Origin of the sequence: Leucobacter sp. CX87 (assembly GCF_018682295.1) — a bacterium.
In the GTDB taxonomy this organism is placed as follows: Bacteria; Actinomycetota; Actinomycetes; order Actinomycetales; family Microbacteriaceae; genus Cx-87.
Genome location: NZ_JAFIRI010000005.1, coordinates 229698 through 342501 on the forward strand (window position 1 = coordinate 229698; position 112804 = coordinate 342501).

General features: G+C 67.5%; 111 protein-coding genes, 3 tRNA genes and 1 riboswitch (1 of these 115 running past the window's edge). Of the genes, 66 read left to right on the plus strand and 48 right to left on the minus strand.

What is annotated here, in order from left to right; translation table 11 throughout:
- The gene (serC, locus tag KOE53_RS08170) at window positions 1–1119 is read right to left on the minus strand and encodes a phosphoserine transaminase (protein WP_188058104.1); all 1119 of its coding nucleotides are present in this window, start codon (window positions 1117–1119) and stop codon (window positions 1–3) included.
- A gap of 85 nt (window positions 1120–1204) precedes the next feature.
- Here serC and KOE53_RS08175 point away from each other — a divergent pair, with 85 nt between their 5' ends.
- The 4 genes from KOE53_RS08175 (at window position 1205) to KOE53_RS08190 (ending at window position 4658) form a co-directional block, all read left to right on the plus strand.
- On the plus strand, window positions 1205–1900 hold the full coding sequence (locus tag KOE53_RS08175; protein WP_188046727.1) for an iron-dependent transcriptional repressor DtxR: 696 nt from the start codon (window positions 1205–1207) through the stop codon (window positions 1898–1900).
- A gap of 63 nt (window positions 1901–1963) precedes the next feature.
- Window positions 1964–3310 (plus strand): NADP-specific glutamate dehydrogenase, encoded by a 1347-nt coding sequence (gene gdhA, locus KOE53_RS08180; protein ID WP_255499226.1) that lies wholly within the window; start codon window positions 1964–1966, stop codon window positions 3308–3310.
- A gap of 234 nt (window positions 3311–3544) precedes the next feature.
- The gene (locus KOE53_RS08185; protein ID WP_188058105.1) at window positions 3545–4249 is read left to right on the plus strand and encodes an NlpC/P60 family protein; all 705 of its coding nucleotides are present in this window, start codon (window positions 3545–3547) and stop codon (window positions 4247–4249) included.
- Window positions 4250–4582: 333 nt separating this feature from the next.
- A tRNA-Arg gene (locus tag KOE53_RS08190) sits at window positions 4583–4658 on the plus strand.
- 30 nt (window positions 4659–4688) lie between these two features.
- Here KOE53_RS08190 and KOE53_RS08195 read toward each other — a convergent pair.
- Window positions 4689–5693 (minus strand): LacI family DNA-binding transcriptional regulator, encoded by a 1005-nt coding sequence (locus KOE53_RS08195; RefSeq protein ID WP_188058106.1) that lies wholly within the window; start codon window positions 5691–5693, stop codon window positions 4689–4691.
- 183 nt (window positions 5694–5876) lie between these two features.
- Here KOE53_RS08195 and KOE53_RS08200 point away from each other — a divergent pair, with 183 nt between their 5' ends.
- From KOE53_RS08200 to efeB, 7 genes are all read left to right on the plus strand, one after another.
- Window positions 5877–7547 carry an amidohydrolase gene (locus tag KOE53_RS08200; RefSeq protein WP_188058107.1) on the plus strand — a complete coding sequence of 557 codons (1671 nt, stop codon included), beginning with the start codon at window positions 5877–5879 and terminating at the stop codon, window positions 7545–7547.
- A gap of 48 nt (window positions 7548–7595) precedes the next feature.
- A complete protein-coding gene (locus tag KOE53_RS08205; protein ID WP_188046731.1) occupies window positions 7596–8519 on the plus strand; it encodes an ABC transporter substrate-binding protein in 924 nt (307 codons plus the stop codon).
- Between the two features lie 33 nt (window positions 8520–8552).
- Entirely contained in the window at window positions 8553–9506 is a 954-nt protein-coding gene (locus tag KOE53_RS08210) for an amino acid ABC transporter permease (protein ID WP_353055613.1), read from the plus strand.
- Entirely contained in the window at window positions 9503–10267 is a 765-nt protein-coding gene (locus KOE53_RS08215; protein ID WP_188058109.1) for an amino acid ABC transporter ATP-binding protein, read from the plus strand. The genes KOE53_RS08210 and KOE53_RS08215 overlap by 4 nt, the downstream gene beginning before the upstream one ends.
- 123 nt (window positions 10268–10390) lie before the next feature.
- The gene (gene efeU / locus KOE53_RS08220; RefSeq protein ID WP_251364227.1) at window positions 10391–11332 is read left to right on the plus strand and encodes an iron uptake transporter permease EfeU; all 942 of its coding nucleotides are present in this window, start codon (window positions 10391–10393) and stop codon (window positions 11330–11332) included.
- 30 nt (window positions 11333–11362) lie between these two features.
- Entirely contained in the window at window positions 11363–12583 is a 1221-nt protein-coding gene (gene efeO / locus KOE53_RS08225) for an iron uptake system protein EfeO (protein WP_188058110.1), read from the plus strand.
- 4 nt (window positions 12584–12587) lie between these two features.
- Window positions 12588–13892: an iron uptake transporter deferrochelatase/peroxidase subunit gene (gene efeB, locus KOE53_RS08230; RefSeq protein ID WP_188058111.1), complete on the plus strand. Its 1305-nt coding sequence runs from the start codon at window positions 12588–12590 to the stop codon at window positions 13890–13892.
- On the opposite strand, the gene KOE53_RS08235 is transcribed toward efeB, so the two are convergent.
- Both KOE53_RS08235 and KOE53_RS08240 read right to left on the minus strand, forming a co-directional pair.
- Window positions 13893–14558, minus strand: a complete 666-nt coding sequence (locus tag KOE53_RS08235; protein ID WP_188058112.1) for a response regulator — start codon at window positions 14556–14558, stop codon at window positions 13893–13895.
- The gene (locus tag KOE53_RS08240; protein ID WP_188058113.1) at window positions 14555–15757 is read right to left on the minus strand and encodes a sensor histidine kinase; all 1203 of its coding nucleotides are present in this window, start codon (window positions 15755–15757) and stop codon (window positions 14555–14557) included. The genes KOE53_RS08235 and KOE53_RS08240 overlap by 4 nt, the downstream gene beginning before the upstream one ends.
- A 107-nt stretch (window positions 15758–15864) precedes the next feature.
- Here KOE53_RS08240 and KOE53_RS08245 point away from each other — a divergent pair, with 107 nt between their 5' ends.
- Window positions 15865–16467, plus strand: a complete 603-nt coding sequence (locus KOE53_RS08245) for a hypothetical protein (RefSeq protein WP_188046619.1) — start codon at window positions 15865–15867, stop codon at window positions 16465–16467.
- On the opposite strand, the gene KOE53_RS08250 is transcribed toward KOE53_RS08245, so the two are convergent.
- On the minus strand, window positions 16413–17006 hold the full coding sequence (locus KOE53_RS08250; protein WP_188058114.1) for a hypothetical protein: 594 nt from the start codon (window positions 17004–17006) through the stop codon (window positions 16413–16415). The two genes, KOE53_RS08245 and KOE53_RS08250, sit on opposite strands and share 55 nt — an antisense overlap.
- Window positions 17007–17070: 64 nt before the next feature.
- Between KOE53_RS08250 and KOE53_RS08255 the strand changes: the two genes are divergently transcribed.
- The 8 genes from KOE53_RS08255 (at window position 17071) to KOE53_RS08290 (ending at window position 27404) form a co-directional block, all read left to right on the plus strand.
- Window positions 17071–17997, plus strand: coding sequence for an EamA family transporter (locus tag KOE53_RS08255; RefSeq protein WP_188046617.1), 927 nt, complete (start codon window positions 17071–17073; stop codon window positions 17995–17997).
- Window positions 17994–19598 carry a CYTH and CHAD domain-containing protein gene (locus KOE53_RS08260; RefSeq protein WP_188058115.1) on the plus strand — a complete coding sequence of 535 codons (1605 nt, stop codon included), beginning with the start codon at window positions 17994–17996 and terminating at the stop codon, window positions 19596–19598. The genes KOE53_RS08255 and KOE53_RS08260 overlap by 4 nt, the downstream gene beginning before the upstream one ends.
- Entirely contained in the window at window positions 19595–19765 is a 171-nt protein-coding gene (locus tag KOE53_RS08265; RefSeq protein ID WP_188046615.1) for an HPP family protein, read from the plus strand. The genes KOE53_RS08260 and KOE53_RS08265 overlap by 4 nt, the downstream gene beginning before the upstream one ends.
- A gap of 121 nt (window positions 19766–19886) precedes the next feature.
- Complete coding sequence (locus tag KOE53_RS08270; RefSeq protein WP_188058116.1) at window positions 19887–21302, plus strand: NAD(P)/FAD-dependent oxidoreductase; 1416 nt, start codon at window positions 19887–19889, stop codon at window positions 21300–21302.
- A 9-nt stretch (window positions 21303–21311) separates the two neighbouring features.
- Window positions 21312–21671 (plus strand): cupin domain-containing protein, encoded by a 360-nt coding sequence (locus KOE53_RS08275; protein WP_188046613.1) that lies wholly within the window; start codon window positions 21312–21314, stop codon window positions 21669–21671.
- Window positions 21672–21869: 198 nt separating this feature from the next.
- Entirely contained in the window at window positions 21870–23198 is a 1329-nt protein-coding gene (locus tag KOE53_RS08280; protein ID WP_188058117.1) for a uracil-xanthine permease family protein, read from the plus strand.
- A gap of 284 nt (window positions 23199–23482) precedes the next feature.
- Entirely contained in the window at window positions 23483–27148 is a 3666-nt protein-coding gene (locus KOE53_RS08285; protein WP_370566963.1) for an AAA family ATPase, read from the plus strand.
- A gap of 7 nt (window positions 27149–27155) precedes the next feature.
- On the plus strand, window positions 27156–27404 hold the full coding sequence (locus KOE53_RS08290; protein WP_188058118.1) for a hypothetical protein: 249 nt from the start codon (window positions 27156–27158) through the stop codon (window positions 27402–27404).
- 2 nt (window positions 27405–27406) lie between these two features.
- Here KOE53_RS08290 and mscL read toward each other — a convergent pair whose 3' ends face one another.
- The 3 genes from mscL to KOE53_RS08305 all read right to left on the minus strand — a co-directional run bounded on the left by mscL (window position 27407) and on the right by KOE53_RS08305 (window position 28880).
- The gene (mscL, locus tag KOE53_RS08295) at window positions 27407–27808 is read right to left on the minus strand and encodes a large conductance mechanosensitive channel protein MscL (protein WP_188058119.1); all 402 of its coding nucleotides are present in this window, start codon (window positions 27806–27808) and stop codon (window positions 27407–27409) included.
- A gap of 109 nt (window positions 27809–27917) precedes the next feature.
- Entirely contained in the window at window positions 27918–28205 is a 288-nt protein-coding gene (locus KOE53_RS08300) for an FmdB family zinc ribbon protein (RefSeq protein WP_188058120.1), read from the minus strand.
- A 69-nt stretch (window positions 28206–28274) separates the two neighbouring features.
- Window positions 28275–28880, minus strand: a complete 606-nt coding sequence (locus KOE53_RS08305; protein WP_188046608.1) for a 5-formyltetrahydrofolate cyclo-ligase — start codon at window positions 28878–28880, stop codon at window positions 28275–28277.
- Window positions 28881–28993: 113 nt separating this feature from the next.
- Between KOE53_RS08305 and galU the strand changes: the two genes are divergently transcribed.
- From galU to KOE53_RS08325, 4 genes are all read left to right on the plus strand, one after another.
- On the plus strand, window positions 28994–29938 hold the full coding sequence (gene galU / locus KOE53_RS08310) for a UTP--glucose-1-phosphate uridylyltransferase GalU (protein ID WP_188058121.1): 945 nt from the start codon (window positions 28994–28996) through the stop codon (window positions 29936–29938).
- A gap of 17 nt (window positions 29939–29955) precedes the next feature.
- Window positions 29956–30585 carry a GNAT family N-acetyltransferase gene (locus tag KOE53_RS08315; protein ID WP_188058245.1) on the plus strand — a complete coding sequence of 210 codons (630 nt, stop codon included), beginning with the start codon at window positions 29956–29958 and terminating at the stop codon, window positions 30583–30585.
- Between the two features lie 10 nt (window positions 30586–30595).
- Window positions 30596–31630 (plus strand): hypothetical protein, encoded by a 1035-nt coding sequence (locus tag KOE53_RS08320; protein ID WP_188058122.1) that lies wholly within the window; start codon window positions 30596–30598, stop codon window positions 31628–31630.
- 80 nt (window positions 31631–31710) lie between these two features.
- Window positions 31711–31783 (plus strand) — tRNA-Ala (locus tag KOE53_RS08325).
- Window positions 31784–31863: 80 nt separating this feature from the next.
- Here the strand turns inward: KOE53_RS08325 and KOE53_RS08330 are convergent.
- Genes KOE53_RS08330 through KOE53_RS08340 form a run of 3 tightly spaced genes read right to left on the minus strand, consistent with a single transcriptional unit; the run spans window position 31864 to window position 32995 of the window.
- The gene (locus KOE53_RS08330) at window positions 31864–32232 is read right to left on the minus strand and encodes a zinc ribbon domain-containing protein YjdM (protein ID WP_188046605.1); all 369 of its coding nucleotides are present in this window, start codon (window positions 32230–32232) and stop codon (window positions 31864–31866) included.
- A complete protein-coding gene (locus tag KOE53_RS08335) occupies window positions 32229–32717 on the minus strand; it encodes a GNAT family N-acetyltransferase (protein ID WP_188058123.1) in 489 nt (162 codons plus the stop codon). Before KOE53_RS08335 ends, KOE53_RS08330 begins: the two co-directional genes overlap by 4 nt.
- Entirely contained in the window at window positions 32714–32995 is a 282-nt protein-coding gene (locus KOE53_RS08340) for a cupin domain-containing protein (RefSeq protein ID WP_188046603.1), read from the minus strand. Before KOE53_RS08340 ends, KOE53_RS08335 begins: the two co-directional genes overlap by 4 nt.
- 160 nt (window positions 32996–33155) lie before the next feature.
- Between KOE53_RS08340 and hutU the strand changes: the two genes are divergently transcribed.
- The 4 genes from hutU (at window position 33156) to KOE53_RS08360 (ending at window position 37601) form a co-directional block, all read left to right on the plus strand.
- The gene (gene hutU, locus KOE53_RS08345; RefSeq protein ID WP_188058124.1) at window positions 33156–34901 is read left to right on the plus strand and encodes a urocanate hydratase; all 1746 of its coding nucleotides are present in this window, start codon (window positions 33156–33158) and stop codon (window positions 34899–34901) included.
- Entirely contained in the window at window positions 34898–36112 is a 1215-nt protein-coding gene (hutI, locus tag KOE53_RS08350; RefSeq protein ID WP_188058125.1) for an imidazolonepropionase, read from the plus strand. Before hutU ends, hutI begins: the two co-directional genes overlap by 4 nt.
- Before the next feature lie 73 nt (window positions 36113–36185).
- Window positions 36186–36881 (plus strand): endonuclease/exonuclease/phosphatase family protein, encoded by a 696-nt coding sequence (locus KOE53_RS08355; protein ID WP_188058126.1) that lies wholly within the window; start codon window positions 36186–36188, stop codon window positions 36879–36881.
- Window positions 36882–36887: 6 nt separating this feature from the next.
- Window positions 36888–37601: a YceI family protein gene (locus tag KOE53_RS08360; protein ID WP_188058127.1), complete on the plus strand. Its 714-nt coding sequence runs from the start codon at window positions 36888–36890 to the stop codon at window positions 37599–37601.
- Window positions 37602–37626: 25 nt separating this feature from the next.
- Here KOE53_RS08360 and KOE53_RS08365 read toward each other — a convergent pair whose 3' ends face one another.
- Both KOE53_RS08365 and hutH read right to left on the minus strand, forming a co-directional pair.
- On the minus strand, window positions 37627–38427 hold the full coding sequence (locus tag KOE53_RS08365) for an IclR family transcriptional regulator (protein WP_188058128.1): 801 nt from the start codon (window positions 38425–38427) through the stop codon (window positions 37627–37629).
- Between the two features lie 6 nt (window positions 38428–38433).
- Window positions 38434–39990, minus strand: a complete 1557-nt coding sequence (gene hutH, locus KOE53_RS08370) for a histidine ammonia-lyase (protein ID WP_188046597.1) — start codon at window positions 39988–39990, stop codon at window positions 38434–38436.
- 123 nt (window positions 39991–40113) lie between these two features.
- Here hutH and KOE53_RS08375 point away from each other — a divergent pair, with 123 nt between their 5' ends.
- On the plus strand, window positions 40114–41160 hold the full coding sequence (locus KOE53_RS08375) for an arginase family protein (RefSeq protein ID WP_188058129.1): 1047 nt from the start codon (window positions 40114–40116) through the stop codon (window positions 41158–41160).
- A gap of 5 nt (window positions 41161–41165) precedes the next feature.
- Here the strand turns inward: KOE53_RS08375 and KOE53_RS08380 are convergent, their stop codons facing one another.
- Genes KOE53_RS08380 through KOE53_RS08390 form a run of 3 tightly spaced genes read right to left on the minus strand, consistent with a single transcriptional unit; the run spans window position 41166 to window position 42872 of the window.
- Window positions 41166–41501 carry a metal-sensitive transcriptional regulator gene (locus KOE53_RS08380; protein WP_188046632.1) on the minus strand — a complete coding sequence of 112 codons (336 nt, stop codon included), beginning with the start codon at window positions 41499–41501 and terminating at the stop codon, window positions 41166–41168.
- 16 nt (window positions 41502–41517) lie between these two features.
- Window positions 41518–42423: an EamA family transporter RarD gene (gene rarD, locus KOE53_RS08385; RefSeq protein WP_188058246.1), complete on the minus strand. Its 906-nt coding sequence runs from the start codon at window positions 42421–42423 to the stop codon at window positions 41518–41520.
- Window positions 42420–42872 carry a GNAT family N-acetyltransferase gene (locus tag KOE53_RS08390; RefSeq protein ID WP_188046595.1) on the minus strand — a complete coding sequence of 151 codons (453 nt, stop codon included), beginning with the start codon at window positions 42870–42872 and terminating at the stop codon, window positions 42420–42422. Before KOE53_RS08390 ends, rarD begins: the two co-directional genes overlap by 4 nt.
- A 172-nt stretch (window positions 42873–43044) precedes the next feature.
- On the opposite strand from KOE53_RS08390, the gene KOE53_RS08395 reads away from it, so the two are divergent.
- From KOE53_RS08395 to KOE53_RS08405, 3 genes are all read left to right on the plus strand, one after another.
- Window positions 43045–44259 (plus strand): NADP-dependent isocitrate dehydrogenase, encoded by a 1215-nt coding sequence (locus tag KOE53_RS08395; RefSeq protein ID WP_188046594.1) that lies wholly within the window; start codon window positions 43045–43047, stop codon window positions 44257–44259.
- A gap of 201 nt (window positions 44260–44460) precedes the next feature.
- Window positions 44461–45249, plus strand: coding sequence for a hypothetical protein (locus KOE53_RS08400; protein WP_188058130.1), 789 nt, complete (start codon window positions 44461–44463; stop codon window positions 45247–45249).
- Window positions 45250–45329: 80 nt separating this feature from the next.
- The gene (locus KOE53_RS08405; RefSeq protein ID WP_188058131.1) at window positions 45330–45926 is read left to right on the plus strand and encodes a hypothetical protein; all 597 of its coding nucleotides are present in this window, start codon (window positions 45330–45332) and stop codon (window positions 45924–45926) included.
- A gap of 2 nt (window positions 45927–45928) precedes the next feature.
- On the opposite strand, the gene KOE53_RS08410 is transcribed toward KOE53_RS08405, so the two are convergent.
- Entirely contained in the window at window positions 45929–46852 is a 924-nt protein-coding gene (locus tag KOE53_RS08410; protein WP_188058132.1) for a LysR family transcriptional regulator, read from the minus strand.
- 114 nt (window positions 46853–46966) lie between these two features.
- Between KOE53_RS08410 and KOE53_RS08415 the strand changes: the two genes are divergently transcribed.
- The 7 genes from KOE53_RS08415 to KOE53_RS08445 all read left to right on the plus strand — a co-directional run bounded on the left by KOE53_RS08415 (window position 46967) and on the right by KOE53_RS08445 (window position 54925).
- Window positions 46967–48568 (plus strand): ABC transporter substrate-binding protein, encoded by a 1602-nt coding sequence (locus tag KOE53_RS08415; RefSeq protein WP_188058133.1) that lies wholly within the window; start codon window positions 46967–46969, stop codon window positions 48566–48568.
- Window positions 48569–48623: 55 nt separating this feature from the next.
- The gene (locus KOE53_RS08420; RefSeq protein WP_188058134.1) at window positions 48624–49658 is read left to right on the plus strand and encodes an ABC transporter permease; all 1035 of its coding nucleotides are present in this window, start codon (window positions 48624–48626) and stop codon (window positions 49656–49658) included.
- Window positions 49655–50560 carry an ABC transporter permease gene (locus tag KOE53_RS08425; RefSeq protein ID WP_188058135.1) on the plus strand — a complete coding sequence of 302 codons (906 nt, stop codon included), beginning with the start codon at window positions 49655–49657 and terminating at the stop codon, window positions 50558–50560. Before KOE53_RS08420 ends, KOE53_RS08425 begins: the two co-directional genes overlap by 4 nt.
- Window positions 50557–51522: an ABC transporter ATP-binding protein gene (locus tag KOE53_RS08430; protein WP_188058136.1), complete on the plus strand. Its 966-nt coding sequence runs from the start codon at window positions 50557–50559 to the stop codon at window positions 51520–51522. Before KOE53_RS08425 ends, KOE53_RS08430 begins: the two co-directional genes overlap by 4 nt.
- Window positions 51519–52319: an ATP-binding cassette domain-containing protein gene (locus KOE53_RS08435; protein ID WP_188058137.1), complete on the plus strand. Its 801-nt coding sequence runs from the start codon at window positions 51519–51521 to the stop codon at window positions 52317–52319. The genes KOE53_RS08430 and KOE53_RS08435 overlap by 4 nt, the downstream gene beginning before the upstream one ends.
- A gap of 54 nt (window positions 52320–52373) precedes the next feature.
- Complete coding sequence (locus tag KOE53_RS08440) at window positions 52374–53576, plus strand: serine hydrolase domain-containing protein (RefSeq protein ID WP_188058138.1); 1203 nt, start codon at window positions 52374–52376, stop codon at window positions 53574–53576.
- 113 nt (window positions 53577–53689) lie between these two features.
- Window positions 53690–54925 (plus strand): MFS transporter, encoded by a 1236-nt coding sequence (locus tag KOE53_RS08445; RefSeq protein WP_188058139.1) that lies wholly within the window; start codon window positions 53690–53692, stop codon window positions 54923–54925.
- A gap of 61 nt (window positions 54926–54986) precedes the next feature.
- Here KOE53_RS08445 and KOE53_RS08450 read toward each other — a convergent pair whose 3' ends face one another.
- Both KOE53_RS08450 and KOE53_RS08455 read right to left on the minus strand, forming a co-directional pair.
- Entirely contained in the window at window positions 54987–55934 is a 948-nt protein-coding gene (locus KOE53_RS08450; protein WP_188058140.1) for a helix-turn-helix domain-containing protein, read from the minus strand.
- A gap of 112 nt (window positions 55935–56046) precedes the next feature.
- Window positions 56047–57075 carry a LacI family DNA-binding transcriptional regulator gene (locus tag KOE53_RS08455; RefSeq protein ID WP_241095444.1) on the minus strand — a complete coding sequence of 343 codons (1029 nt, stop codon included), beginning with the start codon at window positions 57073–57075 and terminating at the stop codon, window positions 56047–56049.
- A gap of 206 nt (window positions 57076–57281) precedes the next feature.
- On the opposite strand from KOE53_RS08455, the gene KOE53_RS08460 reads away from it, so the two are divergent.
- The 6 genes from KOE53_RS08460 to KOE53_RS08485 all read left to right on the plus strand — a co-directional run bounded on the left by KOE53_RS08460 (window position 57282) and on the right by KOE53_RS08485 (window position 63627).
- Window positions 57282–58913, plus strand: a complete 1632-nt coding sequence (locus tag KOE53_RS08460; protein ID WP_251364229.1) for an ABC transporter substrate-binding protein — start codon at window positions 57282–57284, stop codon at window positions 58911–58913.
- A 29-nt stretch (window positions 58914–58942) separates the two neighbouring features.
- Entirely contained in the window at window positions 58943–59893 is a 951-nt protein-coding gene (locus tag KOE53_RS08465; RefSeq protein ID WP_188046590.1) for an ABC transporter permease, read from the plus strand.
- Complete coding sequence (locus KOE53_RS08470; protein ID WP_188046589.1) at window positions 59890–60816, plus strand: ABC transporter permease; 927 nt, start codon at window positions 59890–59892, stop codon at window positions 60814–60816. The genes KOE53_RS08465 and KOE53_RS08470 overlap by 4 nt, the downstream gene beginning before the upstream one ends.
- Window positions 60816–61637 carry an ABC transporter ATP-binding protein gene (locus KOE53_RS08475; protein WP_188046588.1) on the plus strand — a complete coding sequence of 274 codons (822 nt, stop codon included), beginning with the start codon at window positions 60816–60818 and terminating at the stop codon, window positions 61635–61637. Before KOE53_RS08470 ends, KOE53_RS08475 begins: the two co-directional genes overlap by 1 nt.
- Window positions 61634–62464: an ABC transporter ATP-binding protein gene (locus KOE53_RS08480; RefSeq protein ID WP_188058142.1), complete on the plus strand. Its 831-nt coding sequence runs from the start codon at window positions 61634–61636 to the stop codon at window positions 62462–62464. The genes KOE53_RS08475 and KOE53_RS08480 overlap by 4 nt, the downstream gene beginning before the upstream one ends.
- A gap of 92 nt (window positions 62465–62556) precedes the next feature.
- On the plus strand, window positions 62557–63627 hold the full coding sequence (locus KOE53_RS08485) for a C45 family autoproteolytic acyltransferase/hydrolase (protein ID WP_188058143.1): 1071 nt from the start codon (window positions 62557–62559) through the stop codon (window positions 63625–63627).
- 78 nt (window positions 63628–63705) lie between these two features.
- On the opposite strand, the gene KOE53_RS08490 is transcribed toward KOE53_RS08485, so the two are convergent.
- The 4 genes from KOE53_RS08490 to KOE53_RS08505 all read right to left on the minus strand — a co-directional run bounded on the left by KOE53_RS08490 (window position 63706) and on the right by KOE53_RS08505 (window position 68406).
- Window positions 63706–64770, minus strand: a complete 1065-nt coding sequence (locus KOE53_RS08490) for an LLM class flavin-dependent oxidoreductase (RefSeq protein WP_188058144.1) — start codon at window positions 64768–64770, stop codon at window positions 63706–63708.
- A gap of 56 nt (window positions 64771–64826) precedes the next feature.
- A complete protein-coding gene (locus tag KOE53_RS08495) occupies window positions 64827–65189 on the minus strand; it encodes a DUF2568 domain-containing protein (RefSeq protein ID WP_188058145.1) in 363 nt (120 codons plus the stop codon).
- Between the two features lie 63 nt (window positions 65190–65252).
- Window positions 65253–66878, minus strand: a complete 1626-nt coding sequence (locus KOE53_RS08500) for an amidohydrolase (RefSeq protein WP_188058146.1) — start codon at window positions 66876–66878, stop codon at window positions 65253–65255.
- Between the two features lie 121 nt (window positions 66879–66999).
- A complete protein-coding gene (locus tag KOE53_RS08505) occupies window positions 67000–68406 on the minus strand; it encodes an APC family permease (RefSeq protein ID WP_188046582.1) in 1407 nt (468 codons plus the stop codon).
- A gap of 190 nt (window positions 68407–68596) precedes the next feature.
- On the opposite strand from KOE53_RS08505, the gene KOE53_RS08510 reads away from it, so the two are divergent.
- Entirely contained in the window at window positions 68597–69253 is a 657-nt protein-coding gene (locus KOE53_RS08510) for a TetR/AcrR family transcriptional regulator (RefSeq protein WP_188058147.1), read from the plus strand.
- 162 nt (window positions 69254–69415) lie between these two features.
- Here KOE53_RS08510 and purU read toward each other — a convergent pair whose 3' ends face one another.
- Window positions 69416–70321, minus strand: coding sequence for a formyltetrahydrofolate deformylase (gene purU / locus KOE53_RS08515; RefSeq protein ID WP_188058148.1), 906 nt, complete (start codon window positions 70319–70321; stop codon window positions 69416–69418).
- Window positions 70322–70361: 40 nt separating this feature from the next.
- A riboswitch (ZMP/ZTP riboswitch) is annotated at window positions 70362–70444 on the plus strand.
- Window positions 70445–70488: 44 nt separating this feature from the next.
- Between purU and glyA the strand changes: the two genes are divergently transcribed.
- The 4 genes from glyA to KOE53_RS08535 all read left to right on the plus strand — a co-directional run bounded on the left by glyA (window position 70489) and on the right by KOE53_RS08535 (window position 74821).
- Window positions 70489–71772: a serine hydroxymethyltransferase gene (glyA, locus tag KOE53_RS08520; RefSeq protein ID WP_188046579.1), complete on the plus strand. Its 1284-nt coding sequence runs from the start codon at window positions 70489–70491 to the stop codon at window positions 71770–71772.
- A gap of 4 nt (window positions 71773–71776) precedes the next feature.
- Complete coding sequence (locus KOE53_RS08525; RefSeq protein WP_188058149.1) at window positions 71777–72658, plus strand: bifunctional methylenetetrahydrofolate dehydrogenase/methenyltetrahydrofolate cyclohydrolase; 882 nt, start codon at window positions 71777–71779, stop codon at window positions 72656–72658.
- A gap of 39 nt (window positions 72659–72697) precedes the next feature.
- Window positions 72698–74041, plus strand: a complete 1344-nt coding sequence (mgtE, locus tag KOE53_RS08530) for a magnesium transporter (protein WP_188046577.1) — start codon at window positions 72698–72700, stop codon at window positions 74039–74041.
- 99 nt (window positions 74042–74140) lie between these two features.
- Window positions 74141–74821: a DedA family protein gene (locus tag KOE53_RS08535; protein ID WP_353055615.1), complete on the plus strand. Its 681-nt coding sequence runs from the start codon at window positions 74141–74143 to the stop codon at window positions 74819–74821.
- Between the two features lie 63 nt (window positions 74822–74884).
- Here KOE53_RS08535 and KOE53_RS08540 read toward each other — a convergent pair whose 3' ends face one another.
- The 3 genes from KOE53_RS08540 to KOE53_RS08550 all read right to left on the minus strand — a co-directional run bounded on the left by KOE53_RS08540 (window position 74885) and on the right by KOE53_RS08550 (window position 78941).
- On the minus strand, window positions 74885–76753 hold the full coding sequence (locus tag KOE53_RS08540; protein ID WP_188058150.1) for a glycerophosphoryl diester phosphodiesterase membrane domain-containing protein: 1869 nt from the start codon (window positions 76751–76753) through the stop codon (window positions 74885–74887).
- The gene (locus KOE53_RS08545) at window positions 76750–77637 is read right to left on the minus strand and encodes an oxygenase MpaB family protein (protein WP_188046575.1); all 888 of its coding nucleotides are present in this window, start codon (window positions 77635–77637) and stop codon (window positions 76750–76752) included. The genes KOE53_RS08540 and KOE53_RS08545 overlap by 4 nt, the downstream gene beginning before the upstream one ends.
- 92 nt (window positions 77638–77729) lie before the next feature.
- Complete coding sequence (locus KOE53_RS08550; RefSeq protein WP_188058151.1) at window positions 77730–78941, minus strand: cation:proton antiporter; 1212 nt, start codon at window positions 78939–78941, stop codon at window positions 77730–77732.
- A gap of 170 nt (window positions 78942–79111) precedes the next feature.
- On the opposite strand from KOE53_RS08550, the gene KOE53_RS08555 reads away from it, so the two are divergent.
- On the plus strand, window positions 79112–79603 hold the full coding sequence (locus KOE53_RS08555) for a DUF6328 family protein (protein ID WP_353055616.1): 492 nt from the start codon (window positions 79112–79114) through the stop codon (window positions 79601–79603).
- A gap of 84 nt (window positions 79604–79687) precedes the next feature.
- On the opposite strand, the gene KOE53_RS08560 is transcribed toward KOE53_RS08555, so the two are convergent.
- From KOE53_RS08560 to KOE53_RS08575, 4 genes are all read right to left on the minus strand, one after another.
- The gene (locus tag KOE53_RS08560) at window positions 79688–79888 is read right to left on the minus strand and encodes a hypothetical protein (RefSeq protein WP_188058152.1); all 201 of its coding nucleotides are present in this window, start codon (window positions 79886–79888) and stop codon (window positions 79688–79690) included.
- A gap of 79 nt (window positions 79889–79967) precedes the next feature.
- Window positions 79968–80345, minus strand: coding sequence for a fluoride efflux transporter CrcB (gene crcB / locus KOE53_RS08565; RefSeq protein ID WP_188058153.1), 378 nt, complete (start codon window positions 80343–80345; stop codon window positions 79968–79970).
- Window positions 80342–80746: a fluoride efflux transporter FluC gene (locus tag KOE53_RS08570; RefSeq protein ID WP_353055617.1), complete on the minus strand. Its 405-nt coding sequence runs from the start codon at window positions 80744–80746 to the stop codon at window positions 80342–80344. Before KOE53_RS08570 ends, crcB begins: the two co-directional genes overlap by 4 nt.
- A gap of 116 nt (window positions 80747–80862) precedes the next feature.
- Entirely contained in the window at window positions 80863–81648 is a 786-nt protein-coding gene (locus KOE53_RS08575) for an AraC family transcriptional regulator (RefSeq protein WP_353055618.1), read from the minus strand.
- Window positions 81649–81722: 74 nt separating this feature from the next.
- Here KOE53_RS08575 and KOE53_RS08580 point away from each other — a divergent pair, with 74 nt between their 5' ends.
- The gene (locus KOE53_RS08580; protein WP_188058155.1) at window positions 81723–82232 is read left to right on the plus strand and encodes a VOC family protein; all 510 of its coding nucleotides are present in this window, start codon (window positions 81723–81725) and stop codon (window positions 82230–82232) included.
- A 24-nt stretch (window positions 82233–82256) separates the two neighbouring features.
- On the opposite strand, the gene KOE53_RS08585 is transcribed toward KOE53_RS08580, so the two are convergent.
- From KOE53_RS08585 to KOE53_RS08610, 6 genes are read right to left on the minus strand one after another with little or no spacing between them, the layout of a single operon-like run.
- Complete coding sequence (locus tag KOE53_RS08585; RefSeq protein ID WP_188058156.1) at window positions 82257–83303, minus strand: NAD(P)/FAD-dependent oxidoreductase; 1047 nt, start codon at window positions 83301–83303, stop codon at window positions 82257–82259.
- Between the two features lie 23 nt (window positions 83304–83326).
- The gene (locus KOE53_RS08590; RefSeq protein ID WP_188046755.1) at window positions 83327–83650 is read right to left on the minus strand and encodes a putative quinol monooxygenase; all 324 of its coding nucleotides are present in this window, start codon (window positions 83648–83650) and stop codon (window positions 83327–83329) included.
- Window positions 83651–83700: 50 nt separating this feature from the next.
- On the minus strand, window positions 83701–84375 hold the full coding sequence (locus KOE53_RS08595; protein WP_188058157.1) for an MBL fold metallo-hydrolase: 675 nt from the start codon (window positions 84373–84375) through the stop codon (window positions 83701–83703).
- 28 nt (window positions 84376–84403) lie between these two features.
- Window positions 84404–85351: a pirin family protein gene (locus KOE53_RS08600; protein ID WP_353055619.1), complete on the minus strand. Its 948-nt coding sequence runs from the start codon at window positions 85349–85351 to the stop codon at window positions 84404–84406.
- Between the two features lie 10 nt (window positions 85352–85361).
- On the minus strand, window positions 85362–86444 hold the full coding sequence (locus KOE53_RS08605; protein WP_188058158.1) for a sensor histidine kinase: 1083 nt from the start codon (window positions 86442–86444) through the stop codon (window positions 85362–85364).
- Window positions 86437–87120, minus strand: coding sequence for a response regulator transcription factor (locus KOE53_RS08610; protein WP_188058159.1), 684 nt, complete (start codon window positions 87118–87120; stop codon window positions 86437–86439). The genes KOE53_RS08605 and KOE53_RS08610 overlap by 8 nt, the downstream gene beginning before the upstream one ends.
- Before the next feature lie 88 nt (window positions 87121–87208).
- Here KOE53_RS08610 and KOE53_RS08615 point away from each other — a divergent pair, with 88 nt between their 5' ends.
- The 5 genes from KOE53_RS08615 to KOE53_RS08635 all read left to right on the plus strand — a co-directional run bounded on the left by KOE53_RS08615 (window position 87209) and on the right by KOE53_RS08635 (window position 93790).
- Window positions 87209–87838 (plus strand): M15 family metallopeptidase, encoded by a 630-nt coding sequence (locus KOE53_RS08615; protein ID WP_188058160.1) that lies wholly within the window; start codon window positions 87209–87211, stop codon window positions 87836–87838.
- Window positions 87839–87945: 107 nt separating this feature from the next.
- Window positions 87946–89088, plus strand: coding sequence for a methyltransferase (locus KOE53_RS08620; RefSeq protein ID WP_251364231.1), 1143 nt, complete (start codon window positions 87946–87948; stop codon window positions 89086–89088).
- 68 nt (window positions 89089–89156) lie between these two features.
- Window positions 89157–89828 (plus strand): hypothetical protein, encoded by a 672-nt coding sequence (locus KOE53_RS08625; protein ID WP_188058161.1) that lies wholly within the window; start codon window positions 89157–89159, stop codon window positions 89826–89828.
- A 147-nt stretch (window positions 89829–89975) separates the two neighbouring features.
- Entirely contained in the window at window positions 89976–90539 is a 564-nt protein-coding gene (locus KOE53_RS08630) for a hypothetical protein (protein WP_188058162.1), read from the plus strand.
- A 119-nt stretch (window positions 90540–90658) separates the two neighbouring features.
- Window positions 90659–93790, plus strand: coding sequence for a DEAD/DEAH box helicase (locus KOE53_RS08635; RefSeq protein WP_188058163.1), 3132 nt, complete (start codon window positions 90659–90661; stop codon window positions 93788–93790).
- A 65-nt stretch (window positions 93791–93855) separates the two neighbouring features.
- On the opposite strand, the gene KOE53_RS08640 is transcribed toward KOE53_RS08635, so the two are convergent.
- Window positions 93856–93928: transfer RNA gene (locus KOE53_RS08640), tRNA-Lys, on the minus strand.
- A gap of 140 nt (window positions 93929–94068) precedes the next feature.
- On the opposite strand from KOE53_RS08640, the gene KOE53_RS08645 reads away from it, so the two are divergent.
- Complete coding sequence (locus KOE53_RS08645; RefSeq protein WP_188058164.1) at window positions 94069–94722, plus strand: hypothetical protein; 654 nt, start codon at window positions 94069–94071, stop codon at window positions 94720–94722.
- A 62-nt stretch (window positions 94723–94784) separates the two neighbouring features.
- Window positions 94785–95438, plus strand: a complete 654-nt coding sequence (locus KOE53_RS08650; RefSeq protein WP_241095435.1) for a class II aldolase/adducin family protein — start codon at window positions 94785–94787, stop codon at window positions 95436–95438.
- Window positions 95439–95867: 429 nt separating this feature from the next.
- Here KOE53_RS08650 and pstB read toward each other — a convergent pair whose 3' ends face one another.
- The 4 genes from pstB to pstS form a co-directional block, all read right to left on the minus strand.
- Window positions 95868–96647, minus strand: coding sequence for a phosphate ABC transporter ATP-binding protein PstB (gene pstB, locus KOE53_RS08655; protein WP_188046773.1), 780 nt, complete (start codon window positions 96645–96647; stop codon window positions 95868–95870).
- Window positions 96648–96674: 27 nt separating this feature from the next.
- Complete coding sequence (gene pstA / locus KOE53_RS08660; RefSeq protein ID WP_188046772.1) at window positions 96675–97775, minus strand: phosphate ABC transporter permease PstA; 1101 nt, start codon at window positions 97773–97775, stop codon at window positions 96675–96677.
- Window positions 97775–98713, minus strand: coding sequence for a phosphate ABC transporter permease subunit PstC (gene pstC / locus KOE53_RS08665; protein WP_188046771.1), 939 nt, complete (start codon window positions 98711–98713; stop codon window positions 97775–97777). Before pstC ends, pstA begins: the two co-directional genes overlap by 1 nt.
- 105 nt (window positions 98714–98818) lie before the next feature.
- Complete coding sequence (gene pstS / locus KOE53_RS08670) at window positions 98819–99913, minus strand: phosphate ABC transporter substrate-binding protein PstS (protein ID WP_188058165.1); 1095 nt, start codon at window positions 99911–99913, stop codon at window positions 98819–98821.
- A 177-nt stretch (window positions 99914–100090) separates the two neighbouring features.
- Here pstS and KOE53_RS08675 point away from each other — a divergent pair, with 177 nt between their 5' ends.
- Entirely contained in the window at window positions 100091–101338 is a 1248-nt protein-coding gene (locus KOE53_RS08675) for a CapA family protein (RefSeq protein WP_188046770.1), read from the plus strand.
- Window positions 101339–101475: 137 nt separating this feature from the next.
- A complete protein-coding gene (locus KOE53_RS08680; protein ID WP_188058166.1) occupies window positions 101476–102519 on the plus strand; it encodes an NAD(P)-dependent alcohol dehydrogenase in 1044 nt (347 codons plus the stop codon).
- On the opposite strand, the gene KOE53_RS08685 is transcribed toward KOE53_RS08680, so the two are convergent.
- Genes KOE53_RS08685 through KOE53_RS08705 form a run of 5 tightly spaced genes read right to left on the minus strand, consistent with a single transcriptional unit; the run spans window position 102516 to window position 108112 of the window.
- Window positions 102516–103427 carry a diacylglycerol/lipid kinase family protein gene (locus KOE53_RS08685; RefSeq protein ID WP_188058167.1) on the minus strand — a complete coding sequence of 304 codons (912 nt, stop codon included), beginning with the start codon at window positions 103425–103427 and terminating at the stop codon, window positions 102516–102518. The two genes, KOE53_RS08680 and KOE53_RS08685, sit on opposite strands and share 4 nt — an antisense overlap.
- Window positions 103417–104370 (minus strand): NUDIX hydrolase, encoded by a 954-nt coding sequence (locus KOE53_RS08690; protein ID WP_188058168.1) that lies wholly within the window; start codon window positions 104368–104370, stop codon window positions 103417–103419. The genes KOE53_RS08685 and KOE53_RS08690 overlap by 11 nt, the downstream gene beginning before the upstream one ends.
- Window positions 104367–106499, minus strand: a complete 2133-nt coding sequence (locus KOE53_RS08695) for an RNA degradosome polyphosphate kinase (protein ID WP_188046210.1) — start codon at window positions 106497–106499, stop codon at window positions 104367–104369. The genes KOE53_RS08690 and KOE53_RS08695 overlap by 4 nt, the downstream gene beginning before the upstream one ends.
- Window positions 106500–106524: 25 nt before the next feature.
- Window positions 106525–107460 (minus strand): mycothiol synthase, encoded by a 936-nt coding sequence (mshD, locus tag KOE53_RS08700; RefSeq protein WP_251364232.1) that lies wholly within the window; start codon window positions 107458–107460, stop codon window positions 106525–106527.
- Window positions 107447–108112, minus strand: coding sequence for a winged helix-turn-helix domain-containing protein (locus tag KOE53_RS08705; RefSeq protein WP_188046212.1), 666 nt, complete (start codon window positions 108110–108112; stop codon window positions 107447–107449). The genes mshD and KOE53_RS08705 overlap by 14 nt, the downstream gene beginning before the upstream one ends.
- Before the next feature lie 91 nt (window positions 108113–108203).
- Here KOE53_RS08705 and KOE53_RS08710 point away from each other — a divergent pair, with 91 nt between their 5' ends.
- The 4 genes from KOE53_RS08710 to KOE53_RS08725 all read left to right on the plus strand — a co-directional run bounded on the left by KOE53_RS08710 (window position 108204) and on the right by KOE53_RS08725 (window position 111247).
- Complete coding sequence (locus tag KOE53_RS08710) at window positions 108204–108551, plus strand: hypothetical protein (protein WP_251364233.1); 348 nt, start codon at window positions 108204–108206, stop codon at window positions 108549–108551.
- Window positions 108552–108726: 175 nt separating this feature from the next.
- Window positions 108727–109344 (plus strand): nitrobindin family protein, encoded by a 618-nt coding sequence (locus tag KOE53_RS08715; protein ID WP_188058169.1) that lies wholly within the window; start codon window positions 108727–108729, stop codon window positions 109342–109344.
- Window positions 109344–110465, plus strand: a complete 1122-nt coding sequence (gene ygfZ / locus KOE53_RS08720; RefSeq protein WP_188058170.1) for a CAF17-like 4Fe-4S cluster assembly/insertion protein YgfZ — start codon at window positions 109344–109346, stop codon at window positions 110463–110465. Before KOE53_RS08715 ends, ygfZ begins: the two co-directional genes overlap by 1 nt.
- Window positions 110466–110503: 38 nt before the next feature.
- Complete coding sequence (locus KOE53_RS08725) at window positions 110504–111247, plus strand: phosphoglyceromutase (RefSeq protein ID WP_188046218.1); 744 nt, start codon at window positions 110504–110506, stop codon at window positions 111245–111247.
- Window positions 111248–111313: 66 nt separating this feature from the next.
- Here KOE53_RS08725 and phoU read toward each other — a convergent pair whose 3' ends face one another.
- A complete protein-coding gene (gene phoU, locus KOE53_RS08730; protein WP_188046220.1) occupies window positions 111314–111955 on the minus strand; it encodes a phosphate signaling complex protein PhoU in 642 nt (213 codons plus the stop codon).
- 173 nt (window positions 111956–112128) lie between these two features.
- Here phoU and KOE53_RS08735 point away from each other — a divergent pair, with 173 nt between their 5' ends.
- A protein-coding gene (locus tag KOE53_RS08735) for a sensor histidine kinase (protein ID WP_188058171.1) crosses the window boundary here: on the plus strand, window positions 112129–112804 show its 5' portion. It continues 614 nt past the right edge of the window; the window shows 676 of its 1290 coding nt (coding positions 1–676); it begins with the start codon at window positions 112129–112131; its stop codon lies off the right edge, out of view.

Below are 112804 nucleotides of genomic sequence, written 5' to 3' on the forward strand. Positions count from 1 at the left end.
TTAGCCCAGGCGCTCGAGCACGTAGTCGATTGCGCCCGTGAGGGCGCGCACATCGTCAGGCTCGATCGCCGTGAACGTCGCGACTCGCAGCTGGTTGCGTCCGAGCTTGCGGTACGGCTCGGTGTCGACGATGCCGTTCGCGCGCAGCACCTTCGCGATCGCCGCAGCGTCGATGGCGTCGTCGAAATCGATCGTCACCACCACCTGCGAGCGGTGCTCGGGGTTCTCGACGAAGGGGCGCGCGACCGAGCTCCGCTCGGCCCAGTCGTAGAGCACACCCGAGGACTCGGCGGTGCGCGAGGACGCCCAGGCGAGGCCGCCGTTGGCATTCATCCAACGCACCTGCTCGTCCATCATGCCGATGGTGGCGAGCGCCGGGGTGTTCAGCGTCTGGTTGAGGCGCGAGTTCGAGATCGCGCCGGCGAGGTTCAGCGTCTCGGGGATGTAGCGACCCGACGCCGTGACCCGCTCGATGCGCTCGATCGCGGCGGGGGAGACCAAGGCAAACCAGATGCCGCCGTCAGAGGCGAAGTTCTTCTGCGGGGAGAAGTAATAGACGTCTGTCTCGGAGGCCTCGAAGTCGATGCCGCCCGCCGCGCTCGTCGCGTCGACGACGGTCAGCGCCCCGGCGTCGCCGTGCACGCGCGTGACGGGCGCCATAACACCCGTAGAAGTCTCGTTGTGCGGGAAGGCATACACGTCAATCCCGGCCTCGGCCTCGGCTGCGCTCCGCGATCCTGCGGCGGCGCTGCGCACGGAGGGATCCTGCAAGAACGGGGCAGCCTTGGCGGCGGAGGCGAACTTTGCGCCGAACTCGCCAAAGGTGAGGTGCTGGCTGCGCTGCTCGATCAGGGAGTGCACCGCCGAGTCCCAGAAGGTCGTCGCGCCGCCATTGGCGAGCAGGATCTCGTAGCCCTCAGGTGCGCGGAACAGGTCGAGCAGGCCCGCGCGGACGCTTCCAACCAGGTCTTTCACCGGGGCCTGGCGGTGCGAGGTGCCCAGAACTCCGGGCTGCAGCCGCGACAGGAAGTTCAGCTGCTCGGTGCGGATCTTCGACGGACCGCACCCAAAGCGACCATCGGCGGGCATAAGGGAAGACGGGATCGTGATGTCGGCCATGGCACGATCTTACGCCGGGTTCGGAACCCTCTCGTGCGCGCGATAGGCTGGCGGACAGGCGAAACACTGCAGGAGGGAGCGCGCTATGGCCGACCTGATTGATACGACGGAGATGTATCTCCGCACCATCTTGGAGCTCGAAGAAGAGCGGATCACCCCGCTGCGCGCCCGAATTTCGGAACGTCTCGGCCACTCTGGACCCACCGTTTCGCAGACAGTCGGGCGAATGGAGCGCGACGGACTGGTCGTCGTCACGGGCGAACGCCATCTCGAACTCACCCCCGAGGGGCGCAAGAAGGCCGTGCAGGTGATGCGGAAGCACCGCCTGGCCGAGCGCCTACTCGCCGACGTGATCGGGCTCGAATGGGAGTTCGTGCACGACGAAGCGTGCCGCTGGGAACACGTCATGAGCGAGCAGGTCGAGCGCAAGCTGCTCACCATTCTCGACCACCCGACGGAGTCGCCCTACGGAAACCCGATTCCGGGACTTGAAGACTTGGGTGAAGTGCCCGCTGCATCGTTCTCCGCGGGAGTCATCGGCGTGCCCGAACTCCTCTCGGGCGGACGCACGCGCGCCTTGGCCACTATTCGTCGCCTCGCCGAACCGGTGCAGGTGGATCCTGAGTTGCTGCGGCAGCTGGGGCAGTCGGGTGTGAAGCCCGGCAACACTGCAACATTTTCCTCGGCGGGCGCGTACGTGCTCGTGGAGGTCGACGGATTCGATGCGGGCATCGAGCTTCCTCACGAGGTAGCCACCCACATCTTCGTCGCGCAGCAGTAGTCCGGGGCGTTCGTCGCCGGGCAGATCATCAATGGAGTTGATACAGAGGAGCCCAGTTTGACGCTGACCGCCGCCCAAGCGCATGTGCAAAGGATCGCAGGGGTCGCGCAGATGCGCGGTCCGCACGAGTCGGAGTTCTTGCAGGCAGTCCACGAGGTACTCGACACGCTCGTGCCGGTGCTGGAGGAACACCCTGAGTTCGTCGAGGCGGGAGTGCTCGACCGCATGATCGAGCCCGAGCGACAGATCGTGTTCCGAGTGCCGTGGTTCGATGACCAGAACCAGGTGCAGGTGAACCGCGGTTTCCGCGTACAGTTCAACTCGGCGCTTGGCCCCTATAAGGGAGGACTGCGCTTCCACCCGAGCGTGAACCTGTCGATCATCAAGTTCCTGGGGTTCGAGCAGATCTTCAAGAACGCGTTGACCCGTCAGGGCATCGGCGGCGGCAAGGGCGGTTCGGACTTTGACCCCCGCGGCAAGAGCGACACCGAGGTGATGCGCTTCTGCCAGAGCTTCATGAACGAGCTGTACCGTCACCTCGGCGAACACACCGATGTGCCCGCGGGTGACATTGGCGTTGGCGGGCGCGAGATTGGCTACCTCTTCGGGCAGTACCGCAAGATCACCAACCGCCACGAGGCGGGCATGCTCACCGGCAAGGGGAAGGCCTGGGGCGGCGCGGAGGTGCGCGTCCAGGCGACCGGATACGGCGCCGTGTACTTCGCCGAGGAAATGTTGGCGCACCGCGGCGAGGGTATTGAGGATCGTCGCGCGATCGTGTCGGGATCGGGCAACGTTGCCACATACGCGATCGAGAAGATCGCGCAGCTGGGGGGCCGCGCGATCACCGCGTCGGATTCGCAGGGCTATGTCGTAGACGAGGCTGGAATCGACCTCGAGCTGCTCAAGCAGATCAAAGAGGTCGAGCGCGGGCGCATCTCGGCGTACGCCGACCGCAAGCCCAGTGCCCGCTACGTCGAGGGCGGTTCTGTCTGGGACGTGCCGGGCGAGCTCGCCTTCCCGTGCGCAACGCAGAACGAGCTGCCGCTTGCCGGCGCACAGGCGCTGATCCGGAACGGGGTCCGTGCGGTCGCTGAGGGCGCCAACATGCCGACCACCCCCGAGGCGGTCGCCGCGTTCCAGGAGGCCGGCGTGCTGTTCGGCCCCGGCAAGGCGGCCAACGCGGGCGGCGTCGCCACCTCGGCGCTCGAGATGAGCCAGAACGCCTCGCGCCAGCGCTGGGACTTCGGCAAGAGCGAGTCGCGCCTGCACGGCATCATGCGTGACGTGCACCAGTCCACCTTTGCGGCATCTGAGCGCTACGGCCGCCCGGGGGACTACGTTCTCGGGGCGAACTCGGCCTCCTTTGTCACGGTGGCCCAGGCGATGGTCGCGCAGGGCGTGATCTAGGCGCTGACTGCGTTTCGGCAGGATCCTGCTGGTGTGGGGCCTGCGGCGGATGCCGCGGGCCACGCGCTTTTCCTGGGGAAATGCCTCGACCCAGAGCGACTTTCGGCCCCGGAACCGCAGGATTACGCGGATCTTGGCCTGAGCGTGACATATCCGTGATCTTCGGTTACGCTGGTCGAGGCTCCTGCTTCCAGTAGGAACCGAATCCCCGATCAGCAAACGTGAGGTAGAGCATTGGCACAGACCCCCGGCACCGAACTGGTGACGCGTCAGTCCATTTCGACCATTGGTTCGAAGCTGAAGAAGGGCACTCGAGTTGCCGCAGGTGTGGCGCTGAGCGCCGGCCTGGCCGCAACTTTCGCAATGCCCGCGTACGCGACTCAGACTGTTGATGGTGCGCCGGACCTGGTCCCCGCCCAGCAGCTGACCACGGTAGACGTCGACACGACAGTTGCCATCGAACTTCCCCAGGCCACCACGGCTGACGAAATCGCAGCCGAGCAGCGCAAGGTCGCTGAGGCCGAGGCAGCCAAGGCTGCTGAAGAGAAGGCTGCCAAGGCGGCCGAGGCGGTTGCCAACGGCGGCGGCGCCGGCGGCGCTGACCTTCCCAGCGGTTCGGGCGCGAGCGGCCTCCTCGGCGCTGCGTACGCACAGCTGGGTGCGAACCAGGATTGCACCGTCCTGCTCGAGCGCGCGCTTCGCGCGATCGGCTTCGGCGCAGGCGACCTGGGTACCGCCGTCGGCGAGTACACCCGGTACGGCAGCGTCGTGACTTCGGGTGGCTACGCCCCCGGTGACATCCTGATCTGGCCCGGCCAGCACGTCGCCATCTACGCCGGCAACGGCATGGCAGTGCACAGTGGTTACAGCGGCAACCAGACTGTGGTTGCGGGCGCCTGGAGCCCGAACGCGAGCCCGGTCGTCGTCCGCATCGGCTAAGCACTTCTTCCCAAACGGGGCGTCACCTTCGGGTGGCGCCCCGTTTGCTGTGTGTGGGGTGGCTGCGCGGCCTGGCTGCGCCGCACCTGGCTGCGCCTGGCCGCGCCGCGTGCCCGCCCTGCCGCTGCGTCAGCCGCCGCCCCCCTGTCACACATGTCGGAAATGACAATCATTCCGGACGCCCAGGGCCGTTTCCTTCCGGGATAATTCTCGTTTCCGACATGTTTAACGCCGCGCACCGGGGCCGCCACGCGCCGCCACGCGCCGGGGCACGCGAGCCGGGTGGCGTCAGCCGCCGCACGCGCGCGATAGCATGGTGACCGCGCAGTTTTCGCCCCAGTAGCTCAGTGGATAGAGCACTTCTCTCCTAAAGAAGGTGTCGTAGGTTCGATTCCTATCTGGGGCACCATACGTGGCGCCAGGGCGCTTGGGCCTCAGTTCAGCAGCTCTCGCGCACGACCAGCGGTGACTCGATCAGCTCGGTGCGCGTCTGCGCCGGGCGCTCGGGTGCTGCGAGCAGCTCCACCATCATCTGGGCCGCACGCTGCCCGTACACGAACGGGTTCATGTCGACCGACGTGATCGACGGGGTGTGGAACTGCATCATCGTGCTGTCGACGCCAGAGACGAGCAGCACGCTCTCTCCGACCGTGTGCCCCATAGTGCGTAGCACGCCCGCGATGCGCACTGCGACGCCCTCGCCGCACACGAAGAGGCCGTCGCAGGCACCCGGCGCCCCGGTAAGTCGCTCGCTGAGCTGCTGGTGCACCTTCTCGTTGCTCTCCTGAGCCGAAATGAGAATTATCTCGGGTTCGATCCCGCGCCTGCGGCACCAGTCGAGGTAGACCGCCTCGATCGTGAGTGTCCACTCGGAGACGCGTTCGACGGTGAGGAGGCCGGGCCGACTGGGGCTTCCCGTGCCGCGCTCGAGCATGCGGTCGAGCGCGATGATCGTGCTCGCCTGGGTGTCAGACTCGACGACCCCCCAGGGCCGCGCCGCATCGGCCGGCGGCGGGTCGACGCACACCGTCGGCACGGTGCCCTTGAGAAGCTCGCGCATGCCCAAATCGTCCGAGTGAGGCTCGACGACGATGAAGCCGTCGACCGCGGGGAAGTCCTGCACATCACCGGTGTCGAGCGCCGACGGCAGCAAGATGGGGGAGTGGTCGGTGCTCGCGAGCTCGGCGGCGATGCCGCGTGTCACCTCGGCGAAGTAGAGCGAATACTGCAACACCGTTGAGGGGAAGTAGACGCCGATGGCCCCGGTGCGCGAGGTGCGTAGCGAGCGGCCCGAGCGGTTGATGCGGTAGCCGAGTTCCTCGGCCACCTGGTGCACGCGCTCACGCGTCTCCTCCGAGACCCCCGGCTTGCCGTTCATTGCCATCGAGACAGCTGCGACAGAGAGCCCCATGCGGGCGGCGATGTCTTTGAGCGTCGCGGGCAAAAATCCTCCTGGCGTGCGGGTCACCCGGAGAGTTCGGCGGCGTACAAGACGCCTTCGAGATCAACCCGTGATGATCCGCTTTTGACAATGCGGTCGACGGAGAGCTATTCTCCGAAGATCACTTAAACGATTAAGTTACACGCGGTTAGTTCAGTCTAGCGAGTGTTTTCAAAGGAGCAAACAGTGGGCGATCGGCTCGATCTCGCATTTCTCAACGGCGCAGTGTTCACGGGCGAGGAGTATCTCCCCGCCCCCTGCCACGTCGGCATCAAGGACGGCAGGGTCCTGCTGCTCGGGAATGAGGTGGAGGCCGCTATCGGAGAGGCGACCGAGGTCATTGACATCGCGGGACAGCTGTTGCTGCCCGGGATGACCGATTCCCACGTGCACCCGGTCGAGGCGGGCATGGAGATGCTCGGCTGCAATCTCGCCGACGGCTGGAACCGCGAGGACTACCTCGCCACCGTGACTGAGTACGTCGCGGCGAACCCGGACGAAGAGTGGATCGTCGGCGCCGGATGGCAGCAGGCCGCGTTCCCCGGCGGCGCGCCCCTCAAGGGAGACCTCGACGCGATCTGCAACGACCGCCCGATCATCCTTTCGAACCGCGATCACCACAGCGCCTGGGTCAACAGCGAGGCGCTGCGGCGCTGCGGCATCGACGCGCACACCCCGGATCCTGCCGATGGGCGCATCGAGCGCGACGAGCACGGGGAGCCCACGGGAACGCTGCACGAGGGCGCCCGCATGTTGGCCCTCTCGCACGCCCCGCAGCCGAACCTCGACGAGATGTACGCCGGGTTCTTGGTCGGTCAGGCGAAGCTGATCGCCTACGGCATCACGAGCTGGCAGGACGCGCTCATCGGGCAGTACGGCAACCACAGCCCCAAGTTCTACGACGTGTACCGGCTCGCCGAGGAGCGCGGCGAGCTCAGCGGGCGCGTCAATGGCGCGCTCTGGTGGGAGCGCAAGGAGGGGCTCGAGCAGATCCCCGCGTTCGTGGCGAAGCGCACCGCGGCACACGGCGGACGATTCCGCGCAGACACCATCAAGATCATGCAGGACGGCGTCGCCGAGAATCAGACCGCCGCGATGATCGAGCCCTATCTTGCGCCAGGCTGCGACTGCGCGACGAGCGGAGAATCGTCGGAGAACGCGGGGCTCTCGTTCGTCGACCCGATCAAGCTGCGGGACATCGTGACCGAGCTCGACCGGCAAGGCTTTCAGCTGCACTTTCACGCGCTCGGGGATCGCGCCGTGCGCGAGGCCCTCGACGCGATTGAGGTGGCACGCGCCGCGAACGGCGACGCCTCGACGGTGATGCACCAGCTCGCGCACATCCAGATCATCAACCCGAGCGACGTGCCGCGTTTCGGCGCACTCAACACGTCGGCGAACATGCAGCCGCTCTGGGCAAGCTACGACCCCCAGATGATCGATCTCACGCTGCCGTTCCTCGGGGACGAGCGCGTCACCCACCAGTACCCGTTCGCGTCGCTGGTGCGCAGCGGCAGCCACCTCTGCGCTGGCTCCGACTGGCCTGTGACCTCGGCCGACCCGTGGCTCGGCATGCACGTCGCGGTGAACCGCCAAGTGCCGGTCAGCCACCCCGACTACGACGAGCGGGTGTTTCTCGAGAACGAGAAGCTCGACCTGGCCACCGCGCTGCGCGCCTACACGCTCGGCGGCGTCGAGGTGATGGGGCGCAGCCGCGAGGTTGGTCGCGTCGCTCCGGGCTATCTCGCCGACGTGGTCGTCACGAACCAGGATCCCTTCGCGAAGAGCTCCGCGGAGATTCACGAGACGCGCGCCGCGCGGGTCTACAGCGACGGCGCACTCGTCTACTCGGCCTAACTCTTGACTGTTACCCCTCCAATCCACACCCAAACAAAGGAACAACGAATGATGAAGAAGAGCTTGGTGGCCACGGCCGCCCTCGCAGTGCTTCTGACCACCGGTTGCGCGGCAGGAGGTGCCGACGCCAAGGGTGGCGATGCAGGCACCGACGCGGCAAAGCCCGCGAACACGGCCGTCGACCTGTCCAAGATCACGGTGAGCGAAGAGGCGGCGGCGATGCTCCCCTCGGAGATCGCCGAGCGCGGGACGTTCGTCCTCGGCGTCGACGCCACCTACCCGCCGAACGAGTTCAAGGACGATGCGGGCAACCCGATCGGTTGGGAGGTCGACCTCATGAATGCGACGGCCGCCAAGCTCGGCCTTGAGACCGACAACCAGGTCGCGAAGTTCGAGAACATCATCCCGAACATCGAGCTCGGCAAGTTCGACTCGGGCATCGCGGGCTACTACGACACGATCAAGCGTCAGGAGAGCTTCGACATGGTCGACTTCTTCTGGGCCGGCAACCAGTTCGGCTCGCTGAAGGAGAACGAGATCGCGAGCGAGCTCGACATCTGTGGCCAGAAGATCTCCGTGCCCAACGGTGGGTCCGCACCGCTGTACTACCTGCCCGAGATCGAGAAGGAGTGCCTGGCTGCGGGCAAGGACAAGATCGAGGTCATGGGATACGACACGACCGAGGAGATGGTCGCCGCGGTGTCGCTCGGCCGTGCGTACGCGTTCGTCGCGGACTCACCCGTGGTGAGCTACGCGATCAAGAACAGCGGTGGCAAGCTCGTCGGCTCGGAGATTTACGACACGCTGCCTGCCGGTGCCCCGTTCAAGAAGGGCAACACCGAGCTGGTCGAGGCCTTCGCCGCGGCGATGCAGGAACTGCACGACGATGGCACCTACGACGAGATCCTGGAGTTCTGGGGCGTCGAGGTCGGCCGCGTCGACGCGATCACTGTCAACGCTGGCACGGAATAGTCGATGAGCCAACCGATCACTACTGTGGTCCCGGTGGCACCGCCGAAACCCATTCGCGCGGTGCCCCTCCGGCACCCCTGGCGCAACCTGCTCGCGTTCGCGCTGATCTTCCTGCTGCTTGCGTTCATCGTGGACGCGTCGCAGCGCGAGGCCTACGACTGGCCGGCGTTCGCTGAGTACCTGTTCGATCAGCGCGTCATCACCGCTGCCGGTGTGACGCTCGCCCTGACGTTCTTGTCGATGTTTGGCGCGATCGTCATCGGGATCATCCTCGCGGTCATGCGCGAGACCAGCAACCCGGTCCTTCGTGCGCTCTCCTGGGGGGTCATCTGGTTCTTCCGCGGCACGCCCGTGTACGTGCAGCTGGTGTTCTGGGGCCTGCTCGGGGCGATCTACCAGTCGATTAACGTTGGTATTCCCTTCCAGGAGCCCTGGCTCGTCATCGAGACCATGGACATCGTGCCAGTGTTCTGGATCGCCGTCATTGGCCTGGCGCTCAATGAGGCGTCGTACATGGCCGAGATCGTGCGCGCCGGCCTGCTCTCGGTTGACGAGGGCCAGGTGGAAGCCGCGAGCGCGCTCGGCATGGGCTGGTGGCTCACGATGCGCAAGGTCGTTATTCCGCAGGCCATGCGCGTCATCATCCCGCCGACCGGCAACGAGCTCATCGCGATGCTCAAGACGACCTCGCTCGTCACGGCGGTCCCCTTTAGCTGGGACCTCTACACCCGCACGCGAGACATCTCGGCAGCGACGCTCAACCCGATCCCGCTGCTGCTCGTGGCGTCTGTCTGGTACCTGTTCTTCACCTCGATCATGATGATCGGCCAGGCGCAGCTCGAGAAGCGATTCTCGCGCGGCCACGCAGGGGCGTCAGGTGGGGCAAGCAAGAAGCGCCGCAAGCCCACGGTGCGCACAACTCCGGTCGGGGCGCAGGCAGTCGCCGGTGCAGCGGCAGGATCCGGTTCGAACGAGGGGCAGTCATGAGCGAGATCAAGCTCGTCGCGCAACAGGTCCACAAATCCTTCGGCGACAACCACGTACTCAAGGGCATCGACTTCGAGGTGAAGCGGGGCGAGGTGAGCTGCTTGCTTGGCCCCTCGGGCTCGGGCAAGTCGACGTTCCTGCGCTGCATCAACCATCTCGAGACGATCGATTCGGGCAGGATCGAGGTGGACGGCGAGCTCATCGGGTATCGCGAGCACGGGAATAAGCTCTACGAGCTCAAGCCGTCCGAGGCGGCGCAGCAGCGGGTGAACATCGGCATGGTGTTCCAGCGCTTCAACCTGTTCCCACACATGACGGCGTTCGAGAACATTACGTGTGCGCCGATGAACGTGAGCCGGAAGAACAAGTTGGAGGCGACCGACCTGGCGTTCGAGCTGCTCGACCGTGTCGGACTCGCTGACAAGGCCGACGCGTACCCGAGAGAGCTGTCCGGCGGACAGCAGCAGCGGATCGCGATCGCCCGGGCGCTCGCGATGAAGCCTGACCTCATGCTGTTCGACGAGCCGACGAGTGCGCTCGACCCGGAGCTCGTCGGCGAGGTGCTCGATGTGATGAAGAACCTCGCCGAAAGCGGCATGACCATGATCGTGGTCACCCACGAGATGGGCTTCGCTCGCGAGGTGGCCGACACCGTGACATTCATGGACGGCGGCGCCGTCGTGGAGCACGGTGCACCCGACGATGTGCTGCTGCGTCCACAGCACGGACGCACCCAGGCGTTCCTCTCGAAGGTGCTGTAGTCAGTACAACTTGGATGGGCCCCGACCACACGGTCGGGGCCATCTGGCATTTTCGGGGGCCGATCATTGATCTGATGAATCTGTGATAACTTGATTCAGTAAGGGTGCCCTTACCAAGATCAGATGAATCGGAAGAGGTGCCCGGCGATGATTGCCACGCTGCTCATTGGACTGCGCGAGGGCCTCGAAGCGGCGCTGGTCGTCAGCGTGCTGCTCGCCTACGTGCACCGGATCGGCCGCCCCGACGCGGCGAGAAAGATCTGGCTCGGCGTGGTGCTCGCCATCGTCGTGTCGCTGGGTATCGGCGCGACGCTCACGTACGGCGCGTACGGGCTGTCCTTCCGCGCGCAGGAGCTCATCGGCGGCGGCCTCTCGATCCTGGCAGTCGCCATGGTGACGTGGATGGTGTTCTGGATGCTGAAGATGGCGCGCGGCATCAGCGGCGCGCTGCGGGATCAGGTGGACACGGCCTTGCTCGGCAGCGGCTGGGGCCTCGCGGTGCTCGGCTTCGTGTCCGTCGGCCGCGAAGGACTAGAGACCGCTCTCTTCATCTGGGCCACCACGCGTTCGAGCGGTGTCTCCCCGCTCCTCGGCTTCGCCTCCGCGGTGTCCGGGATCCTGGTCGCGGCCGCGCTCGCATGGGCGCTCTACCGTGGAATGCTGCGCATCGATCTCGGGAAGTTCTTCCGCTGGTCCGGGGTGCTCCTCATCATCTTCGCCGCGGGCGTGCTCGCGTACGGCGTCCACGATCTGCAGGAGGCAGGTGTCTTGCCCGGCCCATTCGTCGCCGCGCCCGTCGGGGCGAGCCCGTTCGTCGCCGCGTGGTTCGGCGAGAGCGCCTGGGCGTTCCAGCTCTCGCACCTCATCGCGCCTGACGGGGTGCTCGGCGTGCTACTCAAGGGCACCATCGGGTTCTCGCCCGAGATGACGAAGCTCGAGGTACTCGCCTGGGCGCTCTACCTCGTGCCGACACTGGTCATCTTCCTCCGACGCTCGTCTCGCACCGCGAGCGCGCCCAAGGCGGTGCCGGCCCCGCTGCCGAGCGACGCCCCTGTCACCCCGTAACTTCCCTCGAACCACTGACAAAGGACCCTCATGACTCGAACACCCGCATTCCTCCGCTCCGCGCTGGCGGTCACCGCCGTCGCCGCGATCGGGCTGACGCTCACCGCGTGCGTGCCCAACGCCGCCCCGAGCGCCGCGTCCATCACGGTGAGCGCCGCGAACGACTCGTGCGTGGTATCGACGCCCGAGAGCGCGAGCGGCACCGTCACGTTCGCCGTGACGAACGACGGCGACAAGGTGAACGAGTTCTATGTGCTCGGCGAGAACGAACTCACGATCGTCGGTGAGGTCGAGAACATCGCGCCGGGGGCAACCCGCGAGCTCACCGTGCAGGTGGGGCCGGGGACCTACTACACGAGCTGCAAGCCGGGCATGATCGGCGCCGGTGTCGGCCAGGCACTCTTCACCGTTACCGGTGATGCGGTCAAGACGACGCCCGAGGCGGACGCCGTCGTCGCGCAGTACATCGGCTACGTCAAGTCGCAGACCGAAGAGCTCGTGCCGGCGGTCGAGGAGTTCGTCGCGGCGTTCCAGGCGGGCAATGTCGACGAGGCCCGTCGACTGTTCCCGATCGCGCGCATCGCGTACGAGCGGATCGAGCCGACCGCCGAGCAGTTCGGCGACCTCGACCCCAAGATCGACTACCGCAAGCCCGGCGCGATTGAGGAGGGCCTGCCGTTCACGGGCTTCCACCGCATTGAGCAGGACCTGTGGCTCGACGAGGCGATCGCCAACTATTCGACGCCCGAGAAGGACCACTACGCCAAGGACGATCTCGTCCCGATGACGGCCGAGCAGCGCACCGAGATCGGCGACCAGCTGATCGCCGACATCACCGAGCTCACAGACAAGGTCGCGTCCCCCGACTTCACCCTCACCCTGGCGGACATCACCGAGGGGGCCAAGGGCCTGCTCGACGAGATCGCGGCGCCCGACGGGAAGCTCCCGGGCGAAGAGAACGAGTTCGGGCACACCGACCTCTACGATTTCACCGCCAACGTCGAGGGATCGCAGGTAGCGTTCGATACCGTGCGCGAGCTTGCGGTGGCGAACGGCGAACAGGATCTCGTCGCCGAGCTCGACACCGAGTTTGCCGCGATGCTCGCGCTGCTGGCCGAGTATGGGTCGTACGACGCGGGATTTGTCTTCTACGACACCGTCGGCGACACCGAGCGCAACGAGCTTGCCGCCCAGCTGAACGCGCTGAGCGAGCCGATGTCGCGCCTGACCGCGGCCGTCGTCACGGGCTAATCCCATGGATCGACCTGACCAGGCACCTGAGGGCGCGCCCGCGCCCGCAGGGATCCGGCCCAGCCGGCGGGCGCTGCTCGGCATGCTCGGGGCCGGAGCTGCCGGCCTCGCTGGCGGCGGGCTCGCGGGGGCGGCGATTGCGAGTGCAGCCGCGTCCCGACCGTCTGTCGCAGCTGCCACCAGCACGGTCGTGTTTCACGGCGCGCACCAGGCGGGCATCGTCACGCCCGCGCAGGATCGCCTCCACTTCGCCTCGTTCCAACTCGTGCGCGGCACGACGCGGGACGACCTCATCGAGCTGCTGCGCGAGTGGACAGCGGCCGCTGAATCGCTGACGCGCGGCGAGGCGCTCGGCACGGGGCTCGAGCCGGACAACACGCTCCTTCCGCCCGACGACACGGGCGAGGCCGAGGGGCTGCACGCGGGCCGACTCACGATCACCTTCGGCTTCGGCCGCGAGCTCTTCGTCGGCGACGACGGCGACAGCGACCCGTTTGGGCTGCGTGCGCAGCTGCCTGCGGAGTTCGCCCCGCTTCCCGCGTTCGCCTTCGATCTGCTCGAGCAGGCGCAGAGCGGCGGGGCGCTGTGCGTGCAGGCCTGTGCCGACGACCCGCAGGTCGCGGTACACGCGATCCGAAACCTCGCGCGCATCGCGGTTGGTCGCGCCCACCTCTCGTGGAGCCAGCTCGGGTTCGGGCGCACCGCCTCGACCTCCCGCGAGCAAGAGACGCCCCGCAACCTCTTCGGGTTCAAGGACGGCACGATGAACATCATGTCGGACGAGTCCGCGGCACTCAGCGACTTCGTCTGGGTCGGGAATGAGGGCCCTGATTGGATGCGTGGGGGCACGTACCTGGTGGCCCGCAAAATCATGATGACGATTGAGACCTGGGATCGGGCCTCGCTGGGCGAGCAGGAGAGGATCATCGGGCGCACCAAGCGCACGGGCGCCCCGGTGACCGGAGGCGACGAGTTCTCGCAGCCGAAGCTCGGGCTGCGCGGCGAGGACGGCGAGCCCGTCATGGATATGGCGGCGCACGTGCGCCTCGCGCACCCGAAGAATAACGACGGGGCGCGCATGCTGCGCCGCGGCTACAACTACGTCGATGGTTCGAACAACCTCGGACAGATGGGCGCCGGGCTCTTCTTCATCTCGTTCCAGAACGACCCCGAAATCTTCGTGAGGGTGCAGCGCTCGCTCAAGCCGGACCTCATGGGCGAGTACATTCGCCACATCGGCTCGGGGCTCTGGGCGGTGCCGCGGGGAGTGGCAAAGGGGGAGTTCCTCGGGCAGGCGCTGTTTGGCTAGTCATCCGCGGGGCAGGATCGATTCGCCCCAGCGCGCGAGCCGCACGCGGGAGTCGACCCCGCTCTTTGCATAGAGCGAGCCCACGTGGGTCTTCACCGTGGTCACCCCGATGTGGAGTTCGGCGGCGATCGCCTGATTGCCCAGGCCGCGGGTTACGAGCTCAAGCACCTGGCGTTCGCGGGTGGTGAGATCAGCGAGGACGGGCGAGCGCCCCGCGGAGTCCGTGCCCGGGGCCTGAGGCGCCGTCGCGGCTCGGGCGATGAGTCCGCCGGTAATCGCAGGATCCACCACGTGGCGGTCCGCCGCCACGTGATGCACCGCCTGGATGAGCTCGACGCCGCTTGTGCTTTTCAAGAGATAGCCGTGTGCACCGGCGGCGAGCGCCGCGGCGACCAGGTCGTCCGAATCGAAGGTGGTGAGGGCAATCACGCGAGTGCCGGTTTCGCCGGTGATGCGCGAGATCGCCCAGATGCCGTCGGTGCCGGGCATGCGCAGATCAACGAGCGCGACGTCGGGGGAGTGCCGGTGGGCGGCGGCGAGGGCATCGAAGCCGTTCTCTGCCTCGGCGAGGACCTCGATCGAGGTGTCAGTGCTCAGGATTGCGGCGACCCCGCTGCGCACGGCTTCGTGGTCGTCGGCAATAATTACTCGGACGGTACGAGTCATACGGTTCTCCGATTCGTGCGTGGCAGGGGGACGACGATGTTGGCGCACCAGCCACCCTGACGATCTCGAGCCGCCGATTCCAGGCGCGCCCCGATGCTGCCGAGCAACAGCTCGGTGCCGCGAATGCCCAGGCCCGAGCCCAGGGCGCTGCTGCGCTTCGGCGGGACGTCGTTGGCCACGCTGATGTGCAGCCCGTCGCTGGGCTCAATATGAGCGTGAATCTGTACGTCACCCGAGCCGTGTTTCGCCGCGTTGACCACAAGCTCCTGCAACGCGCGCAGCAGGACCTGTTGGTGCGAGGGAGGGGCGTTGCTCAGCGCCTCGCGCAGGATCTTGTCGCTTTCGCCGGAATACTCAAGTGCGCGCCCGGACGGCACGAGTCGCGCGAGTTCGCGCAGTTCGTCCACGAGAGCCGGTGCCTCCGGCTCATCGAGGCCATCGACCGCGCTGAGCACTGCGATCAGATGGCGTAACTCGTGGTGCGCCTCGTCGGTGCCGCGCTTCGCCTGCTCCAGGCTGCGCATCAGCGTGGCGGTGTTCGGTGTATCGCGCGCAGCGACAAGTTTCGCCGCCTCAACGTGCAGGCCAGCCACCGCGATCTGATTCGCGACGAGATCGTGCAGGTCGTGCGCAATGCGACCGCGCAGCTGGCGCGCCGACAGGACGTGCTGCCTCGCCATCTCGGAGCGCGTGCGCATGCGCTCGCTGCGCACGCTCCACCCCCACATCGCGGGAACCGCCACGATGAGTACCCACTGCACCCAGAAGATCGGCACGGTGGTGTCGTGGAGCGGGCTCCAAATGAGCACCGCGCCGAGCACGACGGCGCAGCCGATCCCACAGCCCAATAGCACCCGGATGGCGCGCTCGCTGCCGTACTTCACGGCGGCATAGATCAGGTCAGTCAAGATAAAGATCACGGCGAGGCTGCCGCCGAAGCTGAGGTCCACGACCGTCAGGGCGACGCCGAGCCCGAGCGCCACGAGTGGCTTCCGTGAGCGCAGGATCGTGGCGCCGCATATCCCGACTAGGGGAAGCACGAACGCCCAGTTCGGCACCGCCACAACCGCGAGACTTGCCCAGAGCCGGACGATCCCCGCGGAGGTGAGCAGCAACCCAAGCAGCAGCCAGCAGCCGGCGACGATTAGGTCGCGTCGTCCAGGGTTCGCCTCGAGCGCCCTCCACCAGCGTGCCACCATGCCCCCCAGTCTGTCGGAACGCTCGTCGCCCCGTCTCATCCGGTCGGAGGAGGCGAGGCGGCCTGGAGGAGGATCCGCTGCGCTCGCCGCAACTTCAGGCTGGAATCATGGATCTCATCGTCATTGGAATCGTCGCCTGCGAGGTCGGGTTCTGGGTCGTGCTCAGCGCCGGACTCGTCGCTCGGTACCTCTTCCGGAGGCGCAGGCTGTCATCACTGCTGCTGCTGTGCGCCCCCGTGCTCGACCTGCTGCTGCTTGCATTGATCGGGTGGGACCTGGTGCTGAATGGCGCGAAGGCGAGCTTCGCGCACGGCCTCGGGGCCGTCTACCTCGGCTTCACAGTGGCTTTTGGGCATCAGGTCATTGCCCGAGTGGATGCCTGGGTTGCGCATCGCTTCGCCGGGGGACCGCAGCCGGTGAGGCCACCGAAATCTGGCCTGGCGCAGTTGCAGTATGAGTGGCGCGAATGGCTGCGCATGCTGCTGTGCGCGGTGGTAGCGAGCGCGGTGCTGCTTGCCATGGTGCGGTTGGTGGGTGACGCCGCGCGCACCGTCGAGCTCTGGGGGTGGCTGAGGCGGGTGTGGCTCGTCACCGGGGTGTGGCTGGTCGGCTGGCCGATCTGGCTCAGCGTGGCCTATGTGCTGCGGCCCCAGGCTCAGCTTGCGCCGAGCGGCGGCTCGACGAGCAGTCCGACCCGTTCGGACACGTAGCGCTCGAACTCCCCGGACGAGGCGAGCGGCATCCCCGCGCGCCAGCGCACGCGCGGCACCCCGTCGTGCAGGCCGACGGGGGAATCGTCGCCGAGCACCGCGAGACCGGCGTCATCCGACGGCAGCGCCTCCGCGTCGAAGTGCACGATCGTGCCGACGGGGTACCCGCCGCGCAGAGCGGCCGCCGCGATCTCGCGGCGCTGCTCACGCGACTCCGACTGGAAGTTCGGCCTGCCGCGCTCGGCCGATCGGGTCGAGGGGCCCGCGACAAGCCAGAGGGGAAGAGACGGGGCAGGATCCTGCCGGCGACGAGTCTTCTGAGCCGGTGATACGTGGTCTTCGGGCGAGACCAACAGCAGCACGCCGAGCCGCCAGACCGCGCCCGTCGGACGCATCGTGGGCGGGATCCTGCGGAGGAAGCGACGATGTTCGGGGATCAGCTCGGCAAGCGCCTCGGGCGCGATCCCGGCCGCATGCAGCGCGCTGATAGCCTGAATCCCGGCGTCTGTAATGCGGGCTGCCGCCCCTCCCTCGTGCACCCGGCCAGTGTAGCGCCGGCAAGTGTCACCGGGCCCGGGCACGCACAGGCGACCAAGGAGTTTCATGATCCAGGCCAACGGCACTCGCAACGAAGCGCTGCGCGCCGTCCTGCTCGTGATGGCCGGTTCGATCGGTGTCCAGGTGTCGGCCGCGCTCGCGCTCGGCCTGTTCGACTCGATCGGTGTGCTCGGCACCAGCGCGCTGCGCATGATTATCGCGAGCATCGCGCTCTGCGCGCTGCTGCGTCCGAAACTGCGCGGGCGCAGTAAGGAAGAGTGGATCGGGATCGGCGTCTACGGCGTCTCGATGGCGATGATGAACATCTTCCTCTACCTCGCGATCGACCGGATCCCGCTCGGCGTCGCCACCACGATCGACTTCCTCGGACCGTGTGCCGTCGCGCTCGCCGCATCGCGCCGGGTGCGTGAGGCAGGGCTCGCGGTGATCGCCCTCATCGGCGTCGTGCTGATCGTGGGGCTCGGCGGCGAGTTCGACCTAATCGGCTACCTCTTCGCCCTTGGCGCAGCGGTGAGTTTCGGCCTGTACACGCTGCTCGCCGCGCACGTCGGCAAGTCGGAGGGCGGCATGAGCGGGGTAGCGCTCTCGGTCGCGTTCTCCGCGGTACTCACGCTGCCCTTCGCCGTCCCGGTCGTCGGCTCGGTGCAGCCGGCGCAGTGGGGCATCCTGATCGTCTCGGCGCTGCTCGGCATGGCGCTCGCGTTCTTCGTGGACACCCTCGCCGCGCGGCTCACCTCCGCGCGCGTGGTCGGCGTGCTGTTTGCGTTTGACCCGGTCATTGGGACGCTCATCGGGTACTTTTGGCTGGGGCAGACGCTCACCCCGCTCGCGGTGTGCGGCATCGTGCTTGTGGTCGGCGCAGGCGCGGGGATCGTCTGGCTGGCGGGGGCGCGTGCCGCCCCGCAGGATCCCGGCGAGCTTGTCACACTCCCACTTTCAGCTGACTCCGACCCAGGAAAGGCGACCCCATGACGGACCACGGCGGCGCAGCATCGCTCGAGATCGAACGCAAGTACGAGGTGCTCGGCGACGAGCCGCTGCCGCGCATCGAATTGCCCGGGGCGGCCTCGGTGGCCGAGATTCGCGCCCAGATGGTCGCGCGCTACTGGGACACCGCTGATCGGGATCTCGGACGCGCGGGCCTCGCGCTGCGCTCGCGCTCGGGCGGATCTGACGCCGGCTGGCACCTGAAGGAGCGCGGCCCGAACGGCGTCCGCGAGCTGCACTGGCCCGCGGCGGAGGAGATCCCGGAGGGAGCCGTGAACGTGCTGCGCGAGCGGTTCAAGGCGGCGACCCCGGAGCTCGTGCCGGTGGCGACCGTGCAGACCGATCGCACCGTGCGCCGCCTGCTCGACACCCAGGGTCGCCTCCTGATGGAGTTGGCAGACGACCACGTGTTGGCCACCGACCACGACGGGGGCGCCGTGCGGGCCTGGCGCGAGTGGGAAGCGGAGCTCGGCGAGGGCGCCGCCGCATCGCTGCTCGAACTGGCCGAACCGCAGCTGCTGGCGGCGGGCGCGCGGGCCTCGCTGAGTGAAGCGAAGATTCAGCGGACGCTGGGTCAGACGGTGCCCGCGGCCTGGCGCCGCAGCGCTCCGCTTCCCGAGCTGATCGCCTGCGCGCTCATCGACCTCGCCGACCGCATCGCGGCCGCTGGCGACGCCGTACGCGGCGACGAGCCGGACGCGGTGCACCAGACCCGCATCCTGGTGCGCCGTGCGCGCGACCTCATCACGCTGTTTCGCGCGGACCTCGGGGTCTCATCGGAGGATGCAGCCCCGGCGGTCGAGGCGCTTCGAGGCCTCGGCGCCCTACTAGGCGCGGTGCGCGACGCCGAGGTGCTGGCCGAGCACGCCGAGCGACTGCTCGCCCAGGAACCCGCCGTGGCCGGCCTTCGCCGGGTTAACCGCCTGCTCGTCGGGGCCGCGCAGACCGAGCGGGCCGCGGCCCTTGCCGAGCTGCGGGAGCGCATCGAGTCCGACGGCAACCCCTCGAGCGAGGCGGTCGATCCGGGCGACCCGCTCTCACTGCGCCTGGTCGCGAACCGCCTCCGTGCGCTCGGATATTTGGCGGCCGAGCAGGATCCCGCCGCGGGAGCCGCGGACCCGGGTGAGCCGCCCGCGCCGCCCGCCGAAGTGATCGCCGAGCGCCTGGACGGGCTGCTCGACCGCCTCGCCCATGCGGCGGCGAAGCGCGCCGACGCGTTCACCGACCTCGAGGGCGCGAGCCGCCTCCACGGCATTCGCAAGCGCGCTCGCCGCGTGCGCTACGCCGTCGAGGCGCTGGGGGAGCGCTCGGGAGCCCCCGATCCGCTGCCCGCGCCGCTGAGTGCGGGGCTCGCGAAGGATGCACACGCGGTGCAAGACCTCTTGGGAGAGGCGCGGGACCTAGTCGTGCTCGCCGAGCATCTGGAGGCGCTCACGGAGCCCGTCGACGGTGCTGACGAGCCGCACGCTGCGACGGCTGAGCTCGCAGGGCGCCTGGCGCGACGGGTGCGCGACGAGGCCGCCGCGGCGCTCTCGGGAGGTCCATCAGCCATCGCCCGGTTGCAGGCGCATAGGGTGGGGGCATGAGCGAAGTAGATCCGAAGGCCCGACGGAAGCAGATCATCGTGGGCCTCGTGATGGGCCTGATTGTCGGCGTCGTTGTGAGCGCGTTGACCGCCTTTTGGCTCTGGCTGCCGGCCGGGCTCGCGCTCGGGCTGGCGTCGGGCGTGATCATCAAGCCGCCGGCCGAGTAGCACCGCGAGATTCCGCTCTTTTCGGACAGCCTGTCCGGCGCGAACGGCGCTCTCAGAAAAACAGAGGATGCGGAAGTTGCATTCGTATGTCAGGATCATTGACATAGCGAGTGAGGACATCATGCATCAGACCGTTTTTGAAAAGAATCGACCCGCAGCGAAGATCGTTGCCGAGTCGCTTCGCGACACCAAGCTTGAGTGCTTCTGGATCGACGACATCGCCGATTCCGTGGCACGCTACCCGGAGCTGACCGGTATCCAGGTTGTCGACGATGCCGTCGTCGGCGGTGGCTTCGCCGGGCTCTGGACCGCGATCAAGCTCAAGACCGAGCACCCCGACCACCGTGTGGTGCTGCTCGAGGCCAAGCAGGTCGGCTGGGCCGCATCAGGCCGCAACGGCGGATTCTGCGAAGCCAGCATCACGCACGGCGAATCGAACGGCGAGTCGCGCTGGCCGAAGGAAGCCGAGAAGTTGTTCCGCATGGGACACGAGAACCTCGACGCGATGGAGCAGTTCATCGCCGAGAACAACCTCGACGCGGAGTTCGAGCGCAACGGCGTGCTGTCGGTCGCGAACGCGCCCCACCAGGTCGCGTGGCTCGAAGCGGGCGAAGACTCCGTTGTGCTGAGCAAGGAGGAAGCGCAGGCGCGTATCAAGTCGCCCACGTTCCTCGGAGCCACGTTCTCGGCGCGCGAAAACGCGAACATCCACCCCGCGAAGCTCGCTGCAGAGCTGGCCCGCCACGCAGCCTCGCTCGGCGTCGAGATCTACGAGCACAGCCTCGTCCAGGACCTGCACGGCAAGGCCGACCAGCCCATCGTGCTGCAGACGCCCAAGGGCACCGTCCGGGCCAAGCGCGCGGCACTCTGCACCAACGTGTTCCCCTCGCTGCTGAAGCGGTACGCGTTGCACACCATTCCCGTGTACGACTACGTGCTGGTGACCGAGCCGCTGACCGACGAGCAGCTCGCATCGATTGGCTGGGAGGGCCGCGAAGGCCTCGCCGACATGGCGAACCAGTTCCACTACTCGCGTCTCACGGCGGACAACCGCATTCTCTGGGGCGGCTACGACGCGATCTACTACACGGGTGGGAAGGTCCGCGCCGAGTACGAGGACCGCATGGAGAGCCACGAGAAGCTGGCCAGCCACTTCTTCACGACATTCCCGCAGCTTGCGGGCGTCAAGTTCTCGCACCGCTGGGCCGGCGCGATCGACTCGAGCACCCGCTTCTGTGCGTTCTTCGGATCGGCGCTGGGCGGACGCGTGCAGTACGTCGCGGGCTTCACCGGCCTGGGCGTGGGCGCGACCCACTTCGCCGCCGACGTGATTGTCGACCGCCTGAACGGTCGCAAGACGGAGCGCACCGAACTCGAGATGGTTCGCCAGGTGCCGGTGCCCTTCCCGCCGGAGCCGATTGCATCGATGGGCATCAACTTCACGCGTTGGTCCATGGACCGCGCCGACCACAACGAGGGCAAGCGCAACATCCTGCTCAAGACGCTTGATGCGCTCGGCCTCGGCTTCGATTCGTAGGGACTGACGATGACTGAATATGCGCTTCCCGAGGGGGAAAACCGAGTGATCGCAGCCGCGACCGCTTCGATCGAGCTCGAGGCGGTTCCCGCCGACGAGGTCGAGGCAGGAACGCCGAGCCAGGGCATCGTCGAGCTTGGCGCGATCGGCGGCTGCGAGGCTGGCATCTGGGAGCTCCGTACCGGCACGGTCACGGATACCGAAGTGGACGAGTTGTTCGTTGTGCTTTCGGGCTCGGCCGTGATCGAGCTTCTTGACGAGGGATCTCGCGTCGAGGTGCAGGCGGGCGACGTCATGCGCCTGGTCGCGGGCACCCGCACCCGTTGGATCGTGGAAGACCACATCCGCAAGGTGTACCTCGCGGGTTAGTTGGTGCAGAAAGACCCTGGTGCTTCGGCGCTGGGGTCTTTTTGCTGTTCGGGACGCCCGTGCCGAGCCCGTCGCCACGCAGGCGAGACGGCAGGTGAATGCGCCCCGGGGCTGTCCAGCTGAATCCCAGCTTGGCGCTAGAATCGCGCAGGGCCCCCGCACAGGGAGGCACGCACACTTGACCCGAGGAGATCGCGCATGGCGCTGCCCTGGAAGCTGCACGGAGACGGCAAGATTGTCTCGACCGATGAGCTGGTGCTCCCCGAAGAGCGCCTGAGCTGGCCGCGCACGATCGGTTTCGGCGCGCAGCACGTTGTCGCCATGTTTGGCGCGACGTTCCTCGTACCGCTCATCACCGGCTTCTCGCCCACGGCGACCCTGTTCTTCTCGGGCCTCGGCACGCTGCTGTTCCTGCTCCTCACACGCAACCGGCTGCCGAGCTACCTCGGTTCGTCGTTCGCGTTCCTCGCCCCGATTGCGGTTGCGACCTCGGGCTTCGAATACGGGGACCCGGTCGGTCTCGCCCGGGCCTCGTTCGGCATCCTCGCGATGGGCGTGCTGCTCGCCGTCGTCGGCTTCATTGTCCAGCGCTTCGGCGCCGGCTGGATCAACGCACTCATGCCGCCCGTGGTTATGGGCTCGATCGTCGCGCTGATCGGTTTGAACCTCGCCCCCGCGGTGAAGAACAACTGGCTGGGCAACCCGGCCAACAACCCCGACGTGAACCAGGGCCTGCACTCGACGGCCGCGCTCATCACAATCGTCGCGGTGCTGCTGATCACCGTGGTCTTCCGCGGCATTCTCGGTCGCCTGTCGATCGTGCTGGGCATGGTCGTCGGCTACGTCGCCGCGGTCCTCATGGGCATCGTCAACTTCGACGGGGTCGCTGAAGCCGCCTGGTTCGGCCTGCCCGACTTCCACCTGCCCGCGAACCCGTTCGCCGACCCGTCGCTCTGGGGGATCCTGCCCGCGTTCCTCCCCGTCGTGCTCGTGCTCGTCGCCGAGAACGTTGGCCATGTGAAGAGCGTCGGCCTCATGATCGATCGCGACCTTGACGCGAAGACCGGCCCCGCCCTCCTCGCCGACGGCATCGCGACGGTACTCGCCGGCTTCGGCGGCGGCTCGGCCACCACCACCTACGGCGAGAACATCGGCGTGATGGCAGCCACCCGCGTGTACTCGACCGCGGCCTACTGGGTCGCGGGCATCATTGCGATCCTGCTCGGCTTCTCGCCCAAGGTCGGCGCCCTCATCTTCTCGGTGCCCGCCGGTGTGCTCGGTGGCGTCACCGTGGCGCTCTATGGTCTGATCGCGCTCATCGGTGTGAAGATCTGGATTGACAACAAGGTGGACTTCTCGAAGCCGATCAATCAGTTCACGGCGGCCATCCCGCTGATCGTCGGAATCGCCGACTTCACCCTGCAGATCGGCAACGTGGTCTTCAATGGCATCGCGCTCGGCACGGTCGCCGCAATCTGCGTCTACCACCTGATGAACACCATCGGCAAGGCCCGCGGCACCCGCTAGCCGCGCCGCGCCGCAAAACTCCGGCCGTCCTCCGCGCGATTGCGGGGGACGCGCCGTAGGGTGGCGGTGTGTGGAGTGCAGATCGACGCCGGAAGACCGGCAATAGCGGAGCGACGTCAACGAACGTCGCGCCCGAACAGCGCGCCGGTGAGCCCGAAATCGGCCAGCCGGTGGTCGAGGGATCGCTCGCCCCGAGGCTCTCGAACCCCCTGCCCCGCCTGGCGCACCCGACGCCCCGCGTGGCTGGAGGCCCGGATCTCCCCGTGAGCGACAGCGCCGGATCGCTGTCCGCGGTCGAGCCGTTCGCGGAGGATCACGCCGCCTGGCGCGCTCAGCTCTCGGCAATCGGCGGCAAGAGCTCGCTACTCCACTTCGAAGACTCCGCGCTCAGCCGGATCGAGCTCTCCACCACGCACCCGGGTGGCCTGCCCCAGTTCATTACGGGCCAGAAGATTCTGCTTTCGACCCTGATTCGTGACGACCTCGCGCTGCGCAACGCGCGCATCGCCGCGGGCAGGATCACGGACAAGGCCATCGAAATGCGCACCGTGCGCGGCCTCGAGACCGTACACCTCGGCATCGGCATTGCGAAGTGGAACTTCGAGGGCGCGGACTTCTGCGGCCCCGTGCTGCTGCGCCCCCTCGCTATCCGCCGGTACGGCCGCGACTTCGAGCTCAAGCTCAAGCAGCGCCCCTACGTGAACCCGGCGCTGACCCGCGCGCTCTACGAGCAGTTCGGGATCAGGCTCGATGCGCGCTCGCTGCTCGAGCTCTCGCAGGCCTCCGGAGTGTTCAAGCCGCAGCCCGTCATCGACCGGCTGCGCCAGGTGGTCGCGGGCGTCGCCGACTTCGTTGTGCAGCCGCGCCTCGTTGTCTCCTCCTTCCTGGACGTTGCGCAGCGCATGCTCACGGACGCACGCTCGTTCGATTCCCCCATCCTTGCGGCCATCTGCGGCAGTGAGCCAGCTCGGTCGAGTCTCGCAGCGGGGTACCGGCCCGTTTCGGCGATCTCGCCGAACACGCGTCCGCCCGAGACGGATCGCCACCTGCACGACGCCGACGCCGAGCAGGACGACGTGCTCGCGCAGATCGAGGCCGGTCACTCGCTCGTCGTCCGCACGCTGCCGGGCACCGGCGGCACGCAGACGGTGGTGAACGCGATCGGCGCCCTGGTGCGCGCCGGCAAGCGCGTGCTGGTCGTCTCGCCGCGGCGCGCCACGCTTGACGGAATCGCGCACCGGCTGAGCCGGGTGGGCCTTGCGGGCCTCGCGATCTCCCCGCGGGTCATTCGTCGAAACCTTGTTGAGGCGATCAGTCGCAACGAGGGCGCCCAGCAAACGAACCTGCGCGACGTCGACGACGCGCTCTCGCGTCTGCGCAGTGTGCTCATTGACTACCAGACGGCCCTCGACTCCCGCGACGGCCGCTTTGGCGTGGCCCCGCTCGAGGCCGTCCGTGAACTCACCCGACTGGCGCTCGCCGACGATTCGCCCACCACGACGGTGCGCCTCGACGATGTCGCCCTCAACTCGCTCGCCCTCGATCGCTCAGGCATCGCCGAGGCGCTCACCGAGGTCGCTCGCCTGGGCCAGTTCCAGTACGGCCCTGAGGAGTCCCCCTGGTATGGGGTGACCTTCACCACGACCGAGGAGGCGCGCAGCGCCTACTCCCTCGCGGTCAAGCTGGCCGAGTCCGAGCTGCCGCGCCTCATCTCGAAGGCCAACGAGGTCATCACGCAGACCTCGATGCGGCCGTACGAGACGGTTGCCGAGCTCGGCGTGTATCTGCGCCTGCTCATGGGTATTCGCGAGACCCTCGACAAGTTCACCCCCGAGGTCTACGACCGTTCGCTCACCGAGGTCATCGCTGCCCACGCGCCGCGCTCGAGCGACGACATGTCAGGTCCGAACAAGCGGCGCCTGCGCAAGCTCGCCCGCGAGTACGTGCGCCCCGGTGGCCACGTGACCGACATGTACGAGCGCCTCACCCAGATCCAGCAGCAGCGCGTGCTCTGGCAGCGCTACACGTCGGTCGTCGGCGCCCGCCCCGAGGTTCCGGTGGGCACCCGCGACGTCATCACCGCGTTCCAGGCCGCCTACCAGGACCTGGCAGAGCTCGACCGGGTGCTCGGCACCACGGCAGAGCCCGACCGCCTGAAGAACGTGCCGCTCACCGACCTCGCCCGCCGGGTTACCGAGCTGGCGCGCCCCTCGGAAGTACTCCAGAACATTCAAGAGCGCACCGCGCTGGTGGAGCGCCTGCGCGCCGCCCACCTTGAGCCGTTGCTCGACGACCTCTCTGCCCGGCACGTCCCCGCGGGTCAGGTCGCGGCCGAGCTCGACCAGGCGTGGTGGCAGTCCGTGCTTGAGCGCATGCTGCAGACCAACAAGGCGCTGCTGAGCGCCAACACGGGCGTCATCGAGCGCCTCGAGGCGGACTTCCGCCTCGTGGACGACGCGCACGCGGGCGCCAATGGCCAGGTGCTTGCCGCCCGTCTTGCCGACCAGTGGCGCGTTGCCGTGCTCGACCATCGCGAGGAGGCGGTCGCGCTGCGCGACGCCCTGCGTGCGGGCAGCTCGTCGATTGACCTGCTGGTGACGAAGGCCCCGACCCTCATGGGCGTGCTCGCTCCGGTGTGGGCGGTCTCGCCGTACGAGGTCTCGATGCTGCCGGAGGACCTGCGGTTCGACGCCGTGCTGCTGGTCGACGCCGGTGCGACGACGCTCGTCGAGAACCTGGGCGCGATCCGTCGCGCGGGTCAGGTCGTCGCGTTCGGCGACACGGTCACGCAGACCCCGGCTCCCTTTACGATCGCCGTGCGCCGCGAGGCCGCCGAGGACGAAGCGCACGTGGGCGACGACGCCGCCCTGCATGAGGGATCCGCGTACGCGCAGCTGCGCGCCGTGCTGCCGGAACTCTCTCTGACGCGCAGCTACCGCGCGGGTGGCGAGGACCTCACGAGCCTCGTGAACGACCGCTTTTACGACCAGCAGATCGAGTCGCTGCCGTGGGCGGGCAGCTTCCTTGGCCACCACAGCATCACGCACGAGTACGTGCGCGGCGGACAGGGCCTCCCTGACCAGCAAACGGGCGCGGTCGAGAGCACCGACGCTGAGGTCGAGCGCGTCGTGCAGCTTGTGCTGCAGCACGCGAGCGAGCGCCCGCGCGAGTCGCTCATGGTGATCACGGCGAGCGAAAAGCACGCCGTGCGCGTTTACCAGTCAGTGCTCGCGGCGTTCGCGAAGTACCCGCAGCACCGCGACTTCCTTCTGGGGGAGCGGGCGGAGCCGTTCACCGTGCTCACCCTCGAGCAGGCGACCGCGCAGAGCCGCGACCGCGTGATCTTCTCGATCGGCTACGGCCGCACCCCGCACGGGCGCGTGCTCTCGAACTTCGGTGCGCTGGGTCGCCCCGGTGGGGAGCGCCTGATCGCCGTCGCCATGACCCGCGCCCGCCGCGGCATGACCATCGTCAGCTGCTTCCGCGCCGATGACCTCGACGCGAACCGGATGAAGCACGGCGTGGTTGAGCTTGCTGAGGTGCTGGCACTCGAGCACCCGGATCCTGCCGCAGACGCGCTTCCCGCAGAGCGCGACCCGATGCTCGGGGAGCTTGCCGACCGTCTCGAAGAGCTTGGACTGAATGTCACGCTCGACTACCGGGGCGCGATTCCGCTCGCCGCCTCGCTCGGAGAGCGGGCGATCGCGGTCGAGCTTGACTACGCCGGCGGCGAGGAGAGCCTGCGCGACGCGCTGCGTCTGCGGCCGACCGTGCTGCGTCGTCTGGGCTGGCACTACCACCGCGTCCACAGCTTTGACCTGTTTGCCGACCCCGAGCAGGTGGCGCTGCGCATCGCCGGCATCATCGGGTACAACGCTGATGCGCCTGCCGAAGAGACCGAGTCGCAGGATCAGGCCGCGGCGCCCGGGGCCTCTCAGCTCGGTGCCTAGGCGCTCGGTGCCTCAGCACGCAGGCCAGGATCCGCCGGCTCCCCGGCGGTCCCGCCGCGCCTCGCGCCCGGCGCCGGAGGGCACTGACCCGCATCCCGGCGATCACCCGCTCGATTCGGCGGCGGCGGAAGACCAGCCCGAGGGCTGGGGCGACGGCGCCGGTACAAAACGTCGAAGCGCAGCGAAGGGCGCCGATCAGGGGGGCGCCGAGAACGACGCCCGCCTGATCGGCGACAAGCCCCCGCACTGGGGGTAGCGCTACTTCTGCTGCTGCTGCGCCTTGAGCAGGTCGCGAATCTCCGCGAGGAGGTCGGTCTCAGTAGCGGCGGCCTCTTCTGCCGTCTCACCCTTGGCCTTTGCGGCGCGCTCGCGCATGGTGTTCATCGGCATGACGAACACGAAGTACACGACCGCTGCAACGATCACGAAGTTGAGGACGGCGCCGATCACTGCGCCGAACGCGATCGCCCCGCCGCCGGGAAGCTGCACCAGGAGGGCGGTGTCGAGCGAGTCGGCCTGGAAGAACATGCTGATCAACGGCGTGATCAGCGAGTCTACGACCTTCTGCACCACCGCGTTGAACGCAGCACCGATGACGACCGCGACCGCCAGATCGATGACGTTTCCGCGCATCAAAAAGTCGCGAAATCCCTGAAACATGGTGCCCCCTTGTGTCAACGATCAGCGCCCCCGTGGCCCTGATCAGGTGGCCGCACCTCCGGCGCGACGCAATTAAGCGTACTCGGCGTGAGGCTGCGAGGGCCGGCGGTTACGCTGCGGAGGAGGTTCCCGAGCTGCTTGAGCTCGCAGTGGACGAGCTTGAGCTCGAGCTCGAGCTTGATCCTGCAATCGAGCTTGAAGCGCTCTTGCCGGCGCCCGATGCGCGCGAGTCGGTGCGGTAGAAGCCCGAGCCGTTGAAGGTGACGCCGACCGCGCCAAACACCTTGCGCAGCTGGCCGTCGCATTCGGGGCACACCGTCAGGGAGTCCTCCGAGAACGACTGGTGGATGTCAAAGGCGTGTCCGCAGGCGTTGCAGCGGTAGGCGTACGTGGGCATAGTTCTTCGATGCTACCCCGCCGAGCTGGGCAACCGTGCCGATTGCTGCGAGCAGATGGCGAACTCGCGTCAGTGGCTCGTCTTGAAATAGTGGACCTGGGACTCCGTGACGACTCCGGTCACGGGGACATCGTGCAGTTCGGTCGGCACTTCGGGGACGAACTCGCTGTCGTAGACGACGGCGAACACGGGTGGACGCCGGTCCATCGAGCCGAGTGACTTGTCGAAGTACCCGCGGCCCCAGCCGATCCGATCGCCGGTTTCGTCGATTGAGCACGCCGGGATGATCATGAGGTCGACGTCATTCACTGCCAGCGGGCTCAGGATCTCGCCGCCGGGCTCGGGGAGGCCGTAGAGGCCCTCGTGGATGTCGCCGTCGCCGGCGACGGCCCACTCGAGCAGGCCGTCCTCACGTGCAATCGGGAGGAGCACGCGGACGCCTTGCGTCGCGGCCCACTCGAGAAATCCGCTCGTGTCGGGCTCGCCAGCAATGGCGAGGTAGCACGAGACAGAGCTGGCGCCCCGGCCGGTGACGAGCGTACGGAGGTTCGCGGTGATCCCGTCGCGCGCCGCCGTGCGTGCGGCCTCGCTGAGCTCCGCTCGCCGCTGGCGTACCTCGGTACGCACCATGCGCTTCGCGCGGGTGATTTCGGTTCGGTCGATGTCGTCGGCCATGCTGCCAGTCTAGGCTTCCCACTCGAACGTTTGCCGTCTTTCTGCTTTCGCGTGGCGAAGCTGCCGGCAGGCAAATCCCCGCCGAACGACGTTCGCGCGGATAGGCTGACCGCATGGCTAATTCGGTAGGCACCCCCGAGCACACGGCTTCGCGCGTAACCAAGGCGGTAATCCCCGCCGCCGGGCTGGGTACACGCTTCCTGCCCGCCACGAAGGCGATGCCCAAAGAGATGCTGCCGATCGTCGACAAGCCGGCGATCCAATACGTGGTCGAGGAGGCCGCGGCGTCGGGCCTGCGCGACGTGCTCGTCATTACAGGGCGCAACAAGGAGAACCTCAACAACCACTTCGATAGCGTCCCCGAACTGGAACTGACGCTGCGCAATAAGGGTGACGATGATCGTCTCGATCGGGTCTCCGCGGCCAGCGAGATCGCGGACGTGCACTTCCTCCGGCAGGGGCAGCCGCTCGGGCTGGGCCACGCGGTCGGTCGCGCCCGCAATCACGTCGGCAACGAGTCGTTCGCGGTCCTGCTGGGCGACGACCTGATCGACGAGCGCGACCCGCTGCTGACCCACATGATCGCGGAGCACGATCGCCGCGAGTCGACGGTGATTGCCCTCATGGAGGTCGAACCCTCTCAGATTCACCTCTACGGCTGCGCCGACGTCGAGCTGACGGACGATCCTGATGTCGTGCGGATCCGCGGGCTCGTCGAGAAGCCCGCGGCAGCGGAAGCACCCTCGAACCTGGCGATCATCGGTCGGTACGTGCTGCGCCCCGACATCTTCGATGTGCTTGCCAACCAGGCCCCCGGACGAGGCGGGGAGATTCAGTTGACGGATGCGCTGAACCGTCTCGCGGACGGCGGCAACGGCAACGTCTACGGCGTGATTTTCCGTGGGCGCCGCTATGACACGGGCGACCGCGCTGACTGGATCAAGGCGAACGTGAAGCTCGGCGTCGAGCACCCCGAGATCGGAACCGAGCTGCGTGATTGGATCATCGGATTCGCCGAGACCCTGCGGCCCGGATCCGGCACGAGCACCGGGCGCTAGGAACGGTCGACGTGGCGATGCCGCACCGACCCCTGCTCGAGAACGGGCGCGTCTCGCTCGAAGTGATCCGCACCTCCCACGCGGCCGAACTGGAGTTTCTGCTCCGCGAGAACCGGCGCTGGCTCCAGCAGTGGGAGGCGAGTCACCCGTCGGGGCTCGGCGTTGTCCCCGGAAGCACCTCGATGAAGCCGGGCATCAAGTCGATGCGTGCCGCCTGGAAACGCGGCACCGGGCTGCCCTTCGTGATCCGCTACGACCATCGCGTCGTCGGGCAGCTGAGCGTCTCAGAGATCAGCGGCGGCGCCCTCAGATCCTGCCAGATCGGGTATTGGGTGAGCGAAGCGGTGGCGGGACGAGGTGTCACCCCCACCGCGGTCGCGCTCGTCACCGACCATCTCCTGGGCGCGCGGGGGCTTCACCGGGTCGAGATTTGCATTCGCCCCGAGAACCAGGCGTCGTTGCGGGTCGTCGAAAAGCTGGGCTTCCGCTACGAGGGAAGACGCGAGCGCTACATCTATATAGACGGCGCGTGGCGTGACCACGACTGCTTCGCCCTGACGAGCGAGGAGGCACGGGACGGCGTCATCTCACGGATTGTCGCTGGGGTACGGCGTGCCGATCCGAACCCCGGCGCGGCGACACCGTAACCTAGCCGACATGAGCGGTGGCGGGGTCCTTGGCGGCGGGGTGATCTTCGTCGTCGCCGCGGTGCTCTGGGCCGCCGTATTAGTGCCCACCTGGATGCGTCGCCGTGAGTTTCGGGTAGCGGAGCAAAACGCCCTCCGCCTCCAGCGCACCCTTCGCGTCCTCGCCGAATCTTCCGAGATTCCGCACGAGGTCCGGCTCGAGGCGAATGCCCGTGAAGCCGTCGCACACGAGAAGCTTTTGTTGTCGGCCGAACGGCGTCAGGAATCGGAGCGCGCCGCGGCGCTTTCTGATGCCCGCGCGTCCGAGCGTCGGGCAGAGCTGCTCGCAGCGGAGGCCAAGCGGCGTGAGGCCGCAGTTGGCCGCGCCGCGCGTCGTCGCACGCCGCTCGCCCGGCGAGTGCGCTCGGTCACAGCGCTGATCGCGCTACTGGCGCTGGTCGGTTGCCTGCTCGGAGCCGGTATGGCCATCGTCGGTATGGGCGCCGTCGTGCTCGGTAGCTCTGTGCTGGTGTTCTTCGCTGCCACCGGGGCCCTCGTGCTCCTGGCCCCGGGTCGGGCGCAAGACGAAGCTGCGCGGCGACTCCCCGAAGTTCCAGCGGTGGTTGTCGCGACGACCGAGGAGGAGGCTCCCGAGGCTCCGGTCTCAGGGCGGACTCCCCAAGAGCACGCCGCCGTGCAGTCCGCGGCAGCTGAGCGCATCGCCCGTGCACGTGCGCAGGCCCGGGCCCGGGCCGCCGCTCCCGCCGCGCCAGTCGCCCGCGAGCCGCGAGAGCACTCGATCCTGCTGGCGGAGGCTGCGAAGAATGCCGCCGCGGGAGTCCCTGCCGCTGCACCTGCATCCCCTGAGCCGACTCATCACTCGTCGGCCCCCGTGGAAGCCGCACACCGGCCGCGCACGACGCCCCCCAAGCGCACGCACAGTGCCCAGCGCTCGCAGGAGCTCGCGGCCGCGGCGCGCCTCAAGCGCATGGGCGTCGTCGAAGACACGAGCGTGGGCATGCCTGACCTCGACGCAGCGATGCGTCGACGGCGCGAGGTGGGCTAAGCCCGACTCGCGCTGCGGATCCTGCGCGTGCTCGCGGTAGTTTCAGCCGTGCCGACTCTGCTAGGCTGGACGAGTTGTTCGGGTCTTTAGCTCAGTTGGTAGAGCGCTTCGTTCGCATCGAAGAGGTCAGGAGTTCGAATCTCCTAAGATCCACTCGAGAGTGGTTGAGACACAACTCGAAACACAACGCCCAGGTGAATCACCTGGGCGTTTCGTGTTTCTGCGGGGAGTGCCTAGACGATCTTCTTCACGACGCTGCCCTTGAGTAGCATGGGGCCGAAACCGTCGATCTTGGCCTCGATGTTGTGACCGTCGCCCACATCGTCAATCAAGCGGATGCTGCGCACCTTCGTGCCGACCTTGAGGGCGGCCTGGGCGCCCTTCACCTTCATGGTCTTCGCGATCGTGACGGCGTCGCCATTCGCGAGGACGTTGCCCACGGAGTCACGAATGACTGCCTCGGCGGCGGGTGCGTCCTCGCCGGAGTCAGCTGCGGCGCCCGCAATCCACTCGTGCGCGCACAGCGAGCAGACGGTGAGATCGCCCATCTCGTAGGTGTACTCGCTTGCGCACTCGGGGCAGGTGATGGTTGATTCGCTCATGTACCCAGGGTAGCCGCGGTCTCGCTGCTTGCCGGCCCGAGGTCGTACGTGACCCACGGCGTTTGCTGCGCCACCGAGTCGTAGAGCGAGCGGGCCGTCGCGTTGTCGCCTGCCGTGATCCAGCGCACGACCGTCGCGCCCTCGTCGCGGGCGATTTCGGCGAGGCGGGTGAGCAGCGCGCTTCCGAGGCCGAGGCCGCGCGATGCCGGCGCGGTGAAGAGATCGTCCAGGAACAGGCCGTGCGAGGCGCTCAGTGGCCGCGCAAACGTGCGGAAGTGGGCGAGGCCGAGCGGCACGCCGTCGACGCAGGCGACCAGCCCGCGCGTCTCGTGGGAGGTGTCGTGCAGCCAGGACCAGACGGTGTCGAGCACCGCGTCGGAGTGCAGGGCGCCGTAGAAGTCACGGTAGCCGCGGTAGAGCTCGCGCCAGGCGGACTCGTCGGCCGGGGTGACCGCGCGGACAGTGACGCTGGCTGCCGCGCTCACTGGATCTTCTCGATCTCGACGAAGACGACGGGGCGGGTGCCACGGTTCGCGACCGTGTGCTCGGCACCTGCCGGACGGGTGTAGCTCTGTCCGATGCGGAGCTCTGCGACGATCTCAGACCCGTCGATGCTCGTGACGTGCATGGTCTCGTCGACGAGCGGCACGACGACGTACTCGTACTCGTGCACGTGCATCGGAATCGCCTCGCCAGGGTCAATGGTCCACTTCGTGACCGTGAAGGTCCCGTTGTCGATCTGGACGTCGCCGGTCACAGCCATGATGCTCCACTTCGTTGAGGTTTGAGTCCCTCCCATCCTAGGTGTCCGCTTCACCCAACGGGCTGGTCCGGTATACCGGACAGACACGGCAAGTTCCCCGTTGTCGCGCGCGCTCGGGCACGATGCAATAGGGACAGTACCCAACGAAAGGACGCCGTCAATGGCACTCCCCGGAGCCCGTCCCGTCCGCGCAGCCCGCGGCACCGAGATCTCAGCGAAGAGCTGGCAGACCGAAGCGCCGCTGCGCATGCTCATGAACAACCTCGACCCCGAGGTGGCCGAGCGACCCGACGACCTCGTCGTCTACGGTGGTACCGGCCGCGCCGCGCGCAGCTGGGCCGCGTACGACGCGATCGTCGACACGCTCCGCGATCTCGAGGACGACGAGACGCTGCTCGTCCAGTCGGGCAAGCCGGTCGGGGTGTTCCGCACGAACGTCTGGGCTCCGCGCGTCATCCTCGCAAACTCCAACCTGGTCGGCGACTGGGCGAATTGGCCCGAGTTTCGCAAGCTCGAGGCCGAGGGCCTCATGATGTACGGCCAGATGACCGCCGGCTCGTGGATCTACATCGGCACCCAGGGGATCCTGCAGGGCACCTTCGAGACGTTCGCGGCCATCGGGCGCAAGTTCCTGGCCGAGCAGCGCGGCGCGCAGTTCGACGGCACCCTCGCCGGCACACTGACGCTGACCGGCGGGTGCGGCGGCATGGGCGGCGCCCAGCCACTCGCGGTGACCATGAACGACGGCGCGTGCCTGATCGTCGACGTCGACGAGACCCGGCTGCAGCGCCGCATCGGCAAACGCTATCTGGACGAGCTCGCCACTGACATCGACGACGCGATTGCCCGGGTCAACCAGGCAAAGGCCGAACGACGCGGTCTCTCGGTGGGCCTCGTCGGCAACGCCGCGGAGGTGTTTCCCGAGCTCCTTCGCCGCCACAACGCTGGCGAGGTGACGTTCGACATCGTGACCGATCAAACGAGCGCGCACGACCCCCTCGCATACCTGCCGATCGGGTACACGGTCGCCGAGTGGCAGGATCGCGCGGCCACCGACCCCGAGGGCTTCACGCTCGCCGCCCGTGCCGCGATGGCCGCACAGGTGCAGGCCATGGTCGAGTTTCAAGACGCGGGCGCCGAGGTTTTCGACTACGGCAACTCGATCCGCGATGAGGCCCGCCAGGGCGGCTACGACCGTGCGTTCGAGTTCCCCGGCTTCGTCCCGGCCTACATTCGCCCGCTCTTCTGCGAGGGCCTCGGCCCGTTCCGCTGGGCCGCACTCTCGGGAGACCCCGAGGACATCCGCGTCACCGACGAGGCGATCCTCGAGCTCTTCCCCGAGAACGAGCACCTGCACCGCTGGATCCGGGCCGCGCAGGATCGGGTCGAGTTCGAGGGCCTCCCCGCCCGCATCTGCTGGCTTGGGTACGGCGAGCGCGCCCGCGCGGCCGTGAAGTTCAACGAGTTGGTAGCCGAGGGCAAGCTCAAGGCGCCGATCGTGATCGGCCGCGATCACCTCGATTCGGGCTCGGTCGCGTCTCCCTATCGCGAGACCGAGGGCATGGTTGATGGCTCGGACGCGATCGCTGACTGGCCGCTGCTCAATGCCCTCACGGCGACCGCCTCGGGCGCGACCTGGGTGTCGCTGCACCACGGCGGCGGCGTCGGCATCGGCCGCTCCATCCACTCGGGCCAGGTGAGCGTTGCCGACGGCACCGCTCTCGCCGCCGAAAAGCTCGAGCGCCTGCTCACGAACGACCCGGGCATGGGCGTGATCCGCCACGTCGACGCCGGCTACCAGCGCGCAGTCGACGTTGCGGCCGAGCGTGGGGTCCGGATCCCGATGGAGCCCGTTGTGCGTGACGGTGGCGCGTCCGCACGCGCCGCGGCGGGCGTCGCACAGTGAGTGACTCGGCCGGCGCGGACGCCAGCAGCACGCTGATCACGGGCATCGCCGAGCTCACCACGAACGACGAAGCGAACGGCGGGCGCCTACGCGGCGCTGCCGTCGTGTTCGAGGGTGACCGGATTGCCTGGGTAGGTGCTGAGGCGGACGCTCCGGCCGCCGATCACCGCGTCGACGGCGGGGGACGCGCGGCGCTGCCGGGCTGGGTGGACTCCCACACGCACCTGGTCTTCGCGGGCGACCGCACCGCGGAGTTTGAGGCACGCATGGCGGGCGAGTCGTATGCCGCTGGCGGCATCAACGTCACCGTCAATGCCACTCGGGCCGCGAGCGACGCCGAGCTCGAAGCGAATCTCGTGCGGCTCGTGGGCGAGGCACGGCGCGGGGGTACGACCACTCTCGAGACGAAGACGGGCTACGGGCTGACTGTCGAGGACGAGGTTCGTTCGGCCCGAATCGCCGGGCGGCACGTCGACGCGGTCACGTTCCTGGGGGCGCACCTCGTCCCGGCCGGGGCCGACCCTGCGGCGTACCTCGACCTCGTCACGGGCGACATGCTCGACGCGATCGCCCCGCACGTGAGTGCGGTCGATGTGTTCTGCGAGCGGGGAGCGTTCGATGAGGCCGCGACCCGTCAGGTGCTCGAGAGCGCGGTGGAGAAGGGGCTGGCGACCCGAGTACACGGCAATCAGCTGGGCGAGGGCCCGGGTGCACGGCTCGCGGTCGAGTACGGCTCGCTGAGTGTCGACCACCTCGGTTTTCTGAGCGACGCCGACGTCGATGCGATCGCTGGCTCTTGGGCGAACGGAACGCGCGGCACGGTCGCCACGGTGCTTCCCGCCTGCGACCTGTCCACGCGCATGCCGCTCGCCCCCGCGCGCCGCCTGATCGATGCCGGCGCGGTGCTCGCGATCGCCTCGAACTGCAACCCCGGCACGTCGTACACCTCGTCAATGGGGTTCGGCGTCGCGACAGCCGTGCTCCAAATGGGGCTGACCGTCCCCGAGGCGGTGCGCGCCGCTACCCTGGGCGGCGCGGCCGCGCTGGGGTTCGATCGCGCGGGCGCGCACGGCCCGGCACGAGGAATCATCGCGGAGGGCGCCCGAGCGGACCTGCAGCTGTTGGATGCGCCGTCGGTCACGCACCTTGCATACCGCCCCGGTATGCCGCTGACGTACGCCGTATGGCGAGCGGGGCAGAGAGTTCTCTGACAGTCAGTGCGTTTGCGGCCGCGAAAGCCTAGTGTGAGTGGGCGGGCAGTTCATCCGCTGACAGAGGGGGACCATGAAGGTCATCAGCTATAACCTGCGCAAGAATCGCGCGCTCGGCGAGGTCCACGCTTTGGCAGAACGCCACCGCAGCGACATTCTCTGTCTGCAGGAGGCTGACCCGCTTTCCCTCCCCACCACGCTCGGGCACCTGCGCCTCGCGGGCGCAACCGAGCAGAATCGACTGGGTCTTGCGTTGTACGTCAGCGACGAGCGCTTTGAGACGATCGAAACCCGCACGGTTGCCCTGAAGAAGTCGCTGCACGACCGGGTGCTCGCGCCCGCTCACGAGCGGCTGCTCGGCACGCGTCTACTCGACCATGAGACGGGCCGGGAGCTCGTTGCCGCTTCATTCCACGCGGCGCCCCTCACCGCCTCGAACTCGCTCCGCCGGCACCAGATCAGCGCGGCGCTCGCAGAGCTTGGAGAGCTCGGCCCTGAGCTGCCCACCATCATGATCGGCGACTTTAACTACCCGGTGTTCAAGGGCGGCCTGCACGCGCACGTGAAGGATGCCGGCTTCAAACTCTCGCTCAGTGACCGCCGCACCTACACTCGCTACAAGTTCTTCCGCGGACACTTTGACTTCGCGACCTCAGTGGGCTTTGACATCGGCAGCGTGCGCACCCTCGCACGCGGCACCTCGGACCATCTCCCGATCCTGTTGTCGGCCGCCTACACGCCAGAGTTTTCAGGCGTGCTCACCGCCTAGGGCAGCATGAACACATCTCGGAAAGTACTCATTGTCTCGGGCATCTGCGTCCTGGTGCTCGGCGCGGTGGCGGCCATCGCAGGTCCGGTCATCTACCGAGACTTCATCTCAGCCCCGGCGGCCGAGGCCCCCTCAGTGGGGAGCAATGGTGCTGGGCAAGAGACTGCGTCCACAGAACTGGATCCGTCGGCCCTGGCTGGCAGCTGGATCGTGGGCGACGGATCAGAGGCCGGGTATCGAGTGAACGAGGTGCTGAACGGGACCCCCGTCACCGTCACCGGCCGCACGAGCGACGTCAGCGGCACGTTCATGATCGGAGACTCGGGCCTGACCCTCGAGGCGGCCGAACTCACGGTTGACGTCGCGTCAATTGCGACGGACAGTGACAACCGTGACGCATACTTCCGCGATCAAGCAATGCGAGTGGGCGAGTTCCCGACCGCAGTGTTTACCCTCACTGAGGCGGTCACGCTCGACGCTGCCCCGGGCGCGAACGAAATCGTACAGACCGCTGCCGCCGGCACGCTGACCCTTGCGGGGGTTTCGCGCCCGGTCACCTTCGATGTGCAAGTGAAGAGCGACGGAACCTCTGCCGAGATTGCCGGGTCGATTCCGATCACCTTCGCAGACTTTGGAGTTGAAGCTCCGAATCTGGGCTTTGTTGCGGTCGAGCCGAGTGGTCAGGTCGAATTTCAGCTCACCGCGGCGCGCGGCGCATAGGGCCCCGCGGCGCGACGCGTGCCGGTCAGCTCTCGGCGCGGCGTCCGTGGATCCGTGTCGAGAGTGTCAGCGCGGCCTCGCCGACGGCGGCAGCGAGCTGCTCCCAGCGATCCACAGGCAAGGAGTCGGAGGGGAACGTGATCGCGAGGCCCGCGACCGGCCAGCCCCGGTGATCGAGTACCGGCTGCGCGATCGACGAGAACCCCGGCGTGATCGCGCCCTCCTCGATGGCAAATCCCCGGGCGATGGTCTCGTCGAGCACGGCGCGCAACCTCGAGTAGCGGTCGATCGTGTCCGAATGACCATCGCGGTGCACGAACGCATCGGCGCCCGGGTAGAGCGCCCGCACCTGCGCGCGCGGCATGGCCGACAGGATCGCGCGCCCTGAAGCCGTCAGGTGCGCAGGCAGCCGGACGTCGACCCCCGTCACGAGTGCCGGTGACCCCGGAGCGCGCTCCTCCACGATGTACAGCACGTCGCTTCCGTGCAGCAGCGCGAGGTGTGCGCTCACCCGGATCCGGTCGACGAGCGCCGCGAGCAGCGGCTTGCCGAGTCGGGCGAGCGGATCCTGCCGGGCGTACGCCGAGCTCAGCTCGACCGCAGCAAGCCCGAGCCCGTAGCGGCGCTCCTCGGCGAGGTGCATCACGAAACCGTGCTGCTGCAGGGCCTCGAGCAGGTGGTACACGGTGGAACGCGGGAGCTCCAGCTGGGTGGCAATCATGCTCGCGGGAAGTGGCCCGCGGGAGGCGGCTAGGAGTTTCAGGATGCGCAGCGTGTGGTCGGCCGCGGGAACCTTTGCGGGTGCGGTCACCGTACTTCCCCTCATCGCTGACTACCGAAGGGCGTCGATCGCCCCCTCCACCGTATCGAGCACTGCGCCCGAGCGGACAAACTCGTGCGCCGTGTTGATGTCGGGGGAGAGGAAGGCGTCGGTGTCGGGGGCCGAAATGCGGGTGCGGAACAGGCCGTGCAGGGCCTGCGTTGCCGGTGCCGGGGTGCCCGCACCTGCCGCCTCACGGAAATCGAGTGCCCGGGTGGACGCGAGCAGTTCGATGCCGAGCACGCGCGCAAGCCCGTCGACCGAGCGACGCAGCTTTCTGCCAGCAGCCCATCCCATAGACACGTGGTCCTCCTGCATGGCAGAGGACGGGATGGAGTCGACCGAGGCCGGCGTCGCGAGTCGCTTCAGTTCCGAGACGATGCCGGCCGCGGTGTACTGCGCAATCATGAGGCCCGAGTCGAGGCCTGGGTCTGCCGCGAGGAAGGGTGGCAGCCCATGGTTGCGGGCCGTGTCGAGGAAGCGGTCGGTGCGCCGCTCGGAGATGCTCGCGACATCGGCGACGGCGATCGCGAGGAAGTCGAGCACGTAGCCGACCGGGGCGCCATGGAAGTTTCCGTTCGACTCGACCCGGCCGTCGTCGAGCACGACGGGGTTGTCGATCGCCGAGCGCAGCTCAATTGCGGCGACGCTCGCGGCATGCGCGGCGGTATCGCGGGCGGCGCCGTGCACCTGCGGGGAGCAGCGCAACGAGTACGCGTCCTGCACGCGGGTGAACTCGCCCTCGGTCGGGCGCTGAATGAGGCCGGAACCGGCGAGTACCTTGGCCATGTTGGCGGCGGACGCTGCCTGACCGGGGTGGGGTCGAATCGTGTGTAGCTCGGCAGCGAACACCGAGTCGGTGCCGGTCAGCGCCTCGACGCTTGCCGCTGCGGCGACGTCGGCAACCCGGAAGAGCTGTCCCAGGTCGTGGAGGGCGAGGCACAGCATGCCGAGCATGCCGTCCGTGCCATTGATGAGGGCGAGGCCTTCTTTTTCGGCGAGTACGACGGGGACAATGCCCGCTGCGGAGAGGGCGGTTGCGGCAGAGGCGGGGGATCCGTCCGGGAGGCGAACGTCGCCCTCGCCCATCACCGAGAGGGCGCAGTGCGCGAGGGGGGAGAGATCGCCCGAGCAGCCGAGCGAGCCGTACTCGTGCACGACCGGGGTGATTCCGGCGTTGAGTACCGCGGCATAGGTTTCAGCGGTTTCGAGGCGCACGCCCGTGTGGCCGCTCGCGAGCGTGTTGAGACGCAGGAGCATTAGGGCACGCACGACCTCCCGCTCGACCTCGGCCCCGGTGCCGGCGGCGTGTGAGCGGACGAGGGACCGCTGCAGCTGCGCGCGCTTCTCCGCGGGGATCTGCACCTTTGCGAGCGCCCCGAAGCCGGTCGAGACGCCGTAGTGCGGGCGCGAGTCGTTCGCGAGCGTCTCGATGACGGCCCGGGCTGCGGAGATACGGTGGCGGGCGCGATCGCCGAGGACAACGGCTGCGTCGTGACGCGCAACCGCGACCACATCGTCGATGCTGAGGGGAGATTCGCCGAGGGTGACGGTTGTGAGAGTGCTCATGCTCTGATTGCACCGCATTGACGGCGTGCAGGGCAGCGGCCACGAGTCACTACTGTCTGGTATCCCGGACGCGACTCAATCGGTGCGCTGTTTCTCGGCGCCTGAGCCGTCTAGCGTCGAGATATGGTCGACCAATCGTCTTTCCCCTCCTCCTCCCCGGCGCCCGCTTTCACCCCGGCGACGACCAGCGTGGCCCCCGGGCTTCCGGTCGACCCGCTCTGGCCGCGCGCCGGCAGTTGGGCCGCCCCGCTTGGCGGCGAGGCCGTGGACGTGGTGATTGTCGGGGTACCGACGTCGCGCACCTCAATCTCGGCGACGAACGCGCACGAGACCCCCGCCGCAATTCGGCAGGCCCTCCGGCGCTACTCGGGCCATGCGGTCGCGCCCGGCACCCCGGGGGTGCGGGGTGAGGAGGCGCAGCTCGAACTCAGCCAGGTGCTGAGTATTCGCGACGCGGGAGACCTCGCAGACCCCGACAGTGTGGAGGGTGAGCTGGCGGCAACCGCAGCGATTGCCGCACTCGCTCGCGACTCCCGCCTCGTGATCGCGCTCGGTGGCGACAACTCGCTCACGGTGCCCGCCGCTCGAGGCGTGCTCGGAGCGCAGCTTGATTCGGCGGCGTTGGCTGCTGGCGCAATCGGGGTGGGTGGGCTGATCACCCTCGACGCGCACCACGATTTGCGCGATGGGCGGAGCAACGGATCGCCCGTTCGTCGCCTGGTCGAGGCCGGCCTTGACCCGCGTCGTATCGTCCAAATCGGCATCGCCGACTTCGCGAACTCCCGGGCATATCGCGACCGCGCGCGCGACCTCGGCATTCGGGTGATCCACCGCGACGAACTTTTCGACCGACCACTCAGAGAGATCGTGGCCGAGGCGCTCGCGATCGCGGGGGACGGTGACGGTCCGATCCACGTCGACCTCGACGTCGACGTCTGCGACCGCGCGGTGGTGCCGGCGTGCCCAGCCGCGGTGCCGGGCGGAATTTCTGCCGCAGAGCTGCGCCGAATGACACGACTCCTGGCGCGGGATGCCCGCGTCGCGTCGTTCGATCTCGCAGAGATCGACGCGACGGCCGACTCGGCGGACGGCCGCACGGTCCGCTTAGCGGCGCTACTCGTGCTCGAGGCCATGACCGGTCTCGCCGAGCGGGCGGATTCTGCCGGGTAGTGAGGCTAGCGGACCAGGCGAGCGATCGCGGCCGAGGCCTCTTTCAGCTTCTCGTCGGCGACCTCGCCCCCCTCGCGGGCGGCCTCGGCGACGCAGTGGCTGAGGTGGTCGTCGAGCAGTTCAAGGGCGACCCGCTCAAGCGCCTTGGTCGCCGCAGACACCTGGGTGAGCACGTCGATACAGTACGTGTCCTCCTCGATCATGCGGTGGATCCCGCGCACCTGGCCTTCGGCGCGACGAAGCCGCTTGAGGAGCTCATTCTTGTGATCCGAGTAGCCGTGCACTGCGGTGACCTTCCGTGAAAACTGCGGCAAAAGTGACTGAGCCACTCCCTGTACCATATGCCCCCGGGGGGTATCAGGCAAGTGGCTTGCGGCTCCTTGCCAGCTGGACGACGCCGCCGATAATGACGATGAGGACGGCGACCCAGATGGCAGCGTAAGTGGTGTACTCCTCGGGAGCGATCGCCTCGCCGAGCATCAGCGCCGCGATCATGAGCAGCGCCGGCTCGAGATAGCTGAGCAGGCCAAACGTGCTGAGGGGAAGCAGTTTTGAGGCGATCAAGTAGAGCAAGAGCGCCAGTGAGGCGACCACGCCGATGATCGGTCCGAGCCACCAGATGGCCGGGTTCTCGCGCAACGCTCGGCCGTCAACGATCTCAACGACGACGAAGTAGATCGCGATCGGTAATACGATGACCTGTTCCCCGACGGTGCCGCCCATGTTATTGAAACCAAGCCACCGCCGCACGATGAAGTAGACGGGGTAGCCGAGGGCGACGAGCAGCGTCTCCCAGGAGATGCCGCCGACGCGGATGATCTCGGCGACGACACCGATCGCGGCCACCCCCGCCGCGAGCCACTGCCACCAGGCGAGACGGTCGCGGTACAGCAGGCGGCCGACCACCACGAGCACGAGGGGCAGCAGGAAGTATCCCAGAGCCACCTGCAGCCCGCGTCCGTACACCGGGGCCCAACCAAATACCCAGATCTGGGCGGCCAGCATGAGCCCGCAGGCGAGCAGCCCCAGTGCGAGAACCGGCTTCTGCCGGATCCTGCGCCACAGCGCGTCAACCTGGTGCCAATCTCGCAAGAGAATGACAACCAGGATGATGCTGGGGACGGCAACCAGCGAGCGGATTGCCCAGAGGCCCTCGCCCGACATGGGGGCGAGCAATGGCATGAAGAAAAAGAGCGCGCCAAAACTGAGGGACGACCCGACCGAAGCGAGTGTGCCGCGGCCGAGCGTGGGTGCTGCGTTCAGAGTTCGATCGCTCCGATGATCTCGCCGTACTGGGTCTCGCCGATGGGAGTGAACCCGACGCGAAGGAAGAACTCCTCGGGGCCGGCCTCGCCCTGCTCCCAGATGACCGTGAGGCGGCTCACGCCGCGGCTGCGGGCCTCGTCTTTGATGGCCTCGACTGCGAATCGACCCACGCCCATGCCCTGGGCGTTGGCGTCGACGTTGATGCGCCAGAGCGCCGCGCGGAACTCCTCCTGCGCAGCATCGGGGTCGAAGTTGCCGTGAATGAAGCCGACGACGCGCTCTTCGCTGAGGATGACGCGTTGCCAGGTGGAACCGACGGGAATGACCGCCGCCGCTGCCGAATACGAGACCGGCGTGACGAACCACTCCTGGCCCGGCTTCAGGCCGAGCGAGTTCACCGCGACGATCGTTGCCGCCGACAGTTCTTCTAGTCGTAGCTGGCTCATGCTCTCAGGCTAGCTGACCCGCGCCGATTCGCAATACCGTTCGGGCAACTCCCTGGTGGGCGCCGCAGATTCAACCGCATTTATCTCGACGTCGAAGTACTTTACGGAAGGCAGGGTAGACTACCCGAGGGTCCCACCGGGCCCGGAGGAGCGATAAGAATCTGGAGTTGCTTTGGCGAAGATCAAGGTTGAAGGCACAGTAGTCGAGCTCGATGGCGACGAGATGACCCGCATTATCTGGCAGTTCATCAAGGATCGCCTGATCCACCCCTACCTCGACCTGACCCTCGAGTACTACGACCTGGGCATCGAGCACCGCGACGCGACGGACGATCAGGTCACGATTGACGCGGCACACGCGATTCAGAAGCACGGTGTTGGTGTGAAGTGCGCCACCATCACCCCAGACGAGGCCCGCGTCGAAGAGTTCGGCCTCAAGAAGATGTGGAAGAGCCCGAACGGCACCATCCGCAACATTCTCGGCGGCGTGATCTTCCGCGAGCCGATCATCATCTCGAACATCCCGCGCCTCGTGCCCGGTTGGAACAAGCCGATCATCATCGGCCGCCACGCGTTCGGTGACCAGTACCGTGCGACCGACTTCCGCTTCGCGGGCAAGGGAACTCTCACGGTGGAGTTCACGCCCGAGGACGGCTCGGAGCCGCAGAAGTTCGAGGTCTTCCAGTCGCCGGGTGACGGAATCGCCCAGGTGCAGTACAACCTTGACGCCTCGATCCGCGACTTTGCGCGCGCCTCGCTGAACTACGGGTTGAGCCGCAACTACCCGGTCTACCTCTCGACGAAGAACACGATCCTGAAGGCCTACGACGGTCGTTTCAAGGACATCTTCCAGGAGATTTACGACGCCGAGTTCAAGCCGCAGTTCGAGGCCGCGGGCCTCACCTACGAGCACCGCCTCATTGACGACATGGTCGCTTCGGCCATGAAGTGGGAGGGCGGCTACGTCTGGGCGTGCAAGAACTACGACGGCGATGTGCAGTCCGACACCGTTGCCCAGGGCTTCGGCTCGCTCGGCCTCATGACCTCAGTGCTGGCGACGCCTGACGGAAAGGTCGTCGAGGCTGAGGCGGCGCACGGTACCGTCACGCGTCACTATCGCCAGCACCAGCAGGGCAAGCCCACCTCGACGAACCCGATCGCTTCGATCTTCGCCTGGACGCGCGGCCTCGCGCACCGCGGCAAGCTCGACGGGAACCAGGCCCTCATTGAGTTCGCGCTCACCCTTGAAGACGTCGTCATCAAGTCGGTTGAGTCGGGCAAGATGACGAAGGACCTCGCTGCGTTGGTCGGCCCCGAGCAGGGCTACCAGACGACCGAGGAGTTCCTCGCGACGATCGACGAGAACCTGCAGGCGCGACTCGCGTAACGTGTCCTCACGAAAACGGCCCGGATCGAGAATTTCGATCCGGGCCGTTTTGTGTTGTGCGCCATGACTGGACGGTGAATTTGCCATCCCCCAACATCTGACATAGATTAACTTTGGATCACATCCAACTCTGGCGAATGTGCCTGAATTCGGGGCTTGCCGAGTTTGTCGGTCAAGACACTTCAATGAAGAGGAACGTACATGACGAAGCGCATCACGGGCTTGCGATTCGGCTTTGCCGCACTGGCAGTTGCCGCACTGACTTTCACCGGGCTTTCGCCCGCCACCGCGGCCGGATCCGTGGTGGGGCCGAACGACGTCGCTGGGTTCGAGAACGGCGCTGAGGGTGCCCCCGGGTATAACTACGACACGTGGCACATCGGGAACACGGAGGACCCGGGCGTCCCGGTTTCGGACAGCCTGACGTTCAACGCCTGCTCGGTGTCGTTCCTGCCGTCGGTCGGAACGGCAGACGTGACGCAGCTGCTCAAGGGTTTCCCGGTAGACGGGCGCCCGACTGCGAACGCCGCGAGCGGTACCGCGAGCCTGCAGGCTTTGATTGATTCGATTTCGATCGATGTCGCACAGGGCGACGTGACTATTCAACTTCCCACTTTCATTTACTACGAGGGCGGCGAGGGCGCAGAACACGAGCTCGAAGAGTTCACCACGGTGTACAACCTGGCCGGCTTCGGCCCGGGTGTGCACACGTTGAGTGGCATGGAGCTGACGGACTCGAGTGAGTATTTCAATGGCGGCGATACGCAGGATCTGCTTGCGTCCATGCAGAGTGATATCGACCAGTACAACGACGTATTCGAGATCCTCGGCGTGGGTATGACCGGCTCGGACGGAGCCATCGTCAACTCGATCACGTTTGCCGGCAATACCTACTCGTTCGGCACCGGCTGCTCGAGCGAGGTCACCCCGCCTGCGACGGGCAAGCCGAAGCCCCCGGTCTCGGTGCAGACCGGCATTAAGGACGCCTAGACTGCAGGTACTGACGGCGGCTTCTCGATGCCCGAGGAGCCGCCGTTCTTTTTTCGCGGCACGATAACTCAGGAACGCACATGACGCTCACCACCAGCCTTCGACGGCACTGGAAATGGTTCACCGCAGGTGGGCTGGTCCTCCTAGTTGCCGGGGGATTCACGACGGCCGCGTTGATGGGGGTCTTCAGTGAACCCGTGGGTGAGGCGGCGCCGAAGCCGACCTCCACCATCACCGCGACCCCGACACCCCAGGCGACTCCGGCGCCCGCGCCCGCGCCCACACCGGCAGCCGAGGTCGTCATCGATACGACCCAGGTCATGCCATACTCCGAGGTCTGGAACCCGCCGGACGAGGGTGAGAGTTTCTGGCAGATCGTCGACCCCGCGAACGGGTACCCCGAGGACGGCGGGACCGACTACCTGCTCGCTCACGCGTGCGAGCAGGGCGGCTGCGCCGGAGACGGCATTCGCGCGCTCGTCGCTGGGGATCACTTCGCCTACCGCGGCGCGCAGTACGTCGTCGAACAGAAGCTCGAGATCAACAAGGCCGACATTGGCGCGCAGCCCATCTGGGAGCACGTGCCCGGCCGAGTGGTCGTGATCACCTGCATCCTGAACCTTGAGACGATGACCTTCGACGAGAACGACATCATCGTCGCAAGCCCAGTGGCGTAGTCCTAGGCTGGCGCGAGCCCCCGCAGGTGTGGCTCGGTGATCGGGTTGATTGCCGGGTAGACCTGCTGGTTAAAGGTGCTTAGTGCCTCGAGGCAACGCTCGATGGAATCGGACGCGTAGTGGCTTCCGTCCCAGACCCCGTACAAGGTGATCGCGAGGTCACCGGATCCGGTCGAGATCGGTACAGTGCTGAGGCCAAACCGCGGGTCGTCAGAAAGTACCGCGATGCCGCGCCCGGCCGCGGCGAGGCCCTGGGCGAGCGCCGGCGCTGAGACCTCCACCGCCATCGTGTAACTCAGTCCGGCGTTCGACACGGCGACGTCAAAACTCTGCCGCGCCCGATGCGCGCGGTCCATGACCAGGAGGGGCTCGCGCACCAGTTCCGTCATGTCGATGCTGGGCTGCGCGGCGCGCGGGTGATCCGGCGGCATCATCGCCCAGATGTAGGCCCGCCCGAGCACGGTCCAGCGCAACTCCTTCGGCGGCGCGAGCGTACCGATCGCGAAATCGGCCTCGCCACGCGAGAGGTGCCCGTACACCTGCTCAGGGGTGGCCTCCAGCGCGTTGCCGATCACCCCGTCGGGGTCGGCCTCGGCGACAAACGGGGCCACGATGTCCGTCACGGTTGTCGACGCGGCGACGACCGTGAGTCCCGAGACGGTCCCCTGCGCGATCGTGCGCGCGGCCGACGTGGCCTGGTCTGCCCGCACCAGGAGGTCCTCGGCCACGGGCAGGAACGCCCGTCCGGCTGGGGTGAGTACGAGTCCGCGGGGCGCCCGGTGAAACAGTGCAAAGCCGAGCTGTTGCTCAAGAGCGCGAATCTGGCGGCTGAGCGAGGGCTGCGCCACGTGCACGATGTCGGCGGCGCCGTGCAACGAGCCTGCCTCGCACACTGCGGCGAAGTAGCGGAGCAAACGTAGGTCCATGTGATGCCTCCTGGGCATCAGAGTAATCGAATCTGAGTATTTGTGCGAATATCGCCGCTTCCCTAGGCTTTCGCATGCCAGCCAACGTCGGCGGCGCTCACCTCGGAGGTCAACATGGAAGTTCGCCCGATCCGGCCCAGAACCGCAGCGAGCGTACTTGCGCTTGCCGTCGCCGCCACCCTCGCTATGAGCGGTTGCACCGTCGCAAAACAGGGCGGGGGGAGCGCCGATGCTCCCGCCGTACTGTCGGTCGCGGCCTCCGCTGCCATCACCACCTGGGACCCCGTGCGGTCCTTCTCGACCGAGGCGCTGTACCTCGGCAACGTCTACGAGACGCTGCTCAAGAAGAACCCTGAAGGTGCGGCGGAGGACTTCACCCCCGTGCTTGCCGAGTCCTGGGAGTCGAGCGCAGACGGCAAGACCTGGACGTTCACGCTGCGCGAGGGCGTGACGTTCCAGGACGGCGAACCGGTGACCGCCGAGGCCGTGAAGCAGAGCATCGAGGCCGCGAAGGAATATGCCGCCGCATCGTTCATCTGGGCGCCGCTCGAGTCCATCGAGACCCCGGACGAGCGCACGGTCGTGATGCAGCTCAGCTACGCGGCGCCCGCCGACCTCATCGCGGCGTCGACCTACGGCGCCTGGATCGTCTCGCCGAAGGCGCTCGCGGCCTCGGCTGACGACGAGGACTACTTCGCCGACGGCCTGAGCGCAGGCACCGGCCCCTACGAGGTCGCTGACTACACGCCGGGCAAGGAAGTCGTGCTCCAGGCAAACGATGACTACTGGAACGCCGAGGGCGCCCCGTACTACGAGACCGTGAACATCGCGATCACCCCCGATGCGGTGACCGCGCAGCAGATGCTCACCGCCGGAGAGATCGACCTCGCGACTACCTTGCCGATGGAGAACATCGAATCGGTCGCCAAGGACATGGGTGCCGAGGTGCAGACCGCGAACTCGCCGTTCAACTTCCTCGCGTTCTTCAACACCGAGCGTCCGCCGCTCGACGACGTCCGCGTGCGCCAGGCGCTGAGCTACGCGATCCCCTATGAGGACCTCATCGAGGTCGGCGGCTACGGCTACGGCACGCAGTCGCACGGCCCGGTGCCCAAGGGCATCTTCCCGTACTCGGAGGACGTGCCGCAGTACACGCAGGATCTCGACAAGGCCAAGGAGCTGCTCGCCGAGGCGGGCCTGTCCGACGGCTTCGAGCTGACCCTGAGCTACGCCTCGGAGAACCCCTCGGAGGCACGATTCGTTCCGCTCATCAAGGACGCATTCGCACAGATCGGTGTCGACCTCACCGTCCGCGCTGAACTCTTCAACCAGCAGTGGGAGACCGCGAAGGCCGACCCGGCGAGCGCGCAGGACATCTTCGTGGTCTACTACTGGCCGACCTACAGCGACGCCGGTGTCGACAATCTGAACTCGCTGTTCGCGTTCACCGAGGAGCCGTTCTTCAACCTCAGTTACTGGCAGAACGCCGAGTACGAGGCGCTGCTCGCCGAGGCCGGCACGTTGACCGGCAGCGACCGCGAGGCGGCGCAGGCGAAGTACGAAGAGGCGATGGCGCTGCTCGTGGACGAGGCGCCAGGCGCGTTCCTCTACGACCCAGAGGCGGTCATGGTGGTGCCGAGTGATCTCGAGGTGGGCGAGTTCAACGAGAACTACCCGTTCACGACCTTCTTCGCTTCGATCAAACCGAAGGCCTAGCGGCTCTCGGCGGGGGCCGGGAGGCCGGCCCCCGCACCAACCTCAGGAGATCATCATGTGGCGTTTTCTCGCCTCCAGGATCGGGAGCGCACTGTTCGTGCTGCTGGCACTCACCATCGTGGTGTTCGTGCTGACGCGTGTCATCCCGTCCGACCCGGCCGTCGTGTTCGCCGGCCCGAAAGCCCCGCCGGAGGAACTCGCGCGCGTGCGCGAAGCGCTCGGGTTCGACCGCCCGCTGCCAATGCAGTATTTCGACTACCTCGGTGGGCTTCTCAGCGGCGACTGGGGCAACTCGCTGTCGACCCGGCGTCCCGTCCTACTGGAGCTGGCAACTCGCCTTCCCGCCACGCTGGAGCTGCTCCTCGCGGCGATGAGCTTCGCGCTCGTCGCCGGGGTTGCGCTCGGCGTCCTAGCGACCCGCCGCCCCGGCGGCCCGCTCGACGGAGTGATCCGCTTTCTCGCCATCGGCGGCATCTCGATGCCGGTCTTCTGGCTCGGTCTGCTCCTGCAGGTGCTCTTCGTCGGCAGGCTTGGGATTTTGCCCGCGACTGGGCAATTCAGCACCGAGCTCGCCTACGTCAGCCCCATCACGTCGGTGACCGGATTTCCCCTCTTTGACAGCCTGATCACGGGCAACTGGGTGGCCTGGTCGGACGGGATGGCGCACCTCGTGCTCCCGATGCTGACGCTTGCGGCCTATCCGCTGGGCCTTGTCGCTCGCATGACCCGGGCATCGATGCTTGAGGTGCAGTCCCAGGAGTACATCTTCACCGCCCGTGCCTACGGGCTGCGCGACCGTTCCATCCGCTGGCGCCTCTCCCTCAAGAACGCGCTCCCACCCACCCTCACCGTGGCCGGACTCTCCGCGGCCTACGCGTTGACGGGCACCTTCTTCGTCGAGATCGTCTTTAACTGGCCAGGTATCGGGCAATTCGCCGCGAACGCCATGCTGGCGGTCGACTATCCGGCGATCATGGCGATCACCATGCTGGGGGCACTTGGCTACCTCCTCGCCAACCTCGTGGTGGACGTGTGCCAGGCGCGTATCGATCCCCGTGTTCGCCTCACCCGGAAGGGGGCCTCAGTATGAGTACTCCGCTCACGACCTCGACCAAGCTTCCCGACTTTGTCCCGCTGCGGCAGGGTGCGTTCACGAGGATTTCTCGGATCCTGTCGAAGGACCGGCTCGCGCTCTTCGGCTCGGTCCTGATCATTCTCGTGCTGCTCGCAGCCGTCTTCGGTCAGTGGATCGCCCCGTACCCGCTCGAGGGCCTCGGCGCGACAAACGTGCCCAACCGCAACCTCGCGTCCAGCCCCGAGCACTGGCTCGGCACCGACCAGCTCGGGCGCGACATCCTCAGCAGGATCCTGCTGGGTGCGAAGCCGGCACTGTCGATCGCGCTCGGGGTGGTGGCCCTCGCAGCCCTCATCGGGATCCCGCTGGGCGCAATCGCAGGCTATCGGGGTGGCTGGGTCGACAACGTCCTGATGCGCATCACCGAGATTTTTCAGGCCTTCCCGCCGCTGCTGCTCGCGATGGTGATGGTGGCGATTCTCGGCCCGAGTCTGCTCAATGCGGGAATCGCGCTCGCGATCTCGTGGTGGCCCTGGTACGCCCGCCTGATTCGCGCCGAGGCGCGTTCGCTGCGGGAGCGCTCCTTCGTCGAGGCCGCGCGTTCCATCGGGGTGCCGACCTGGAGGATTCTGCTGCGGCATATTCTGCGCAACTCGTTGACTCCGGTGCTCGTGCAGGCGACGGTGGACGTCGGCACCGTCGTGCTCGCCGCCGGCTCGCTCGCGTTTATCGGGCTCGGGGCGCAACCGCCGGAGCCCGACTGGGGGCTCATGGTCGCCGAGGGGCGCGGGACGATCTTCACTCACTGGTGGATTTCGACCTTCCCCGGCCTCGCCATCTTCATCACCGTGCTGGGTTTTAACCTGCTCGGCGACTCGCTCCGTGACATTCTCGACCCCAGGCAGGTGAAGCGATGAACGCGATTCTCGAAATTGAAGACTTGCACGTTGAGTTCGTCGAACGCGGCGAGGTGACGAACCAGCCACTTCGCGGCGTCACGCTGAGCATCGCGCCCGGTGAGATCCTGGGTGTGGTGGGCGAAACTGGCTGCGGCAAGAGCCTGACCGGCCTCGCCGTACTGGGCCTGCTGCCGAGCGGCGCGCGGCCCCAGGGCAGCATCACTGTGGGCGGCGTCCCGCAGGTGTTGGGCGAACCCTCCCCGCAGCGCGGGGATTCCATCTCAATTGTGTTTCAGAACCCGGGCACCGCCTTCAACCCGGTCTTCACGCTGGGGTCGCAGATGGACGATGTCGTGCGCCGGCATCGCGGTCTGTCGCGCGCCGAGCGGCGGACACGAGCGCTCGAGTACCTCGGCCAGGTGGGTCTCCCCGACCCGGAGCGCGTATACGACAGCTACGCGCACGAGCTGTCCGGCGGCATGCTGCAGCGCGCGATGATTGCGATGGCGCTCGTGTGTGAACCGCAGCTGCTTATTCTGGACGAGCCGACGACTGCGCTCGACGTCACGGTCGCCAAACAAATCCTCGACCTCGTGCTCTCTCTGCGGGACCGCTTCGGTTTCGGGGTGATGCTCATCACGCACAACCTTGGCGTGGTGCGCGAGGTCTGTGATCGGGTCGCCGTGCTCTACGCAGGGCGAGTGATCGAGAGCGGCGTGGCCGCCGAGGTGCTCGCGCGCCCGGCACATCCCTATACCCGAGGCCTGCTCGGTGCGCTTCCCGCGAGGCACCGCAGCGACGAGCGGCTCACCGCGATCGCCGGGTCGGTCCCTGCGCGACTGCTCGGCATCACGGGCTGCGCCTTTGCGGAGCGCTGCCCGATAGCGATCCCCGCCTGCGCGACGACCGATCCGCTGCTCGAGGACGTACCAACAAGTCAGAACCACCGCGCGGCCTGCATTCGAGTGGGAGAGAAATGAACGAGATCCTGAAAGTCGAAAACGTTGTCAAAGTGTTCTCGGCCCGCGGGCGAGAGACTCGGGCTGTCGACGGAGTCAGTTTCGCGGTGACGCAGGGCACCACCTTCGGACTGGTGGGGGAGTCGGGGTCGGGCAAGTCGACCGTGGCGCGCTGCGCGCTGCGGCTCATCGACGTCACGTCCGGCACCAGCATCATCGAGGGCGCCGACGTCTCGGCTATGAGCCGCGGGGAGCTGCGGCGCATGCGGGCCGTTGCGGGAATGGTCTTCCAAAACCCGGTGGCCGCGCTGAACCCGCGAATGACGATTCGCGATTCCATCGCGGAACCACTGCGAACGCATACCCGCTCCGGCAAGCGCGCGATCGCCGCGCGGGTCGACGAGCTGCTCGACGAGGTCGGGCTGAGTCGTACGCACGCGGCACGCTACCCGCACCAGCTCTCTGGAGGGCAATGCCAGCGGGTCGGCATCGCGCGGGCGCTCGCGACGAGGCCCCGGCTGCTCGTCCTCGACGAGCCGACGAGCGCGCTCGATGTCTCGGTGCAGGCACAGGTGCTGAATCTGTTGCAAGACCTGCGCGCCCAACACGACCTGAGCTACCTCCTCATCTCGCACGACCTTGATGTCGTGCGCTACATGAGCGACGAGGTGGGGGTCATGCGCCGGGGCCAGCTTGTCGAGTCGGGGCCGGCGAGCGAGGTGCTCGTTGCGCCGCGGCACGAGTACACCCAGCAGCTGCTCGCGGCAATGCCCGAGACGCCCGGGGCGATCCCTCTACACGCCGCCGCACCCCGCTGAGCAGCCAGCTCCCTCCGTATCGACGAATACCCCTCCAGGAAGAGACGCACTATCGTGACCAATTCGGCTTCGTTTCACACCGTTCCTCAGCAGCGCCGTGCCGCGCTCGGGCTGACGGCAGCGCCGACCCTCGACAGCTGGCAGCTGCCGATTGACAACCGTTGGGCATTTCGGCACATTGAGGAGCTGCTGCCGTCAGCCGTGGTAGCGCGCGCCCGCCAGGAAGATGTGCCGCGCTCGCTCGGGCTCGGACGCGTCACCGGCGCCGTTCCAGGGCTCGACGAAGCGGGCCTCGAGCGCCACCTTGACTCACTGTTCACGGATGGCTTGGTCGTCGAGCATCGCGGCGCGATCGTCGCTGAGTACTACGCCGCGGGGTTTGGCCCGGATAGCACGCACCTGCTGATGAGCGTCTCGAAGTCGCTCTGCTCGATCACCGTCGCGGCGTTAATCGACGACGGCCTCATTGATCCTGCGCGAACTGCCGAGACGTACGTCCCCGAACTGGTTGGCAGCGCGTACGGCGACGCAACGGTGCGGGAGCTTTTGGACATGACGGCGGCTGCGGACTACAGCGAGGACTACACCGACTCGAGCTCGGAGGTGCAGGCACAGGATCGCGCCGCGGGCTGGCGCACCCCGATTACGGGCGACGCGAGCGACACCTACGAGTTTCTGAGCCGGTTGCGGCGCAGCCGGGAGCACGGTGAGAAGTTCGAGTACTGCTCGGCGACAACCGACGCGCTCGGCTGGATCATCGAGGCGGTGACTGGTTTGCGCTACGCCGAGGTGCTGTCGGACCGACTGTGGTCCCGCCTCGGGGCGAGCGCCGATGCGCGGATCGCGGTCGACCGGGGCGGCTGCGCGATCGCCAACGCCGGCATCTCATGCACCGCGAGGGACCTTGCGCGAGTGGGGCGGCTGATGCTGGGAGGCGGACAGATCGACGGTCGACGCGTCATCTCTGAACGCTGGGTTGCTGAGACGATGGCCGGGGGCGATCACGAGAAGTGGCTCGGCTGTGCCAAAATCGCGGTGTTCCCCGGAGGGTCGTACCGCAACCAGTGGTGGTCGACGGGAAATGCGCGTGGCAACGTCTACGCAGTCGGCATTCACGGCCAGTACATCTGGCTGGACCCAAGCACCGACACCGTCATCACCAAGTTCTCGACGGCGCCGGCACCCACGTCCATGGACGACACCCGGGCGCATGCTGCCCTGTTCGAAGGGATCAGCCGGGCGCTCGAGGGGAGGTAGGCGGCTGTCCGTGCGTCGGACGTATGGCCCGGTGGTGAGATGCCCAGACGATGTGTCGGGTGGATCGGACGGGGAGTCGGGTGCAGGCTCCGGCTAGCCTGCAGCATGGAACCATGACAACGACTGCACCGACCCCCACAATTCCCAACGGTGCTCTGCCGGCCTCGGCGAATCCCCAACGGACGCGCTACGGCGCGCTGATCGTCATGACGCTCATGGGCTTCGTGCTTGTCACGGCCGAGTTTTTGCCCAGCGGAATGCTCACCCGAATCGCTGAGGGACTCGACATTAGCTCCGGACAGGCCGGACAGATGGTTACGGTCACGGCGTTCGCGGGGTTGCTTGCTGCGCCAACCGTCGGTCTCATGTTCCCCCGCCTCAACCGACGAACACTGCTCGTGTGGATCGCAATTGCGGCAGCAGTCTCGAATGCGCTTGTCGCCGTCGCCCCGGGCCTCTTGCTGGTCATCGTCGCCAGGTTTTTGTTGGGCGCCGCAATCTCCGGGTTTTGGGCGATGTCGATCACGGTAGCGTCCAAGCTCGCGGGGCCGGAGCGGTTGGGGCGGGCCGTGATGTTCACCTCCGCGGGGGTCTCGCTTGCCACGGTGGCGGGAGTGCCCCTCGGAGTGATGCTCGCCGAATTCATCGACTGGCGTGGGGTGTTCTGGGTTGCGGCGGGCGCAAGCCTGGTGCTCGCCGTGCTGTTGCGAACGTTGCTGCCGGGAGTGCCCGCTGATCACCCTGCGACGCTGTCACTCTTGCTCGGCGCGCTCCGCCGCCCCGGGATTGGGCTTGGAGTAATCGCCCATGCGCTCGTCGTCACCGGCCACTTCCTTGCCTACACGTACGTGAGGGTCGCGCTCGAGCGGGTCAGCGAACAGGGTGTCCCGGTCGGCGCCGACACCATTGTCGTGCTGCTGGCGCTATTCGGGGTCGGCGGCCTGATCGGCAACCTGGTAATCGGCCTCGTCGTGGATCGAAATTATCGCGTGCTCGCCGTCTTGACGCCGCTGATCATTGCTGGTCTGCTGCTCGGAGTCGTAGCCGCGGCGGGCTCGGTGTGGGCGACTGGCGGAGTGGTGTTCGTCTGGGGATTCTTCTTCGCGTCGTGGTTGCTCATCGCGAACACCTGGGCGGGGAAGCGGATGCCAGACCTGCTTGAGGCGGGCGGCAGCCTCATCGTCGTCGGTTTTCAGGGCGGGATCATGGTTGCGGCCGCTGTGGGCGGCATCCTCGTTGATGCATTGGGGATCGCTCCGGTGTTCGCCGGCGGCGCCTTGATCCTGCTGGTTGGCGCGATCCTGTTTGGGGTTTCGAACCGGATCGCTGCCGCTCCGCTCGCTCGCTGAGTAGACGTGCATACGGGCATCGGGGACTCGTCCCTGATGCCCGTATGCACGTCTACGTGTACTACACGTCCGTGCGCATCGCATTCGTGCGCCAGGCGGACGGTGTCTGGCCGACGCGGCGCCGGAAGGCCCGACTGAATCCGTCATCGGACGCGTAGCCGATTGCTCGAGAGACCTCTGAGACCCCTCCGCCGCGGGCGAGGAGGCCTTGAGCAGCGCGAATTCGTACTTCGGCGACGTAGTTCGCGGGTGAGCTCCCTGTGGCGGAGCGAAAGCGTTCGGCGAACACTGAACGCGACATCGCCCCCGCACGCGCAAGGCTGTCGAGGGTCCATTCTCGGCTGGGATCCGCTTGGATGGCATCGACGACGCGATCCAGGTAGGGATCGTTGGTGAGCGATGGCCAACCTTCCGGAGCGCAGCCCCGCACGACCCATGCGCGTATGACCGAGACGATGACGGTGTTTGCCATCATGCGGCAGACGACTGCGCTTCCGCTCTTTTGCGAGAGGCGTCCGTCGGCCTCATCTCGCTCTGCGCTGCCCAGCTCAGGGCCGAGCCACGACGCGAGTGCCGCAACCGCGGGGTCACTTCCCGGCAGGTCTCGGACGAAAAGTGACGCGGGAAGCAAATCCAAGATGTGCGTCGAGGTCTCAGTGAAGTCGAGCGATGATACGAGGACGAACGCGTGATCGGTGACCCTCAGCGAGCGACGAGTCTGGCCGGTGAACATCAGCGCGTCTCCGGCGGTGACCTGTTCTGGAGTCCCTGGCGACCCAGCAGGCGGTGCATCGATGCCGAGCGCCCCTTTGATCACGTACACGAGCGTGACACCGTTCTTCGGAATGGCGATCACTTCTCCAGGACGCATCGTCATGCGATGCTGACGACGCACCCGCGCGTCGATGCTAGAAATGACGCGTTCGATCGCCGTATCACGATCGCTGATTGCCTGAGAGGCCGGCAGACCCGTTGAGTCGGCGTCTGCCGTGAGTGAGGTCTGCTGCATACAAGCAGCAACGCGCGTGCGGTGCGTACTATTCCTCGCGCAGGCGTGAGCACTGCCTGGTCAGGGGCAACGTTGGTGGCGAGAACCCGCGTGCGAAGCGCCCCGAACGCTCCTAGCGGGTCGTTGACTCTCGAATGTGCAGGACCCCCTGCGGCCCGTGCATCAGCGGCTCTACGGGCTGGCCCTCCGCGAGTCGGACCGCGAGTTCAACCGCGCTGCGGGCGAGCAACTCGGGACGCAGATCGACGGCGGTGACCGTCGGGCTGCCCACCCGATTCTGCAGGGCGTCTGAACCGCCAACGACGAGTAAGTCGGTCGGTACCCGAATGCCACGCGCCTGAGCCGCGGCGACGAGGCCCGCGGCATGCCTGCCGGTGAGGCAGTACACGGCGTCAGGCCGGGTGTCCGCAGGGCTCGTATCAAGGACCTCGGCCGCGATGACCTCTCCGGCCGCCTCGCCGATGGTCTCGGCCTGTTCGAGCACGAGTGGTTCCTGCCCGTGCTCAATGCACCAGGCAACGTAGCTCGCGCGCGAGGTGAGATTCCACTCGTTGCGGTCAGTGCCGACGACGATCGCGACCCGTCTCGCGCCCGCGGACTCGAGGTGGTCGAGCACGCGGGTGGTCTCGAGGGCTGTGCTGGAGCCGATCGAAGGGAACGCGTGGGGCCGGGCAGGATCCGCGCCCACCGAGAGTGAGGGGATGCGCTGGCGCTGCAAGAGCGTGAGCACGGGGTCGTTCTCGACGGGGTCGGTCACGATGCAGGCGTCGGCGGCGAGGGTGCTCACGGGAGCGCCCGGCTTGGTCGGGTCGGAGACGAGCATGAGCCCATAGCCCCGCTCCATGGCGGTGAGTGCCGCGGATCCGGCGAAGCGCATGAAGTAGTCCACGCCCTCGGGGAGGAACGTCTCGAGACTGTCCAGCGGGCGAATGATGAGCCCGATGAGGCCCATGTGCGACTCGCGGAGTCCGCGGGCGAGGGCGCTCGGCCGATACCCGACCTCATCTGCGATTTTCTGGATGCGTTCGACGGTGGCCTTCCGGACAACGCCCTTGCCGTTCAGCGCGTGCGAAACGGTCGTCGGGGACACTCCAGCGGCAATTGCCACATCTTTGATGGTCGCACGTCGATCCGCCTGCACGGCCTCAGCATAGCCCGCGCTTCGCCTGCCCCGTGCGCGGGGTCCGGGTGAACCGGCCGAGAGCGCCGGGATTCTGGGGCAAAACAAATCGATTTGCACAAATCGATTTGGAAAACGTAGGATCGTGCATGGATCAGCTCCCGCGCGACCCGCGGGAAGAGATTCAATGACGAATCCGAATGGAGAACTACGTGAAACTCGCAAAGATGAGAGCGTCAATCGCCCTCCTCGCAGTGTCCGGTGTGGCACTCGCTGGCTGTGCCTCAGGCGCACGCGGTGGCGAAGGCGGTGGCAACGCCTCCGAGAACGAGCTGTTGCAGGTCACCCCCGCAGCGACCGGTGAGATCGACAAGGTCACCTGGAACTCGACCTACGGTGAACTCGCCTCGCTCGACCCGATCAAGGCGTTCAACTACCCCGAGAACACCATCGTCTCGAACCTGTGCGAGTCGCTCTTCCAGATTCAGCCCGACTTCTCGATCGAGCCGAACCTCGCGACCGACTCGAAGACCGAAGACGGCAAGACCTGGGTCTTCGGGATCCAGGACAAGGTGACGTTCTGGGACGGCACGCCGATGACCGTCGACGACGTGATCTACTCGATCAACCGCCACATTGACCCCGCTGAGGGCAGCTACTGGGGCGGCGGCGTCGTGTCGAACATCGCCTCGGTCGAGCAGACCGGCGACTGGGAGATTACGGTCACCCTGAACGAGGCCGACAGTGCGCTTCCCTCGTCGCTTGCCACCATCATCGGTGTCGTGGTGCAGCAGGAGTTCCGCGAGGCCGCAGGCGAGAACTACGGCAACCCCGATGCTGGCGTCATGTGCACCGGTCCGTTCCAGGTCGGCGATTGGAAGCAGGGTCAGTCGATCACGCTCGATCGCTACGACGGCTACTGGAACCAGGACCGCGCGGCCAAGGCCAAGCAGGTCGAGATCGGCTTCGTCGTCGATCCGACCGCCATCGCGAACGGCCTCGCCACCGGCGAGATCCAGGGCTCGTACGACGTGCCGCTTCCCGCGCTGAGCCAGCTCTCGACCAGCGAGAAGGGCAACCTGTACTACGGCGAGGGCATGCAGATCATGGCCATCATCGCCACCGGCAATGGCGCGTTCGGCGATCCTGCCGTGCGTCGTGCGCTGACCCGCGCGACCGACCGTGAAGCCATCAGCGAGACCGTCTACGAGGGCACGGGAACGCCGTCGCGCTCGGTCGTCCCGCAGTCGCCGTGGAACCAGTTCCCCGATGTCGCCGAGCTGCGCGACGAGGAACTGCCCGACCTCAGCTACGACATCGAAGCCGCGAAGGAAGAGCTCAAGGCGGCCAAGGTCGACCTGACTCAGCCGATCAAGATCGTCTACCCGAGCGAGCGTAGCTTCTACGCCGACATCCTCAATGAGATGGCGAACGGCGCGAAGGAACTCGGAATCACCCTCGAGCCCACCGGCATTCCGAGCGCCCAGTTCGGTGCGTTCTTCTCCGATCCCGAGGCGCGCGAGGGCTACGACGGCTTCGTCACGACGAACTACCTGAGTGCACCGGACCCCCTGCTGCACCTGGCGAGCGTCGCTCAGACCGGCAGTGACCAGAACTACTCGAACTTCTCGGACCCGGCAGTCGACGCGGCACTCGCTGCGGCGCAGGCCGAGACGGATCCGGCGAAGCGCGCGGAGCTCACCGTCGCGGCGGAGGCCCTGGTCATGGAGCAGCAGCCGTGGGTGCCGATCGCTGACCTCGCGGTTCGGATGTACATGGACAAGTCGATCACGGGCGCCCCGGCGTCGTTCATCTACCTCTACTACCCCTGGGCCGCTGACCTCGGCTCGGCCAAGTAGCCGGTAACCCCCGCAGGAAGGGATCGTCCATGACCTATGTACTGAAACGTATCGCCGCGCTGGCACTGGTGTTGCTGATCTCCAGCTTCATCGTGTTCTCCGGCATGTACCTCGCCCCGGGCAGCCCCGAGCAGTTCCTCGTCCAGGGACGCACGGTCAGCCCGGAGGTGCTCGCCGCGATCCGCGCGCAGTACGGTCTGGACGATCCCTTCCTTCTCCGCTATTGGAACTGGCTGCTCGACGCGCTCCAGGGCGACCTGGGACGTTCGCTCGTCTCGCAGCAGGACGTGACCGCGCTCGTCGCGTCACGGCTCCCCACCACACTGTTCCTTGCGACCTATGCCGCGCTGCTGATCGCGATCATCGGCGTCGGGCTGGGCGTGCTTTCGGCCACCCGCTCGGGCATCTTCGAAAAGCTCGTCGTCTTCGGCTCGAACCTCGGCTTCGCCGTCCCGACCTTCTTCGCAGCGCTCGTGCTCATGGCGCTGTTCGGCGCAAACCTCGGCTGGTTCCCGGTTTCCGGATCCGGTGAGGGGTTCGTCGACAGGATCTGGCACCTCACGCTGCCCGCCATCGCCCTCGCCCTGCCCGGTATCGCCATCGTTGCGCGCATCACGCGCACCGCGGTGCGCGAGGAGCAGGGGTCCGAGCACGTGGTGATGGCAATCGCCCGTGGCGTTCCCAAGCAGATCGTGCTGTGGCGCCACACCATCCGTAACTCCATGCTTCCGGTGACCACCGTGCTCGGAACGAACATCGCGGGCCTGCTCGCCGCCGCCTTCGTCATCGAGTACGCCTTCACCCTCGACGGCATTGGTTCGCTGCTCGTGAATTCGGTGCAGAAGAAGGACTTCGCCGTCGTCCAGGCCATCGCGCTCATCATGGTGCTCGCCTTCGGCCTCATCAACCTCATCGTCGACCTGCTGTATGCAGTGATCGACCCCCGGGTCCGCCTGAACAAGGGAGTGTCGGCGCGATGAACAAGCCCACTGAAGTGAGTCGGAACACGACCGCTCAAGACACCGTCGCGGTGCAGCTCGTCCGCCGCCACCGCCACGACCTGCCCCAGACCTGGTGGCGCCGGCTGAACAACCGCCTCGGCGCCGTCGGCATCGTGTGCGCCGTGATCATCGTGGGCGTCGTACTCATGGCGATCCTTGCACCGGTGCTCGCGCCGTACGACCCGTACGTGGGCAGCGTCACCGCCCGTCACGAGGCGTGGAGCCTCGCGCACCTGATGGGCACCGACCAGTCGGGTCGCGATATTTTCTCGCGCATCATCTGGGGCTCGCGCACCAGCCTCCTCGGCCCGCTCATCGTGATCGTCATCACGGCGTTCCTCGCCACGACGCTCGCGCTCACCGCGGTCTGGTTCGGCGGCAAGGTCGACGCATTCATCAGCCGCGTCCTCGACATTCTGTTCGCCTTCCCGAACATGCTGCTCGCGATTCTCGCGATCGCGATCTTTGGCCCCTCGCTCGTGACCGCCTCGATCGCCCTGGCCATCGGGTTCACGCCCTACTCGGCGCGGGTCATCCGCTCGGTGGCGCTGCGCGAGCGCGGGCTGCCCTATGTCTCCTCGGCGCAACTGCAGGGCATCTCGGGATTCATCATCACCGTTCGGCACATCCTCCCGAACGTGCGCACGCAGATCTTTACCGGTATGACGATCAACTTCGGCGCCGCCATGATCGAACTCGCGGCGCTCTCGTTCCTCGGACTCGGCGTGCAGCCGCCCGCGGCGGACTGGGGCCTGATGGTCTCGAACGGCCAGGCGTCGCTGCAGCAGGGGTACTGGGAGCAGAGCATCTTTGCCGGTCTCGCAATTGTGATCACCGTGGCCGCTTTCGGCTACGTCGGAGAGCAGCTGGGCGGACGCCGGGCTGTCGGAGGGACGCGCTGATGCTGAAGATCAATGGACTAGTGCTCACCGTCACCGACCCCGCCACCCGTGCGGAGACCGAGATCCTGCACGGGAACTCGTTCGAGCTCGCGCAGGGCGAGGCCCTCGGCCTCGTCGGTGAATCGGGCTCGGGCAAGTCGATGACCCTCAAGTGCATTCTCGGCATCGAGCCGAGCGGCGCACGCGTGGAGGGCGGGATCGAGCTCGACGGCACGGACCTCCTGAACGCGAGCGGCGAGGACCTGCGCAGGATCCGCGCGAACGAGCTCGCGCTCATCGCCCAGAACCCGCACGGCGCGCTGAACCCGGTGCTGCCCGTCGAGCGCTACCTCATCGAGGGGATGAGCGACGCGCGCAGCATGTCGAAGTCCGCCGCCCGTGAGCGGGCGATCGAGCTGCTGCGCGAGGTCGGCATTACCGACACCGAGCGCGTGATGCGGTCTTACCCGCACCAGCTCTCGGGCGGCATGCTCCAGCGCGTCGTCATCGCCGGCGCGCTCTCGGGTGAACCGAAGCTGCTGCTTGCCGACGAGCCGACTACCGCGCTCGACGTGACCACGCAGGCTGAGGTCGTCGCGATCCTGGACGAGAAGCGCCGCGAGCACGGCTTGACGATGATTTTCGTCACCCACGACCTCGACCTCGCGGCCGCCGTCTGCGACCGCCTCGCGGTCATGAAGAACGGCGAGATCCTCGAGATCGGCACGCCCGATGAGATCCGGGACAACCCGAAGACCGAGTACACCCGTGAACTGATGGCCGCCCGGCCGATGCTGTACCCGGCCGGGCACCCCGTACCGACGCAGGAGGCCGGAGCATGAGCGAGACCCCCATCATTGAGGTTGTTGGCCTGAGGCGCACGTTCCACCTGAGCCGCAAGGCCAGCGTCGCGGCGCTCGACGATGTCACATGCGAGCTGCGGGAAGGCACCTGCCTCGCGGTGGTCGGTGAGTCTGGATCGGGCAAGTCGACGCTTGCGAAGGTCGTCGTCGGTCTGGAAAGCGCCGATTCCGGCACGGTCCGGATCGCCGGAACCGAGGTGCGTCCCACGACCTCGCGGGCACAGCTGCGCGAGCGCTCGAAGTATGTCCAGATGGTGTTCCAGGACCCGCAGGGATCGCTCAACCGCTCGCTGCCGGTCTCGGCGACCATCGACGAGATGCTGCGCGCGCACTGTCCAGACCTCGATCGCGCCGGGCGCCGGGCACGTGTGCTCGAACTTTTCGCGGAGGTTGGGCTGACCGAGCGTCACGCCGACGCGCTGCCCGGCGCACTGTCGGGTGGCCAGAAACAGCGCGTCGCGATCGCCCGCGCCCTCGCGGCCAACCCGAAGATCATCGTGCTCGACGAGGCCGTCTCTGCGCTCGACGTGTCGGTGCAGGCCCAGGTGCTCCAGGTACTCAAGCGCCTGCGCGCCGAACACGGCCTGAGCTACCTCTTCATCACGCACGATCTCTCGGTGGTGCGTGACATTGCCGACGACGTCGTCGTGATGCGGCACGGTCGCATCATCGAGCGGGGCACCGTCGATCAGGTGCTCGACCACCCGCAGGATCCCTACACGCAGCTGCTCATCGCCTCGGCCCCGCGGCCAGGGTGGAAGCCGCAGCGCGGGCTTCGGGACTCGCTCCTCGGCACAAGCTCGTAACACCCGCCTCAGCGCCGGCGAACACCCGCCGGCCTCACCGCACTATAGGCTGAATGCCCCGCAACGGCGCGGCATCGAATGAAAGTACTTTCATGACCCAGAAAACCGAACGACTTCACCTTCGCGTCTCAGGCGAGACCTGGGCCGAACTTGGCCGCAGCCGTGGCGAGCAGCTGCGAGGCAGCCTGCCCGGCGCCTACGCCGGCTACGCGGAGCTCTTCCGCAAGCTCGGCGTCACCCTCGAGATGGAGCGCGAAGGCGCCCAGCGCACTGTCGAGGCCCTATCCGTCTGGCGCCCCGAAATCGTCGATGAGCTCACCGCCGTCGCCGAGTCATCCGGCCTCGACCTGCTTGAGATCGTCGCGCTGAATGCGCGCACCGAAATTATTGCGCTGAGCAGCACCGGCTCGAGCGAGTGTTCGACGGTCGCCGCCCTCGTCGACGGTCGCCGCCTCGGCGTGCAGACCTGGGACTGGCACATCGAGCTCGACCAGTTCTGGCACACGCACGAGGTTGATGGCCCGGGGTTTCGCTATGCGGGGCTCACTGAGCAGGGCATTCTCAGCAAGATCGGCATGAACGAGCGCGGTCTCGCTCTGCACTTCAACATTCTCGGACACCGCCTGGACGGCCCGGGCGGCGTGCCGATGCATGTGCTGTCGTCGATCGTTCTCTCCGAGTGCGCGAGCGTCGCTGAAGCGATCGAGCTGATCCGCGAGGCGCCGATCAATTCGTCGTCGGCATTCACGATGCTCGACGGCGAACAGTCCGTGTCGGTCGAGATGAGCCCCGACGGTGTCTTCGTGATTGGCGAGGTTGACGGATCGGTGCAGCGCACGAACCATTTTCAGGACGTGACGCCGCTCGCGGCGCAGAAGACCGAGGTCTACGAGCCCGACTCGTCCGAGCGTCTCGCGCTCGTGCGCGAGCGTCTCGCGGGCGGGCTGCCCGCAAGCGCGGAGGCCATGGTCGAGCTGCTGCTCAGCGGCGAGGGCCAGCCGCCGCTCTGCAGCGTGCCCGACATGACCAAGCAGCTCGGTGAGCGCTGGGGCACCCTGGCCACGATCGTGACCGAGCCTTCGACCCGCACGATTCGCGTGCTCGACGGAATGCCGACCGAGGCCGCGACCGGAGCGTGGCGTGAGATGACGGTGCCGCAGTAGTCTCCGAGGTCTCCTGACGACAGTGGCGCGTGACCTTCCCGGTCACGCGCCACTGTCGTTTTCGGCTACTGGGGTCGATTAGACCTGCGCCGCAAGCAGCTCGCGCACCCGCGGGGCGACGACGTGGCCGTACAGCTTGATCGACTGCATCAGCTCCGCGTGCGGCATGGGCCCGCTCGCGTACTTGAGGTCGAAGCGGTCGAGGCCGAGCGTGCGCACGGTCTGAGCGATGCGCTGCGCGACCGTCTCGGGAGAGCCGACATACAGCGAGCCGTTGTCGGCCTCGTGCTCGAACTCCTCACGCGTGGTCGCCGGCCAGCCCCGCTCGGCGCCGATGCGGTTGCGGTTGTCCCGGAAGTGGGGCCAGAGCTGCTCGCGCGCGAGTGCGTCGGTCTCGGCGATGTGCCCGGGGGAGTGGACGGCGAGCGGCATCGACTCGCGGCCGAGGTCGATCTGCGTTTGCCGGTAGAGGCGCACGAAGGGCAGGAAGCGCGCGGGATCACCGCCGATGATCGCGAGCATCATCGGGATCCCGGATCGGACGCTGCGCAACACGGACTCAGGGCTGCCGCCCACGCCGATCCACGCGCTTACGCCGCCCTCACGCTCGGTCTTCGGGAAGACCTCCTGCTCGGAGAGCGCGCTGCGGTGCTGGCCCGACCAGGTCACGGGGCCCTCGGCGCGTAGCCGTGAGAACAACTCGAGCTTCTCAGAGAACAGGGTGTCGTAGTCGGAGAGCTTGAACCCGAACAGCGGGAACGACTCGGTGAACGAGCCGCGTCCGAGCACCACCTCGCTGCGTCCGTTGCTGATCGCGTCGAGCGTCGCGAAGCGCTCGTAGACGCGCACCGGGTCGTCGCTTGAGAGTACGGTTACGCCGGTGCCCAGCAGGATCCGGTCCGTACGCGCGGCGATCGCGGCCAGGATGACCTCGGGCGAGCTGATCGCGAAGTCAGCCCGGTGGTGCTCGCCCAGGGTGAACGCGTCGACCCCAGCGCGCTCGGCGGCGACGCCCTGCTCGATGACGTCGCGGATAACCTCGGCGTGTGAAGCGGTGCTCCCATCGGCGCGCTCAGTGACGTCGCCGAAAGTGTCAAGGCCAAGGATCAGGCGGGAGGATGGGGCAGCAGCGTCAGGTTCCATGCCGGGTGCAACCAGAAACGCGGCCGCAATATTCCGCCGGGATCCTGCAGAAGAGGTTACGCCTTGGGACGCAGCGCGAGGTAGCCGTAGACGGCACCGACCACGCCGTAGACGGCGGCGATGACCCACGGCACACCGATCGCGAGCGCCGCGGCGACGGCTGAGCCGAGGAAGACCAGCTCGACGAGGCTGCGGCCGAAGCGGTCGGTCGGCAGCACGGGGCGCGGCGACAGGAACAGCGCCCAGATCAGTACCGAGAAGACGAGCGCGCCCAGGCCGACAAAGATGCCGGGCAGCGGAAGCGGCCACGCCAGGAAGCCCCAGACGGTGATGGCGACGACGGCGAGGAGGTGCCACAGGGCACGCGCCGCCTGCAAAATCGAGGACTGGATGGGGGCCGGGACTGGTGCGCTGCTCACCAGGCCAGTCTACCGGCGGCCGGGCGGTGAATTCGCCGGGCCGCCGGTGCCGGCGTTCGGGAGCTACGCCGTGTAGGTCGGCTCCCCGGCGATCCAGGTGCCGCGCACCGCGAGGTCGGGGACCTCGTGCGCGGCGACCTCGAGCGGGTTTCCCGAGAGCCAGACGGCGTCGGCGGGCGAACCGACTGCCAGAGTGCCGCGTTCGGGCGCGAGCGCCTGGCGCGCGATGCCCTTCGTGTACGCCGCGAGGGCGGTGCCCGCGTTCACGACCTCGTTCGGCAGCCAGGCCGGCTCGTCAGGGGTGAGGTGGCTGTTTCGCAGGATCGCGGTCGAGAACGCCTCACGCCAATCAAGCGTGGTCACGGGCCAGTCGCTGCCGAACGAGATCGTGGCTCCCGAGCGCACGAGCGAGCCGATGAGGTACTGCCGGTCGTCGCGATCCTGCCCGATGTGCGGGATCGTGAGGTTCTCCATGACCGAATCGCACTTGGCCCAGTAGGGCTCGAAGTTCGCGATGACGTCGAGCTCGGCGAAGCGGGCGACGTCCTCGGGCGCGAGCATCGCGACGTGCGCGACGACGTGGTGGCGCGCACGCTCGGGGTCGACGCCGCTGTCGCGGATCGCCTCGAACGCATCGAGGGCGCTGCGGTTCGCGGCGTCGCCGATGGCGTGCAGGTGCAGCTGGAAGCCGGCGGCATCGAACGCGGCGGTCGCCGCCTGCAGTTCGGCGTCGGTCCAGTTCGGCAGGCCCGAGTCGTCGGGACGGTCGGCGTAGGGCTCGAGCAGGGCCGCGGTGTGCCCCTCGATCACGCCGTCGAGGAAGAACTTGACGGTCTGTGCGGTGAGGCGCTCGTGCCCGAGAGCGATCACGCGCTCGCGGTCGGCTAGGAACTGGGCGACCTGCTCACGCCAGGTGAAGGGGTCGGCGCGGAACGCGAGGTTCACGCGCGTGTGGAGGCGGTTCTGCGCGGCGGCATCGAGGTAGACGGCGACGTCGCTGCCCTCGACCCAGGCGTCCTGGATCCAGGTGATGCCGATCTCGGCGAACTCGCGGGTGGCCCGCTCGATCGCGTCGACGCGGACGGCGAGGCCGCGCTCGGGAACGATGTTCGCGAGGAAGTCGTTTGCCGCGGCCTCCTGCAGCGTGCCGATCGGCGAGCCGTCCTCGCGGCGCACGATGCGCCCGAGCTCGGGGTCGGGGGTCTCGGCGGTGATGCCGCCGGCCGCGAGCGCAGCTGAGTTCACCCAGGCGGTGTGGTAATCCCAGGCGCGCAGAATCGTGGGGGTATCGCCCGTTACCTCGTCGAGCCAGTGGGCGTCAAAGATGCCGCCGGGGGTGAAGGTCGCGTCGTAGCTGCCGCCGATGATCCACTCGTCGTCGGGGTGGGCTTCCTTCCAGACGCGGACGGCCTCCACGATCTCTTCGACGGTTGCCGCGGCGCGCACCGCCGGGCCGTTCGCCTCGAGCGCGCCGAGAATCGGGTGGCAGTGGCCGTCGCCGAGTCCGGGGGCGAGCACACCCCCCGCGAGGTCGAGCGTACGGGCGCCCGCGGCGCTCGCGAGCGCCTCGGCCTCGGCGCCGTGGGCGGCAACTCGGCCATCCCGGAAGGCGATCGCGTAAGTGCTGACGGGGGACCCGTCCAGATCCGCGTCAATGAGAATGGTTCCGCCGGTAATGACCGTGGTCATCGGTGACCTCCGAGTTGCTCGAGCTGTGTGATTGAGGATGCTGCGGCCGCGGCGATCCTGTGGGATGTGAACCGCTGGGCAGGGAAACGGGGCGACGCCATGCGCGCCGCCCCGTCGCAGCCTACTTGAAGGGGGCTTCCTTGGCGATCGCGTCGATGACGCGCGTCTCGGGGCCCTCCGAGAGGTCCATCTTCGGCACCGGCTTCGTGAAGAAACGGGTCTTCGCGAGCAGGATCGCGAGGCCGACGGCGAACCAGATGCCGCCGACCACCCAGGTGCCGGGATCGAGTGAGGTCCACAGCCAGATCGTCAGGGCGAAGCCGATGATCGGGGCGATGCCGTACTTGATCCAACCGAGGGGGGTGCGCTCGGCGACCTCGCCTTGCTTCGGGAACAGGTAGACGCGGATCACCGAGAGGTTCACCATCGCGAACGCGGCGAGCGCGCCGAAGCTGATCATGAACGCCGCCTGCTCGAGCGTCAGCACGAGGCTGAGCAGCGCGAAGATTGAGACTGCCGTCGCGGCGATAATCGGGGTGCCGAATCGCTTCGACAAGATTCCGAGCGGCTTGGGAAGCGTGCCGTCACGGCCCATCGAGTAGAGGATGCGGGCGACCGAGACCTGGCCGGCGAGGCCGGAGCCGAAGCAGCCGGCCACCGAGAAGACGACGAAGATGACGCCGAGCCAATCGCCTGCGACGTGATGAGCGAGCACGATGCCGGCCGCGTCGATCAGCTCGCGGGGAGCCTCAGCCCAGTCGGGGAGCGTGTAGGCGCGCGCGCCGATCCACGAGACCACGATGAAGAGCACGCCGCCGATGAGGGTCGTGAGCATGATGGCGCGCGGGATGTCGCGCCGCGGGTGCTTGGCTTCTTCCGACAGGGTCGAAACCGCGTCGAAGCCGAGGAAGGAGAGGGCGAGGATGCCTGCGCCAGCGAAGATCGGGCTGAAGCCCTCGGAACCGGGGATGAAGGGCTCGAGGATGCCGGGGGCATTCGGGTCGTTGATCGTCATCTTGATGGCGAAGATGGCGAAGATCGCCATCGAGGCCACGGACAGCGCGATGACGAAGATGTTCAGCTTGCTGACCAGCTTGATGCCGAGCACGTTGAACACGAAGACGGCGAGCAGGGTGAGCAGCGAGGGGATCCAGGCGGGGATGCTCGGGAATTGCGTGCTCACGTACAGGCCGAGGATCATGAAGTTGATCATCGGGATGAAGAGGTAGTCGAGCAGCAGCACCCAGCCGGTCATGAAGCCGACGCCGCCGCCAAATGCCTGCTGCGCGTAGGTGTACGCGGATCCTGCGACCGGATAGCGGCGCACCATCGAGGCGTAGCTGTAGGCCGTGAAGAGCATCGTGAGCAGCGCGACCGTGTAGGCGAGCGGCAGGCGACCCTCGGTCACCTGATTGACGATGCCGTAAGTGGTGAATACCGTGGCGATCGCCATGTAGGCGAGGCCGAAGAGGACAAGGCCGCCGAGGCCCAGCTCCCGCTTCAGGTGAACGGTTTGCGTCTGACTCACTGTTATCTCCCTTGATACCCGGTGTGGGCGCTCAGCGTGCGAGCGCGAAAGCCCCGGTTCGCTTTTAATGAACGGTGTTCTTTACACTGCTGATAGACATTAGTACGAAGTAGGGCGCCGCGCGAACTCAACACTGGGGGTGTGCGGCTCGGGGAAGCGAGATCCTCAGTGAACCAAGGGAGATTCACGCATGACTGTTGTACCCAAGCGCCGTGTTGGGCGGCCCCCCAAACGCGTGCTCAGCCGCGACATCATCTTCGAGGCCGGACTGAAGCTCCTCGATGAGCGCGGGGCGCACGGCTCGGGCATGCGCGATATCGCGCGTGAGCTCGGCGTGCAGCCCTCCGCGCTGTACAACCACGTTGCGGGGCAGGACGACGTGATCGCCGGGGTGCGCGAGCTCATCGGCGATCGCATCGACGGTGCGATGTTTGACGAGCTGCCCTGGGACGAGGCTTTGGTGGTCTGGGCGCACTCCTATCGGGACGCCTTCGCCGCGCACCCGCCTACGATTGCGTTGCTCGCGGTCACCCCGGTGCTGCCCGACTCGCGCATCAGTTTGATGTACGAAAAGGTGCTGACCGCGCTCGAGCAGGGTGGCTGGCCCGTGGACCAGCTGCTGTCGGTCATGGTCGCGCTCGAGTCGTTCATCCTCGGCTCCGCGCTCGACGCGGTCGCCGACGACGAAATCCTCAACCCCGGGGATCGCGTGGACGTGCCGCTCTATACGGCCGCCCACGCGGCGCGGCGAACCGCGATCGCCGGGCGTCGACCCGCCGACGTCGCATTCGAGCTCGGGCTCGACGTGATGATCAGCGGGCTGCGCGCGCGACTCGCGGCGGGGTAGGCCGGGGCAGGGTGTTTCTGGCTCATCTAATGAGCGCGAATGGTCCCTTGCTGGTGCGGGAACCAGCCATTTGCGCTCACTAGATGGCACGCGAGGCTCCCCGACTGCGGGGAATTCGGGCGGGGTGCGGGGTGGCGCAGGGGCAGGATCCTGCCGGTTCGCCTAGTGGAAGATGATCGTGCGGTCGCCGTCGGACAGGATCCGGTTCTCGGCGAACCAGGTCACCGCGCGACGCAGGGTGCGCGCCTCTTCATCCTGACCGAGCTGCATGAGCTCGGTGGGCGAGTAGGAGTGGTCGACGCGGGTGACGGCCTGCTCGATGATCGGGCCCTCGTCGAGGTCGGTCGTCACGAAGTGCGCCGTCGCGCCGATCAGCTTTACGCCGCGGCGGTGCGCCTGCTTGTACGGGTTCGCACCCTTGAATCCCGGGAGGAACGAGTGGTGAATGTTGATCGCGCGTCCCGCGAGCGCCTCGCAGAGCTCGGGAGACAGGATCTGCATGTAGCGGGCCAGCACGACGAGCTCGATGTCGTGCTCCTCAACCGCTTCGAGCACGCGGGCCTCGAACGCCGCCTTGTCCTCGGCGCCCGCGATGGCCCGGTATTCGAACGGCGCGCCATAGAACTCGGCGATGTCGCGCACCGTCTCGTGGTTCGACAGGATCAGCGGAACCTCGATGGGCAGCTGGCCGCCGCGGCGACGGTAGAGCAGATCGTTGACGCAGTGCGTCGCAGTGGAGGCCAAAATGAGGGTGCGCACCGGGCGGCCCACCACGTCGAGCCGCCAGGACATGTTGTAGCGGTGGGTGACGGAAGAGAGCGCGTCGTTGAAGCGCGCCTCAAACGTCTCGGGCTGGGCGACCGCCGCGACCTGGATGCGCATGAAGAAGCGTCCGGTGTCGTGGCTCGCGAACTGCTGGCTCTCCTCGATGTTTCCTCCGGATGCCACGATCGCGCCGCTCACCGCGTGCACGATTCCCGGACCGTCGACGCACGACAGGGTGAGGACCCACTGGGGAGCGGAAACGGGGGCTGGGGAAAGCGCGGACTGCGCGGTGGTGGTACTCATCGCTCCCCAGGGTAGTAGATCTCGCTGCGCTGATATGCTTTCGAACAGTCGTGACTGGCGTACAGATGGACACCATCGGGGAGCGACGAACCGAGAGTCTGGCCGCTCGCCTGGGCCGTTGAACTGATGTCACCCGCGTGCCGGGTGGGAGTGAAAGAGGTAATTCCTTGACGAACCAGTCCGCTTTCTTCAACGAGCCCCTTGCGGTCGTCGATCCTGAGATCGCCGCAGTGCTCACCCAGGAGCTCGGCCGCCAGCGCGGCACCCTCGAGATGATCGCGAGCGAGAACTTCGTTCCGCGCGCCGTGCTCGAGGCCCAGGGCTCCGTGCTCACGAACAAGTACGCCGAGGGCTACCCCGGACGTCGCTACTACGGCGGCTGCGAGTTCGTCGACATCGCCGAGGACTTGGCCCGCGACCGTGCCAAGAGCCTGTTCGGTGCGAAGTACGCCAACGTGCAGCCCCACTCGGGTGCGTCGGCGAACGCCGCGGTGCTCTCGGCGATCGCCGAGCCCGGCGACACGATCCTGGGCCTCGAACTGTCGCACGGTGGCCACCTCACCCACGGCATGAAGCTCAACTTCTCGGGCAAGCTCTACAAGGTCGCCTCCTACGGCGTCGACCCCGAGACGTTCCTCATCGACATGGACGTCGTTCGCCAGAAGGCGCTCGAGGCGAAGCCCAAGGTCATCATTGCCGGTTGGTCGGCGTACCCCCGTCAGATCGATTTCGCCGCGTTCCGCGCGATTGCCGACGAGGTCGGCGCGACCCTGTGGGTCGACATGGCGCACTTCGCGGGACTCGTCGCCGCGGGCCTGCACCCGAACCCGGTGCCCCACGCGCACGTCGTCTCGTCGACCGTGCACAAGACCATCGGCGGCCCCCGCTCGGGCTTCATCCTCACGAACGACCTCGAGATCCACAAGAAGATCAACTCGAACGTCTTCCCCGGCCACCAGGGCGGCCCGCTCATGCACGTGATCGCCGCGAAGGCGACCGCGTTCCTGCTCGCCGCGAGCGACGAGTTCAAGGACCGCCAGGTGCGCACCCTCTCGGGCGCGAAGCTGCTCGCGTCGGCCCTGACCTCTGACGCGTCGAAGGCCGCTGGCATTGACGTGCTCACGGGCGGCACCGACGTGCACCTCGTGCTCGCTGACCTCCGCCACTCCGAGCTCGACGGCCAGCAGGCCGAGGACGCGCTGCACGCGGTCGGCATCACGGTCAACCGCAACTCGGTGCCCTTCGACCCGCGCCCGCCGATGGTGACGAGCGGCCTCCGCATCGGCACCCCCGCGCTCGCGACCCGCGGCTTCGGCGATGTCGAGTTCGCCGAGGTGTCGGACATCATCGCGCGCACTCTGCAGCCTGGTGCCGACGTCGAGGCGCTCGCGGCACGCGTCACGAAGCTCGCCGACGCGTTCCCGCTGTACCCCGGCCTCGAAGAGTGGTAGGCCGTTGACCGCTCAGAAACTCGACGGGACGGCAGCCGCCGCTTCGATCAAGGACGAGCTGCGGGTGCGGGTTTCGGCCCTCGCCGAGCGCGGGATCGTTCCCGGGCTCGCGACCGTGCTCGTTGGCGCCGACCCGGGCTCGCAGTGGTACGTCGCGGGCAAGCACCGCGACTGCGCCGAGGTCGGCATCTCGTCGATCAAGCGCGAGCTGCCCGAGACGGTGACGCAGGAGGAGCTCGAGGCCGTCCTCGACGACCTCAACGCCGACCTGGCCTGCACCGGCTACATCGTGCAGCTGCCGCTGCCGAAGCACATCGATACCGACCGGATCCTCGGGAAGATCGACCCGAACAAGGACGCGGACGGGCTGCACCCGACGAACCTCGGCTGGCTCGTGCTCAACGCGAACACCGAGATCACGACGCCGCTGCCGTGCACGCCGCGCGGCGTGATCGAACTGGTCGAGCGCAACGGCCTGTCGTGGGCGGGCAAGCATGTCGTCGTGGTGGGTCGCGGGGTGACCGTCGGTCGCCCGATCGGCCCGTTGCTGACCCGGCGCGAGTTCAACGCGACCGTCACGCTGACGCACACGGGCACGCAGGATCTCGGCGCCGAGCTGCGCCGTGCCGACGTGATCGTGGCTGCCGCGGGAGTCGAAGGCATCGTCACCGCTGAAAACGTCAAGCCGGGAGCGATCGTGCTTGACGTGGGTGTTTCGCGCAAGACTGACCCGGAGACCGGCAAGAGCCGTGTCGTCGGGGACGTCGATCCTGGGGTGGCCGAGGTCGCGTCGTGGATCTCGCCGAACCCCGGCGGAGTCGGTCCGATGACGCGCGCGCTGCTGCTGCAGAACGTGGTCGAGATGGCGGAGCGCGCCTCCGCCTAATCCCGCACCGCTAGGCTCGCGCTGGGAAGGGAGAGGCTCATGGAAGAAACGGTTCGCATCGAACAGGACCTGCTGCAAGAAGTTGCGGCGGGTCGGCTGTCCGCCGCCTCCGAGCTCCTGAGCCTCCTCTCCCCGCGCGAGGTCGCGGACATCGTGGAGCGCACCAGCTTGGCCCGCGCCGCGATCATCTACCGACTGCTGAGCAAGGATCGGGCACTCGAAGTGTTCGAGCGGCTCGAGTCGGCCGTCCAGGGTGACCTGGTCGCTGCGCTGCGCGATGACGAGGTCACCTCGCTCTTCGCGGAGCTCGACCCCGACGATCGCGCGCAGCTGATCGAGGAGCTCCCCGCGAGCGTCGCCACCCGTCTGCTGCACGGCCTGCCGCGCCGCGAGCGCGAGCAGACCGCGGCGATCCTGGGCTACCCGGTGGGCAGTGTGGGCCGGCGCATGAGCCCGGAGTATGTGAGCACGCACCCGGATCTGACCGTGGCGCAGACCATGGAGCGGGTGCGCCGCGGTGCCGCCGATGCCGAAACGATTTACACCGTGCTGGTCACCGACCGCGCGCGAGAAATCGTTGGCGTGGTCAGCCTGCGGGAAGTGATCGCGAGTGATCCCGGCATTCGCATCGCTGAGCTGATGAGCGAGCCGGAAGTGGTCAACGCGACACTCCCGGCGGAAGAAGCGGCTCGGTTGCTCAGCGATGGCGAGTACCTGCTGATGCCCGTGGTGGACAGCGAGCGGCGCCTGCTGGGCATCTTGACGATCGACGACGCGAACCAGATCCTGCGTGACGCGGAGGAGGAGGACGCGGCCCGCGCCGGCGGCGCCGAGCCGCTGCGCCGCCCGTACCTGTCGACCTCGGTGTTCTCGATTACCCGCTCGCGGGTCGTTTGGCTGCTCGTGCTTGCCGTCTCGGCGTTGCTGACGGTGCAAGTGCTCGACATCTTCTCGGCGACGCTTGAACAGCAGGTCGTGCTCGCCCTGTTCATCCCACTGCTCACCGGCACGGGAGGCAATACGGGTTCGCAGGCGGCCGCGACGGTCATCCGCGCCCTCGCGGTGGGTGACGTGCGCCCGAGCGACGTGGGCAAGGTGCTGCTGCGCGAGGTGCAGGTGGGTGCCCTACTGGGCGCCCTGCTCGGCACGCTCGGCTTCGCACTCGCGGGCCTCGTGTTCGGCCTCGACTTCGGCATCATCATCGGGCTGTCGTTGCTCATCATCTGCGCGCTTGCGGCGACCGTTGGCGGGGCCATGCCGCTGCTCGCAAAGGCCATCCGTGTTGACCCCGCAGTATTCTCGACCCCCTTCATCTCGACCTTCTGCGACGCGACCGGGTTGATCGTGTACTTCACGATCGCTCGCGCCGTCCTCGGCCTGTAACCGGGATTCTGCCAGCGGGGCGCGGCATACTGGTCGGGGCGCTCGCGCGCCCGAAGACTTTCCCTGCCGTTCACGATCTTCGATGAAAGCCGAGCACCTGTGACCTTCTCCCTCGCCGCCACCGTGCTGGCTCAGACAGATCCCAGCACCGGATACGAGGGATTCATTGGGTGGGTGCTTGACCTCATGGACAAGCTCGGCGAGATCGGCGTCGGCCTCGCCGTCCTGATCGAAACGTTTGTGCCGCCCATTCCCTCCGAGGCGGTGCTGCCCGGGGCAGGATTTCTCGCATACGAGGGGCGCATGAGTTTTTGGCTGGCGTGGGCCATGGCCACGCTCGGCGCGCTCATTGGCGCGTGGCTCTGGTACGCGATCGGGGCGGCGTTCGGGCGCGATCGCACGCGCCGGGTGGTCGGCAAGATCCCGCTCATGGAGCACGACGACTTCGATCGGGCCGAAGCGTTCTTTCAGAGGTGGGGTGGCGCCGCCGTCTTCTTTGGGCGCTGCGTGCCGCTCGTGCGCTCGTTTATCTCGATCCCGGCCGGGATTGAGCGCATGTCGCTGTTGAAGTTCACCTGCTATACCTTCGCCGGTTCCGGGTTGTGGAACGGCCTCTGGATCGGCCTCGGCTACGCCTTCGGCCCCGCGATCCGGCCAGTCCTCGAGCAATGGAGTGGAGTGCTCTCGGACCTGATCGTCATCATCATTCTCGCGCTCGTCGCGTGGTTTGTCGTGTCGCGGGTGTTGCGCAACCGGAAACGCGCGCGGGCTTCGGAATAGCTGGCCGGGCCGCAGCCGGGGCGGTCTTCGGACAGGATCCTGCAGTCGAGCCAGCTACCCCGACTACCCCAGCCGCACCAACCTGCTGAGCGCGTCCGAGAGCACCCCGGCGACACCCTGATCCTGGTCCATTTCCCCGCGGGACTCGATCGCGAGATCCGGACGGTCAGTGATGATTCCGTCGACGTCGTCGCGCAGCAGCTGGCGCTGTTCTTCGGGGTCGTTCACGGTCCAGACCAGGTAGGCGAGTCCCTTGTTCAGTGCCGCTCGCTGCAGCGCCGTGGTCGAGGACCAGCCCTCGACGACGATGAAGTCGGCGGTCGTGTCGGGGGCGTCTGAGCCGGCAAAGGCCATGGTGTACCCGACCGTCAGGTTCGGACGGAACGCTTTGAGGGTCTCGATAGTGGGCTTGTCGAGGCCGTGGTAGATGTGGTCTTCGAGATATCCCAGCCCCTCGATCTCTGCGACCAGCCGGGGCACGAGCTCGGGCGCTTCGCCCCCGTGGAGCTTGATCTCGATGAGTAGCGGCTGGTCGAGCTCGTCGGCCCGGTTCAGGTACTCCTCGAGCGAGGGAATGAGCCCCTCGTGGCCGTACTGATCGGTCACTGTGATGGCGGTGAGCTCGTCAAATGTGAGGTCCGCGACGGCTTCGTCGCGCCCGGCGAGCCGCGACAGGTTCGCGTCGTGCATCACGACGAACTGACGATCCTTCGTCTCCATGACATCGATCTCGACGAAGTCCGCGCCAGCCCGGTGCGCGGCCTCCAGGCCCCCGATGGTGTTCTCGGCGCCCTCCTGGCTGAAGCCGCGGTGCGCGAGTGCCAGAGTGTCGGGGTGGCTACTCAGCTCCTGCACAACGCGCAGGTTCGCGAATCCGAGCACGAGCACGATTGCGGCGGCCAGGCCGGTTAGGATCAGCGCGGACCTCCGGGTGAACCCGGTGCGGTGCGCCACGGTCTGTGTGTCGAGGCCCCCGCCCAGCTCGCGCAGCGTGATGGAGGCCGGGAGCTCGTCCGCCCAGCTCGCGAGGGCGGAGACGAGGACGGCCGCGAGCGCCGCAACCGTGATGCCTGCCAATGCGACGGCGATGACCTGCGAGACGCCCAGGCTGAAGGCCGCGACGGTGACCGAGGCGCCGGGCGTCTGCAGGTCGCTGATGACCGTCGGGACGAGGGCAAACGCGCTCACGAGCGCAATGCCGACAGAGCCGAACAGGATCGCGAGTGCCCCCGCCGCAAGCACCGAGGCCCGTGTGAGAAAGCCGCGGGTGAGCCGCCAGCTCGCACGCATCGCACGGCCACCGGTCGCGTCGCTCAGCGCGAAGATGGGCAACGCGAGCGCGAAGCGCAGGTTCAGGAACGCGATCGCCGCGAAGAACACGATGAGCGCGATCGTCCCGCCCGTGGTTTTCTCCAGCTCTCCCGTGATGAACGCCGGCACCGAGATCGCGCGCGTGAGCACCGAGATGAAGCCGAAGTTGGCAAGCGGCATCAGGAAGAACAAGAGTCCGACGAGCGGCGCCGAGGAGGGCCGCACCAGCTTCTTCGCGATATGGCCGAGGTCCGCCGCGACGACCCGCAGGTGCAGCGACTCCCCGGCCCGGATCCTGCCGAGCGCAATGATCAGAAGCGCCAGCTGCAACGAGATCAGCCAGAACGCGAACAGCGTGATGACCACGATCAGCAGCAGCGTGATCGGGAGTCCAGGCCCGATGCTGAGCGCTCCGAGGTCGAGCCCGACCATGCCGCTCGCCCGCAGCGCCTCGGCGAAGAGCCAGCGGATGACGGGAAGCGCGACGAGGATGATGGCGAGCTGGCTCCCGGCGTACAGCGCGACGAGCCGCCACCCGCCCGCGCGGATGGTCCGAAACGCCTCCCGGACGAACAGGCCGGTCGAGCGGAAGAACGGTCGACGCGGTGCGCGCGGGCTCACGCTGCGTTTGCCTTCTTGGCCCGCACCTTGCGGTACGGGTGCGTGTCGACCCGATCGGTGATCTCGGTGATGATCTGGTCGTACCCCGCGCTGCGCCGTGCCGTTGCGATCATCTTCTTGGTGGTAGCGGCTGCGGCACGCAGGTTCATGGGGCGCCCCTCGATCCCGTAGAGTTCGCGGCCCCACTCGGGCAGCAGCCACAGGATCCCGTCCTGGATCACAATGCCGGTCCACACCTTGAGGGGGTTGCCGCGGAGGCCCGGGCGGCGCAGGTTCTTCGCGAGTTCGGCGGCGGGGAGCGTCAGGGCCATCCAGCCGCGCTGCGCGTCCATATAGGTATCGAGTTCGGCGCGGGTGGCGGAGAGCCCTTCGGTGTCGACGCCGGCCAGGCGGGCGGCGACGTGCTGCTCGAGCACGAACGCGTCCTGCTCTGCCGGGGTGAGCGCCGGGCCAAACTCGTCGGCGGCGCGGAGGACTCCCCAAGTGACGGTGTTGTGGGTCCACTCCAGCCACGCCTGGGTGTCGGCGCGGTGCTCGATGCCGGTCTGCGGGTCGGTCCAGCGGCTCGCGGCGTGCATGCGTCGCACCGATTCGCCCGCGGCATCCGCGTGCGCTGTGTCACCAAAGATGGTGGTGTCGATGTACCGGCCCGTGCGCTCGGCGCGGCCGGCCATGTCGGTCGCATACCCGCTTGCCGCGTCGAAGAGGCGCATCATCTGCGGGTTCAGTGCCTGCATCAGGATCGCCGCGACGCCGCCCAGCTTCGCCGACGGATCGGCGAACAGGCGCCAGCTCACGCTGTCCGGGCCAAAATACCCGTCGTCCTCGCGGACGACCGCCGCCGGAGTGGGAGTGGTGCTCGTCGTCGGTGCCGGAGTGTTCATGATGTGCTGCTCCCCCTGAGCGTCAGTGACCTGGACTGTGTGCAAGTTTATGAGGTGGCGGGCGCTTCGGCCAATCGAGTCGCCGCGGGTCGCTATTCGTGCGCGTCGATGTCGAGCGCATCCGCATCGGCCGATGGCTCGACGCGGGACCGACCGAGGAGGGCGAGCATCGGAAACAGCAGTACCGACAGCATGCCGCCACCCACCATCGCGGCCGCGAGGCTCGGCGTCAGGACCTCCTCGTCGACACCGATCTGGGTGACCGCGATGACGAGCGGCAGAGTGGTCGCGGTAAACAAGGCGGCCGTGCGGCGGTCGGACACGGAGGCCCCGCGCCCAGCGAGCAGAAACGCCGGCACCCCGCGCGCGAGCAGCATCACCAGGGCAAACACGGGCACCAGGATGAGCGCGCGCTGGTCGGCGAGCAGCTTGTCGAGGGGGAATGTCACCCCGGTCATGATGAAGAACACGGGCACGAAGAACCCGAAGGCGAGCGACTCGAGCTTGGCCTCGACAACTGCCTCGTCCTCGGGGTCTCCGCCGCGCAGAGCGAGCCTCGCGAGCATGCCCGCGACGAAGGCGCCGAGCAGGAAATCAATACCGAGTAGCACCGCGACCGCGACGAGCGCTGCGAGGACGAGCACGACGAAGCGAATCGCGAACTGGCCGCTCGTGTGCATGGTAGAGCGCACTAAGCGGTGCAGCCAGTCCCGCGGCCCGGTCGCCGCGAGCCACACCGCGACCCCGGCGATCGCCACGAAGACGAGCAACACGATCGTGCCGGCGAGCGGACTGCGGCCGCTCAAGAAAATGGAGATCGCCACGAGGGGAGCGAACTCGCCGATCGCGCCGAACGGCACGATCACCGCCCCCAGCGGACCCTTGGACAGCCCCGCATCGCGCAGGATCGGCATGATGGTGCCGAGCGCGGTGCCCGTGAGCGCGATCGCGATGACGAGAGAAGCGGCAGGATCCTGCCCGAGGGTGAAGCCTGCCGCGAGCGCGATGCCGAGCGATATCAGCCACCCCAGGGAGGCGCGGGCGGCGGGACGCCCGGTGAGCGCGGAAGGCGCGATCTCGTTGCCCGCCATGAAGAACAGCATGGCGAGCCCGAGCGTGGAGAGCATCTCGAGAAGGGAGGAGTCGCTCACCCAGCCGAGCCAGCTCGGGCCGACTGCCATGCCGAGGGCGATCTCGAAGACGACGAGGGGGACGAGGAGGGCGCGGCGCACAACCGCCGCCAGAATGGGCGCAAGCACGGCGATCGCGGCGACAAAGACGAGCGCGATCGCGGTCTCTTGCATGGGCTCCCCGTTGAGTCGACGAATTGACTTCCCACTGTACCGGCGACCTCGGTGTATCTTGGAAAGTACTTTTGAGTGAGGCGGTCGCAACCATTGCGAGGCTCGAACATGAACATGCAGCAGGGTTGCCCGGCGCAGTGCAGCGTCGGAGAACATTGAGGGGACCCATCGTGCCGCCTGAGGGGGATCACCCGATCGATGAGACGCCGAAAGAGCGGCTCGACCGCAACTGGAATGAGCTGTTGCAAGAGATGCGCGTCATCCAGACCGGCACGCAGATCATCACGGGCTTTCTGCTGGCAGCGGTGTTCCAATCGCGCTTCACCGACCTCGATTCCTACCAGCTGACGGTCTACCTCGCGCTCGTCGTCATTTCTGTGCTCACGACCATCGCGGGGTTGGCGCCGGTGAGCCTGCACCGGTATCTGTTCCGGAAGAAGGCGAAGGACTGGATCGTCGCCTATGCCGATCGCTTCGCGAGGATCACCCTCTGGGGAGTGGCGACGACGGTCACCGGCATCAGCCTCTTGATCTTCGACTTCGTACTTGGACGCCTCGCGGGGATCATCGCGGCGGGCGGCATCGCCGCGGTCCTCGTCGGTGTGTGGATCGTCATTCCGCACCGGGCCGGAATTGCCGCCAAGATTCGGGACCCAGACTAGCGGCGGGCGGCGCGGTTCCAGTCGCCACACAGAGAAGTGCCCGGCCCCCGTAGGGACCAGGCACTCAGTTCTTGCGGAGAAAACTTACTGATCGTCGCGCAGCTTCTCTTTTGCTTCGTTGCGCGCCTTGACGGCGTCCCGTTCGGCCTCAGCCTTCTTTACGTCGAGTTCGGCTCGCACCTCGTCAGCCTTGTCCTTGAGCTTGTCGACGCCTTCTTCCACAACGTCACCAATCTTCTTGGCGGCGGCTTCGGCGGTTTCCTTTGCGTTATCCAGAATGCCCATTGGAGGCTCCTCTCGTGAAGGGAACCCCCACGCTACGGAGCGTTGCTGAGTATTCCCCGACCGGCCCAGGGATCCTGCGCTAGAACCGTGTGCCGAGCCACAACCCGAGCAAGGCGGCGGCCACGGAGAACACCAGCATGCCGATGCCGCTCATCAGCGAGGCGCCAAAGCGACGTTGCTGAATCAGGTGCACCGTCTCGTAGCTTGCGGTACTGAAGGTCGTGTAACCGCCCAAGAACCCGGTGCCGAGCACGACTCCGAGCTCGTGAGGTACCAAATCCGTCAGCGCGATGCCGGTGAGGACGCCGAGGACGAGTGAACCCGACACGTTGACGATGGTCGTGGCCCAGACGAACTGTGTGCGGAGGTGCGTGCGAATGAGGCCGTCGACGCAGAACCTGGCCGCCGACCCCGCGCCACCCGCGAGCGCAAGCATCGCGAATATGAGCGGCGTCACCTGGCGGTCCCGTCGGGAGAGGGGCGCGGCCGCGAGCGCGCACGCAGGCCGGCGGCGAGCGCGATGCCCGCCCAGGTGGCGAAGGCCCCGACGATGACCGTGCCCAGAGCATAGGCGGCGGCCGCGCCGGGCCGCCCGTCCACGATGAGCAGGGCTGTTCCGGTGGCGAGCGCACTGTAGGTAGTGAAGCCGCCGCAGAAGCCGGTGCCCAAGAGCAGCCTCAGGCGTCGCGCGGTCGGGTCGTCAGGTGTGAGGTGCGCGAGCGCTTCGAAGAGCCAGCCCAGGAGAAACGCTCCGCTCACGTTGATCAGCGCGATCGCGACGGGGACGTCGCCGAGCGGCGGGATAGCGAGCGCAAGGCCCTCCCGGGTGGCGGCGCCGGCGGCGCCCCCCAACGCCACACTGGCGAGAAAGGTCGCGCGGAGATGTGGCGGGCGAGCGCGGGTGTCCCCGGAATGCTCGATGCGCGTGCCCATGGAACGACCTTACTCGTGCGGGCCCCAGCGACGTCGCCGGGCTAGGCCTGGTCGCGACGGTACGCGGTCGGCGTGATTCCGAGGATCCGGTGAAAGTCTGCCGTGAGATGGGCGTGGTCGCTGTAGCCGAGATCGACCGCGATCTGTCCGATGGTGAATTCGGGCGCGGATCTGAGGCGTTCCGCGGCTTCCTGCAGGCGATAGCGGCGGATCACTGCGAGGGGCGGCAGCCCGACGGTGCGCAGCGCGAGTCGTTGTACGCTGCGCGTCGACATCGCCAGGCGCTCGGCCAATTGGTCGACGCGGACGATGGATCGATCGGACGCGATGAGATCTTCGAGCCGGTTGCCCAGTTCATCGGCCTGTTCGGGGGGCGGCAGAAGTGCCGTGATCCAGGCGGCGAATGCGCCGGCCGCGCGCTCCCGGGCGGCCGCGCTGTCCTCCTGCATTGCTTCCGCGACGGCCAAGTGAAGCTCTGGTGCTTCGAAGACTACCTCGGTGTCGGCGATGTCCTCGAGCGCCCAGGAGAGGGACGCCGCCGCGGCCGGGCGCAGCAGGGCGCCGACCGCCCACCCCTTCCCACGAAGGTCCCGGTGCGAGACCCCGGTCGTCGGCCCGGAAAGCGTCACCCCCTCGGGCCCGACGACGAGATTCGAGGCCGGAAACGGCAGAATCGTCTGCCGCGACGTCCGCCCGGGGGCGAGGTCCCATCGCGGGATCCAGAACCACCGCACGAGCTCGACGAGCTCGGTCGGAGCGGGGACGCGATGGAATGTGGGGAGCCGGGTGGGGTACAGGATTCCGCCGAGCCCTGCTTCGTCCACCACGCTGCTCCCTGCGATCGTGAAACGTGTCGCGAATTGCCAAGACACGCGAGATACCGCTCGTCTACCGTCAAGTTATGGACACTCACACTACGCCCCTGCGCGGGGTTACCGGAGCACACACGACCGACGGGCTTCCGCACGGATCGACCTCGCTGACGCCCTTCCTGGCGATCCCGCGGGCGAGGGAGGCCCTGCGGTACTACCAAGAGGTGATGGGCGCGCGCGTCATTGACGTCACCGAGTGGGAGGGCAGGGTCGTGCACGCCGACGTGGACTTCGGGAACGGGCGAATGCAGCTTGGCGAACCGAACCCCGCCTACGGCCTCGTCGCGCCGCCCGAGGGGGATGTGGACTGTTATTCGATGGGGTTCTACTGCTCCGATGTGGACGCGCTTCTCGAGCGGGCCGTCGCGGCGGGCGCCACGGTGCGCGAGCCTGCGACGAACTTCGTTTCGGGCGACCGCTTCGCCTCGATCCGGGATCCCTTCGGCGTGCGCTGGTCGATTATGTCGCGGGTCGAGGATTTGTCGGAGGAGGAGAGCGTTAAGCGCGTCGCCGAGTGGGCGGCGACGCAGGGCCAGTAGCCGTCGGGTGCCCGTGCGGCCACGCTAGCTGACGGCGAAGTCCCGCGCGGTGTGTGCACCGATCACCGCCGACAGGATGATCGCGGGGTGGGCCACCGCGAGGTACAGTCCCGACACCTCGGGCGCGAACCCAAGCAGCGGTGCTCCCGCCCGCGGCACCGGCCGGCCGGCGACGACGGCGTCGATCAGCTCGGCGTGCTCGCCGCCGACGAGCAGGCGGCGGATCGCGTCGTGTGTGGGTGCTGCGAGCTCGGCCGGGTCGCCGTCGAATCCTGGCGGGACGTCCTCGGCCGCGATGAGGGTACCGTCGTCGAGCTGCCGAACCTCGAAGTCTGGGGTGGACAGGATGCCGTTCACGAGTGGGCGCGGAACCGCGAACCGGAGGAGGCAGCTCGGCGACGTGTCGACGTCGACGGCACTTCCTGCGGTTGCGGCGAGCCCTGCAGTCGCGGTCCCCGCGGCGAGCACGACAGTCGAACCCAGGAGCGGGCCGCCCGGGGTCTGTGTCCCGAGCACCCTCCGTCCTTCGATGAGGAGAGAGGTCACCGTAACCCCGTACCGCACGCTTGCCCCGTGTGCGCGCGCCGCGTCGAGCAGGGCGCGGGTGAATGCGACCGGATCGACCCCGGCGTCGCGGGCCGAGAGTGCCGCCACAGCGGGGGAATCGCGAAGCCCCGGTTCGCGGGCCAGGACCTCGGCCCGATCGATCAACTCGACAGGATGGCCCACTGCCTGGTGGCCCAGGACAAACGCCCGCGTCGCGGCCTCCGATGCCTCCCAGGTGATGGCGCCGCCACGGCGCAGCCCGAACGGCGTGTGGAGCTCGCGCTCGAGGCGGGCAAACTCGCGCGCGGCTTCCGCGCGAAGCCCATCGGAGTACGCGGAGGCGGTGCTCTTGGCCACCCCGACCCAGGCGAACGAGCTTCGCGTCACACCGCTTGCGGCCTGATCCTGCTCGAGCACGATCACTGGGTGGCCCACGCGCGCAAGATGGTATGCGACGGATGCGCCGACGACGCCGGCGCCCACCACCAGGATCGGGCGCTCGCCGCCGTCAGCGTTCGGGAACATAGCCCGATGCTACCGCCCGGCCACTAGCCGATCTGCAGCTCGCCCATCTCGCCCCAGGAGTCGCCCTCCACCTTGCGCGAGACGATCTTCGGGGTGGCGACCAGCGCCGGGCGCATGGCTTCGAGGCCTGCCGCGAAGTGAGCGCTGTTCACGTGTGCGCCCGCGGCCTCGTCATCGAGGAACGCCTCGACGAGGACGAATTCTGCGGGGTTTTCGACGCTTCGCGACCAGTCGAACCAGAGGTTGCCGGGCTCTTCGCGGGTGGCGCGGGTGAACGGACCCACCAGGTCCATGAACTGATCGGTGAATTCGGGCTTGGTTTCGAACTTGACGACAATGAAGTACATGCCGCCAGTCTAGATTTGGGTGCTGAGTGGCCCACCCAGGTGTGCGGGACTTACCAGCCGCGCTCGCGCCACTCGGGGAGGGCGGGGCGTTCTGCGCCGAGCGTGGTCGAGCCGCCGTGACCGGTCAACACGATGGTGCTGTCGGGGTAGGCGGCGAACAGTCGGTCCTCAACGTCTTTCAGGAGGGACGTGAAGCGCTCCGCGTCGTCCTGGGTGTTGCCGACCCCGCCCGGGAAGAGGGAGTCGCCGCTGAAGATAATGGTGGCCTCGCCCGGGGTCTCCAGGACATACGCGATCGAGCCGGGGGTGTGGCCCCGAAGGTGCACGGCCGTCAGCACGATGCCGTCGACGTTCAACACATCGCCGTGTCCGAGAAGGCACTCGGCGGACACCCCGGTCTCGTCCTCGATGCTCGGGGCATCGTCGGCCCCCGCCGCGGTGGGCACATCGTAGGCGTCGGCCAGCTCGGCGAGCGCGCGAATGTGGTCCCAGTGGCTGTGGGTGGTGGCGATGATCGCAAGTTCGGGCTCGACCTCAGAGTCGGCGTCAGCGGCCGCGTCGGCAATGAGCGCCTCGATTGCCGGCACGTCGTCGGCCGCGTCGATCAGCACCTGGGTGCCGGTCTGTTTCGCCGTGAGCAGGTAGACGTTGTTTTCCATCTCCGACACGACGGCACGGCGAATCGTGACGGTGGGGAGGTCGAACAGCAGCGTGGAATCGGTCATGGTGCCAGGCTAACCTGCCCGCGCGTCGTTATGCCCGGGGAATGAGGCGCGAGAGTGGGAGGAAGGGGGCAGGCAGCGGCGGGTCCGGTTCGTCCCGCGGCAGGCCAAAGCGCGGGCTTGGCCCGCCGGCTGCGGCCGCATCGCCGCTCCCCGCCAGCTCGAACTCGCGCTGCCACGCCTCGCGGGCCGCCACGATGTCGCCGTGGTCGCGGCCGACAAAGTTCCACCACAACACGATCTTCTCGCCGAAGGGGACCCCGCCGATCAGGATCAGCCGGGCGCCTGGGGCTCCCGCGGTCAACGTGATCTCCCTGGGGCCGACCGCGCTGAATGCGAGGTGCGCCGTCGGCACGTCGACCGTGCTCCCGTCGACCGTGAGGTGCAGTTCTCCCGTATCGAGCAGGATCCCGTGCTCAAACGTCGGATCGATCGGTACCCGGATCGATGTGCCGGGATCGAGCCGAAGCTCGGCGCCGACGAGCTCGGTGTGCGTATGTACGGGGGAGCGCACCCCGAGCAGCGCGCCCATGAACACCTGCCCGGCCCAGCCCGGCCCGCTCAGCACCGGCGGGACATGGTGCTCGAACTCGCGTTTCATGTGTCTGGCGTGCTCGGGCAGCGCGACCCAGAGCTGCACGCCATGCAGCAGGGCGGTCGCGGGGGTCGACCGCTCGGAGTGGCTGATGCCGCTGCCTGCCGTCATGAGGTTCAGTTCGCCCGGGCGCACGAGGGCTCGGGATCCGGCGCTGTCGCGGTGCTCGATCTCGCCGGCGAACAGCCAACTTACCGTCTGCAGCCCGATGTGCGGGTGGGCGGGAACGAGCATGCCGCCCGTGAGCGCAACATCGTCCGGCCCGTAGTGGTCGAGAAAGCACCACGCGCCGATCAGCGACTTCCCGCGCCGCGGCAAGGTGCGCCGCACGTCCATGGCGCGCAGGCCGCCGAGCGGCACCTCGCGGGGCTCGAAGATTTCCACGAGTCACACCCTACGCCGCGGGGAGGTGCACCGACACGACCATGCCGCCAGCTGCGGGGGGCTCCATCGTGAGCGTGCCGCGGTGGGCAAAGACGATGTTGTGCACGATCGCGAGGCCCAGCCCGGCACCCGCGTGGTCGTCCGAACCACGGGCCCGCCCCGCGCCGCGCCGGAACGGCTCGACGAGTCCCGTGATCTCGGCCGGCACGGAGAGCGGCCCCGAGTTCGAGACCCGGATCACGGCCGCGCCCCGCTCGTGCGCCGTCTCCACGACGACCCAGCCGTCGCGGTCGAGGTTGTGCACGATCGCGTTATGCACGAGATTCGTCACCATCTGCAGGAGCATGGTCTGTGAGCCGAGCACGTGGGCTGCGCCACCGGTGACCTCGAGCGTGATGCCCCGTCGCTCCGCCAGGGGGAGCAGGTTCTCCGCCGCTTCCTCCGCGATGAGCGAGAGGTCTTCCGTTGTGTGGGCTCCCACCGCGTCGCCACTGCGTTTGAGTAGGAGCAGCGCGTCGGCGAGTTCGATCGCGCGCGTGTTCACCCCCTGCAGGCGGGCGATGAGGGCGTCGATGTCGCGGGCAGGATCCTGCTGGGCGACGTCGAGGAGCGTCCGCGTGATCGCAAGCGGGGTGCGCAACTCGTGCGAGGCATTCGCCGCGAACCGCTGTTGCGCCGCGGCCTGCGCCTCGAGCTGCTCGAGCATGTGATCGAAGGCGTCGGCGAGCTCGCGGAACTCGTCCCCCTTCCCGGCGAGTCGGATCCGGTGGGCCAGGGAGCCGGTGCTGGCCAGGCGGGCCGCATCGGCGAGCTGCCCGAGCGGCGCGAGCATGCGCCCCGCGAGAAACCAGCCGCCTGCGAGACCGATGACGAGGAGAAACAGGAGGACGAGGGCCGCGGCCGGCGCGAAGGCGCGCAGCAGGTCGGTGCGGTTCGGGATGAAGCCGTCATCGGAATAGATCGGGCCGTCCGGCACGTAGCGCAGGAGGAACGCCCAGACAACGGCGAGTAGCAGGCCGCCCGCGAGCACGAGGAACCCCGCGTAGCTGAGGGTCAGCCGGAAGCGGACGCTGAGGCCCCGCTGCCTAGGCATTGCCCTCGCCGCCCGCGTCTTCGCCGATGCGGTAGCCGACGCCCTGGACCGTGGAGATGAGCCAGGGTTCGCCGAGTCGCTTGCGCAGCGCGGAGACTGTGATGCGGACGGCGTTGGTGAACGGGTCGGCGTTCTCGTCCCACGCTCGTTCGAGCAGCTCCTCGGCGCTCACGACGCCGCCCTCCGCGGCGACGAGCACTTCGAGCACGGCGAACTGCTTGCGGGTCAGAGCCACATACTTGTGGTCTCGAAACACCTCGCGCCGGAAGGGATCGAGTCGCAGGCCGGCGATCTCGCGAATCGGCGGGCGGGACTGCGCTCGCCGCCGGTCGAGTGCCCGCAGCCGCAGCACGAGCTCCCTGAGCGCGAAAGGCTTCGTGAGATAGTCGTCGGCGCCCAGCTCAAATCCGGAGGCTTTGTCGTCGAGACGGTCGGCCGCGGTCAGCATCAAGATCGGGATGCCACTTCCCGAGCCGACGATGAACCGGGCGACGTCGTCGCCGGACGGGCCCGGAATGTCGCGGTCGAGTACCGCGAGGTCGTAGGTGTTGAGGGTGAGCAGATCGAGCGCGGCGTTGCCGTCGCCCGCGATGTCTGCGGCGATCGCCTCGAGGCGCAGACCGTCGCGGATCCCCTCCGCCAGCAGCGGCTCGTCCTCGACGATCAGCACTCTCATGTCCCCGATGCTACGCACCCGGACCTATCGCCGGCGTATCGAAAACCGCATACGCCCTCGCAACACGTGGGTCGCTTCACTCGAGAGCATGAACCGCTCAAGAGAAACGTCGCGTACCGTTCGCAATCTCATCGTCGTCGGGGTGACGTGTGTCGCGATCCTGCTCATCGCGGTGCTCGCGCAGGGCCTCGCCGCGTCCGTGTTCTCGCAGGATCGCGCCGGCGCCGTCGTCGCCGAGTACTTCGGCGGCGGGGGCGAGCCCGGCGAGGCGGACGGCGTCGTCAGCGCCGAGCTGACCGTCTCGGTGTTCGATGATCATCTCGCCGCCGTCACCAGGCTCAACCCCGAGCTGCTCGCGGCGGTGCGCCAGGCCGCGACGGACGCGTCGGCCGAGGGCATCGAGTTCTTCCTCAACAGCGGGTGGCGCTCACCGGCGCTCCAAAACAGCCTGCTCGAACAGGCTGTCGACACGTATGGGTCTCGCGAGGAAGCGTCGCGCTGGGTCGCGCCCGCCGAGTCCTCGTCACACGTCTCGGGCGACGCAGTCGACATTGGCCCCTTCGATGCGACGTACTGGCTGTCGCAGTATGGCGGCCAATACGGCCTCTGCCAGACCTATAGCAACGAGTCATGGCACTACGAGCTGCGACCCGAGGCAGTCACGAACGGCTGCCCCGAGCCATACCTCGACCCGACGGCGGACCCGCGGCTGCAGTAAGGCGGGGGATCGCGCAAGGTCGATCGGTAGGATGGGCCTGGTTACCAGCCGCCGCCAAACAAGGGTGATTTCCCATCGCACAGGAACCGAAATCCGAGCCTCAGCTGTTGAGCTGGGAGCATGACGGGTCGGCAGAAACGGCCGCGTGGTGGTCCACCAACGATCGTCCCGCTCCGAAGAAGATGGTCGTGGTCGACGACCGCCTCACCGCCGATCAGGCCGTGAAGTATGCGGCGCAGGGTACCGCGATGCTGTGGCTCGGTGACTTCCATAACGCCAAGCAGATTCTGAGCGCGATCGATCGCCGCCTCGCCAAGGGCGGCAAAAAGGGCGCCGCTCGGCCGGCCGCTTCCGACGCCGACGAGTTCTATCGCATTCGCCAGGCCCGGGCCCAGCGCTCACGCATGATGTCGCTGATCCTGGTGCCGCTATCGTTTGACGCCGACGGCGCGGCCCTCTTGCCGCTGCCGCGGGCGCCGCGGGTCGATGCGGCGGTCGCATTCGGGTACAGCGAGCAGCCGGGGTTCGGACGCGGCCCGGCGGTCGTCAGCCTGCAAGAGCTCACCGGGGTACTGAGTGCGCACCAGTGGTTCGTGACCGGCGTCGAGGTGCCCAGCCTGGGCGCAAAAATTTACCCACGCTATGGCACCTTCCTGCCCACTCGGCACGAGTATGTCGATTTGGTGGCGCAGGCACCGCTGCCGTCGCGGGAGCTCGCGTTCGATATCGGCACCGGCACGGGCGTGCTCGCCGCGGTGCTCGCGCACCGGGGCGTCGCCCGGGTCGTGGGGACGGACATTCACCAGCGCGCCGTCGATTGCGCGAACGACAACTTCTCGCGGCTCGGCATCGCCTCGTTTGCCTCGGCGGAGCTGACCAGCATGTTCCCCGAGGGGCGGGCGCCGCTCGTGATCTGCAACCCGCCGTGGCTGCCGGGGGCCGCGACCACCTCGCTCGACGCGGCGGTCTACGACCCGGGCAGCCAGATGCTGCTGCAGTTCATCGGCGGCCTGTCGGACCACCTCACTGCGGAGGGCGAGGGCTGGCTGATCCTGTCGGACCTTGCGGAGCACTTGGGGCTGCGCAGTCGACAGATGCTGCTCGACGCGATCGAGCAGGCGGGGCTCGTCGTGATTGACCGGCTCGACACGGTGCCGACGCACGGTCGGGCGTCCGACGCCTCGGACATCCTGCACGCCGCCCGCTCGCGCGAGGTCACCTCGCTGTGGCGGCTGCGAGTGCAGGGGTAGCGGAACAGCCGGCAAGACGTTATTTCTCGAGTATCGGAAATCTTTGTGATTCCCGTTAGCCTCCAGTCATGAAGATCGCGAGAGTCGGGGCCGCGTTGGTGGCTTTGCTGGTGTTGTCCGGGTGTGCTGCCGCTGGCGAGGTGATGCCGACGCCGAGTCAGTCTGCGGCCCCCACGCAGACCCCGGAGGTCCCCGAGACCACTGCCCTGCCCGTCCCTGAGGGGTGGACGCAGCTCGACTTTGGCTACGGGTTCGCGTCGGTGTTGGCTCCGATGGAGAGCGCCGTTGAATTGCAAGATTTGGCGACGCCAGGCACCGCACAGCGGTTCGGGGGCGGGTACACGATAATCACGCAGGACGAACAGACGAAGATTCACTTCTTGCTCATGAGCGCGGCAAACGCGGCGACCGTTCAGTCGGGTCCGCCTTGCGGGGACGTACTGGTGGAGACGCTTCCCGGCGCGGCAGGAATTCCCGTCCCGCACAACCTCTATCTCGTGACCTCCGCGCTGGGCACCCAGTTCCAGCCCTCGGTCCTGGCGATGCTCTCGACCACCCCGCCCGTGGGGGAGAAGTGTGGCCCGGGCGCACAGATCACGGTCCCCGAGGGCGGTTTCATCAGCGGATTCGCCTGGGCCGACCTACCCGTCGGCGCGACCATGGACGACGCTCTGGCGTGGATCGACTCACCTGCCGGGCAAGAGGCGATCCGGATCGTGCAGTCGGTGCAGGTGAAGTAGCGAAGCATCCCGCTCTTCCCTGACGGCGCCGCATTGTAGATTCGGGCCGGTGCAACATGCTCGACGTGAGCGTCGAGCTGACCTGCCCGTATCGTTGTGGGCATGGCTACAGCGATCCGGCGACTGTCCGAGCGACATTTCGATGGGGTGCTCGCGCTCTTCGAACGAGCAGACGAAGACGACACCCTCATCGAGATGCTCCGCGGCAACCTCGAAGCGGGCGCGGACGGCCAGGCCGTGGCGTTGGTCGCCGAGCGAGAGAACGGGCAAGTCGTCGGGTTCGTCAATACGGCCGCACACGATGACGCCGACGACGGCACGGACAGTCATGTGGACGTCGACACTCTCGAAATTGGTTTGCTGCTCACCGCGGCAGGGGAAGAAGACACTCGCCCCAAACTGCTCAGTACGCTGATTCCCGCTGCCACGGTTCGTGAATTTGAGCGGATTTACCGGCGCGTCCCCCCGACGGAAAGCGAGCTTTTCGGGATGCCGGACTGGTGGCTCCTGCCGCTGGAGCATGGTGTCGCCTGGAACGACGTTGACGACCCCTCCTCGGTGTTCGTCCAGTTGCCAAACGTAGACGGCCAGATCGCCGTGCATGAGACAGGCGCTGGCGAAAGCTCGTGGGCTTTTCAGGTCCCAGGCGACCTTCGCAAACTCGGCAGAAGTATTCTTGCTGCGCGAGATGCGGCGGAGAGAGTCATCTAGCCGAGAGAACGACGCGGAAGCGTCTCGAGTGCGGCTCAAATTTGCCGCCTGAGTTGACGGGGTGCCTCGGCGCTGACGGTCAGTCCGTGTCGGTGGGACCTCCTACGATGAGATCGACAATGAATGAACCCCAGCGGCATCTCGCCGCAGAAGCATCGGGCCCCAGCAATGCGGCCGAGGCGTTCGCGGTGCCCGCCGCCGACTGGCGTGAGCAACTGGGCAGGCTCATCGATCCCCGCGCGACAGCTCCAACTTCTCGCGTCGCGGTGAATGATGATTCGGATTCTGAGCCATTCACGCCGCTGGCGCTGCAGTTTGAACTGCGCGAGATGATCCCGCGCACGACAGAGCGCTGGAACGGGCCCACTTCGCGGGCCATCAAACCCGGGCAGGATCCTGGCAGCGGTATGTACCGTCTCGGTACGCGGCCAGCGCAGCGCACCGAGCGGGGCTGGGCTCGCGGGAACCTGACGTGGTCGAACATCGGTCACCAAGGTGGCCGGCTGCACCTTGACGGGTCCCAGCAGCGATGGTTCCGTCAGTTCTTTGCGCTCCACCGAGCCGCCGCGCCGCTGGCGGTCGGCCAAGACGCAAGCTGGGTGTTTCTCGACGATTTCGTCAGCCCAGCGCTCTGGGCGATGCTGCACCAGGCCGAGGCGCTGAACATCAAGTTGGTCTCCTCCGGAAGTCACACCCCGGTGCAACTGCATGCGGGGGCGGTACTGAGCCTCGACGCCGCAAGTCAAGCGGATGGAGGGCTGCACCTGCGCCCCCGACTCACGCTGGACGGCGAGGAGGTGCCGCTTCGGGACAGCGGCGCCATCTCCGACCACGGCCTGTACCTCGCTGCGCGCGACAAAGCCCGAGCAGTGCATCTCGCTTCGGTTGCCGGCGGGTTGAGCGCGGCAGAGATTGGGCTGCTTGCAACGGGAGACCAAGCGATACCCGTGGCGGTTCCGGCTGCAGAGCGCGACTCATTTCTCGCCGACGGCGTGCCGGCGCTCCGTGCGGGGTTCCGGGTGGAGAGTGTCGACGACTCGGTTGCGTTGCCGGCACCGCGTCCGGGAACGGCGGTGCTCACCGCGGCCTGGCAGCGGGGGCACCGGCTCACGCTCAGCTGGACGGTCGAGGGGGTTTCGGGCGCCTCCGCTCCCGTGTTCGCGGAGCTGTTGCCGTCCGAGCTGTTTCACGGCGGAGTGATTCCAGAGTCCTGGGCGGACGAGTCCGAACAGATGCCACCGGTCGTCGAGATGCGCGGCGCTGACGCTGCCGAGTTTCTCCATGAGACCGTGCCCAGGATCGAGAAGCTCCCGGGCATCGAAGTTCGCAAGACCGGCGACTCACCGAACTACCGCGAAGCGTCGGGGGTGCCGACGCTCACGGTCACGACGGTTCCCAGCGAGACGGAGGACTGGTTTGACCTCGGGGTGCTGATCACCGTTGACGGCAAGACCGTGCCCTTCGCTCCGCTGTTTCGCGCCCTAGCGAAGGGCGCGAAGAAACTGCTCCTCACCGACAATTCGTACTTGCACTTGAATCATCCGGCGTTCACCCCGCTCGCCGAACTCATCGCCGAGGGCCAAAACCTCGAGGAGTGGGAGACGGGGGTCCGGATCAGCCGCCACCAGGCGGCATTCTTGGCCGACTTCGAGGATCTCGCGGACGAGTCGGAGTCTGCGGTTGAATGGCGCGCCCTTGTGCAGGATGTCGGCAATGAGTACCCGGCGCCGGTCGACGTGCCGACCGGGATCCGCGCGGAGCTGCGGCCGTATCAGCTTGCCGGCTTCCACTGGCTCGCCTTCCTCTGGCGCAACCGTCTCGGTGGAATACTCGCCGACGACATGGGGCTGGGCAAAACGCTGCAGTGTCTGACGCTGATTGCCTGGGCCAAGCAGGGCGAATCTGCGCCCGACGGATCGCGCACTCGCGCTCCCGAGCGACGTCCGTTTCTCGTTGTCGCGCCCACTTCGGTCATGAGTAACTGGGCGGCCGAGGCGGCCCGTTTCGCGCCCGAACTGCGGGTGCGGGTGCGCACCGCGACCGAGGCCGTTTCTGGCCAGACGGTGGAGCGGGACGCCGCCGAAGCCGACATCATCGTCACGAGCTACGCCCTCTTCCGGCTCGACTACGAGCGCTACCAGGAGGTCGCGGAACGCCCCGAGCGCGGTATCGCCGGCCTCATCCTGGACGAAGCGCAGTTCGTAAAGAATGCGCGCGCCATGGGGAACGAGCTAGCGGAGCAGCTGCCCGTGTCTTGGAAGCTTGCCGTGACGGGCACCCCGATGGAGAACTCGTTGCGGGAGCTGCACGCCATCTTGCAAATCGTCGCCCCGGGCCTCTTTCCGTCCGCGCGGCGATTCGCAGAAGAGTATGTGCACACGATCGAGCGACCTGCCCCAGGGGTGTCGGTCGGGCGCGGCGCCGGTGGTGCTCCGGCGGTGCAGGCGCGACTTCGCGTCCAGCGCATTGAACAACTTCGCCGCAGGCTGCGGCCGTTCATGCTGCGCCGCACGAAGGACCTCGTCGCCACCGAACTGCCCGAGAAGCAGGAACAGATCCTCGAGATCGAGCTCGATCCTGGGCATCGGCAGCTCTATGACGCGTTCCTGCAGCGGGAGCGGCAGAAGCTCTTTGGGCTGATCGCTGATCTCGACCGTAATCGCTTCACGGTGTTCCGTTCCCTCACGCTGCTGCGGATGCTCGCCCTCGACGCGTCGCTCATCGACCAGCAGTACGACGATCTCCCGTCCGCGAAGCTCGAGGCGCTTGCCGAGCACGCCGTTGAGCTGGCGAAGGAAGGCAGGCGCACGCTCGTCTTCAGTCAGTTCACGTCATTTCTCGAGCGTGCGCGGGAGCGCTTGCAGGCTGCCGGCGTGCGCACCGTGACCCTCGACGGGAGCACGCGAGGCCGCGACGCGGTCATCGAGGGCTTCCGCCGCGGCGAAGCCGACGTGTTCCTCATCAGCTTGAAAGCCGGGGGAGTCGGCCTGAACTTGACCGAGGCAGACACGGTGTTCCTGCTCGACCCGTGGTGGAACCCCGCGAGCGAGTCACAGGCGATCGACCGCACCCACCGCATCGGGCAGCAAAAGCCGGTGCACGTCTTCCGCATGATTGCGCTGGGCACGATCGAGGAAAAGGTGCTTGAACTGCAACGGCGCAAGCGCGCCCTCTTCGACGCGGTCGTCGACGATGAGGAACTCTTCGCGCAGGCGCTGACGGCAGCGGACGTTCGCGAACTACTCGGCTGACGCGGAGCGCAGCGTGTCGAGGAGGGCGCACTCCGCGATAGCCGGTGACCGGCTGAGAAACGAAGTGGGCCCGGCGGGGCTCGAACCCGCGACCCGCGGATTAAAAGTCCGATGCTCTACCAACTGAGCTACAGGCCCAACATTCCGTTTCGCGCTGACGCACGAACGGACCTCACCATTCTATGAGGTTTGGCGGGCGGCCATGTACACCCGACGGGAATGCAGCCGCGAGGCATAGAATCGGCTGATTCCAGCACCGTTCAACAGATGGGAAGCCAGTGTCTCGCGAACATCTCCGCCCGATCCTGCAGCCGAGCGCGCAGTTCGATTGGATTATCGGCGCGAAAGACCCCGCGGTCACGCTGCGCCTGGCGCAGGAGACGGCCTGGGCCCTGCTCGATCGCGTGCGCAGCGTCGCCGACCCCGAGATCGTGGCCCGCGTCATCGCGATTGCCGACCCGATCGAACGCTTAAGCGACGCGCCCGGCATCGACGACATCGCCGAGATGTGGGCCGACTCGGGCCCGCATTCCCTCGCCGGGGTGCTCTGGCGTCTCTACCTCTTGCGCAGGATCGCGACCGGTGACCCAGAGGGCACGGCCGAGCTCTTCCGCCTGGGAGCCGAGCGAGCCGCGCACATGATCGACCCGATCGTGGCCGGGATCGAGACCCCCGCATCTCCCGAGGCCGTTGTCGGGCTGTGCGACACGATCCTGCGCGGGGTGTTTACCGGCGACTTCGCGGCCGCGCTCGATCGCGCCGCGAGCACCTGCAAGCTGCTCTCGCTGGGGGCGGCGGCGCTTGCGGACTCCCGCGACCCGCACGACGACACCCACGCGGGCGCCCTCACCACGCGCGCCCTGCGCTACGACGAGTTCGCGCGCGACCTGCACGCGGGCGCCCGGCGCTGGCGCTCCGGCACGCTCGCATAGCGCGACCAGCGGCAGGATCCTGCCGGGCGCTCGAACTCCCACACCAGCGGTAGCATCGAGATGTGAATAGGGCAGCTGCAGCAGGTATTTCAGACCCCAAGTGGGACCGCGTCATCGAACGATTCTGTGCGATCGGGCGAGCATCGGTCGAGCGCGGGCTGGTGGTCGGCAGCGCCGGGAACCTCTCGGCGCGCGACCCCGAGACCGGCGAGATCATCGTGACCGCCACGGGCACCTTCTTCGACGCGCTCACCCGCGACACCTTCGCGCTGCTCTCGGCGAGCGGCGAGCATCTGGACGGCCCCAAGCCCTCGAGCGAGTGGCGCCTGCACCACGGCGTGTACGCGGTGCGCCCTGACGCGACCGTCGTGATGCACCTGCACCCCGAGTACTCGGTCATGCTCGACGAGCTCGGGCTCCCCATCCGCCAGCACATCCTCGACCACGTCGCCTACGTGCCGAAGATCGGGCGGATCCCGTTCTTCCCGAACGGATCCGAGGCGCTCGCCGAGGCCGCGTCCGAGGCGATGCGCGGCTGCGACGCCATCGTGCTCGGCAACCACGGCTGCTCGGTGCTCAGCACCGACCCCGACGACGCGTTCCGCAAGGCACAGAACCTCGAGCAGGCGGCGCGCATGACCTACCGCATGGCGCTCTTGGGCGATCGCACCACCGAGTTCCCGCAGGAGCTGCGCGCCACCGCGATGCACGCGTAGGGTTCAGCGGGCAGTCAGCAAGGCGGAATGCTCGGCGCTACAATTGATGCTGCCGGGCCACGGTAACCCCGGGCTCCAATTTTCGCCGCTGCGAGCGGCCTTCCGCCGAGAGGCGTTTCCGTGGCCTGGCCCTTTTCGTTCCCGCGCGTCTGGCGGATCCTGTGCCGCGCCCGGCGGATTCTGACGGCGTGTCTGTGCCAGGTCCTGCCGTGGCGCCGCCCGGCCATGTGAATCATGTCGGAAATGACAATCATGCTGCACCGCCTCGGGCGAGAGGCTCTGACATGTTTCTCGTTTCCGACATGATTTACGCGCCGCGCCGCGCCAGGCCGCGCCGCGCCAGGCCGCGCCGCACCGCACCGCGCGCCCCTCCCAACGCAAACGGCCAGCCGCCCCGAAGGACGCGCTGGCCGTTTACTGCAGAACTGTCTAGCCGAAGCGGCCCGACACGTAGTCCTCGGTCGACTGCACCGAGGGCGTCGAGAAGATCTTCGTCGTATCGTCGTACTCGATGAGCTTGCCGGGCTTGCCGGTGCCTGCGATGTTGAAGAACGCAGTCCGGTCTGAGACGCGCGATGCCTGCTGCATGTTGTGCGTCACGATGACGATCGTGTATTCCTTCTTGAGATCGTCGATCAGGTCCTCGATCGCGAGGGTCGAGATCGGGTCGAGGGCCGAGCAAGGCTCGTCCATCAGCAGCACATCGGGGGAGACCGCGATGGCGCGGGCGATGCAGAGGCGCTGCTGCTGGCCGCCGGAGAGGCCCGAGCCGGGCTTGTCGAGCCGGTCCTTGACCTCGTTCCAGAGATTCGCGCCCGAGAGGGACTTCTCGACGAGGTCGTCGGCGTCGCTCTTCGAGATGCGCGAGTTGTTCAGGCGCACCCCGGCCAGCACATTCTCGCGAATCGACATGGTCGGGAACGGGTTTGGGCGCTGAAACACCATGCCGACCTGGCGGCGCACGAGCACGGGGTCGACCCCGGGACCGTACAGATCGTCGCCGTCGAGCAGCACCTCGCCCTGCACGCGGGCTCCGGGGATGACCTCGTGCATGCGGTTCAGCGTGCGCAGGAAGGTCGACTTGCCGCAGCCCGAGGGGCCGATGAAGGCGGTGACCGAGCGCGGCTCGATCGCGAGAGAGACATCCTCGACAGCCAGGAACTTGCTGTAGTAGACGTTGAGGTCTTTGACCTCGATGCGCTTCGACATGTGTGATCCTTTGCTTGAAGTGGTGGGCTAGCGCCCGGTCTTGGGGGCGAATACCTTCGCCACGAGGCGCGCAATCAGGTTGAGCGCCATCACGATGAGAATGAGCACGAGGGCCGCGGCCCAGGCGCGGTCGAGGAAGGCGAACGCCGGGTTTCCCTGGTTCGCATACTGCGTGTAGACGTAGACCGGCAGCGACTGCATGCGGTCGGCGAACAGGTTGTAGTTCATGCTCGCGGTGAAGCCGGCGGCGATCAAGAGCGGGGCAGTCTCGCCGATCACACGGGCGATGGCGAGCATGACGCCCGTCGTAATGCCGGCGATCGCGGTCGGCAGCACGACCTTGACGATCGTGAGCCACTTGGGCACGCCGAGCGCGTAGGCGGCCTCGCGCAGCTCGTTCGGGACGAGCCGCAGCATCTCCTCGCTCGAGCGCACGACGACCGGGGTCATCAGCACCGCGAGCGCGACGGCACCGGCGATGCCGAGCCGAGCACCCGGGCCGAGGAAGATCGCGAACGCGGCATAGGCGAAGAGGCCGGCGACGATGGATGGAATTCCCGTCATGACGTCGACGAGGAAGGTGATGAGCTTGGCGAGCCGGCCGCGGCCGTACTCGACGAGGTAGATCGAGGTCATGAGGCCGACAGGCACCGAGATGACGGTTGCCGCGAGCGTGATCAGCAGCGTGCCGACCATGGCGTGCAGCGCGCCGCCGCCCTCGCCGGTGACATTGCGCATCGACGAGTTGAAGAACTCGGGGTCCATGCGGTTCACGCCGTTACTGACCACCGTGATGGCGACCGACACGAGCGGCACCATGGCAAGCACGAACGCTGAGGTTACAAGCCCGGTGACCAGGCGGTCGACCGCCTGACGGCGCCCCTCGACGAGGCCCGAGATGAGGGTGAGCGAGGCGAGGTACAGCAGCACGCCGACGACCGAGGCGCCCGGCACGCTGAGCGCCGATCCGTTCGCGGCGGCGAGCAGGCCGAACAGGGCGAACGAGACGGCGAGGGCGATGGCGAGTACGACCCAGGCGGTGCCGCGGGGCAGACGGTTGCTGGCGAGCAGCGAGCCGCCTGAGGTGCGCGAGGAGTTGTCGCGAGTGAGCGTGTCGAATGAGGTCATCAGTTAGCTCCCGAGAACTCTTTGCGGCGGTTCACGATCGCGCGGGCGCCCGCGTTCACGAGGAAGGTGACAACGAACAAGATGAGGCCCGTCGCGATCAATACGTTCACGTTCTCGCCGTACGCCTCGGGGAAGGTGAGCGCGATGTTGGCGGCGATCGTCGAGGGGTTCTGCGAGGTGAGCAGGGCGAGTGACACGGTGCCGGTCGCGGAGAGCACCATGGCCACGGCCATCGTCTCGCCGAGCGCGCGGCCGAGGCCGAGCATGGCGGCCGACACGATGCCGGCGCGGCCGAACGGCAGGACGGCGAGGCGGATCATCTCCCAGCGGGTGGCGCCGAGCGCGAGCGCGGCCTCCTCGTGCAGCACGGGGGCCTGCAGGAAGATCTCGCGGCAGATGGCGGTCATGATGGGCAGGATCATGACCGCGAGCACGACGGACGCCGTGAGGATGGTGCGGCCGGTGCCCGAGACGGGGCCGGCGAAGAGCGGGAACCACCCCATGTTCTCTACGAGCCAGGAGTAGATGGGCTGCACGGCCGGTGCCAGTACGCCGATGCCCCACAGGCCAAAGACGACGGAGGGGACGGCGGCCAGCAGGTCGACAATGTAGCCGAGCGCCTGCGCGAGGCGGCGAGGCGCGTAGTGCGAGATGAAAAGGGCGATGCCGATGGCAAGCGGCAGCGAGATCGCGAGGGCGAGGACCGCGGCCCAGACAGTGCCGAAGACGAGCGGCCCGACGTAGGACCAGAAGTTGCTGGTGAGGACGGAGGCAGTTTCACCGGTGGCGAAGAAGGCCGGGACGCTCTGCACGATGAGGAAGAGCGCGACCGCGGCGAGCGTGACGAGGATCATGCTCCCCGCAAACACCGCCGAACGCGAGAAAACGCGATCGCCGAGGCGGCCAGTGGCCGATCGTTTCGCGGGCAAGACGGTCATCGAGTGGTGATCCTTCTCTCGGACGGTAGGGCGGTGGGCCAGGGGGAAAGCGAGGTGCGGTGCAGGATCCGGGGGCGGGGCGGGAACGCCCCGCCCCCGAGTCGACTACTTGATCGCCGCGATGGCGGTCTCGACCTTGCTGCGCAGGTCGGCCGAGATCGGCGCGCTGCCGGCGGCATCAGCGGCGACCTTCTGGCCGTCCTCGCTCGTCACGTAGGTGAAGTACTCGCGCACCAGCTCGGCGTTGCCGGCCGTCGCGTACTCCTCGCACCCGATGAGGTAGCTCACGAGGACGATCGGGTAGACGCCTGCCTCGGTCGAGGTGCGGTCGATCGCGATCGCGAGGTCGTTCGCGGTGCGGCCCTCCTCGATCGGAGAAACGTCGACGATCGAGGCTGCTGCCTCGGGCGAGTACGCAATGAACTCGTCGCCGACCTTGATCTTCACGGTGCCGAGTTCACCGGCGCGCGATGCGTCGGCATAGCCGATGGTGCCCACGCCGTTCGTGACGGCGTCAACGACACCCGAGGTGCCCTGGGCGGCCTCGCCGCTCGCGAGCGGCCACTCCTCGACCGATCCGTCGGTCCACGCCTCGGGGGCCGCGGCCGACAGGTAGTCGGTGAAGTTGCCGGTCGTGCCCGACTTGTCCGAGCGGTGCACAGCGGTGATCGCCAGGTCGGGCAGCGTTGCGTCGGCGTTCTGCGCGGCGATCGCCGGGTCGTTCCAGTTGGTGATCTTGCCGGTGAAGATGTTGGCGACGGTGGCCGCGTCCAGGTTCAGCGAGTCCACGCCGTCGAGGTTGAAGATCACTGCGATGGGGGAGATGTAGGCGGGGATCTCGACGATGCCCGAGCCTGCGGCGCACCCCTGGAAGGGGCCGGCGGTGATCTCGTCGGTCTTGAACGCGCGATCCGAGCCGGCGAACGCGCTGGCGCCCTGCTGGAAGGTCTCGCGGCCGGCGCCCGAGCCGGACGGGTCGTAGTTGACGGTGACCTTCTCGTGCGCGGTCTGGAAGCCCGCGATCCATGCCTGCTGAGCGGCATCCTGCGACGATGCACCGGCGCCGACGAGCTCGCCGGAGAGGGTCGAGGCCGCGGCCGACGAGTCGGGGGTGGCCGACTCGTTCGCGGCGCACGAGGAGAGCGCCAGGGCGGCCAGGCCGCCGATTGCAACAGCCTTAAGAACGGGAGAAATCTTCACGGAAGAGGTATCCATTTCGATTGCGTGTGGGGAGAGGCGGAACTGCCTCGGTTGAAACGCTAAGCATCCGACATGACGAGTGTCTCGCCTGGAGGTAAACGGAGGGTGAACGAACGGCGCCGAAATGGTGCAGTGGACCGCGACCGCGCGGATCCTGCGCACAGATAGCATGGGGAAATGCGCATTCGGAAGACCCTCGCGGCCCTCGCCGCCGTCACCCTGTTGTTCGGGCTGTCGGCCTGCCAGGCCGAGCCCGATCCGGCTCCGAAGCCCCAGCCGACGGCGGCCCCCACCCCGCCACCCGCCCCCGAGCCGGAGCCGCAGCCGGGCGCAGGCCCCGCCTGCCCGACGGATCACTGCACGACGCTGACGATCACGGGTGACATGCTGTTCCACCCGGGCCTCTGGCGTCCGTTTGCGATCCCGACGACGGCTGAGGGGCGAAACTACGACCTGTTCCCGCTGCTCGAGGGGCAGAAGCCGTACCTCGACCGCAGCGACGTGTCAGTCTGCCAGCAGGAGACCCCGCTCGGTGCCCTCGGTGGCGTCTTCACGGGCTACCCGATCTTCAATACTCCCCCCGAGCTCGCGGTTGCCGCCGCACAGCTCGGCTACGACGTGTGCACGACCGCCAGCAACCACACGATCGACATGGGAACGGAAGGCCTGAACCGCACACTCGACACGCTCGATGCGAACGGCATCAAGCACACCGGCTCGTATCGTTCCGAAGCCGAGGCCAACGAGATCCTGATCGTTGAGGCGAACGGCGCGAAGATCGCGTTCATCACCTCCACCTTCTCGCTCAACGGCTTCGAGCCCGAGGCGGCCTGGCAGGTCGACTACCCGCTCGCGCCCGAGCGCTCGATCGAGAAGGCGCAGCGCGCACGCGATCTCGGCGCCGACCTCGTGATCGGTGTGCAGCACGCGGGTACCGAGTACTCGACCGTTCCCGACGTACAGCAGACCGGTAACGCGCACGCGCTCATGGACAGCGGCCTGTTCGACTTCGTCTACAACCACCACACCCACTCGATCCAGCCGATCGAGCCCTACAACGGCAAGTTCATCGCGTACGGCACCGGCAACGGCATCAGCGAGTCCGCGCCCTACGAGAACCGGGTGAACAATGAGTTCCTGCTGCTTCGCATCCAGTTCGCGAAGCAGGCGGACGGCACCTGGACGACGAACGACCTCGCGTGGGCGCCGGCGACCAACCTGCAAAACGGCGGGTACAAGTGGTGCTCAGTCGCGAGTGACGCCCCGCAGGGGGTCTGCCAGTCGCCCGACTTCGACGCGGATGTGCGCGAGCGCACGCGCGCGACGGTGAATGCGATGGGCGCGGAAGGCGCGGGCGTGCACGAGTTGCTGCTCTCGCAGGATCCGCCCCTCCCCGCGGTTGCCCCGGCCGAGTCGGCGGGGTAGCTCTGCCGCGCCTCGCGCTGCCACCCAATTCTCTGACGAAACGGTCGGGCTCACCCGATACGGTGAAGACGCACGCAGTGTCGCTTTCTGGCGCTCCTTCGGTGCCACCGGCAGTGCATGCGTCCTGAGGAGGAATCATGAAGGCTGTGCGTTTCACTGCGTGGAAGACGTTTCCCTCAATCGAAGAGGTTGAGCGGCCGACTCCCGGCCCCGGCGAGGTCCTTTTGAAGATCGCCGGCGCGGGTGCCTGTCACTCGGATGTCGCGATTTTTGAACAGTTCGACGAGAGCATGGGCACGCAGTTGGCCCCGAGCTACACGCTGGGCCACGAGAACGCCGGCTGGGTCGAAGAGCTGGGCGAGGGCGTCACCGGCATCACGCAGGGCGACGCCTACCTCGTTTACGGCCCCATCGGGTGCGGTGCCTGCCCGGCCTGTTCGCGCGGTCAAGACACCTATTGCCACAATGCGGCGACGCAACCCTACCTCGCGACGGGGCTCGGTCGTGACGGCGGGATGGCCGAGTACATGACGGTGCCCGCGCGCAACCTCGTGCCACTGGGGGACGCTGATCCGGTGGATGCCGCGCCGCTCGCTGACGCGGGCCTGACGCCGTATCACGCGATCAAACTGTCCCTCCCGAAGCTGGCGGGTGGCGGGAAAACCGCCTTGGTGATCGGCCTCGGTGGCCTCGGCCAGATCGCGGTGCAGATCTTGAAGGCGCTCACGGGTGCGACGGTCATCGCGACCGATGTGAAGCCTGAGGCGATGGCCGAGGCCGAGGCAAACGGCGCGGTGACGGTGCCGGGAGGCGACGACCAGGCCGAGCGGATTCGCGCGCTCACCGGGGGCCAGGGCGTCGACGCGGTGTTCGACTTCGTCGGCATCACGGCCACCATCAAGGTGGCGCAGCAGGTCGTCCGCCGTCAGGGACGCATCACGGTCGTCGGCGTCGCTGGCGGCCCCACCACCTGGGACTTCTTCTCGAACCCCTACGAGGCCGAGCTCACGAACACCTACTGGGGCACGATCGAAGAGCTGTACGAGGTCGCCGCGTTGTACCGCGCGGGGCAAATCACGCCCAGCGTGAAGCGCTATCCCATGGATCAGGCGCTCCAGGCCTACCACGACCTGCACGACGGCAAGCTGTCGGGCCGGGCAGTGGTGATGCCGAACGCCTAGGCCCAGACGGTGAGGGCCCCGTCGGCGACACGAATGTCGAAGGGGCCCTCGCCCACGAGCTCGCCGTCGGCGTAGCCGATCTCGCCGGGCGACGCGAGCGTGATCTCTTTGCCGCGCTCGATCGTCACCTCCGGCAAGCCGGGGTGCTTACCCCGGGCGAGCAGCCCGAGCACTGACAAGAGGCGCCGCCGGGTGACCTGGTCCACCGAGATGACGTCCAATTGGCCGTCCTCAGGATTGGCGCCCGGGGTGACCGGGATGCCACCGCCGAGGGTCCGCGTATTCATGACGGTCGTGAGGAGCCCGGGGTAGCGCCGCTTCGCGCCGTCAATCTCAAGCTCGAATGTGCGTGACCCTCCGGCGAGCACCTCCGCGAGCAGCGCGAGTTGGTAGCGCAGCGGTCCGATCGGCATTCGAATCGCGTTGGCGCGGCGATTGATCCGGGCGTCGAATCCGAGTGAGAACCCGCACCCAACCCATCGCTCCACGCCGTTCGCGGAGGTCACGACGAGCGCGTCCACGTGGCGCGGCCGGGCCTCGGCGCGCAGCGCCCGCTTCAGCGCTTTCGCGGGTTGATGTCGCGGGACCCCGAACTCGCGCGCGAAGTCGTTGCCGCTGCCAGCGGGGATGATCGCGAACGGCTTCTCACGTGCCTCAGGGATCTGCAAGAACATGCTCAGCAGCCCGTCGCCGCCGACGAGGAGGAAACCGCGGACATTGGGGGCGGCGCGACGGATCGCGAGCGCGCACTCCGCCTGGTCGCCGCCGGACAACACGGTGACCGGGAGGCCGCGTGAGGCGAGCAGCTCTGCGACGCGGCGCCCCGCCCGTCGACCCCGGCCGAGGGCAGAGTGCGGGTTCACGACCACGCCGAGGGGAAGCTGTGGGGGCGTGGAATTAGTGCTCAACGGGATAGACCTCGACCGAAAGAATGCCGGCGCCCGGGTGGCGCTTCGAGAAGTGAAAGACGGAGAATCCGCCCGGCGGGAGCTGGGTGGACTCGCGCAGGTAGCCGCCGGGCAAGCTACCGGTAGCTAGCACGAGCTCGCGCGCGACATCCGGAAGCACGGGCTGGTGCGTGCAGAGGAGCGTGTTCTTGCCGCGCCGGATTACCTTGCCGACGACCTGGCGGAGTTCGTCCTGTTCGCCGGCCTCCCACGCGTCCTGGCTGAGCCCTTCGTGCACGCGGACGCCCTTGCGCAGGTAGTGCGCAAGCGGCGCGACGGTGCGCATGCAGCGCTCGGCGCTCGACGAGAGAATCCGTGCTGGGCCAAACGCGGCGAGCGACGGGACGAGGTTCTCGGCCTGTTCCTCGCCCGCGTCGGCGAGCGGGCGCAGACGGTCCTCCGGGTGCGCCTCGCTGCGTGGCACCGCCTTTGCATGGCGCAGCAGGATCACCGCAAAGGTGTCGATCGCGTCTCGGGCCGCGAGCCGTTCGAACACTGAGAAGAGTTCGCGATCAGCCGCATAGCTGAGCTTCTTCGCAACCTTTTTGAGGGGCAGCCACTCGAGGGCGGCGATCTCCTTATTCGGGACGAAGGTGGACGCTTGGACCGACGCTTCCGTCGCCTCGGCGGCCCAGTACTGCACCGTCTTCTCGACCCCGCTCGGAAGGGTGTAGTGGATTGTGCCGAGGTTCGCTCCGAGCGCCACCGCAAGCCCGGTCTCTTCGAGCGTCTCGCGCACGGCCGCCTGCGGCATGCTCTCGCCGCGGTCGAGCTTGCCCTTGGGGAACGAGACGTCGCGCTGCTTCGTGCGGTGCACGAGCAGCACCATGATTTCTTCGCCGCCGTCGGGCAGTGTCACCCGCCGCCAGCACACTGTGCCCGCGGCGAGTAGCGCCCCACTCATCGGTTCCGCCGCGAGCGGGCCTCGGTGCGATCGGCCATCACAAGATCTTGCAGGTCGGGCAGAGTTTCTCCCTCGTCGCTGATGACGCGTCGCTGCCAGCTGGCGTCGGGCAGCATGCGCCAGGACGACACGTCGTTACTGAACGCGAACTCGAAGAAGCGGCCGATGCGCGCCAGGTGCTCGCGGTCCACGATGCGCACGAGCACCTCGATGCGACGGTCAAGGTTGCGGTGCATGAGGTCGGCGCTGCCGATGTAGGTGTCCTGTTCGCCGCCGTTCTCAAACGAGAAGATGCGCGAGTGCTCGAGATAGCGGCCGAGCACCGAGCGCACGCGGATGGTCTCGGACAAGCCGGGCACACCGGCCCGGATCGAGCAGATGCCGCGCACCCAGATGTCGATGGGTACGCCGGACTGGCTGGCTCGGTACAGCGCGTCGATGGTCTCTTCATCGACCATGGAGTTCGTCTTGATCTTGATGCCGGACGGAAGGCCTGCGCGCGCGGCTGCTGCCTCGCGCTCGATCCGCTCGAGCAGGCCCGAACGCAGCTGCAGGGGAGCGACGAGGAGGCGGTCGTAGGTCTTCTCGATCGCGTACCCCGAGAGCACGTTGAACAGCTTGGTGACGTCGCGACCGACCTCTTCGGACGAGGTGAACAGGCCGAAGTCCTCGTACACGCGGCTGGTCTTCGGGTTGTAGTTGCCGGTGCCGATGTGGCAGTAGTGCGCGAGGCGTCCTTGTTCTTCGCGAATGACGTGCACGAGCTTGCAGTGTGTCTTCAGCCCCACGAGCCCGTAGACGACGTGGACGCCGGCACGCTCGAGCTTGCGCGCCCAGGTGATATTCGCCTCTTCGTCGAAGCGGGCCTTGATCTCGACGAGCGCGAGCACCTGCTTGCCCGCCTCGGCCGCCTTGATCAGTGACGCCACGATGGGGCTGTCGCCCGAGGTGCGGTACAGGGTCTGCTTGATCGCGAGCACGTTGGGGTCGGTGGCGGCCTGCTCGAGGAAGGCCTGCACACTCGTCGCGAACGACTCGTACGGGTGGTGCACGAGCACCTCGCGACGCGCGATTGCGCCGAGAATGTCGGGGCGTTCGCTCGGTGTGCTCGGCCGGAACTTCGGGTGAGTGACCGGAATGTGCGGCGAGTACTTCAGGTCGGGACGATCGAGCCCGGACAGCGCGAACAGTCCGCTGAGATCGAGGGGTGAGGGCAGCGTGTAGACCTGGTATTCGTCGATGTCGAACTCCCGCACGAGCAATTCGAGCGTTGCCGGGTCCATGTCGTTCGAGATCTCGAGCCGGATGGGCGGACCGAAGCGACGGCGCAGCAACTCCTTCTCGAGTGCCTGGATAAGGTTCTCGGTCTCATCCTCTTCGATCTCCACGTCCTCGTTGCGCGTGACGCGGAATACGTGGTGATCGAGCACCTCCATGCCCGGGAAGAGCCCGTCAAGCTGATTCGCGATGAGCGCCTCGAGCGGGATGAATCGCACGGCGTCGACGGACTCCCGGCGGTCGACCCGGACGTACCGGGGGATCATCTGCGGCACCTTGAGGCGCGCAAACTCGACCTTGTCGTTGCCCGGGTTCAGCACGCGGATCGACAGGTTGAGCGAGAGCCCCGAGATGTACGGGAACGGGTGTGCGGGATCGACCGCGAGCGGCATCAGCACGGGGTAAATGTGCTGCTCGTAGTACTCCGTCAGGATCGCCTGGTCGGCCTCGTCGAGCTCGTCCCAGTCGGCGATCTTGATTCCTGCCTCGGCGAGTGCCGGGCGGACCTGCTCGCGGTAGCAGCGCGCGTGACGCTGCTGCAGCGCCTCGGCTGTCGAGATGATGTCGGCGAGCACGTCGGCGGGCAGGCGGCCGACGTTCGTCGGCACGGCGAGACCGGTGACGATGCGGCGCTTGAGGCCGGCGACGCGCACCATGAAGAACTCGTCAAGGTTTGACGCAAAGATGGCGAGAAAATTTGCCCGCTCCAGCAGCGGCACGGTCGGATCCTCCGCGAGCTCGAGCACGCGCTGGTTGAAGGCGAGCCAGCTGAGCTCGCGGTCGAGGTACCGGTCAGCCGGGAGCGGGGTCGTGGGGATGTCCGCCGGTGTTACCGAGTTCTGCTCCGTCATTCCCCCATTCTGGCACCCGAGGGGGCTAGGAGTGGAAGGAAAGGTCCCGCGACCACTGTTGGCTGCGTGAACTTTCGGTGTATCCGGCGTTTCGATACATCGCCAGGGCGGGCTCGTTCTCGCCCTCGACGTAGAGCGTGACCCGGCTGGGGTGGTGCGCCGCCATGCGCGCGAGCGCAGCCCGGTTCAGCGCGCCGCCGAGCCCTATCCCGGCCACGTCGGGCCGCACGCCGATGGCGTAGAGCTCGGTCTCGACGAGCGGGGTGGTGCCCGGGCTGGGGGTGCTACTGCGGGTGGCCTTCACCCAGGCGGATCCTGCCAGCTCGCCTGCCGCGTCGTGCGCCAGCAGGAGATCGTCGGCGGCGAACCAGGGCTCGCCGGTGCGCGCCAGGAAGTCATCGATCGTGAGGGAGCCCTGTTCGGGATGGTCCGCGAACGCCAGCGCGTTGACCCGCACCCAGTCGGCGGCGTCGTTCGACTCGTCCTCGCTGTGCGGCCGGTATGTGCGCATGGAAAAGCCCTCGGGCAAGCCCGGATCGGCGTCGGGCTGGGGAAGCGCGGCGGGATCGAGGGCGAGCCGCAGCAGCGTGCGTGCGGGGGAGAAGCCGGCCCGCATCAGGATGAGGTCTGCCGCGGGGTTCTCGCCGTGTGACCACGCGACCTGGCGCCCGGCGCCCGCAAGGTCGAGCAACGTGGCGAGGGCCGACGAGCCGATCCCGCGCCCGCGGTGCTCGGGCGCGACGACGAGGTCGATCTCACCGCCGCCGACGACGCCGAGCGCGACGGGAGTGTCGTCCTCGGCGAACAATAGCGCGTGCCGGGTGCCGTGGGCCGCGGCCAGCCGCGCCTCGTCAGAGAGGGGCGACTGCCCGTCGTTTCTCGTCGCGGCGGCAATAATCCGCTCGGCCGCGACCTGGTCCTCGGCGGCGCCTGCGCGCAGCGTGCGCTCACTCAGCATCATCGTTCTCCGATCCGGTAAACCCATAGCCGACGTTGCGGACGGTGCCGATCAGTGAATCGTGCTCGCCGAGCTTCGCGCGCAGCCGACGCACGTGCACGTCCACCGTGCGGGTTCCGCCGTAGTAGTCGGTGCCCCACACTTCGCTGAGCAACTGCTCTCGGGTAAACACTCGATCCGGGTGCGATGCGAGAAACCGCAGGAGCTCAAACTCCTTGTAGGTCAAGTCCAGGGTACGCCCGTGCAGTCGCGCTGTGAAGTTCGCCTCGTCCACGATGACGCCCCCCTGCTGCACCTCGGCGGGCGGCTCGGCCAGGGTCTCGCGTGAGGCCGCGAGCCGCAGCCGGGCCTCGATTTCTGCCGGGCCGGCCCCGGCCAGGATCAGCTCGGCGACGCCCCACTCGGGCGACAGGATCGCGAGCGCGGTTTCGGGCATGACGACGATGACCGGAGCCGCGACCGCGGCGCGCAGGGCGAAGCACACGCTGCGCGCGCGCACCAGGTCGCCGGTCGCGTCGACAATGATCGCGTCGACATCGACAAGATCGACCGCGCGCGAGGCGTCGAGCGGGAGCTGGCGCAGCGAGTGGGGAAGGAGCGCGAGGGCGGGCAGCGGAACGCTCGGGTCGCCGTCACTCAGGGCGAGGAGGCGCATGCGCTGCTCCTTCCGTTGCCGATCGGTTGTCGGCGCTCGTCGATTCTAGCGAGCACAGGCGCGCGATCCCACGTCATGACAGAATGGCGCTATGACGAACCCCGCGCCTGACCCGGCCGCTGGCGGCGGCGGCGCCGCCCCGAACGAGCCAGCCGTGCCCGTTTCGCCGGTCGACAAATGGCACTTTGGTCGCATGTTCTTCGCCTGGGGCTTCGCAGCGGTCTGCGGCATCCTGGTCTCGGTGCTTGCGCCTGAAGCCTTGCGCTTCGAGTGGCTCGCCCTCGCCGTTGGCGCGAGCGTGCTCGTCACGTTCGCCCTGCAACTGGGCACCGCGCAGCGCGAGGGCTTTATCACCCGCACCGCGTTTAGCGTTGCGGGGGCCACCGTCATCATCGCGTTGATCGACATCGTCGGACTGATCATCGCCCAGTCCCGCTGATAGGATGTGACCATGCTCGCACTTGAACTTTTCTTCATCGGACTGCTGGGACTCGCTTCGCTTTCCATCATGTGGATCGCCGGCGTCGTGGTGTACAAGCTTTTCGCGGGCCAGCGCTAAGCGTTCGCGCCCATTCGATTTCGCGCCCGCCACGCGGCCGCGCCGGGAGGACACCATGATCGAGATTCCCACCGACCTTCCCGCTGAGCTTGTGCCCCTGTCGTGGCTGCTCGGTGTCTGGGAGGGTGTCGGCGTCATTGACTACGAAGTCGACGGCGAACACCTCTCGGCCGAGTTCGGCCACCGGGTCAGTTTCTCTCACGATGGCACCCCGGTACTGAACTACAGCTCGAGCGCGTGGCTGCTGGGTTCCGCCGGAACCGACGAGGCCGAGCAGGCCGTGCGCTCGCTCGCGAGCGAGGTCGGCTTCTGGGAACTCGCCCGCCCGCTGGGCGCCAGCGATCCCGGCCCCGGGCTCTTGCCCCCGACTGCACCTCCCCACACGGCGACGGCGGACGATGTCGAGGAACTGCGCAATGCTGAGGGCTCGTTTGACCTTCGCGTCTCGATCGCCCACTCGACCGGAATGGCGGAGCTCTATCTCGGCACGATCCGCGGCCCCCGCATCGACCTCGCCTCCGACGCGGTCGTCCGCGGCGCTGGCACCAAGGAGCTCACCGCGTCGACCCGCATGTACGGACTCGTCGACAATCACCTCCTGTGGGCGTGGGACATCGCCGCGCTCGGGCAAGAGCTGCGCAGTCACGCGTCCGCTCGACTCGCGCGCGTCTGATGCCCGGATTCGCGGATCTACCCGGCGCCGTCCTCGCCGAGGCGGGAGCGCCGGCTCACTTCGGTTCGCCGCTGATTGAGCAGCGCGCGCTCGCGGAGGGCCGCGCGGCAGTGGAACTTCCGCATCGGGGCGCCGTGCGCGTCTCCGGCCCCGACCGGCTGCGCTGGCTGGACTCGATGACCAGTCAGCGGTTGACCGACCTGGCCGCGGGAGACAGCGCTGAGACGCTGCTCCTCGACCCGAACGGTCGCATTCTGCACGCCATTCGTGTGGTGGACGACGGGGAGCGCGCCTGGCTGCTGGTGGACGAGGACGAAGCGCCCGCCCTCACCGACTTTCTCACTCGCATGCGGTTCGCGCTGCGCGTCGAGGTCGCCGACGTCTCCGCAGAGACCATCGCCTACGTCGCCTTCGCGAACACTCCGGCCGGATCCGACGGTCCGGCGCTTGCCGCCCTCCGCGGCGTTCCCGGCCTGCTCGCCGAATGGCGAGACCCGTGGGCCGAGGTGGCGCGCGGCGGTCACCAGTACGCGGTCCCTGAGGTGCACCCCGGCGCCGACTGGAGCGCACATCATCTCCTCTTCGAGCGGGCCTCGGCCGGCTTGGTCGTGGACCTAGTGCGCTCCGGTGCCCTGCTCGCCGCTGGCCTACTGTCCCTTGATGCGCTGGAGGTGCGGGCCTGGCGCCCGAGCCGTCACGGCGAGGTCGACGAGCGCGCGATCCCGCACGAGTTCGACTGGCTGCGCAGCGCAGTGCACCTGACCAAGGGCTGCTACCGAGGTCAAGAGACCGTGGCGAAGGTACACAATCTCGGTCACCCACCGCGGCGCCTCGCCCTCCTGTTCCTGGACGGCTCGGAGGGGGCGCTCCCGCCGCACGGCTCGCTCGTGTTCCTCGCGGGGGCAGACGCCGACGCACGCCCCATCGGGCGCATCACCCGTGCCGCGAACCACTACGAGTGGGGCGGGGTGGCGCTCGCGCTCCTTAAACGGTCTACCTCGATCGACGCGGCGGTGGAGATCCGCCCCGAGGGCTTCGCCCCGATCGTGTGCTCCCAGGAGGAGATCGTGCCGGCCGATGCGGGCGCGACCCGCGAGATTCCTCGCCTGCGCCGCCTGTAGCTGACGAGCGGGGGTGCCATTTCGGCTACGCTGGAGGCATGAGCCACACCCTGATTCTGCTGCGCCACGGCCAGAGCGAATGGAACGAAAAGAACCTGTTCACCGGTTGGGTGGACGTGCGCCTCACTGAGCGCGGACGCAGCGAGGCCGGCCGCGCCGGCACGTTGCTCGCCGAGGCCGGGATCCTGCCTGACGTGCTGCACACCTCGGTGCTCAGTCGCGCGATCCAGACGTCGAACCTCGCCCTCGAGACCGCCGATCGCCTCTGGATCCCGGTGCGCCGCTCGTGGCGCCTGAACGAGCGTCACTACGGCGCGCTGCAGGGCATGGACAAGGCGCAGACGCTCGAGGAGTTCGGCGAGGAGCAGTTCATGCTCTGGCGTCGTTCGTTCGACACGCCCCCGCCCGTGCTCGACGACTCGAGCGAGTGGTCGCAGGCGGGTGACCCGCGCTACGTCGGCATCGACGGGGAGCAGCCGCGCACCGAGTGCCTGAAGGACGTTATCGACCGCCTCATCCCGTACTGGGAGGGCGAGATTCAGCCCGACCTCGCGGCCGGCCACACGGTACTCGTCACGGCGCACGGCAACTCGCTGCGCGCGCTCGTCAAGCACCTTGAGGGCATCTCCGACGAGGACATCGCGGGCCTGAACATCCCGACGGGCATCCCGCTCGTGTACGAACTCGACGACAACTTCGTGCCGACCGGACCGGGGCGCTACCTCGACCCCGAGGCCGCTGCCGCGGGCGCCGCGGCCGTTGCCTCGCAGGGCAAGGCCTAACCCAGAGCTGCAACGAGAAAGCGGCCGGCACCCTCGGGTGCCGGCCGCTTTCTCGTGGGCGGTTGACTACGACCAGTCGCCGCTCAGGAAGTAGTTCACCTTCTTGGTGACGCTCACCGCGTGGTCGCCAAAGCGCTCGTGGTAGCGGCTGGCGAGCGTCGCATCCACGACGTTCGTGCGGTCCGCGCGGAGGTCGTCGCTGAGTACCTTCTCGAACACGCGGGCGTGCAACTCGTCGAGCTGATCGTCCAGGTCGCGGATCTCGCCGATGATGCGGGGATCCTGCTCGCGCAGCAGCTGGGTGAGCTTCGCGGCCATCGCCACATCGAGATCGCCCATCTTCGAGAAGATCTTCGTCAGCCCCTTCGGGATCGCGCTCTCGGGGAAGCGGTAGCGGGCGAGCTGCGCGATGTGCTGGGCGATGTCGCCCATGCGCTCGAGCGAGGCGCTCATGCGCAGCGCCCCCACGACGAGGCGCAGGTCTGAGGCGACCGGCTGCTGCCGGGCGAGGATCGTGATGGTCAGCTCGTCCAGGTCGGTCGCAAGGCGGTCGATCTCGTCGTCCGCGTCGATGACGGCCTCAGCGAGCGTAACGTCGGACTCGCGAAATGCGGTGGTCGCGCGCTGGATGGCGACCTCGACAAGCTCGGAAATCTCGACGAGGCGATCCTGTACCTCGCGCAGTTCCTGTTGAAATACTTCGCGCACGCGACGGTTCCCTTCTCGGCGGATGGTGCAACGGCGCATTCGCAGCCCTCGCACCCGCAATCTTTCCTGGCCAGAGTGAATTCGATCCGGCCCCCAGGTGAACGATAGCTGAACACTCGCCCGGGTTGCGAGATCCTGCCGGAACGGTACAGCCCGCGGCCTAGCATGGAGGCATGTCACCGTCCCTCCTCGTGTTGCTCTCGGTCGGGCTCGGCGTTGTCTTCGGCGTCCTCGCCGTTGGTACCGTGGTCATCGCCCGTTCGCTTGCTCGCCGCCGCGCGGCCGCGATGCACCCGGAGATCCCGCCGGTCGCCGTCAAGATCCTCGAAGAACTCCGCGGGTTCGGCGTCATCCTGGACGCCTCGCTCTCGCCCGTCTTCGCGAACCGGCCGGCGCGCGAGCACGAGACGATCACCGGTGAGCAGCTCCTCACCCCCGAGTTTCTGGGGCGCGCCCGCGAGGTGCTGGCCACGGGCCTGCCCTATACCCGTGAGCCCGGCGACGGCGACGACGCGATCTGGCTGCGGGTGTTCCCCCTCGGCGACCGCTTCGTCGTGGTGCTCGCCGACGATCAGGGTGAAGAACAGCGCGTGAACGCCATGCGTCGCGACTTCATTACGAACATCAGCCACGAACTGAAGACCCCCATCAGCGCGATCGGTCTCCTCTCGGAGGCCGTGCAGGAGGCGGCGGACGACCCCGCGATGGTCCGCACCTTCTCGAAGAAGCTCATCAAGGAATCGCGTCGCCTCGCCGAGCTCGCCCGCGACGTGATCCGCCTGTCCGAGGCGCAGTCGACCTTGCTGCCCGAACAGCGCGAGCGGGTCGACCTGCGCGCGCTCGTGCGCC

Coding starts and splice junctions, on each gene's coding strand:
- serC (WP_188058104.1), bottom strand. CDS start 1,119: ATGGCCGACATCACGATCCCGTCTTCCCTTATGCCCGCCGATGGTCGC.
- KOE53_RS08175 (WP_188046727.1), top strand. CDS start 1,205: ATGGCCGACCTGATTGATACGACGGAGATGTATCTCCGCACCATCTTG.
- KOE53_RS08205 (WP_188046731.1), top strand. CDS start 7,596: ATGATGAAGAAGAGCTTGGTGGCCACGGCCGCCCTCGCAGTGCTTCTG.
- KOE53_RS08215 (WP_188058109.1), top strand. CDS start 9,503: ATGAGCGAGATCAAGCTCGTCGCGCAACAGGTCCACAAATCCTTCGGC.
- efeU (WP_251364227.1), top strand. CDS start 10,391: ATGAATCGGAAGAGGTGCCCGGCGATGATTGCCACGCTGCTCATTGGA.
- efeO (WP_188058110.1), top strand. CDS start 11,363: ATGACTCGAACACCCGCATTCCTCCGCTCCGCGCTGGCGGTCACCGCC.
- efeB (WP_188058111.1), top strand. CDS start 12,588: ATGGATCGACCTGACCAGGCACCTGAGGGCGCGCCCGCGCCCGCAGGG.
- KOE53_RS08235 (WP_188058112.1), bottom strand. CDS start 14,558: ATGACTCGTACCGTCCGAGTAATTATTGCCGACGACCACGAAGCCGTG.
- KOE53_RS08240 (WP_188058113.1), bottom strand. CDS start 15,757: ATGGTGGCACGCTGGTGGAGGGCGCTCGAGGCGAACCCTGGACGACGC.
- KOE53_RS08245 (WP_188046619.1), top strand. CDS start 15,865: ATGGATCTCATCGTCATTGGAATCGTCGCCTGCGAGGTCGGGTTCTGG.
- KOE53_RS08255 (WP_188046617.1), top strand. CDS start 17,071: ATGATCCAGGCCAACGGCACTCGCAACGAAGCGCTGCGCGCCGTCCTG.
- KOE53_RS08260 (WP_188058115.1), top strand. CDS start 17,994: ATGACGGACCACGGCGGCGCAGCATCGCTCGAGATCGAACGCAAGTAC.
- KOE53_RS08265 (WP_188046615.1), top strand. CDS start 19,595: ATGAGCGAAGTAGATCCGAAGGCCCGACGGAAGCAGATCATCGTGGGC.
- KOE53_RS08270 (WP_188058116.1), top strand. CDS start 19,887: ATGCATCAGACCGTTTTTGAAAAGAATCGACCCGCAGCGAAGATCGTT.
- KOE53_RS08275 (WP_188046613.1), top strand. CDS start 21,312: ATGACTGAATATGCGCTTCCCGAGGGGGAAAACCGAGTGATCGCAGCC.
- KOE53_RS08280 (WP_188058117.1), top strand. CDS start 21,870: ATGGCGCTGCCCTGGAAGCTGCACGGAGACGGCAAGATTGTCTCGACC.
- mscL (WP_188058119.1), bottom strand. CDS start 27,808: ATGTTTCAGGGATTTCGCGACTTTTTGATGCGCGGAAACGTCATCGAT.
- KOE53_RS08300 (WP_188058120.1), bottom strand. CDS start 28,205: ATGCCCACGTACGCCTACCGCTGCAACGCCTGCGGACACGCCTTTGAC.
- KOE53_RS08305 (WP_188046608.1), bottom strand. CDS start 28,880: ATGGCCGACGACATCGACCGAACCGAAATCACCCGCGCGAAGCGCATG.
- galU (WP_188058121.1), top strand. CDS start 28,994: ATGGCTAATTCGGTAGGCACCCCCGAGCACACGGCTTCGCGCGTAACC.
- KOE53_RS08315 (WP_188058245.1), top strand. CDS start 29,956: ATGCCGCACCGACCCCTGCTCGAGAACGGGCGCGTCTCGCTCGAAGTG.
- KOE53_RS08320 (WP_188058122.1), top strand. CDS start 30,596: ATGAGCGGTGGCGGGGTCCTTGGCGGCGGGGTGATCTTCGTCGTCGCC.
- KOE53_RS08330 (WP_188046605.1), bottom strand. CDS start 32,232: ATGAGCGAATCAACCATCACCTGCCCCGAGTGCGCAAGCGAGTACACC.
- KOE53_RS08340 (WP_188046603.1), bottom strand. CDS start 32,995: ATGGCTGTGACCGGCGACGTCCAGATCGACAACGGGACCTTCACGGTC.
- hutU (WP_188058124.1), top strand. CDS start 33,156: ATGGCACTCCCCGGAGCCCGTCCCGTCCGCGCAGCCCGCGGCACCGAG.
- KOE53_RS08355 (WP_188058126.1), top strand. CDS start 36,186: ATGAAGGTCATCAGCTATAACCTGCGCAAGAATCGCGCGCTCGGCGAG.
- KOE53_RS08360 (WP_188058127.1), top strand. CDS start 36,888: ATGAACACATCTCGGAAAGTACTCATTGTCTCGGGCATCTGCGTCCTG.
- KOE53_RS08365 (WP_188058128.1), bottom strand. CDS start 38,427: ATGAGGGGAAGTACGGTGACCGCACCCGCAAAGGTTCCCGCGGCCGAC.
- hutH (WP_188046597.1), bottom strand. CDS start 39,990: ATGAGCACTCTCACAACCGTCACCCTCGGCGAATCTCCCCTCAGCATC.
- KOE53_RS08375 (WP_188058129.1), top strand. CDS start 40,114: ATGGTCGACCAATCGTCTTTCCCCTCCTCCTCCCCGGCGCCCGCTTTC.
- KOE53_RS08380 (WP_188046632.1), bottom strand. CDS start 41,501: ATGGTACAGGGAGTGGCTCAGTCACTTTTGCCGCAGTTTTCACGGAAG.
- KOE53_RS08390 (WP_188046595.1), bottom strand. CDS start 42,872: ATGAGCCAGCTACGACTAGAAGAACTGTCGGCGGCAACGATCGTCGCG.
- KOE53_RS08400 (WP_188058130.1), top strand. CDS start 44,461: ATGACGAAGCGCATCACGGGCTTGCGATTCGGCTTTGCCGCACTGGCA.
- KOE53_RS08405 (WP_188058131.1), top strand. CDS start 45,330: ATGACGCTCACCACCAGCCTTCGACGGCACTGGAAATGGTTCACCGCA.
- KOE53_RS08410 (WP_188058132.1), bottom strand. CDS start 46,852: ATGGACCTACGTTTGCTCCGCTACTTCGCCGCAGTGTGCGAGGCAGGC.
- KOE53_RS08415 (WP_188058133.1), top strand. CDS start 46,967: ATGGAAGTTCGCCCGATCCGGCCCAGAACCGCAGCGAGCGTACTTGCG.
- KOE53_RS08420 (WP_188058134.1), top strand. CDS start 48,624: ATGTGGCGTTTTCTCGCCTCCAGGATCGGGAGCGCACTGTTCGTGCTG.
- KOE53_RS08425 (WP_188058135.1), top strand. CDS start 49,655: ATGAGTACTCCGCTCACGACCTCGACCAAGCTTCCCGACTTTGTCCCG.
- KOE53_RS08430 (WP_188058136.1), top strand. CDS start 50,557: ATGAACGCGATTCTCGAAATTGAAGACTTGCACGTTGAGTTCGTCGAA.
- KOE53_RS08435 (WP_188058137.1), top strand. CDS start 51,519: ATGAACGAGATCCTGAAAGTCGAAAACGTTGTCAAAGTGTTCTCGGCC.
- KOE53_RS08445 (WP_188058139.1), top strand. CDS start 53,690: ATGACAACGACTGCACCGACCCCCACAATTCCCAACGGTGCTCTGCCG.
- KOE53_RS08450 (WP_188058140.1), bottom strand. CDS start 55,934: ATGCAGCAGACCTCACTCACGGCAGACGCCGACTCAACGGGTCTGCCG.
- KOE53_RS08460 (WP_251364229.1), top strand. CDS start 57,282: ATGAGAGCGTCAATCGCCCTCCTCGCAGTGTCCGGTGTGGCACTCGCT.
- KOE53_RS08465 (WP_188046590.1), top strand. CDS start 58,943: ATGACCTATGTACTGAAACGTATCGCCGCGCTGGCACTGGTGTTGCTG.
- KOE53_RS08470 (WP_188046589.1), top strand. CDS start 59,890: ATGAACAAGCCCACTGAAGTGAGTCGGAACACGACCGCTCAAGACACC.
- KOE53_RS08475 (WP_188046588.1), top strand. CDS start 60,816: ATGCTGAAGATCAATGGACTAGTGCTCACCGTCACCGACCCCGCCACC.
- KOE53_RS08480 (WP_188058142.1), top strand. CDS start 61,634: ATGAGCGAGACCCCCATCATTGAGGTTGTTGGCCTGAGGCGCACGTTC.
- KOE53_RS08485 (WP_188058143.1), top strand. CDS start 62,557: ATGACCCAGAAAACCGAACGACTTCACCTTCGCGTCTCAGGCGAGACC.
- KOE53_RS08490 (WP_188058144.1), bottom strand. CDS start 64,770: ATGGAACCTGACGCTGCTGCCCCATCCTCCCGCCTGATCCTTGGCCTT.
- KOE53_RS08500 (WP_188058146.1), bottom strand. CDS start 66,878: ATGACCACGGTCATTACCGGCGGAACCATTCTCATTGACGCGGATCTG.
- KOE53_RS08510 (WP_188058147.1), top strand. CDS start 68,597: ATGACTGTTGTACCCAAGCGCCGTGTTGGGCGGCCCCCCAAACGCGTG.
- purU (WP_188058148.1), bottom strand. CDS start 70,321: ATGAGTACCACCACCGCGCAGTCCGCGCTTTCCCCAGCCCCCGTTTCC.
- mgtE (WP_188046577.1), top strand. CDS start 72,698: ATGGAAGAAACGGTTCGCATCGAACAGGACCTGCTGCAAGAAGTTGCG.
- KOE53_RS08545 (WP_188046575.1), bottom strand. CDS start 77,637: ATGAACACTCCGGCACCGACGACGAGCACCACTCCCACTCCGGCGGCG.
- KOE53_RS08550 (WP_188058151.1), bottom strand. CDS start 78,941: ATGCAAGAGACCGCGATCGCGCTCGTCTTTGTCGCCGCGATCGCCGTG.
- KOE53_RS08560 (WP_188058152.1), bottom strand. CDS start 79,888: ATGGGCATTCTGGATAACGCAAAGGAAACCGCCGAAGCCGCCGCCAAG.
- KOE53_RS08580 (WP_188058155.1), top strand. CDS start 81,723: ATGGACACTCACACTACGCCCCTGCGCGGGGTTACCGGAGCACACACG.
- KOE53_RS08585 (WP_188058156.1), bottom strand. CDS start 83,303: ATGTTCCCGAACGCTGACGGCGGCGAGCGCCCGATCCTGGTGGTGGGC.
- KOE53_RS08590 (WP_188046755.1), bottom strand. CDS start 83,650: ATGTACTTCATTGTCGTCAAGTTCGAAACCAAGCCCGAATTCACCGAT.
- KOE53_RS08595 (WP_188058157.1), bottom strand. CDS start 84,375: ATGACCGATTCCACGCTGCTGTTCGACCTCCCCACCGTCACGATTCGC.
- KOE53_RS08605 (WP_188058158.1), bottom strand. CDS start 86,444: ATGCCTAGGCAGCGGGGCCTCAGCGTCCGCTTCCGGCTGACCCTCAGC.
- KOE53_RS08610 (WP_188058159.1), bottom strand. CDS start 87,120: ATGAGAGTGCTGATCGTCGAGGACGAGCCGCTGCTGGCGGAGGGGATC.
- KOE53_RS08615 (WP_188058160.1), top strand. CDS start 87,209: ATGAACCGCTCAAGAGAAACGTCGCGTACCGTTCGCAATCTCATCGTC.
- KOE53_RS08625 (WP_188058161.1), top strand. CDS start 89,157: ATGAAGATCGCGAGAGTCGGGGCCGCGTTGGTGGCTTTGCTGGTGTTG.
- KOE53_RS08635 (WP_188058163.1), top strand. CDS start 90,659: ATGAATGAACCCCAGCGGCATCTCGCCGCAGAAGCATCGGGCCCCAGC.
- pstB (WP_188046773.1), bottom strand. CDS start 96,647: ATGTCGAAGCGCATCGAGGTCAAAGACCTCAACGTCTACTACAGCAAG.
- pstA (WP_188046772.1), bottom strand. CDS start 97,775: ATGACCTCATTCGACACGCTCACTCGCGACAACTCCTCGCGCACCTCA.
- pstC (WP_188046771.1), bottom strand. CDS start 98,713: ATGACCGTCTTGCCCGCGAAACGATCGGCCACTGGCCGCCTCGGCGAT.
- KOE53_RS08675 (WP_188046770.1), top strand. CDS start 100,091: ATGCGCATTCGGAAGACCCTCGCGGCCCTCGCCGCCGTCACCCTGTTG.
- KOE53_RS08680 (WP_188058166.1), top strand. CDS start 101,476: ATGAAGGCTGTGCGTTTCACTGCGTGGAAGACGTTTCCCTCAATCGAA.
- KOE53_RS08690 (WP_188058168.1), bottom strand. CDS start 104,370: ATGAGTGGGGCGCTACTCGCCGCGGGCACAGTGTGCTGGCGGCGGGTG.
- KOE53_RS08695 (WP_188046210.1), bottom strand. CDS start 106,499: ATGACGGAGCAGAACTCGGTAACACCGGCGGACATCCCCACGACCCCG.
- mshD (WP_251364232.1), bottom strand. CDS start 107,460: ATGATGCTGAGTGAGCGCACGCTGCGCGCAGGCGCCGCCGAGGACCAG.
- KOE53_RS08705 (WP_188046212.1), bottom strand. CDS start 108,112: ATGCGCCTCCTCGCCCTGAGTGACGGCGACCCGAGCGTTCCGCTGCCC.
- KOE53_RS08710 (WP_251364233.1), top strand. CDS start 108,204: ATGACGAACCCCGCGCCTGACCCGGCCGCTGGCGGCGGCGGCGCCGCC.
- KOE53_RS08715 (WP_188058169.1), top strand. CDS start 108,727: ATGATCGAGATTCCCACCGACCTTCCCGCTGAGCTTGTGCCCCTGTCG.
- ygfZ (WP_188058170.1), top strand. CDS start 109,344: ATGCCCGGATTCGCGGATCTACCCGGCGCCGTCCTCGCCGAGGCGGGA.
- KOE53_RS08725 (WP_188046218.1), top strand. CDS start 110,504: ATGAGCCACACCCTGATTCTGCTGCGCCACGGCCAGAGCGAATGGAAC.